Raw genomic sequence first — 111,295 nt, 5'->3', positions numbered from 1 at the left:
AGCGCCAGGGCATCGACCTTGTCGCCGTTGATCAACACGTCCAGCTTGACCAGGTTGGCCGACTGGTAGCGATCGAAATGATAGTCCAGCGACGCGTAGCCACGGCTGGTCGACTTCAGCTTGTCGAAGAAGTCCAGCACCACTTCGTTCATCGGCAGGTCGTAGCGCACCTGCACCTGGCTGCCGAGGAACTGCATGTCGCGCTGCACGCCACGCTTCTCGATGCACAGGGTGATGACGTTGCCCAGGTGCTCCTGGGGCACGAGGATGGTGGCGGTGACGATCGGCTCGCGGAAGTCCTGCACGGCAGAGACGTCCGGCAGCTTGGACGGGTTGTCGACGTAGATGGTCTCGCCGGTCTTGAGCACCAGCTCGTAGATCACGCTCGGCGCGGTGGTGATCAGGTCCAGGTCGTATTCGCGCTCCAGGCGCTCCTGGATGATCTCCATGTGCAGCATGCCGAGGAAGCCGCAACGGAAGCCGAAGCCCAGGGCGTCGGAGCTTTCCGGCAGGTATTGCAGCGAGGAGTCGTTCAGGGTGAGCTTCGACAATGCGTCGCGGAAATCCTCGAAATCGTCGGAGCTGACCGGGAACAGGCCGGCGTATACCTGCGGCTGGATCTTCTTGAAGCCGGGCAGCACTTCGACCTCGGGGGTCGAGGACAGGGTCAGGGTGTCACCGACCGGGGCACCATGGATGTCCTTGATGCTGGCGATGATGAAGCCCACTTCACCGGCCTTGAGGTCAGCGGTCTGGGTGTGCTTGGGGGTGAAGACACCGACGCTGTCGACCAGGTGCACCTTGCCGGTGGACTTGACCAGGATCTTGTCGCCTTTCTTGACCCGGCCGTGGCGTACACGCACCAGGGAGACGACACCCAGGTAGTTGTCGAACCAGGAATCGATGATCAGCGCCTGCAGGGGGGCATCGATCTCGCCCTCGGGGGCCGGGATGGTCTGCACCAGGCGCTCGAGCACCTCGTCCACGCCCATGCCGCTCTTGGCACTGCAGGCCACGGCGTCGGTGGCGTCGATGCCGATGATCTTCTCGATCTCGTCCTTGACGCGGTCCGGGTCGGCCTGGGGCAGGTCCATCTTGTTCAGCACCGGCATGACCTCCAGGCCCTGCTCGATGGCGGTGTAGCAGTTGGCCACGGACTGGGCTTCGACACCCTGGCCGGCGTCCACCACCAGCAGCGCGCCCTCGCAGGCCGCCAGGGAACGGCTGACCTCATAGGTGAAGTCGACATGGCCGGGGGTATCGATGAAGTTCAGCTGGTAGATCTTGCCGTCCTGGGCCTTGTAGTGCAGCGTGACGCTGTGGGCCTTGATGGTGATACCGCGCTCGCGCTCGAGGTCCATGGAGTCGAGGACCTGGGCTTCCATTTCGCGCGCAGTCAGGCCACCGCACATCTGGATGAAACGGTCGGCCAGCGTCGACTTGCCATGGTCGATGTGGGCGATGATGGAGAAATTGCGGATATGACTCAAATCACTCACGGGTCAACACTCGAAAAGGCTGCGAGCCGGACGCCCGCCGAAAAATAGCCGGGAATTGTACCTCAAGCCGCGGGGATATGGGAGATTCCTGATCAAGCGCCATGGCAGTGGGCGCTTACCCTACGGCAGCAGGCGCAGCGTCGACCTAACCTGCCCTGTGGAAGCGGGCTTGCTCCGCGATCAGGGGCGCAGCCCTTGCCATACGGGCGCGATAACAGGGTCGAGCCAATCGCGGGATGTGCTGTGTCCGGCGGCATATTTCATGAAATGCTTCATGAAAAAGGGCAGCCGAAGCTGCCCTTTCCTACGCCACCTTCAGCTCTATTCCGCTAGCTTGAAGGTGATGAAGCTGGCGCGGCCTTGGCGCAGCACGCGCATGGATACCGAGCGGTTCTTCGGCAGGTCCTTGGCGATTTCGGTGAACTGCTTGGCCGAGGTGATCGCCTGGTTGTTCAGGTGGCTGATGACGTCACCTGGGCGCAGGCCGATCAGCGCTGCCGGGCCATCCTGGATCTCCTTGATCACCACGCCGCCCTTGAGCTCGAGCGATTTCTTCTGCTCGGCGGTCAGGTCGGTCACGGAGACACCCAGGCGGTTGCTGCTGCGCTCGGCGCCGCTCTGGCCACCAGTACCGATGTCGGCGTCATCCTCCGGCAGTGCGCCGATGGTGATGTCCAGGTTCTGGCGCTTGCCGTTGCGGATGATCTCCAGGCGCGCCTTGTCGCCATCCTTGAGGCTGCCTACCAGGTGCGGCAGGTCGGCCGACATGATGATCGGTTGACCATTCATGCTCAGGATGACGTCACCCACCTGCAGGCCGCCCTTGGCCGCCGGGCCGTCTTCGAGCACCTGGGCCACCAGGGCGCCAGCAGGTTTGTCCAGACCAAAGGATTCGGCGAGGTCCTTGTTGACCTCCTGAATCACCACACCCAGCCAGCCACGGCTGACCTTGCCGTCTTTCTTCAACTGGTTGGAGACGTCCAGCGCCACGTCGATCGGGATGGCGAACGACAGGCCCATGAAGCCGCCGGAGCGGGTGAAGATCTGCGAGTTGATCCCCACCACTTCGCCCTTCATGTTGAACAACGGGCCACCGGAGTTGCCCGGGTTGATCGCCACGTCGGTCTGGATGAACGGCACGTAGGTGTCGTTGGGCAGGGTCCGGCCCTTGGCGCTGACGATACCCTTGGTCACCGAGTGGTCGAAGCCGAACGGCGAGCCGATGGCCAGCACCCACTCACCGACCTTGAGCTTCTCGGAGTCCCCCAGCTTGACGGTCGGCAGGTTCTTGCCCTCGACCTTGAGCAGGGCCACGTCGGTGCGCGGGTCGGTGCCGACCAGCTTGGCCTGCAGTTCGCTGCGGTCGGACAGGCGCACGATGATCTCGTCGGCGTCGGCCACCACATGGTTGTTGGTCAGCACATAGCCGTCGCTGGAGATGATGAAGCCCGAGCCGAGCGACTGCGCTTCACGCTGGCGATCGCCACGGGGTGAACGCGGCATCTGCGGCATGTTGCGCTCGAAGAATTCGCGGAACATCGGCGGCAGGCCTTCGAGGTCCGGCATCTGCCCGGCAGCGACACGGCGGTCCGGCAGCTTCTGCTTGGTACTGATGTTCACCACCGCCGGCGAGGCTTGTTCGACCAGGGTGGTGAAGTCCGGCAAGGCCTCCTCGGCCTGGGCGGTGAGCACCTGGCCGAGCATCAGCACGGCGGCGAACATCGAGAGATAGGATTTCAAGCGTGGTATCGACATACGGCTCCCGTCACAACGAGCGTAGTTAACAAAGTGAGGCCCTTGCACAAGCAAGAAAGGCCAGACCCCGAGAAGCCTGACCTATAAAAAATTTACGGAAGGATTGCAAATGACAATGCTTTAATTTCATGTCAGCCGCATGACCTACGTGCTGTAGGAAAGCGCGCCATCATTGGCGCGCCTGGGCATCCTGGGGGCGCATGGACAAGGCGACACGCTCGGCGGTCCCCAGGGGAATCTCCCCGACCACCGTGACCATGACCTTGCCCTTGGGCGTATTGAGATGGCGCGAAACCGCCACCGTTGGCCCCAGCTGCGCGCGCGTGTCAGGGCCGACATCATCGTTGACAGGCTCCAGGAACACCGAGAAGCGTGCCAGGCCATCATCGTACATCAGGCTGCTGACCAGGCTGTCGCGCTTGGGATCGCGGCGCACCGAACTGTTGATCAGCTCGAAGCCCGGCGGCAGCCAGTCCGAACGCCAGCCGGCGACGGTTTCAGTGCTGGCCGAGGCGACACGCTCGACCGGCTTGCACGCGGCGCTGGCCTTGAGGTCATCGTCGGTGGGCAGGTCATCGGTGTCCAGGCGGGTCATCTGGAAACGTTCGAGCAACTGGCTCTTGTCGTTGAGCATCAACGAGCGCAGCGGCAGGCCGGTACGGCGGTCCAGGTGCAATTCGAAGGCATAGCGGTGCTGGTCCCGTGGGCTGAGCGTGACGATCACGGCGTCGCGACCGGCGACCCGCGACTTGCCTGCCACGCTCAAGTCGTACCAGCTCATCAATTTCAGGGGATCGAGTACACGCGGTGCGGAGTCCGGTGGTGTGCCGACACCACTGGCCAGGGCCCCACTGACGCATTGCACCTTGCCGTCGACGCGCACGATCTCCTGGGCCGCGCCATCGAGCTGCAACAGACGCTCGCTGACCTTGCCGTCCTGGACGCGGTGCCAGATATCGTGGGAGGAGAAGCTGCCATTACGCTCGTAGACGAAGGAACCCTGGTAACTCTGCTCTTGCTCGGCCCGTGCCAGCTTGTTCAACCATTCGCTCGCCTCGGGCGAGGAGTTGGCCGCCAATGCCGGCACCGTCATGCAGCTGCCGAGCAGCAGCGACAGGAGAGGTAGCGCGCGCATGATCCTCCTTACTTAACGGTTTTCCAGGCTGGCGGCGCGTGCGTAGGGCAGAGCGGTTTCGGTGCCCTTGAGCGCGGATTCCTGGGCATGCTGGCGCAGGTAGCCTGGCAGACGCTGATCCCAGCCGGCCTGGTTCTGCAGCACGCCGTTGGCCATCGGCCCGGTCGGTTGCTCACTGCTTTCACTATAGCCTGCCAAAACAGCTGGGCCTTTGCTTTGTGGCACGCTCAGGCCTTGTTGGGCTGGCTGCTGGGAAGCGAGCTCGGCACCGGTGATCTCGTCCTGGTTGTACAGGCGCACGCCAGCCAGCACGGCAACGGTCACCGAGGCTGCGACAGCCAGGCGGCCGATGCTGCGCCATGGGCCTTGCTTGACCTTGGCAGGCACGGCTTCGTCGGCCAGCGCGGCGGACACCGCCGAGGCGATATCGAGCTTCGGCAGCACCAGCTCGTTGTGCATGGCTGCACGGGCAACCTGGTAGCGCGACCAGGTGGCACGGGTTTCAGGATCGTCGACGGCGTTCAACACCCGACGCAGTTCCAGTTCGTCCGCTTCGTTATCCATCACCGCGGACAGCGATTCCTGCAAAGCTTCACGACTCATGGCGGTTCCTCTCTTGGCTGTCGCCGCTGTCTCAGGTTTCCTGCAACAACGGTTGCAGGGCTTTGTCTATGGCCTCCCGAGCGCGGAAGATTCGAGAGCGCACGGTACCCACCGGACATTGCATGACACTGGCAATGTCTTCGTAACTCAGTCCGTCGAACTCACGTAGGGTCAATGCCGTGCGCAGGTCCTCGGGCAGCTGCTGGATGGTGCGATGGACAGTGCCTTCGATTTCATCCCGCAACAACGCGCGCTCTGGGGACTCGAGATCCTTGAGACCATGATCGCCGTCGTAAAACTCCGCATCCTCGGAGCTCACATCGCTGTCTGGCGGCCGTCTTCCACGGGATACCAGATAGTTCTTCGCCGTATTGATGGCGATGCGGTACAGCCAGGTATAGAACGCACTGTCACCGCGAAAATTTCCCAGCGCCCGGTAGGCCTTGATAAAAGCCTCCTGCGCGACATCCTGGGCCTCGTGGGTGTCGTGTACGAACCGCACGATCAACCCGAGAATCTTGTGCTGATACTTCAGCACCAACAGATCGAACGCTCGCCTGTCGCCGCGCTGCACGCGCTCGACCAGCTGCTGATCCTCTTCCTGGGTTAGCATGAACACTCCTCAGTGGTCTCGAAGGAGCGTTGCAACAGCCATCGTTCAGGCTTGCAACCATAGACTCGGCGTTTGCGCAAAAGTTCTCCCCTCCAAGCAAGTTTCCTGCGGCCCTTGGTCGGCTCGCACGAAAGACGCAGCGCGGACATGGCCGGCTGCGTCGATAATCAGGTCTCGAATACGCATGTGTCAGCCCGGATAGAGCTGCCGCCATGCGTCGCCGCGGCATTCAGTGGCGTACGGGCAGCCTTCTTAGGATTTCCGCCGGTATCGGAAAGTTCCCACAAAGATCGCCTCGACGGCGCAGATGCCATTGGAAATCAGGCACCTGTGGCTGCTATAAAGGCAGCCGGACAGGATCAACGATAGTTTCACAATGCCATCTGTGCCTGACTATTGTGCCGCTCCCCCTCTCAAGATTACTAGTGTCAAGACATGAGCCAACAATTCCAACATGATGTCCTGGTGATCGGCAGCGGTGCCGCTGGCCTGAGCCTGGCACTGAACCTCCCCAGCCACCTGCGCATCGCCGTGCTGAGCAAGGGCGACCTGGCCAACGGTTCGACTTTTTGGGCCCAGGGCGGCGTCGCCGCCGTGCTGGATGACACCGATACCGTACAGTCCCATGTCGAGGACACGCTCAATGCCGGCGGCGGCCTGTGTCATGAGGATGCCGTGCGTTTCACCGTCGAGCATAGCCGCGAAGCCATCGAATGGCTGATCGAGCAAGGCGTGCCGTTTACCCGTGACGAGCACTACAGCGTCGATGACGGCGGCTTCGAATTCCACCTCACCCGCGAGGGCGGGCACAGCCACCGGCGCATCATCCATGCTGCCGATGCCACCGGCGCGGCCATCTTCACCGCGTTGCTGGCCCAGGCCCGGCAACGGCCGAACATCGAGCTGCTGGAGCAGCGGGTGGCGGTCGACCTGATCACCGAGCGTCGCCTGGGCCTGCCGGGCGACCGCTGCCTGGGCGCCTATGTGCTGGACCGCAACACCGGCGAAGTCGATACCTTCGGTGCACGTTTCACCGTGCTGGCCACCGGCGGCGCGGCCAAGGTCTACCTCTATACCAGCAACCCCGACGGTGCCTGCGGCGATGGCATCGCCATGGCTTGGCGCGCCGGGTGCCGGGTGGCCAACCTGGAGTTCAACCAGTTCCACCCCACCTGCCTGTACCACCCCCAGGCCAAGAGCTTCCTGATCACCGAGGCCTTGCGCGGCGAAGGCGCCTTGCTGCGCCTGCCCAACGGCGAGCGCTTCATGCCACGCTTCGACCCGCGCGAAGAGCTGGCACCGCGCGATATCGTGGCCCGGGCCATCGACCATGAGATGAAGCGCCTGGGCGTGGACTGCGTGTACCTGGACATCAGCCACAAGCCGGCCGACTTCATCAAGAGCCATTTCCCCACCGTCTACGAGCGCTGCCTGGCGTTCGGCATCGACATCACCCGCCAGCCGATCCCGGTGGTGCCGGCGGCTCACTACACCTGTGGCGGGGTCATGGTCGACGACCGCGGGCACACCGACGTGCCAGGCCTGTACGCCATCGGCGAAACCAGCTTCACCGGCCTGCACGGTGCCAACCGCATGGCCAGCAATTCGCTGCTGGAGTGCTTCGTCTACGGCCGTGCAGCCGCTGCCGACATCGAGGCGCACCTTGCCCAAGTGAGCATGCCCACCGCCCTGCCCTGCTGGGATGCCAGCCAGGTCACCGACTCGGACGAGGACGTGATCATCGCGCACAACTGGGACGAACTGCGGCGCTTCATGTGGGACTACGTAGGTATCGTGCGCACCAGCAAACGCCTGCAACGCGCCGAACACCGCGTACGTCTGCTGCTGGACGAGATCGACGAGTTCTACAGCAACTACAAGGTCAGCCGCGACCTGATCGAGCTGCGTAACCTGGCCCAGGTGGCGGAGCTGATGATCCGCTCGGCAATGCAGCGCAAGGAAAGCCGAGGGCTGCATTACACCTTGGATTACCCGGGGATGCTGCCCGAGGCCAGAGACACCATCCTCGAACCCCTCTGAGATCCAGGCGTGCCCCAGCGCTGGCAGGCCGCTTTCCACATAGGTGCACGTCAGCTGGGGCTGTCTTGAGGTAGGTGAGCTCTCCGGAGCCTGGGGCCGCTACGCGCTCCTTTCGCGGCACAAGGCCGCTCCTACAGGTACGGCGTCAGTGCTAGCCCTGTGGGAGCTGGCGGAGCCTGCGATGGGCCGCAAAGCGGCCCCTTGAGCTTGAAGGGGCTCCACCGTCTGAGGGCTTGGGGCTGCTTTGCAGCCCATCGCAGGCTGTCGCCAGCTCCCACCGAGATTGCGCCGCTCTCAAGACTAGCGAAAGCCCTGTGGGAGCTGGCTTGCCGGCGATGAGGCCAGGACGGTAGTGGCCCAGCGCCTGCGACTGAACTTCAGCCGCACCCGCAAGCGCCGATGCTGGTCGGCATCCAGGGCATCGCGGGGCACACACTGGCTCTGGCCAAGCCAGCGCCCCGGCCTTGCGAACCGCAACACCACCAAACCGGGCAACGCCACGCTATCACGATACAGCCGCACCGGCTGCCACCCCTGGGCACGGCTGAACAAGCGCCAGCCCGCCGGGTCACGACGCAAACCGGTAATGGCCTCGGGGTGGGTCAACAGGATATGGCGGGGAATCACCCAACAGGCATGGGCAAGGCAGGCAACGGCAACGGAAAGGCCGAGCCACCAGGGCAGCGCGCTCGAGGTCAGGGCCGAGCACGCCAGCACCTGGCAGGCCAGGTAGGCCGTCAGCAGCAGGCGTGAGCCTCGCCAACGGCATTCGAAATGCTCACTTGGGCTGGACACGGTCCAGGATGATGCGAACCATGCGTTGCAGCTCGGGATCGTCGGACTCGGTGCGCTCCATGAACCAGCCGAACATGTCCTGGTCTTCGCAGGTCAGCAGGCGACGGTACAGCTCGCGGTCCGCTTCGCTCAGGGTGGGGTAGACCTCCTGGGTGAATGGCACCAGCAGCACGTCCAGTTCCAGCATGCCGCGGCGGCTGTGCCAGAAAAGCCGGTTGAGTTCAGTTTGTTCGACCATGGGGCCCTCCTCGAATGGGCGGCCAGTATACAGCGGGGCGCTCGCGGCGGCACAAGGCGTTGGTCTAGTCACCTACCTATTTTGTTACCAGCGTTCTATGATGGCCGCCAGTCTCAAGCAACCGCGATGACCCATGGCCGATTCCGCTTTCTTCTGTCCCCTGTCCCACGAGGGCATCCTCGCCGTCCGCGGCTCCGACGCCGGCAAGTTCCTGCAAGGCCAGCTGACCTGCAATATCAACTACCTCAGCCAGGAACATGCCAGCCTCGGTGCACGCTGCATGGTCAAGGGCCGCATGCAGTCGAGCTTCCGCATCCTTCCGGAAGGCAACGGCTACCTGCTGGCCATGGCCAGCGAACTGCTCGACGCGCAGCTGGCCGACCTCAAGAAGTATGCCGTGTTCTCCAAGGCCACCCTGACCGACGAAAGCGCTGCCTGGGCGCGTTTCGGCCTGGAACGGGGCGATGCCGCGCTCCAGGCACTGGGCCTGGCCATACCTGCCGAGGCCGGGGCCACGGTACGCCATGACGGCCTGATCGCCATCGCCGTCAGCAGCGGCCGCGTGGAACTCTGGGCCCCCGCCGCACAAGCCTCCACCGTGCGCCAGGTGCTCGCCACGCACCTGGCCGAAGCGCCCCTCAATGACTGGCTGCTCGGCCAGGTCCGCGCAGGCATCGGCCAGGTCATGGGCCCGACCCGCGAGCTGTTCATCCCGCAGATGATCAACCTGCAGGCCGTCGACGGCGTGAGCTTCAAGAAAGGCTGCTACACCGGCCAGGAGATCGTCGCGCGCATGCAGTACCTGGGCAAGCTCAAGCGTCGCCAGTACCGCCTGGCGCTGGCCCAGGACAGCGTGCCCGCACCGGGTGCCGAGATCTTCTCGCCCACCCATGGCTCTTCGGTGGGGGAAGTGGTGATCGCGGCCAGCACCGGCCAGGGCTGCGAGCTGCTGGCGGTGCTCAGCGCCGAGGCGGTGGAAGACGACAACCTGCACCTGGGCAGCCTCGAAGGCCCACGGCTGGAACTGCTCAGCCTGCCCTACGAACTGGACCGCGACCGGGAAATCCTGCGCTGACCAGCCTGCCCCGTCACTTGGGCGGGGCTGCACCACTGCGTTAGAGAAGCTACATGAACAAGCTGGCCGAGATGGTTCAAGCACAATTGCTCGCAGCCATCGAAAAGGACGACCTGGTCCTGCCGACCCTCCCGGAAGTGGCCTTGAGCATCCGCGAGGCCGCCGAGGACAGCGAGATCAGCGTCGCCGCCCTGAGCCGGGTGATCGGCCGCGACGCCGCCCTTTCGGCGCGCCTGATCAAAGTGGTCAACAGCCCGTTGCTGCGAGCCTCGGTGGAAGTCACCGACTTGCACACCGCCATCACCCGCCTGGGCATCAACTACAGCTGCAACCTGGCGATCGGCCTGGTGATCGAACAGATCTTCCACGCCCGCTCACCGTCGGTAGAGCACAAATTGCGCGATATATGGGCCAACAGCCTGGATGTTGCCGGCATCAGCTATGAACTGTGCCGTCGCTACACCCAGCTCAAGCCGGACCAGGCGACCTTGGGCGGGTTGGTCCACCAGATCGGTGCGCTGCCTGTGCTGATCTACGCCGAGGAACATAACGAGCTGCTTTCGGACCCGGTGTGCCTGCACTATGTGATCGAGCAGATTCATCCGGTGCTGGGCGACAAGATCCTCGGCGCCTGGGAATTCCCCGAGCAACTGGTCAAGCTGCCCAGCCAGGTGCAGGACCTGGACCGGCGCACCGACAAGATCGACTACATCGATATCGTGCAGATCGCGCGCCTGCTCAGCCATCGTAATCGCAGCCGGCCACTGGCTGCCTTGCCTGCCTACCAGCACCTGGGCCTGCCCCACGGCATGGAACTGGATGTCGCCGACCTGCTCGATGCGCGGAACATGTTGCGCTAGCAGGCTCTGGCACTCTCCTCTGTAGAAACGGGCTTGCCCCGCGATTAGGCCGGACCTGCCAACGCTGCCGCCTGGCAAGGGCTTCGCCCTTGATCGCGGGGCAAGCCCGCTCCTACAGAAAAAAACCGCGCAGGACAGGTTGAGGTGGAAGCACCGGCAGGCCGCGTCAATCGGCGATAAAACTCACCCGCACCCGCAACCCACCGTTCTCGCCGTCATGCAGGCTGATCTGTGCCAAGTGTGCACGGCAGATCTCGCCGACGATCGCCAGCCCCAGACCAGTGCCCTGGGCACTGCGTCGGTAGAAGCGCTCGAATACCCGTTCGCGCTCCTCCAGGGGAATGCCCGGCCCGTCGTCTTCCACTTCGAGCACGGCCGGCGCCAGCACCCGCAAGATCACGTTGCCGCCCTTCGGCGTATGGGCCAGGGCATTGTCCACGAGGTTACTGAGCAACTCGTTGAGCAAGGTCGGTTCGCCCTTGAGCCACACCGGCGCTTCAGCCTCCAGGGCCAGGGCCACACCCCGCGCATGGGCCAGCGGTGCCATGGCCATGCCCAGCTCACGAGCCAGCTGACTCAGGTCCAGGCGCTGGGCGCCGCCTTCGGCAATGGCCCGGGCGCCGTTTTCCACCCGTGCCAGGGAGAGCAACTGGTTGGCCAGGTGGGTCAGACGGTCGGTCCCCTGGGCAGCGGTCTCCAGGGTCTGACGCCACTGCTCCGGCTCCTGGGAGCGCAGCCCCAGCTCGACCCGTGCCTTGAGCGCCGCCAATGGCGTGCGCAGCTCATGGGCCGCCTCGGCGATGAACTGCGCCTGGCGTTCGAACTGGCCCCTGAGGCGTTCGGTGAAATGGTTCAGGGCGCGCACCAACGGGCCCAGTTCCCGCTGCACCTGCACCACCGGCAGAGCCCGCAGGTCGTCGGGTTGACGCTCCTCCACCGCTGTGCGCAGGCGTTCCAGCGGGCGCAACGCGGCGCTGACCGCGAACCACACCATCATCAGCGCGCCGAGGGCCAGCATGCCCAGGCGTAGCAGGGTATCAGCCATCAACCCCCGGGCCATGCGCACCCGCGCCTCTTCGGTCTCGGCCACACGGATCTCGGCCATGCCGTTCATGTTCGGCTCGCTGACCGCCTTGAGCAGGCTGACCACCCGCACGTCCTGGCCCAGGTAGGTGGCGTTGTAGAACCGCGCCAGGGCCGGGTAGTCGTCGGTGCGCGGGGTACCGGGCGGTGGCGGCGGCAGGTTTTCATAACCGGAGATGAGCTCGCCGTGGATATCCAGTACCTGGTAGTAGATGCGCCCGGCACTGTCGTAGGCGAAGGTATCCAGGGCCACGTAAGGCACATCGGCGCTGAGCGTGCCATCGCGCTGGGACAGGCCGGCGGCGATGGTCCGCGCCGAGGCCAGCAAGGTACGGTCGTAGGCGGTATCGGCGGCTTCGCGGCCATTCCAGTAGGCGCTCAGGCCACTGGCCAGCATCAACACCACCAGCAGCAGCGCCAGGTTGCCGAGCAGGCGCCCGCGCAGGCTGCCGTTGTCACGCATCGCGGTGCTCGAGCAGGTAGCCAAGCCCGCGGAAGGTGACGATGGCGACCGGGTGACCATCGAGCTTCTTGCGCAGGCGATGGATGTAGATCTCGATGGCATCCGGGCTGGCCTCCTCGTCCAGGCCGAACACTTGGGCGGCCAGTTGCTCCTTGCTCATCACCCGGCCTGGGCGGGCGATCAGCGCCTCGAGCACGCTCTGCTCGCGCTGGGTCAGGGTCAAGGCGTCATCCCCCAGGGTGAAACGGCGGGTGTCCAGGTCGTAGACCAGCGGGCCGCAGCGCTGCTGGCGTTCGCCGCCCAGCACGCTGCGGCGCAACAGGGCTTTTACCCGCGCCTCGAGCTCGGTCAGTTCGAAGGGCTTGGCCAGGTAGTCGTCGGCCCCCAGGTTCAGGCCGTGCACCCGGTCCTTGACGTCGCTGCGCGCGGTGAGCATCAGCACCGGCAGGGTCTTGCCGCGGCCGCGCAGGCGTGCCAGCACCTCGAAGCCGTCCATGCGCGGCAGGCCGACATCGAGCACGGCCACGGCATAGTCCTCGCTGGCCAGGGCCAGGTCGGCGGCCACGCCATCGTGCAGCACGTCCACGGTCAGGCCATGGCTCTTGAGGGCCTGGGCCACGCTTTCGGCCAGTTGCAGGTGGTCTTCGACCAGCAACACACGCATCGGATTCTCCCTGCTCGGGTGGGGCTTTGCCGCGGAGTGTACCGCCGTCGAGGGGCCTGTGAAGCCCTCGCGGCAAACCTTTCACGCTGAAAGGTTAGCGAAAGGTTCATTACCTAGCATCGCACCACGGTCGCCCCGCGCGCCGAACAAAGCACCAGCAAGGTGCAACCGATAAGAACAATAAACGGAGTCATCGACGATGCTGTCCACGCAGCCTCAGGCCCTCGCGCCTACCCGTTCCCCGTACGTACGCCCTTCCATCATCGCCAGCGCCGTCGCCCTCGCCGGTGTCGCCCCGATGAGCCAGGCCGCCTTCTTCGAAGACAGCACGGCCACCTTCGAAACCCGCAACATGTACTTCAATCGCGACTTCCGCGACGGCACCAGCAGCCAGCAGTCCAAGCGCGACGAATGGGCCCAGGGCTTCATGCTCAACTTCGAGTCCGGCTATACCGAAGGGACCGTCGGGTTCGGCCTGGATGCCCTGGGGATGCTGGGCATCAAGCTCGACTCCAGCCCCGACCGCACCGGCAGCGGTCTGCTGCCCACCCATGACGACGGCAAGGCCGCCGACGAATACGCCAAGCTCGGCCTGACCGGCAAGGTCAAGGTCTCGAAGACCGAACTGAAGATCGGCACCCTGATCCCCGAACTGCCGACCCTGCAGCCCAACGATGGGCGCATCCTGCCGCAGACCTTCGAAGGCGGCCTGGTCACGTCCAAGGAGATCAAAGGCCTGACCTTCACCGGCGCACGCCTGGAAAAGGCCAAGGACCGCAACGACACCAACTGGGAAGACCTGGCCCTCAACAACAAGAACGGCCGCTTCGGCGGTACCTTCAGCGCCGACCATTTCGACACCGGGGGCCTGGACTACCAGTTCACCGACCGCATCACCGGCAGCTACCACTTCGCCCAGCTCGACGACATCTATCGCCAGCACTTCCTCGGCATGGTCGCCACCCAGCCGTGGGGCCCGGGCACCTTCGGCGCCGACCTGCGCCTGGCGGTCAGCGACGATGCAGGCCAGGCCAAGGCCGGCGACATCGACAACACCACGGTCAACGGCATGCTCAGCTATGCCCTGGGCGGGCACAAATTCAGCGCTGCCTACCAGCACCTGTCCGGCGACAGCGCCTTCCCCTATGTCGACGGCGCCGACCCGTACCTGGTCAACTTCGTCCAGATCAACGACTTCGCCGGTGCCGACGAGCGCTCCTGGCAGGCGCGCTACGACTACAACTTCGCCGCCCTGGGCATCCCCGGCCTGACCTTCATGACCCGCTACATCAGCGGCGACAATGTCAGCCGCGCCGACGGCAGCGAAGGCAAGGAATGGGAACGCAACACCGAGTTCAAGTACGTGGTACAAAGCGGCCCGTTGAAGGACGTCGCCGTACGCCTGCGCAATGCCACCTTCCGCTCCAACTTCGCCCGCGATGCCGACGAAGTGCGACTGCTGGTGAGCTACAGCGTGGCTCTGTGGTAACCCAATAACAACAATGCTCACGGAGAAAGACGATGACCTTTTCACTGCGCCGCCTCGTCCTCGCAACCGGCTGCCTGCTGCTGGCCGGCAACGCTTTGGCCGCCGAACCGAAACGCCCTGAATGCATCGCCCCGGCCTCGCCCGGCGGCGGTTTCGACCTGACCTGCAAGCTGGTGCAAAGCGCCCTGGTCAACGAGAAGATCCTGTCCAAGCCCATGCGCGTGACCTACATGCCCGGCGGTGTCGGCGCGGTGGCCTACAACGCCGTGGTCGCCCAGCGCCCGGCCGACGCCGGCACGCTGGTGGCCTGGTCCAGCGGTTCGCTGCTGAACCTGGCCCAGGGCAAGTTCGGCCGCTTCGACGAGAACGCCGTCAAGTGGCTCGCCGCCGTCGGCACCAGCTACGGCGCCATCGCGGTCAAGAGCGATTCACCCTTCAAGACCCTCGACGACCTGGTCGCCGCCCTGAAGAAAGACCCGGGCAAGGTGGTGATCGGCTCCGGCGGCACCGTCGGCAGCCAGGACTGGATGCAGACCGCACTGATCGCCAAGGCCGCCGGCATCAACCCACGTGACCTGCGCTACGTGGCCCTGGAAGGCGGCGGCGAAATCGCCACTGCGCTGCTGGGCGGGCATATCCAGGTCGGCTCCACCGATATCTCCGACTCCATGCCCCATATCCAGAGCGGTGACATGCGCATTCTCGCGGTGTTCGCCGAAAACCGCCTGGACGAGCCGGAAATGAAGGACATCCCCACCGCCAAGGAGCAGGGCTACGACATCGTCTGGCCGGTGGTACGCGGCTTCTACCTGGGGCCGAAGGTCAGCGAAGAGGACTATGCCTGGTGGAAGGCCTCGTTCGACAAGCTGCTGGCCTCCGAGGACTTCGCCAAGCTGCGCGACCAGCGCGAGCTCTTCCCGTTCGCCATGACCGGCCAGGAGCTGGACACCTACGTGAAGAAACAGGTCGCCGACTACAAGGCGCTGGCCCGGGAATTCGGCCTGATCCAATGACCTGCCTTGCGCCGCTCCCCCTGTGGAGCGGCCTTGTGCCGCGAAAGGGCTGCATGGCAGCCCCGGCGATTGACGCGGCATCGCTCGGGACCTGGGGCCGCTGTGCGGCCCTTTCGCGGCACAAGGCCGCTCCTACACAAGGGGCCGCGTCTTGCCGACAGACAACGAGGATTCCTTCATGATCCTGCAACGCGTTTTCGCCCTGGCCCTGCTGGCGGTGTGCGCCGCCCTGGCCGTGATGGCCTGGCCCTACCAGGCCGCGTTTTCCTATGAGCCGGTAGGCCCCCGTGCCTACCCCCTGCTGATGCTCGGGCTGATGGGCCTGGCCTTGCTCTACCTGGCCATTCGCCCTACGCCGATCGTGCGCAAGGATGACGAGCCGGAGCTCGACCGCGAGAGCCTGGTCAAGATCGTCGCCTGCATCGGCCTGCTGCTCGTCTTCGCCAGCACCTTCGAGCCCCTGGGCTTCATCCTCAGCGCCATCCTGGTCGGCGTGCCCATGGCCAGGCTGTACGGCGGTCGCTGGCTGCACAGCGCAATCGTGGTCGCTGCCATGAGCCTGCTGCTGTACTGGCTGTTCGACCGCGTGATGGATGTGCCCCTGCCCCTCGGCCTGCTGGACGTACTGGAGAACTGACACATGGATACCTTGAGCTACCTGGGCCAGGGCTTCGGCGTCGCCCTGAGCCCGTACAACTTGGTCACGGCCCTGACCGGCACCCTGATCGGCACCGTGGTCGGCCTGCTGCCGGGCCTGGGCCCGATCAATGGCGTGGCCCTGCTGATCCCCATCGCCTTCGCCCTGGGCCTGCCCCCGGAATCGGCGCTGATCCTGCTGGCCGCGGTCTACCTGGGCTGCGAGTACGGCGGGCGCATCAGCTCGATCCTGCTCAACATCCCTGGCGAAGCATCCACCGTGATGACCACCCTCGACGGCTATCCCATGGCCCGCCAGGGCCTGGCCGGCGTTGCCCTGTCGCTGTCGGCGTGGAGTTCGTTCATCGGCGCCCTGATCGCCACCTGCGGCATGGTGTTGTTCGCGCCGCTGCTGGCGAAATGGGCGATCGCCTTCGGCCCCGCGGAATACTTCGTGTTGATGGTGTTCGCCATCGTCGCCCTGGGTGGCATGGCCGGCGATAAACCGCTGAAGACATTCATCGCCGCGTTGATCGGCTTGTTCCTCTCCAGCGTCGGCATCGACGCCAACAGCGGCGTGTACCGCTTCACCGGCGACAGCGTGCACCTGGCCGACGGCATCCAGTTCGTAGTGCTGGTGCTGGGCCTGTTCTCCATCAGCGAGATCCTCCTGCTGCTGGAAAAGACCCACCACGGTCACCAGGCGGTCAAGGCCACCGGGCGTATGCTGTTCAACGTCAAGGAAGCGGCCTCGGTGTTCCTTGTGAACCTGCGCTGCGGCCTGCTCGGTTTCGTCATGGGCGTGCTGCCCGGCGCCGGTGCCACCCTGGCCAGTGCCGTGGCGTACATGACCGAGAAGCGCATCGCCGGTGACAAGGGCAAGTTCGGCAAAGGCGATGCCCGCGGCCTGGCGGCTCCGGAAACGGCCATCGGCGCTTCCTGCTGTGGCGCCCTGGTGCCGATGCTGACCCTGGGCGTCCCGGGTTCGGGCACCACCGCCGTGATGATCGGCGCGCTGACCCTGTACAACATCACCCCCGGCCCACTGCTGTTCCAACAGCAACCGGATATCGTCTGGGGCCTGATCGCCTCGCTGTTCGTCGCCAACATCATGCTGGTGATCCTGAACATCCCGATGATCCGCATCTTCACCCGTATCCTCGCGGTGCCGAACTGGGCCCTGGTGCCGGTGATCGCCATCATCACCGGGATCGGCGTGTATGCCGTGCATGCCACCACCTTCGACCTGTTCCTGATGGTCGGCATCGGCATCATGGGCTACATCCTGCGCAAGCTGGACTTCCCACTGTCGCCGATCCTGCTGGGCTTCATCCTCGGAGGGCTGATGGAGCAGAACCTGCGCCGCGCCCTGTCGATCTCCAATGGCGAACTGGGCATCCTCTGGTCGAGCCCAATCAGCATGAGCGTCTGGGTGCTGACCCTGTGCATGTTGACCCTGCCGCTGCTGCGCATCTGGCGCAAACGCAGCCTGCAACGCCGGGCGATGGCCGATGCCTGACCGGTCGTTGCCGCTGTTCTGGGCGACCGGGCTGGTCGGCCTTGCGGGCGGGTTTCTCGCAAGCTTGGTCGGCTGGCCCCTGCCATGGATGGTCGGTTCACTGTTGGCGATCATCCTGGTGCGCTGCCTGACGCCCTGGCAGCTCACGGAAATCCCCAACGGCCGCAAATGCGGCCAATGGATCATCGGTATCGGCATCGGCCTGCATTTCACCCCGGCGGTGATCGAGCAGGTCGCCGGCCATTTCGCCCTGATCCTGTTCGGCGCCTTGTTCACCACCTGCTCCAGCGTGATCAGCGTTTGGCTGCTGCGGCGCACCGGGGAAGACCGTGCCACGGCGTTCTTCGCCAGCATGCCGGGTGGTGCGGGGGAGATGGTCAACCTCGGTGCGCGCAATGGCGCGGTGATCAGCCAGGTAGCTGCAGCCCAGAGCCTGCGGGTACTGGCGGTGGTGCTGTGCATACCGGCGCTGTTCAAGTTCCTGCTCGGCGATGGCGTACCGCTGAGCCATTCGGGCAGTGTCAGCTGGGGCTGGCTGGCGTTGATCGCACCGCTTGGCGTACTGGTCGCCCTGGCCTGGCAGCGCCTGCGCCAGCCTAACCCCTGGCTGTTCGGGCCATTGCTGGTCGCGGCCAGTGTGAGCCTGGCCGGCAACCTGCAGATCGGCCTGCCCAATGGTGCCAGCCAGGTCGGCCAGTGGCTGATAGGCAGCGGCCTGGCCTGCCATTTCAACCGGGCATTCTTCCGCCGGGCGCCGTCGTTTCTGGGGCGCACCTTGCTGGCGACCTTCCTGTGCATGCTGGTTGCCGCCAGCGCGGCCTGGGCCTTGAGCGTGATGACGCAACTGGACCTGCGTTCGCTGACATTGGGGATGATGCCTGGGGGCATCGCCGAGATGAGCCTGACGGCGGAGACTCTGCAACTGTCGGTGCCATTGGTGACGGCGTTACAGATGATGCGGCTGTTGTTCGTGCTGTTTCTTGCCGAGCCGTTGTTCAGGTATTGGGTGACATATCAGCGCTGACAGGGCCGCTTCGCGCCCCAATCGCCGGCAAGCCGGCTCCCAGGTATGGCGTTGCCTCTGAAAACAGCGCAGGACACGTGGGAGCCGGCTTGCCGGCGATTGGGGCAGGAAGCGACCCTGTCTTGATTACAACGGCGGCAACGCCCAGTCGATCGGTGCCAGCCCACGCTGCTCGAGGAAGCTGTTGGTCCGGCTGAAATGCCCGCAACCGAAGAACCCGCGATACGCCGACAACGGCGAAGGGTGCACTGACTTGAGCACCAGGTGTTTGGTGCCATCGATCAGCTTCTGCTTGCTCTGGGCATGAGCCCCCCACAACAGGAACACCACGTTCTCGCACTGCTCGCTGACCACCTGGATGATCCTGTCGGTGAACGGCTGCCAACCCGCATTGGCATGGGAGGCAGCGTTGCCACGCTGCACGGTCATGGTGGTGTTGAGCAGCAACACGCCCTGCTCGGCCCAGCTTTGCAGGTAGCCATGGCTGGGGATCGGCAGGTTGAGGTCGCGGTGCAGTTCCTTGTAGATATTGACCAGCGATGGCGGCGTGGGCACGCCCGGCTGCACCGAGAAGCACAAACCATGGGCCTGGCCTGGGCCGTGATACGGGTCCTGGCCGAGGATGACCACCTTCACCTTGTCCAGCGGCGTGGAGTTCAGGGCATTGAAGATCATCGGCCCGGGCGGGTAGATCTCCTTGCCGGCCGCGTATTCCTGGCGCAGGAATTCGCGCAGCTGCTGCATGTAGGGTTGGTCGAACTCGGCGCGCAACGCGGCTTTCCAACCGGGCTCGAGCTTGATGCGATCGTCGTCAGTCATGAGGCCATCCGTAAACAATGGCGCGACACTAGGTAAGCTGCCCGGCCTTGTCAATCGATCCGACCGACGACCGGCATGATCACCCGTGGGGTCCATACTTGTGCGATGACGTACGCGAGGTTGCCCATGTCCATTCAATGCGAGGTACTCACCGGAGTCGATGGCGCGCGCATCGGCATCGCCACCCTGGATGTGCCCAAGGCGCTCAATGCCTTGAGCCTGCCGATGATCGAAGTGCTCGACCAACACCTGCACGCCTGGGCCGAAGACCCGGGCATCGTCTGCGTATTGCTGCGCGGCAACGGGCCCAAGGCTTTTTGCGCCGGCGGCGACGTACGTGCCCTGGTGCATGCTTGCCGCGAGCACCCCGGCAGCGTGCCCCCTCTGGCCGCCACCTTCTTCGCTGCCGAGTACCGGCTCGACCACCGCCTCCATACCTACCCCAAGCCTTTGCTGTGCTGGGGGCACGGCCACGTGCTGGGCGGAGGCATGGGCCTGCTGCAAGGCGCCGGGGTACGCATCGTCACGCCCAGCAGCCGGCTGGCCATGCCGGAAATCAGCATCGGCCTGTATCCCGATGTCGGCGCCAGCTGGTTCCTCGCCCGCCTGCCGGGCAAGCTCGGCCTGTTCCTGGGTTTGACCGGCGCGCCGATCAATGCCCGCGACGCTCTGGACCTGGGCCTGGCCGATCGTCTGCTCGGTGAGCACCAGCAAGAGGCATTGATCGAGGAATTGCTGCAGTTGAACTGGCAGGAGCAGACCGCACTGCAACTGAACAGCCTGCTCAAGGCCGAACAACACCGAGCATGCGCCGAACTGCCCGCAGCCCAGTGGCTGCCACGCCGGGAAGTGATCGATGGGTTGCTCGACGTGGCCGACCCGGTGGCAGCCTGGCGAGCCCTGTCAGGGTTGAGCACGCATGCCGACCCGCTGCTGGCCGAAGCTGGGCAACGTTTGCACGAAGGCTGCCCGCTGACTGCACACCTGGTCTGGGAACAGATCCGCCGCGCTCGCCACCTGTCGCTGGCCCAGGTATTCCAGATGGAATACACCATGAGCCTGAACTGCTGTCGGCACCCGGAATTCAGCGAAGGCGTGCGCGCCCGCCTGTTGGATAAAGACAACCAGCCGCGCTGGCACTGGCCGGATATCGATCAGGTACCTGCAGCGGTGGTGGAGGCGCATTTCGCCAAGGTGTGGGAAGGGCGGCATCCGTTGGCGGACCTTGGCTGAAATCGCGCCGGGAGGCCGCTTTGCGGCCTGATCGCGGGACAAGCCCGCTCCTACAGGCGATCAACGCCGCCAGTGACGGTGCCCCCCACGATCCCCATCGGACCGGCGATTTTCGCCCCTGCCATTGGAATGCCAACGCTCGTTCTGGTGGCGGCGGTTGTCGTTGCGATAGTCGTGCCGGTCCCTGTCACGCCCATAGTCGTAGCGCTGGCGGTTGCCGTAGTCGTTCCGCGGGTTGCCATGCCACTGGTTCACACGGTGGGCGGGGTATGGCTTGTAGTACGGCGAAGGTGCCGAGCGATAGTAGCGAGGGGCAGATTGGTAGTACCGGGGCTGGTAATAGCGCAGCTGCGGCGCGACATAGTAACGGTCGTGACGGTAGTAGCTGGGGTAGTAGTAGCGATCGCTCGTGTAGTAGTCCGAGCGGTAGTACCTGCCATCCTCGTAATAGGGAACGCAGGCGGAGGTAAGCAGGCCCAACAAGGCGATCAGCAGAATTCGACGGTACATGGCGGCCTCCTGGACCGCAGGCTGCCCGACACAGCGGCGCTGGCGAGCGTCGATGCAAATGCGTTCATCGACACCCGATCAGACCATCAAGCGAAGGTGCAGTGCCCTTTGCGCAATGAATTGAAACAGGTTGTCGACGACCGGAAGCCGCCGAGGTTTTTCCCCGGTAGAATCGGCTTCATTCCTGTACACCACGGCTCGAACCATGAACGATCCCCAGCGCTGCCCCGCGTGCGGCGCCCTCAACCAGTGCACCCTGGCAGACCCTCGCAGCGCCACGCAGCCGTGCTGGTGCTTCGGCGTGACCATCGACCCGGCGATACTCCAGGCCCTGCCCGAGGCATTGCGCGACAAGGCCTGCCTGTGCCCCCGTTGCGCGGCGGTGAATGACCGGCTCAAGGCAGCGCAGCCGACGGCAACCCGCTAGAATCCATCACTTTTCTCAAGACCCACCCCATGCGCCTCGACCGCTTCCTCGCCAACCTGCCCTGCTATAACCGCCAGCAGGTGCGCCTGCTGCTGGCCCAGCGGCGCGTGTGTGTCGACGGCGTGGTGGCCACCGACTCCGACCATGAGGTTCGCGAATTCAGCCGCATCGAAGTGGACGGCCAGGTGCTTCAGGCCGGGCGCCCGGCGCGCTACCTGATGCTGCACAAGCCCACCGGCTGTGTCAGCGCCACCCAGGACCCACAGCACCCTACCGTGCTCGACCTGCTGCCGGTCGAGCTGCGCGACGACCTGCACATCGCCGGCCGCCTGGACTACAACACTACTGGCCTGATGATTCTGACCAACGATGGCCAATGGTCCAGGCGCCTGACCCAGCCGAAGACGAAACTGCCGAAGGTCTACCAGGTTCACACCGAGGACGAGATCGGCGAACACTATGCAACCACGTTCCGCGAAGGGTTGTACTTCGCCTACGAAGACCTCACCACCCAGCCCGCGCACCTGGAAATCCTGGGGCCACGCCAGGCTCGGCTGGCGATCGTCGAAGGGCGTTATCACCAGGTCAAGCGCATGTTTGGGCATTTCGACAACAAGGTGGTGGGCTTGCACCGTGAGCGGATGGGCGGCATCGACCTGGATCCGGCCCTGGCGCCGGGGGAGTACCGCGACCTTACGGCCGAAGAGATCGCGATGGTGTGACTGCGCGATTGGCCTGCCCTGTTGCCCCTGACCGCCCAGCGGTTTTCCCTCGTGCATCGTCCAAACGGCACTTGCACGATCCCTACCCTGCTGCTTGAATCAAACTGGTCGGTCTGCATGTGACCAAACAGTCACAAATGCAGTCCAAGACGCCTTTTTGCCGGCCACCCAGGGCCTTGATGCCTTGGGGCACGGCAGATTGCCCACCTAGAACAAATACCGTCGACACGCGTGCCAAGGATCGACACAAGGGCTTGCGGTTTCTCTTCCAGGCGAATGCCTACCTGTCATAAACAACGTGCACCCTAGGTCACGCGAATACCTTTTTGCGCCAGGAGTCGATGACATGAGGCCAGAAATCGCTGTGCTTGATATTCAAGGTCAGTACCGGGTTTACACGGAGTTCTATCGCGCGGAAGCAGCCGAGAAGACGATCATCCTGATCAACGGCTCCCTGGCCACCACGGCCTCTTTCGCCCAGACGGTGCGCAACCTGCACCCACAGTTCAACGTCGTGCTGTACGACCAGCCCTATGCGGGCAAATCCAAGCCTTACAACCACCAGGAACGTTTGATCAGCAAGGAGACCGAGGCGCACATCCTCCTCGAGCTGATCGAACACTTCGAGGCCGACCACGTGATGTCGTTCTCCTGGGGCGGGGCCTGCACCCTGCTGGCGCTGGCGCACCAGCCGCGGCGGGTGAAGAAGGCGGTGGTGAGTTCATTCTCGCCGATCATCAACGCGCCGATGCGCGACTACCTGGAGCGCGGTTGCCAGTACCTGGCCGCCTGCGACCGCTACCAGGTCGGCAACCTGATCAACGACACCATCGGCAAGCACCTGCCGTCGCTGTTCAAACGCTTCAACTACCGCCACGTGAGCAGCCTGGACAGCCACGAGTACGCGCAGATGCACTTCCACATCAACCAGGTGCTGGAGCACGACCTGGAGCGGGCACTGAAGGCCGCGCGCAACATCGACATCCCGGTGCTGTTCATCAACGGCGACCGTGACGAGTACACCACCGTCGAAGATGCCCGGCACTTCAGCCGGCACGTCGGCCAAAGCCACTTCAGCGTGATCCGCGACGCCGGCCACTTCCTCGACATGGAGCACAAGGCCGCCTGCGAGGACACCCGCACCGCAATGCTCGGTTTCCTCAAGCCGACCGTGCGCCAGCCCCGTCAACGCAGTCATTACGTACAGGGGCAGCATGCACTGGCTATCTGAGTGGCTCGGCGACCTGTAGCCCTGTAGAACCTTGGGCTACAAGTCGCCGACAGGTCTTTTTACACACTCGGGCTTTCCAGGCCTTGGGGGATCTGGTAAAAATGTCGGCCTCTGAAGCGGGTATAGTTTATTGGTAAAACTATAGCTTCCCAAGCTATTGAGGAGGGTTCGATTCCCTCTACCCGCTCCACTCCTCCTTTCTTTTTCAGGGGAGGGCCTTTGCCCTTTACCCCGTTCCCTTGTCGTTTCCCTTCGCTTTGTGGCCTGTCGAGTGCGTTTTGTAAGCCCGCTCCCCGGACTCTGTGTCAGCGTCTATGCGACAGCCGCGCAAGCCAATTAGAGAGGGCGCGAACATGTCACCCAGCAAGCCGGAAAGCGTCTGCCATTCGGTCCTGCTCCCGTGCGGAGAGACCTAGGCCCTGAGCCAGGATTCGCCATTGACCCACGATGTCTCGGAAGTCCTCGATGATGTCGTCTGCCTGTTGGCGGTCCAGGCGGAAGTAAGCGGCCACCTCCCGAGCCAACTCAAGGTCGAGCGCGTTGTCCGCATCAGTAATGTTGAGTTTGAGGCCGTCGGCATAGGGGACAGGGTTCATGTCATAGGCCTGGGAGAGCTTCCAGCCACGGCCTGGCACAAGAATGAAGCCGTGGTTGCGAAGGTGGTCGTCAGTATTGGAGACCAGGATGTTGAATACGATTCGCGACCACAGTTCGCGCAGATCCTCATTGGGTTGCGCGCCCTGATTCATGAGTACCTCTGCGAGCTCCAGATAGCTCACCCCTGTCGAAGCATCATCGCCATCGCAGTGTCCAGTCATGGTCATCGCTGAAGCAAAATGCAGCCGGCGACCTGCATCGGTCCGATCGAAGCGGCGCACCATGAAGCAGTGATAGTCACTGGCAAACCTGCGAGCCTGCGCCGGAGCGACCTCAAGGCCACAACCGTTGGCCAAGGCATTGACCACCATTTCCCATCCACCGACATCATAGCTATCCCGTGTGCTTGGGAATTTGGCGATGTACAGGCGCCCCGCGTCGTCCACGACGCTCGCTTTGGGCCTGGCACCGCCAAGCGAACCGCCTGGCGCGATGAGCATACGCAGCCAGTCCTGCCCTTGAGCAGCGACGTTGTCGGGATCCTGTTCAAGCGCACGACTGGCCTGTTCCAGAGCACGGATTTCAGTAAAAGGCGGAGCCGCGACGTTGATTCGGTTGTCGAGAAAATCCCCGGCATCCTCCAGTCGGTACCGTAGCGCGCCCACTCGATACATATCGTGTACCCCGAGCAGGTAATCCGACTCGTAGAGTCTTGTATCCACGGGCACCAGGCCCGCCCGCTTGTCACGCTCAAATCGCCTATCCATCAGCAGGCGTCCCCAGCGGTCGGGACTGGAGTCATCGAAGACCCCGAACTTGTCCCTGGGTGGGGTGGGGTACTGCGGACCGCCGAAAGGTTGAATGCTCGGGTCCAACTGAAGCCCGGCCAGATCAGGATCTGCCAGCGCAGCATCGTCGTATTCGAACTCGAATCGCTCTGTCGCTCTGGTCCTGCGGCTGTGCAAGAAACCAAGGCGTCGGGGGCCAGACAGTCCATCCCAGTCCGCATATACGGCAATCATGCTCATGATGGCGCATTCCCTTTGCGTTTCGGCTTGCGAAGCATAGAGGTCAAACTGTCGGTGCTCACCACATCGGTGAGCAATTCCGTTTTTTCGTCACGGGCATGCTTCCATGCATCTTCAGCCGTCGACTTGTCGCCCTTCACGTCCGCTTTTGTTGTCTTAGGTGAAGAGGAACTGCGCGGCGCTCGGGCTATTGCAGCCGGATTGCGAGCGCCCCCCTGGGCAGCCTTTGGGCGGCTATGTACAGCGTCGCTCCTTATCAAACGAGCGTCTTGGAGTTGTCGACCCAAGTCATCCGCCACCGCAAGCTTTGCGAGATCGTCGGCCAATCCAAGCACCTGCATGACGGACAGGTAGGCACCAATCGTGACGCCCGATCCACCAGCTTCCAGCGAGCGCAGAGTCATGGGGGACATGCCCGCCCGTTCAGCGACTTGTTTGGCGGTCAACTTTCGGCGCAGGCGCGCAAGCTTCAGCCGCTCACCGAATTCGATGAGAAGATTGTTCGTCGCCGGCAAGAGTGGGGCTGTCTTCTTCGCCATGGCTAATATTCCATCTCTTTTCGCAGAAAACAGCCAGAATATTAGCACCTCAAGCGTCCAATCACCTAATCCCGTACGCTTCTGGCCGGAGCGAATCAGGGTTAATAGTGCCAATATTTCATGATTTCCATCAAAGAAAAGCTAGAATATTTACATCCACTTGTGAGCTGAGCCAGCGCTCGTTAACGTTTTTGAGCGGATAGCTGCGTGGGCCTTGGCAAGAAACCAAATCGAACACACGCCAAACGGCCCGGCCGACGCATTACGTCGACCGGGCCGTTTCACTTATCGCCGGGTCAGAACGGCTTGGTCGGCAGGTACTTGCCGTCCAGGGTGATCACGGCGCGGGAGCCGCCTTCTGGATCCTCGACCTTCTTGACGTCCAGCTTGAAGTTGATGGCGCTGATGATGCCGTCGCCGAATTTCTCGTGCACCAGCGCCTTGAGGGTGGTGCCGTAGACCTGCAGCATTTCGTAGAAACGGTAGATGGTCGGGTCGGTGGGGACACGGTTTTCGATGCTGCCACGCAGCGGGATGGTCTGCAGCAGGGCCACGCCATCGGCGTCCAGGCCCAGCTTGTCGCCGACCAGGCGGGCAGCCTCGGCCGGCAAGGCATGCTGGCCGAGCAGCGCCGCGGTGACGAAGGCCTCGGAGAGGCCGGTGCCTTCGGTGATCTGGGCGAACGACAAGTCCTTGCGGGCCTTGGCCAGGAGGATGACGTCGGTCAGGGCCAGGCGTGCGTTCTGGCTGACTTGGGACTGGATCATGGTGCTATCTCCGTGGTGGATTGAAGGGTTCACCCTGCTCGCTGGAGCAGGTGCGAAACGGCGCGGACGTCGGGGTTGTCCGCAAGGGAAAGAAAGGTGCCGGTACGACCATCGAAGGCGTCGATGCGCCCGCTTTCGATGTCGTAGACCCAACCGTGCAGGGTCACGCGTCCCTCTTCGAGGGCCAGGCGTACCGACGGATGCGTCTGGATATTGGCCAATTGGGCAATCACGTTCTCGCGCACCATGGCTTCGACCTTGGCATGCGGCCCGGTATGTTGGCGGGCCTCGTTGACCACCCGGGCCGATTCGGCGTAGCGCAACCAGCCGGCCACGGCAGGCATGTGGTCCAGGCACGTACAGGTGGCGATGGCGGTCATGGCGCCGCAATCGGAATGCCCACAGATCACGATGTCGGACACCCGCAGGGCCGCGACCGCATATTCCACCGAAGCCGAGACGCCGCCAGGCTCAGGGCCGTAGGACGGCACGATGTTGCCGGCGTTGCGGATGACGAACAGGTCGCCTGGCTCGCGTTGCGTGACCAGCTCCGGTACCAGCCGGCTGTCGGAGCAGGAGATGAACAGCGCGCGCGGGCTTTGTCGAGTGGCCAGGTTCCTGAACAGGCCGGCGCGCTTGGGAAAGGCGTCCCGTTGGAATTTCAGGAAGCCGTCGATGATGTCCTTCATTGCTCTAACCTCTGTCTCGCGATGCGATGGAGCAAAGGTTACGCAGCGGTTCCAATAAGGTAAAAGTCCCATTTATGATGAACCGCATCAGATAAACTTATGCGACTTCATCATGCTCGCTCGACATATCCACTACTTCCTGGCCGTGGCACAACACCATAGCTTCACCCGCGCGGCGGCGGCGCTGCATGTCTCGCAACCGGCCCTGTCGCAGCAGGTCAGGCAACTGGAAGAGAGTCTCGGCGCACAGCTGTTCGACCGCTCGGGGCGCACCACACGCCTGACCGACGCGGGCGAGGTGTACCTGCGCTACGCCCGCAAGGCCGCGCAGGAACTCGAAGAAGGCAAGCGCGCCATCCATGATGTCGCCGACCTGAGCCGGGGGGCGCTGCGGGTGGCCGTGACACCGACCTTCACCACCTACCTGATAGGCCCGCTGGTGCAGGCCTTCCATCGCCGCTACCCCAACATCACCCTGACCTTGCGTGAAATCGCCCAGGAACGCATGGAAGCACTGTTGCTGGCCGATGAGCTGGATGTGGGGATCGCATTCGATCAGGTACATGCCCAGGACATCGAGGCGCAGCTGCTGCTGGTCGAGAGCCTGGCATTGGTGGTCGGCGACGCACACCCCTTGGCTGGGCAGCGTCGTATCTCGCGAGAGGCGCTGGGCGCAGAATCCCTGGTGCTGCTGAGCGGCGAATTCGCCACCCGCGAGCAGATCGACCGCTACCTGCGCCAGCAGGATGTACGCCCACGGGTGGCGATGGAGGCCAATGCCATTGGGGCGGTGATCGAGGTGGTACGCCGCACGACGCTGTCGACCCTGCTGCCGGCCAACCTCGCCAGCGCCCATACCGACCTCACCGCCCTGGACCTGGAGCCGCTGCGCCTGCAACGCACAGCCGTGCTCCTGCAGCGCAAAGGCGCCTACCAGACAGCCGCCGCGCGTGCCTTCATCGAGGTGGCGATGCAGGTGGCAATGGCGTTGCAGAAGGCTTGAGCCCCGGCGACAGAAAAAAGGGCATGCCCGCACTCGACGAAGCATGCCCAAGCACGGTGCCCGGTATTGTGCTGTGGGGCCGGGGCACCGCTGACTCAAGGAGGGGGTAGATCAGGCGCCCTGGGTTTCCTGCCAGGCTTCATAGAGGTCCTTGCCGGCGTCGCGTGCCGGTTGGTAGATCAGCTTCATCTCGCGCTCTTCCAAGGGCCGCGCGATTTCCACGTAGCCGCGCTCGGCCGACAGGTCGTAGGGCTCGCCGTCTTCGTTGGAATAGGCGTAGTAGACCTTGCTCACGCCCGCCAGGTACATGGCGGTCAGGCACATCGAGCAGGGATAGCCACTGGCGTACACCACCGAACCGCTCAGGTCGGTGCTGCCCAGGGCCTTGGCCGCGGCGCGCACCGCCTGCATCTCGGCATGGGCGCTGGGGTCGCAGGTGGTGTCCACTTCGTTCACAGAACGGGCCAGCACCTTGCCGTCCTTGACCAGCACGGCGCCGAATGGCCAGTTGCGGCGCTCGCGCACGTTCTCCATGGCCAGGCGAATCGAGTCGATCAGGTAGGTCTCAGCGTTGGACATATAGCGTCTCCTTTCATGGGGTTGGGTTAGCTGCCGCGGTAGGTGGAAAAACTCCACGGCGAGCAGATCAGCGGCACGTGGTAGTGCTGCGCAGGATCGAATACGGTGAAGCGCACCGGCACCACGTCGGTGAGCGCAGCCTGGCCCTTGAAATGCTCGCCGATGGCGAAGCGCAGTTCGAAGTCCCCTGCCCGCGCGGCCGCGGCGGCCAGCATCGGTGCGTCCGTACGGCCGTCGGCGTTGCTGACGGTACGGTTGAGCAGTTTCGGCGGGGTGACGCCGAGGTCGTAGAGCTCGATGGGAACCCCGGCAATGGGCTTGCCGGAGGTGAGGTCGAGAATGTGGGTGCTGATGCCTGCCATGTACGTGCTCCGAATCAGGTGGATGAAGCCAGGCCAAGCGCAGGCCTAGCTGCCGCGGTAGTAGCCGTAGTTCCACGGCCCGAACTGCACCGGCAGGTGCAGGCGCTCGGCCGTGTCGTTGATGGCGAAGCGAATCGGCACCTTGGACAGGAACGTCGGCGACGGCAGCCGGGCGCCTTTCATCCGGAAGTAATCGTCGATATGCAGGAGCAACTGGTAGTTGCCGGCCTGGTAACTGTCGTCGATCAGCAGCGGCGCCTCGGTGCGACCGTTCTGGTTGATCACCAGCTTCTGCAGCAGCACCGGGCGGTCCTGCTCCATCCGCGAGAATTCCACCTGCAGGCCGGTCGCGGCCGAACCGTGGTAGGTGTCGAGAATATGAATCGTCAGGCGTGGGCTGACTCCGTGCAGGGAGATCGGCCCGGCCGCCTGGGCGGGTTGCGGGTTGGCCGTGGCCGCCAGCCCCTGGCGGGCGACCAGCAGGCCGCCGGCCAGAGCCAGGGTCCCCATGACGAACTGACGACGGTTGGGGGCGATAGGGTCATTCATGGCTCAACCCTCCTTGCGACGCGCTTGGGCGATGCCCACGATCACCAGCACCGCAGCCAGCAGCTCGATGGCCGCCACCAGGTACAGGCCTGGGGCCAGGCTGCCGGTTGTATTCTTGACCAGGCCCAGCACATAGGGTGCGCCGAAGCCTGCCAGGTTCGATACCGAGTTGATCAGGGCCACGCCGATGGCCGCGGCGCTGCCGGCCAGGTACAGGTTGGGCAACTGCCAGAACACCGGGATCGCGCTCATGGTGCCCGCCAGGGCGATCACCATCGCGGCCATCACCAGCGCCGGCATCACACTGGTGACGCCGAGCATCACCGCCATCAGGGCCATGGCCACGGCACCGACGGCAGCCGGTACGGCGAAGTGCCAGCGCACTTCCTTGTGGCGGTCCGAACGTGCGCCGTTGAGTATCATCCCGGCGGCGCCGAAGACGTAGGCGAAGGCCGCGATCCAGCCGATCACCATGGTCGAGCCGAAGCCTGCGTCGCGAATGATGGTGGGGATCCAGAACGTCAGCGCCGAGTTCGCGCACAACAGGCAGAAGAAGATGCCGATCAGCAGCCAGACCTTCGGGTTGCGGAACAGCTGGCGCCAGTCATGGCCACGTTCGCCGAGCGCACGGCGGTCATTCTCCAGGACATTGCCCAGCAGTTGCTTTTCCGCGCCCGTGAGCCACTTGGCCTGGTCGGGGCGGTCGGTCATGTAGAAGAACGCCACGATACCGGCCAGCACCGAAGGGATGCCTTCGATCACGAACAACCATTGCCAGCCATGGTGCCCGGCTGCGCCATCCATGGAGGTCATGATGCTGCCGGCCAGCGGCCCGCCGAGCACGCCGGCGATGGCCGAGGCCGACATGAAGGTGCCGAAGGCCTTGGCGCGGCGAGAGCTGGGGTACCAATAGGTGAGGTAGAGAATGATCCCAGGGTAGAAGCCGGCTTCGAATGCGCCCAGAAGGAAGCGCAGGATGTAGAACTCGGTGGGCGTGGTGACGAATGCCTGGAGGATGCAGATGATCCCCCAGCCGATGGTGATGCGCATGATGGTCTTCTTCGCGCCGATCTTCTGCAGCAAGGCGTTTGAGGGCACCTCGAAGAAGAAATAGCCGAGGAAGAAGATGCCGGCGCCCAGGCCATAGACCGCCTCGCTGAACTGCAGCGTGTCGAGCATCTGCAACTTGGCGAAACCGATATTGACCCGGTCCAGCCAGGCCAGCACCCAGAGGATGCAGAGGAACGGAAGCAGCCTCCAGGAGACCTTGCGGAACACGGCGTCTTCGGCGCAAGACTGCGTGGCGGGTTGGATTGACGCGTGCTGTTCGGTGACAGACATGGTGGACTCCTGCAAGGGAATCGACCTTCCGGTGTCGTGGGCGCACCGACCATGAATCGGGCCTGCAGCATCAACGACGTCGGGGGCCGTATTTTTGTTGTGGACCTCCACCATAGGTCAGCATCCGGCGCACCAACATCGCCATAGCGTTATAGACCCCATAGCAAACTCGTAGTCATGCAGGTTTGAAGCCGTCTGCAGGGCCGCTTGGGTTTACCTGGACATGGGCCGCGCGCGCCCGACGTTGCCGCTGCCGCAGGCCAGCCAGTAAAGTGCGGGCGATAATCGACAACAACAGCTGCGGACTTCGAGAACGCCATGCGTAGCGATGAGCCCCTGGATACCTACCTTTTGCGTGTCCTGTGCACCCTGGTCGAGGAACGAAGCGTTTCCCGCACCGCCATCCGGATGAACCAGTCGCAACCGGCCCTGAGCACCGCGCTCAAGCGGTTGCGCAAGCTGTTCGGCGACCCCTTGCTGATCCGCGAAAAGAACGAGATGGTCCCGACCGAGCGCGCCTTGCACCTGGTCCAGGATGCCCAGGTCGCCCTGCAGGCGCTGGAAAAGATGCTCAGCGCCGACGAATCGTTCGACCCGGTGCGTTCGGAACGCACCTTCACCATCGCCATGCCTGACTACCTGGCGCCGCCGTTTCTCGCCGACCTGGTCCGGCGCTTTCGCCAGGCTGCGCCGAAATCCAGGCTGGTGACACTGCCGCTGGGCAGTGAATACGACTACGAAAAGGCCCTGGCCGAAGGCCAGGTGGACCTGGTCATCGGCAACTGGCCGACGCCGCCCGAACACTTGCACATGGCCGTGCTGCTCGAGGACGAGGTGATCTGCCTGATGGCCAAGGACAACCCGCTGGCCAAGGCCGGCAAGCTCACCGCCCAGAGCTACATCAACGCCTCGCACCTGGTGCCGCTGCCCTACTCCAGTTCCCAGCGCGGCGTGGTGGAAAGCACCCTGGCCACCCTGCGCCTGAGCCGGGGCAAACAGGTATCTTGCCCCTATTTCAGCCTGGCGCCCTACCTGGTGGGCGAGTCGGACCTGATCCTGACCACCGCCCGGCATTTTGCCGCCTACTATGCGCGGCGCCTGCCGCTGGTCATCAAGCCCTCACCGTTCGATTTCCCGCTGATGCGCTTCTACGCCCTCTGGCACCCCAACAAGCACCGCTCCAATGCGCACATGTGGCTGCGTGGCTTGCTGGCCGAAAGCGCCGGTGTACTCAAGGCCATCGGTGCCAGCCTATAGCGTTGCAGGCCAGGGCAAGCGGGGAAAATGCGTCGATTGTTATACGCCCAATAGGGCCTGGCACCTGTCGGAGTCGAAAACGGCGTTCCTATACTCGGGCCTCGTTTTGGCTTCCCAGGATTCAACGACCATGTCCCAGCCCCAACCGCATGCCACCAGCCTCGCCGCGATCAACGCGATGGACAAGGCACAGTTCATCCAGGCCCTCGGCGATATCTTCGAGCACTCGCCCGATGTGGCCGAGGATGCCTGGAACGCCCGGCCGTTCGCCTCGGTGGCCTCGCTGCACGACGCCATGATGGCGAGCATTCGCGCCCGCGACATCGAGGCGCGAAAGGCCTTCTTCGATCGCCACCCGGAACTCTCCGCCGAGGCCGTGCGCGGTGGCGGGCTGACCAATGCCTCGGTCGACGAGCAGACCAGCGCCGGCCTGGATGCCTTGTCCCAGGACGAGGAAGCGCACCTGCAACGGATGAACCGCCAGTACCGCGAGCGCCACGGCTTCCCCTTCATCATCTGCGTACGCCACTACACCAAGGCCGGGATCTTCTTCGAACTGGAAAACCGCGTGGCCCGCGAGACACCGTTCGAACTGGACTATGCACTGAACCAGATCAAGGCCATCACCCGCGGGCGGCTGAACCAGCGCGTGGCGTGATTGCAGCCGCATCTACAGGGGCGGAGGATCATTTGCAGAGCGATGACCTGCCCCTTGGGATGCGTTGCCATACAGAGCACATGCAACAAGCACAACGCCTATGGGAGCGGGGTTCCCCGCATCCGTGAGGAAATGACCTACGTACTTGCAGGAGCACTTCTTATTCAGGGGGATGACGCAAGACAGATAGTCTTCTGCTCTCCATTCCTGTAGCGCTGACATGCCAGGCACTACGCCAATGACGTATGCCATGCTATGCTTTTCATCGAAACGCCAGTGTTCACCAAACGCGTAAAAAGCCTGCTCGATGACGAGGCCTATCGTGCGTTGCAATTGAAACTAATGGGCACGCCCGAAGCAGGTGACCTCATCGAGGGTACAGGCGAATTACGCAAGATTCGTGTCGCAGCAAAAGGCCATGGAACACGTGGCGGAGCCAGGGTTATCTATTACCACTTCGTATCCGCCTCGCAACTGGCCATGCTCTACATCTACCCCAAGAACGAAGAGCAGGAGTTGTCCAGCGCCAAACGCAGCGCATTGAGAACGATCATCGAAAACTGGAAGCGGTCATGAGTAGATTCTTCGACGAGCTGATGGAAAGCGTCCAACAGATGGACGAGATTGTACAAGGTACCCGCAAACCTTCTCGCATCTTCGAAATCGATGCCCTGCAAGTGAGAAACATACGCAAGGCCACTGGCCTTTCACAGGCACGTTTCGCAGAGATGATCGACGTTCAGGTTGCGACATTGCGTAACTGGGAGCAAGGACGCCGAGAACCTACCGGCGCAGCCAAGGCGCTACTGCGGGCGATACACAACGATCCCGAACATGTGCTCAAAGCCTTGTCCCATTGAGCTACCGGGCCGGACGGATGCACGGAGGCTGGCTGTCCCGCACAACCTGCCCGGCATGCTAAAGTCCCCGCGTTTCCCGCCCAGCCCAATGGACTCATCATGCCCGCTCTCGATGCCCACTTGCCCGCCTGGCAGGTGCTCAACGACCGCCACCCCTGTTCTGCCCTGCTGCTGGGCAACGGCGCCAGCCGCGCCTTGTGGAAGCCGTTCGGCTATTTCTCGTTGTTCGAGGAGGCGCAACGGGTCCGTCACAAGGCGCTCGGCATAAGCGACCAGGCGCTGTTCAAGGCCCTGGGTACCGAGCTGTTCGAACCGGTACTGAGCACCCTCAACACCACCGTGCGTGCCAATGCCGCATTAGCGATCAATTCCACCGCACCGCTGAACCGCTACTACTCGATCAAGGAAGCCCTGATCCACGCCATACGCGCAGTACACGTGCCCTGGGCGCGGGTGCCGGGCGATACGCTGGCGACGATCAACCAGGCTTTGCGCGACTATCGCAACGTCTATACCAGCAACTATGACCTGGTGCTGCCCTGGGCCCTGCAGCAAGCGCCCGAAGGCTTCGCCGCGCTGTTCGACGAACAGGGCTTCTTCGATGTGCGCCGCACCTCAGGCGAAGGTACCCGGGTCGTCCACCTGCACGGTGGCCTGCACCTGCTCAAGCTGCCCGACGGCACCACGCGCCAGCGCAGCGCCGAATGCACGGAGCTGCTCGATGGCTTTGCCGTGAACATTCCCGGCGAGGTGCCGCTGTTCGTCAACGAGGGCCGCAGCGACGAAAAACTGCGAGCCATCCGCGCGTCTGACTATCTGTCCTGGGGGTTGGGCCAATTGGCCATGGAGCGCGAGGGCCTGTGCCTGTTCGGCCAACACCTGGACGCCAGCGACCAGCACCTGCTCGATGCCATCCGCCAGGCGCGGCCACGGCATTTATCGATCGCCATCCGGCCGTTGAGCGAAGCGTCGGTCATCAACCAGAAGCAGCATTTCGTTCAGCGGTTTGCCGACACGCCGGAAACGGCGCTGCATTTCTTCGATGCCAGCAGCCATCCGCTAGGTAGCTCTGAACTGGCGATCGAGGTGCCGGTGGAGCGTGCTCGCCAACGCTGAGTGCGCATGGGGCCGCTACGCGCCCCTATCGCGGGACAAGCCCGCTCCCACAGGGCTGCAAAGCAGCCCCAAACAATCACACCGCGATCAACCCATCCTGGCGCAACAACGTCTCCAGGCAATGCTCCTGCACGCCGTAGAACGCCTTGAGCTGCCCGATCTTCTCCAGCAGCGCGCGGTTGTCCACCGGCTGCCGGCGCTTGACCGCCAGGATCATCTTGTTCTTGTTGGTGTGCTCCAACGAAATGAACTCGAACACCTTGGTTTCGTACCCGCAAGCTTCCAGATAGATCGCGCGCAGGCTGTCGGTGAGCATCTCGGCCTGCTGGCCGAGGTGCAGGCCATACTGCAGCATCGGCTGCAGCAGCCCCGGGCTGTGCAACTGCGGGCGGATCTGCTTGTGGCAGCACGGCGAGCACATGATGATCGCAGCGTTGCAGCGGATACCGGTGTGGATGGCGTAGTCGGTGGCGATGTCGCAAGCGTGCAGGGCAATCATCACTTCGATGGCCTCCGGCACCACACTGCGCACATCGCCGCACTGGAAGTCGAGGCCCGGGTGCTCCAGGCGCGCGGCGGCGGCATTGCACAGATCGACCATGTCCTGGCGCAGTTCGACGCCGGTCACCTGGGCGTCACGGGCCAAGGTGTTGCGCAGGTAGTCGTGCATGGCGAAGGTCAGGTAGCCCTTGCCCGAACCGAAGTCCGCCACCCGCAGCAGCTGGTCCGCAGCCAGCGGCGCGCTGGCCAGGGCATGGTCGAAGACCTCGATGAACTTGTTGATCTGCTTCCATTTGCGCGACATCGACGGAATCAGCGCGCCTTGGGCGTCGGTCACGCCCAGGTCGCGCAGGAAGGGTCGCGACAGCTCCAGGTAGCGCTTCTTCTCCCGGTCGTGGGCCGCGCCTGCCTGTTCACGGGCCGGCTGGGCGACATGGCGCTGGAGCATTGGCTTGCCTTTCTTGCTGAAGCCCAACTGCACCTCGCCCTCGGCGCTGAACAGGTGGGCATTGCGAAAGCTTTCCGGCAGCAGATCGGCTACCAGTGCCTGGGCCTGATCCAACGGCAGGTTGCGAGTGATGTCGCGGGTCTGGTGACGGTAGACCAGCGACAGGCACGGCTGGCCCTTGACCACCACGGGCTTGGCAATGATGCGCTGCAAGGTCTGGTCAGCGCCGACATGGCGCGCCAGCACCAGCTTGGCCAAGCTGCCCCCGTGCAGGGCATCGGCCAGAAGGCCAAGGAACTGGGCACGCGCATCCGGCGCGGTGGTGGCGGAAGGTGTGGCGGACATGGGAATCGGGTGCCTCGAAATGCGGGAAGCGCAACGCGCAATGGCGGGCATTCTACGTCGATGCCTGGCCTGCGCGAAGGGTTTCTCGATGGACGCGGCTAGTCGAGAATCACCAGGCGATTGGGCAGTTCGTTGCGCGCGAAAGTCGGCGGCACATGTTCACTGAACAATTCGCCGCACGCTTCGATGCACTCGACGAAGCCTTGCAGGGTCTGCCCCTGGCGCACCTGCTCGGTGAAGCGCGCGACGAGCGCCTCGCGCGCTTGCTCCGGTAGATGACGGGCGATGCCTTCGTCCACCAGGATCTCCACATGGCGCTCCGCTTCGCTGACGAAGATCAGCACCCCCGTCGCGCCGGCGGTGCGTTGCAGGTTCAGCTCCAGAAACTGCTGCCGGGCCAGGCCCGACGCACGGCGCTGGCGCAACAGGCGCGGCACCAGGCAGCTGGCCAGGCGTGGGTTACGCAGCAAAAGACAAAGGATGAGGAAGGTGACCATCTGGGCCACCAGCAAGGTGCGGATATCCGGCCAGCCCAAGGCCAGGCGTGCGAGGCCAGGTATCGCCAGGGCCAACAATGCGGCCCACAACAAAGGCAGGTAGGCGTAGTCGTCGGCGCGACGCGCCAGCACGGTCACCAGCTCCGCATCGGTGCGCTGCTCGGCACGGGCGATGGCCTCGGCGATCTGGCGCTGTTCATATTCGTTGAAAACAGTCATGCCCAGGGTCTCTCGGTCGTTCTTATAGTTGTTGTCCCGGCAGCCGGTCGGCGGGAGTGTATCTCATGTCACGCCCCAGATGAGGCATAATCCGCCGCTGCATTGGACCCTGCAGGGCGGATCGGCCAAGAAACGCCCGGCGAACCCTACAAGAACAGCCGCCAAAGAACTCGGCCACGCGCGTATCAACGTGGATACGGCACAGGCCTCGACAACGGAATTCATGATGAAACTGTGTTTGCTGGGCCTGGCCATGGGCCTTGCCAGTCAGGCGGCCCTGGCCGCCCCCTCCGCACCGCCCCTGCAGGACAAACAGGCGTTCATCGAGCACCTGATCGACCAGATGACCGAAGCCGAGAAGATCGGCCAGCTTCGCCTGATCAGCATCGGGCCGGAAATGCCCCGCGAGAAGATCCGCGAGGAGATCGCCGCCGGGCGCATCGGCGGCACCTTCAACTCGCGCACGGCACCGGAGAACCGGCCGATGCAGGACGCGGCCATGCGCAGCCGCCTGAAGATCCCGATGTTCTTCGCCTACGACACCATTCACGGCGAGCGCACCATCTTTCCGATCGGCCTGGGCCTGGCGGCGACCTGGGACATGGACGCCATCGCCAAGGTCGGCCGCACCTCGGCCATCGAGGCCGCGGCCGACTCCCTGGACATGACCTTCGGGCCGATGGTCGACATCGCCCGCGACCCGCGCTGGGGCCGTACCAGCGAAGGCTTCGGCGAGGATACCTACCTCACCTCGAAGATCGGCCAGGTGATGGTCAAGGCGTTCCAGGGCTCGAGCCCGGCCAACCCCGACAGCATCATGGCCATCGTCAAGCACTTCGCCCTGTACGGCGCGGTGGAAGGCGGGCGCGACTACAACACGGTCGATATGAGCCTGCCGAAGATGTACAACGACTACCTGCCGCCCTACCGCGCCAGCCTCGAGGCGGGCGCAGGCGGGGTGATGGTGGCGCTGAACTCCATCAATGGCGTGCCGGCCACCTCGAACACCTGGCTGATGAACGACCTGCTGCGCAAGGAGTGGGGCTTCAAGGGCGTGACCATCAGCGACCACGGCGCCATCCAGGAGCTGATCCGCCATGGCGTGGCCCAGGATGGCCGCGAGGCCGCGAAGCTGGCGATCAAGGCCGGCATCGACATGAGCATGAACGACACGCTCTACGGCGAAGAGCTGCCGGGCCTGCTGAAGTCCGGCGAAGTGACCCAGGCCGAGCTGGACCAGGCGGTGCGCGAAGTACTCGGCGCCAAGTACGACATGGGCCTGTTCAAGGACCCGTACGTGCGCATCGGCAAGCCCGAGAGCGACGTTGCCGACTACTACGCCGAAAACCGCCTGCACCGCGAGGCAGCCCGCGACGTGGCGCGCCGCAGCCTGGTGCTGCTGGAGAACCGTGACCAGACCCTGCCGCTGAAGAAGGCCGGCACCATCGCCCTGGTCGGCCCGCTGGCCGATGCTCCGATCGACATGATGGGCAGCTGGGCTGCCGACGGCAAACCAGAGCACTCGGTGACCGTGCGCGAAGGCCTGCGCCGCGCCCTGGCGGGCAAGGCCAAGCTGGTCTACGCCAAGGGTTCGAACGTGACCGGCGACAAGGCCATGTTCGACTACCTGAACTTCCTCAACTTCGCCGCCCCCGAGATCGTCGACGACCCACGCCCCGCCGCCGTACTGATCGACGAAGCGGTGAAGGCCGCCAGACAGTCCGACGTGGTGGTGGCCGTGGTCGGGGAATCGCGTGGTATGTCCCACGAGTCCTCCAGCCGCACCACCCTGGAAATCCCCAAGGTACAGCGCGACCTGATCAAGGCGCTGAAGGCCACCGGCAAACCCCTGGTGCTGGTGCTGATGAATGGTCGCCCGCTGTCCCTGGCCTGGGAACGCGAGCAGGCGGACGCCCTGCTCGAGACCTGGTTCAGCGGCACCGAAGGCGGCAATGCCATCGCCGATGTGCTGTTCGGCGACTACAACCCGTCCGGCAAGCTGGCCATCACCTTCCCGCGCTCGGTCGGGCAGATCCCGATGTACTACAACCACCTGCGCATCGGTCGGCCCTATACGCCGGGCAAGCCGGGCAACTACACCTCGCAGTACTTCGAGGAGCCCAACGGTCCGCTCTATCCGTTCGGCTATGGCCTGAGCTACAGCAGCTTCGAACTTTCGGGTCTGACCCTGGGCAGCCAGCAGCTCAAGCGTGGCGGTACGCTCGAGGCCAAGGTAACGGTGAAGAACACCGGTAAACGAGACGGCGAGACGGTAGTGCAGCTGTACCTGCAAGATGTCAGCGCGTCCATGAGTCGCCCGGTCAAGGAGTTGAAGAACTTCCAGAAACTGATGCTCAAGGCCGGTGAGTCGCGGACCTTGACCTTCCGCATCAGCGAGGATGACCTGAAGTTCTACAATGGCCAGTTGCAACGCGTCGCAGAGCCTGGGCAGTTCAACGTCCAGGTCGGCCTGGACTCCGAGGCGGTGCAGCAGCAGAGCTTCGAGTTGCTGTAGGCGATTACCCAGCCCCCTTGGGCTGGGCGATCACACAGAGCACAAAACCCGTAAGCCCACAGGCCTCGCACAATCAGCCAGGCCTGTGTTGTCCCGCGATGAGGCCAGCACCGACAATCATCGATCGAACACCCGCACAGGCCAAGGACCCGCCTCATGCTTTTTTCCCTCCGAACCCTGCGCCTGGCCATGATCGTCCTGGTGATCCTCGTCGGCACCGCGCTCAGCGCCGGTTGGGCGATGCACCAGGCCAAGCGCCAGGCCATGGCGACCGACGCCCGCCGGGCCAGCCAGCAGCTGACCCTGTACGCCAATGCCCTGCACACCCTGATCGAACGCTACCGCGCCCTGCCGGCCGTCCTGGCGCTTGACCCGGAGCTGATCGCCGCCCTGCGCGGCCCGGTCAGCGCGCACGTGCAGGAGGCCCTCAACCGCAAGCTCGAGCGCATCAACGGCGCCGCCAACTCCTCGACTCTCGAGCTGCTCGACCGTACCGGCCTCGCCATCGCCGCCAGCAACTGGCGCCTGCCGACCACCTACGTGGGCTCCAACTACGGCTTTCGCCCCTACTTCAAGCAGACCCGCACCCACGGCAGCGGCCGCTTCTACGCGGTCGGCGTCACCAGCGGCGTGCCAGGGTACTTCCTGGCCAGCGCGGTCAACGACGAGCATGGGCGTTTCCTTGGGGCGATGGTGGTCAAGCTGGAATTCCCCGAGCTCGAGCGCGAATGGCGCCAGGGCAGTGACATCCTGCTGGTCAGCGACGCCCGCGGCATCACCTTCATCGCCAACCAGGACGGCTGGCGCTACCGCGAACTGCAACCGATCTCCAGTGCCGACCGCGCCGAACTGGCCGAAACCCGGCAGTATGACAAGCAGCCTCTAGTGCCCCTGCAACACCAGGTGCTGAACCACTTCGACGACAACAGCCGGCTGAGCCGTGTACAGGGCCCGGAAGGCACCGCCGACTATTTGTGGGAAAGCCTGCCGCTGGACACCGAAGGCTGGACCCTGCACCTGCTGCGCAAGCCCCAGGTCAGTGCTGACGGGCGCAACGCCGCCCTGGCCGCCGCAGCCATCTGGCTGACCTTGGTGTTCGCCGCACTGTTCGTCAGCCAGCGCTTGCGCCTGGGCCGCTTGCGCAAGCGCAGCCGCGACGACCTCAAGCGCCTGGTGGAGGAACGCACCCGTGAGCTGCGTACCGCCCAGGAGGGCCTGGTGCAATCGACCAAGCTGGCTGCGCTGGGGCAGATGTCGGCGGCCCTGGCCCACGAGATCAACCAACCCCTGACCACCCAGCGCATGCAACTGGAAACCCTGCGCCTGCTGCTCGACCATGGCCGTATCGACGAGGCCCGTCGCGCCCTGGAGCCCCTCGAGCAGATGCTCAAGCGCATGGCAGCGCTGACCGGGCACCTGAAGACTTTCGCCCGCAACAGCCCGGGCGGCCTGCGCGAGCGCCTGGACCTGGCGACCGTGGTCGATCAGGCCCTGCACCTGCTCGAAGCGCGCATCCGCGACGAGGGCGTCGAGGTGGCGCAGTACCTGGCGCGCCCGGCCTGGGTCCGCGGCGACGCGATCCGCCTCGAGCAGGTGCTGATCAACCTGCTGCGCAATGCCCTCGACGCTATGGCCGATAAACGCTACAAACGCCTGGAGATCCGCATAGAAGCCGACAACGGCCATTGGCGGCTGAGCGTGCTCGACTCCGGCGGCGGCATCCCCAAGGCGGACCTGATCAAGGTCTTCGACCCCTTCTTCACCACCAAGCCGGTGGGTGAAGGGCTTGGCCTGGGCCTGGCGATCTCCTATGGCATCGTCCAGGAGGCCGGCGGCCAGTTGCAGGCCGAGAACCTACCGGGCGGTGCCCGCCTGAGCTTCACCCTGCCCCGCGACCAGGAGCCTGTATGTTGAATTCGGTGATCGTCGTCGATGACGAAGCCAGTATCCGTACCGCAGTGGAACAGTGGCTGAGCCTGAGCGGCTTCAGCGTCCAGCTGTTCGCCCGTGCCGAGGAGTGCCTGGCGCACTTACCGGCGCATTTCCCTGGGGTGGTCGTCAGCGATGTACGCATGCCGGGCATCGATGGCCTGCAGCTGCTCGAGCGGCTGCAGGCACAGGACCCGGACCTGCCGGTGATCCTGCTCACCGGCCACGGCGATGTGCCCATGGCGGTCGAAGCCATGCGCAGCGGTGCCTACGACTTCCTGGAAAAACCCTTCACCCCGCAGACCCTGCTGGGCAGCCTGCGCCGCGCGCTGGAAAAGCGCCAACTGGTACTGGAGAACCGGCGCCTGCATCAACAGGCCGACCTCAAGTCGCGCCTGGAAGGCACCTTGCTGGGCATGTCCCAGGGCCTGCAGCACTTGCGCCGCCAAGTCCTGGACCTGGCCAACCTGCCGGTGAACGTGCTGATCCGCGGTGAAACCGGCAGCGGCAAGGAACGCGTCGCCCGTTGCCTGCACGACTTCGGCCCGCGTGCCGACAAACCGTTCGTGGCCCTCAATTGCGCGGCGATCCCCGAGTCGCTGTTCGAGGCCGAACTGTTCGGCCACGAAAGCGGCGCCTTCACCGGCGCCCAGGGCAAGCGTATCGGCAAGCTGGAATACGCCAATGGCGGCACGGTATTTCTGGACGAAATCGAAAGCATGCCCCTGGCCCAGCAGGCCAAGTTGCTGCGCGTGATCCAGGAGCAGAAGCTGGAGCGCCTCGGCGCCAACCAGAGCATCAGCGTTGATCTGCGGATCATTGCCGCGACCAAGCCGGACCTCCTGGAAGAGGCTCGGGCCGGGCGGTTCCGCGAAGACCTGGCCTACCGCCTGAACGTCGCCGAGCTGCGCCTGGCCCCCTTGCGCGAGCGGCGCGAAGACATCCCCTTGCTGTTCGAGCATTTCGCCCGAGCTGCGGCCGAACGCCTGGGCCGCACCGCGCCGCCCCTTGCGGGCGTGCAACTGGCGCGGCTGCTGGCCCATGACTGGCCGGGCAATGTCCGCGAGCTGGCCAATGCCGCCGAACGCCATGCCCTGGGGCTGGACGCGCCCGACGTCGAAGCAGCGTCGGACGGACAATCCCTGGCCGGGCAGATGGAGGCGTTCGAAGCCCAGTGCCTGCGCGCAGCACTGCGCCAGCACAAGGGCGAGATCAAGGCGGTGATGGAAACCCTGCAACTGCCAAGGCGTACCTTGAACGAGAAAATGCAGCGGCACGGGTTGGTGCGGGAAGACTTTCTCGAGCGAGAATAGGCGGATTCTTGCCTATTGCGCGAGATGGATGAGCAAGATCTTGCTTATTTGATTTGACGAATTGGGGCTGCTGCGCAGCCCATCGCGGGGCAAGCCCGCTCCTACACGGGAGCGCGAATGCCTGAGTTTCGGAGCTTTGAGCCGCGGTGGGCTGCATAATGCCCCTTTCTGGATCGCCTCGCCCTCATTTGGCACACCTTCTGCAATCACCTTCTCAAGCCGCGCCCAGGCGCGCTCCACAAAAACAACGAGAAGGTATCCCCTGATGGATAACGCCAGCACCCTGCCCACCGGGGCGGCCACCGTGCCCGCCGCGGAAAAAACCACCGCCAGCCGCCTCAAGTCGATCTTCAGTGGTTCCATCGGCAACATGGTCGAATGGTACGACTGGTACGTCTACGCCGCGTTCTCGCTGTACTTCGCCAAGGCCTTCTTCCCGGCTGGCGACACCACCGCACAATTGCTCAACACCGCTGCCATCTTCGCCGTGGGCTTTCTCATGCGCCCGATCGGTGGCTGGCTGATGGGCCTGTATGCCGACCGCAAGGGCCGCAAGGCCGCGCTGATGGCCTCGGTGCTGCTGATGTGCGCCGGCTCCCTGGTCATCGCCCTGACCCCGGGCTACGAGACTATCGGCGTCGCCGCGCCGATCCTGCTGGTACTGGCGCGCCTGATGCAGGGCCTGTCGGTAGGCGGTGAGTACGGCACCTCCGCCACCTACCTCAGCGAAATGGCCAGCAAGGACCGCCGTGGGTTCTTCTCCAGCTTCCAGTACGTGACGCTGATTTCCGGCCAGCTCATCGCATTGGCGGTGCTGATCATCCTGCAGCAGACCCTCACCACCGAGCAGCTGTATGCCTGGGGCTGGCGCGTGCCCTTCGTGATCGGCGCGCTGTGCGCGGTGGTCGCCCTGTACCTGCGTCGTGGCATGGAGGAGACCAGCTCCTTCACCAAGAAGGAGAAGTCCAAGGAAAGCCTGATGCGCACCCTGCTGCGCCATCCCAAGGAGCTGATGACCGTGGTCGGCCTGACCATGGGCGGCACCCTGGCCTTCTACACCTACACCACCTACATGCAGAAGTACCTGGTCAACACCGTAGGCATGAGCATCAGCGACTCGACCACCATCTCAGCGGCCACGCTATTCCTGTTCATGTGCCTGCAGCCGGTGATCGGCGGGCTGTCCGACAAGATCGGCCGCCGCCCGATCCTGATCGCCTTCGGTGTGCTGGGCACCCTGTTCACCGTGCCGATCCTGAGCACCCTGCACACCGTGCAGACCTGGTGGGGCGCCTTCTTCCTGATCATGGCGGCGCTGATCATCGTCAGCGGCTATACCTCGATCAACGCCGTGGTCAAGGCCGAGCTGTTCCCCACCGAGATTCGCGCCCTGGGCGTCGGCCTGCCCTACGCATTGACCGTGTCGATCTTCGGCGGTACTGCCGAATACGTCGCCTTGTGGTTCAAGAGCCACGGCATGGAAACCGGCTTCTACTGGTACGTCACCGCCTGCATCGCCTGTTCGCTGCTGGTGTACGCCACCATGAAGGACACCGCCAAGCACTCGCGGATCGTGACTGACTGATCCCAGTAAGTACCGCAGCAAAAAAGGGCGCCCCGTCTGACGGGGCGCCCTTTTTTTATCCCTCTGTGGAGCGGGCTTGTCCCGCGATGCAGGGCGAAGCCCTGGGAAGGTTTCATTTAACCCGGCATTAATTCCCGTGCGGCACGCTTGAAGGGTCGAAAACGTTTCACTTGGGTTCAAGGCGGGCCGTGACCGGGCCTGACTGGAAGCAGGCTGTTCATGCGCCTTGATACATCTAAAAAAACGATTATTAAGCTCGGATATTTGCGCTTTTTAATCGATTTAATCGGCGTAGCATTGAATCCATAGAAACAAACAACCCCACGATTCCACTGGAGCAACGACCATGAAAAGCAAACTGATCCTGACCCTGGCTCTGTCGGCACTGGCTACCGGTGCATTCGCCGAAGACGGTTTCGACCGCACCAACGCCCACAGCTTCAGTGCCGTCGAAACCCAGTCGGCCACTTATGCAGAAGATGGTTTCGACCGCACCGGCGCACAGCGCTTCGCTGAAGACGGCTTCGACCGCACCGGCGGCCAACGCTTCGCCGAAGACGGCTTCGACCGCACCGGCGGCCAACGCTTCGCCGAAGACGGTTTCGACCGCACTGGCGCACAGCGTTTCGCGGAAAACGGCTTCGACCGCACCAACGCCCACCGCTTCAGCTGATCACTGAAAATGCGTACCCAGCCCGGCTTCGGCCGGGCTTGATCATTTCCAGCCAGGCCAAGCCTTGGCACACTAGGCGCCTCGTCCACACACAGGAAAGGCCCACAGGCCTTGCGCAGATGTATTACTACGAACCCGCCAAAGGCCACGGCCTGCCCCACGACCCCTTCAATGCCATCGTCGGCCCACGCCCCATCGGCTGGATCTCCTCACAGGATGCCGAAGGTCGCCTGAACCTCGCGCCCTACAGCTTCTTCAATGCCTTCAACTACATTCCGCCGATCATCGGTTTCTGCAGCGTCGGGCGCAAAGACAGCCTGAACAATATCGAACAGACCGGCGAATTCGTCTGGAACCTGGCGACCCGCCCGCTGGCCGAGCAGATGAACCAGAGCTGCGCGGCCGTGGCTGCGGATGTGGATGAGTTCGTGCTCAGCGGCCTGACCCCGAACGCTTCGCGTGTGGTCCAGGTGCCGCGCGTAGCCGAAAGCCCGGTGGCCTTCGAATGCAAGGTGAGCCAAATCGTCCAGCTCAAACGCGCCGACCAGGCGCCGGTGCCCAGCTGGTTGATCCTAGGTGAGGTGGTCGCGGTGCATATCGCCGAGCATCTGCTCAAGGATGGCATCTACGACACTGCGGCAGCCGAGCCGATCCTGCGCGGCGGCGGCCCGGCGGACTATTTCGAGCTGGGTAACCTGTTCAAGATGACCCGGCCCCAGGTCAACGGCTGATCACCAGAGCAGCTCGCCTTCCTCGCTGACGCCCTGCAGGCGTGCAAGCTCGGCACAGGCGGCCTCATCGGCCGCCACCGCGCTCTTGAACACCTGACCCTCGAGCACCTTGTGAAAGCGCGGCGCGCCAGCGGTGCCCAGCCCCTTCACGGCAATTGCCGCGCTATAGCCGCCACCTTCGACGGGAACCATCGCCGAAACCGCTTCGAAACGAGGAAACTCTCTTCGTGCCATCGTGCAAATCCGTGGTGTGAACAAAGGGCGGCATTCTACCCCACCCATCACGGTGACGACGGGACATCAGGCGAAGGTGTGCAGGTCCAGGCTGCTGACCACCTGGGCCTGCACCAGCTCACCGAAGACATCCAGGGTGGGTGACGCGAAATAGCCGCTCATCGCCTGCTGGTCGCGCCAGCTGCCGCTGAGCAGCCAGAGGTCGCCATCGGCCTGGGATTGCTGCACGACGAAGCTCAGGCAACCCGGTGCCCGCAACGAAGGTTCCAGCAGATCACGAAGGCGCGCGCCCAGCTCTGCCGAGCGACCATTGCTGGCGCGGATGAAAGCCAGGTGTGTGACCGGTTGTGGCAGGGTCATGATCGATCTCCATGAACGAGGGGCAATGAAACCAGGCTGCCAAGGTTAGGCCCTCGCCCTCGCGCGGGGTTAGGCGATTACTGCCGCCCGATTGCCTGATCCTGCCGCGCGACAGGATCAGGCAATCGAGGTGCAGCTTTCGACTAGCGCCTATCCTTGCCCAAACCTATGCTGCGTCGGTCAGAAGAGGAACCGCCCATGCCCATCGACCCCGCATTGGAAGCGCAGCGCCAGGAATTGGCCGGCTTGATCCTGCGCCATGCCGGCGAGCCTCATGGCCCGCCCTCGGCCATCGACGACCTGTACCCCACGGCCTATCGCGAGAATATCCGCTCGATGCCGACCCTGGCCCAGCCCGCCCTGTGCATCCTGGCCCAAGGCAGCAAGAGCCTGTTCCTGGGCGATGAGCAATACGCCTACGACCCGCTGCACTACATGGTGGTGTCGGTGACCCTGCCGATCAGTGCCGTACGCCTGGATGCCAGTCCGGAAAACCCCACCCTGGGCCTGCGCCTGGATATCGACCCGACCCAGATCAGCCAACTGATCGCCGAAAGCGGGCCGATGCTGGTACCCAATTTGCCTTCTGGCCGAGGGTTGTATGTGGAAAAGAGCGACCCGCAGCTGCTCGATGCCTTGATTCGCCTGATGCGCCTGCTCGATACGCCCCGGGATATCCCAGTCATGGCGCCGCTGATCCGCCGCGAGATCCTGTACCGGTTGCTGCGCGGCCCCCAGGGCCATCGCCTGTACGAAATCGCCCTGGCCAACAGCCAGACCCACCGCGTGAGCCAGGCCATCACCTGGCTGAAGCATCACTACCACTTGCCCTTGCGCATCGAGGAGCTGGCGCGGGAGGTCAACCTGAGCACCTCGACGCTGCACCACAGGTTCAAGGCCGTGACCTCGATGAGCCCCTTGCAGTACCAGAAGCAACTGCGCCTGCAAGAGGCGCGGCGGCTGATGCTCAATGACGGGCTGGAAGCAGCGGTGGCCGGGTATCGGGTGGGCTATGAAAGCCCCTCGCAATTCAGCCGTGAATACAGCCGGTTGTATGGCGCACCGCCGATCCGTGATGTGGCGCGGTTACGCGGCAACACGGGCTGACCCCCGAATCTTGCAGGCCCCGTGGGATATTACCCAGCCCTTCGGGCTGCGCTGTCTCGCAGAGAACAAGTGGTTAGCGCCGCCTTCTTCTGTGGGAGCGGGCTTGTCCCGCGATTGGGCCGGCCCAGCCGCCGCGGCTGTATGGCAAGGGCTTCGCCCTTGCCAGGCGACGGTGATATCGAGCCCGGCCTAATCGCGGGACAAGCCCGCTCCCACAGGGTGCCGCAAATCAAATGGTCATGCGTTGTTCTATGAGAGCGGGTTCACCCGCTCCCATAGGATGGCACCTCAGCCCGCGACTGCCGCCTGCCACTGGGCCTGGTCGACCTGGATCAACGTCGGCCCCCGGCGCTCCACGGCCTGCTTCAACGCAGCCTGCAACTGCGCCACATCTCCTACCTGCTGCGCCGCAGCGCCCAAGGCCTGGGCCACTGCGATGAAGTCCGGCGTATGGATATCCACACCCACCGGCTCGATGGCCCGGTTGACCATGTACTTCTTGATTTCTTCGTACCCCTGGTTGTTCCACAGCAGCACGATCAGCGGCACCTGTGCTTCCACCGCGCTGGCCAGCTCAGGCAGGGTGAACTGCAAGCCGCCATCGCCGATCAGGCACACCGTCGGAGCACGTTCATCGGCACGCTCCGCGCTGCCAAGCCAGGCGCCCATGGCCGCAGGCAAGGCGTAACCCAGGGTGCCGTAGCCGGTCGAGGCGTTGAACCAGTGCCGCGGCTTGTCCATATCCAGGGTCAGATTGCCGGTGTACACCGGCTGGGTGGAGTCGCCTACCAGGATCGCATCGGGCAGTGCCGCCAGAATGCCGGTGAGCAGCCGCGTCTGGCTCAAGGTCGGCTGGTCCCAGCCCGCCGCCAGGTTCTGGCGCAGGCGAGCCACACGACCGACGCCCCAATCGCTGCTTCGAGCAGGCTCAGGCAACGCTTGCAGGGCGACGAGCAGGGCTTGGGCCGCTTGCTCGGCATCGGCCACCAAGGCCAGCTCCGGCAGGTAGTTGCGCACGGTCTGGTCTGGATCGATATCAATGCGCAACAGGCTGCCCGGAATCTCGAAGCCGCCCTTGAAGGTCACGTCGTAGTCGGTTTCAGCCAGCTCGGTACCGATGGCCAGCACCACGTCAGCCTCGGCGACCAGGGCTCGGGTGGCTGGCAGCGACTGGGTCGAGCCGATCTGCAGCGGGTGGCTGGATGCCAGCAGGCCCTTGGCGTTGATCGTCAGCGCCACCGGAGCCTGCAAGTGCTCGGCGAGCGCCGCCAGGGCCGGGCCTGCCGCCAGGGCGCCGCCGCCTGCCAGGATCAGTGGCCGTCCGGCCTGGGCGAGGCGCTCGGCCATGAGCGCCACCATGCGGGGCGAGGCGCCCGCGCGCGTGGTGCGCACCGGGCAGGCGGGCAGCAGGTGGTCGGCAGGCTCGACCAGCACGTCCAGCGGGATCTCGATATGCACCGGCCGCGGCCGGGCACCGTCGAACACGGCAAAGGCCCGGGCCAGGGCCTGCGGCAGGTCATCGGCACTCATCAGGGTATGGGAGAAGGCTGCCACGCCGCCGACCAGCGCGCCCTGGTTGGGCAGCTCGTGCAGCTTGCCGCGCCCACCACCGAGCTGGTCGCGCGACTGCACGCTAGAGATCACCAGCATGGGAATCGAGTCAGCATAGGCCTGGCCCATGGCAGTGGTGATGTTGGTCATCCCGGGGCCGGTGATGATGAAACACACCCCCGGCTTGCCTCGGGTACGGGCATAACCATCGGCCATGAACCCGGCGCCCTGCTCGTGGCGCGGCGTGATGTGCCGGATCGAGGAGCCCGCCAGGCCGCGGTAGAGCTCCACGGTATGCACACCGGGAATCCCGAAGACGTGGTCCACGCCGTAGCCTTCGAGGAGTTTGACCAATACTTCGCCACAGGTTGCCATTGTGAATCACCCTGATTCTTGTTGAGTTCAGGTGCCCATGGAAGCAAGGCGCAGCTATCGCCACAATGCAAAAAAACACATACTAGCCATGTTCCTGGATCATGGCTCACGACAATGAAACGCCTGCCGCCCCTGCCTGCCCTGCATACCTTCCTGGTCACCGCCCAGCACTGCAATTTCACCCGTGCGGCGCAGCAACTGCACATTACCCAAGGCGCGGTGAGCCGGCAGATCGCCGGCCTCGAGGAGCACCTCGGCTATCCGTTGTTCCTGCGCCAGGCCCGTGGCCTGAGCCTGACCCGCGAGGGCCAGGACTGGCTGCCCCGGGTCCAGCAGGTGTTCGCGTTGATCGAGCAAGGCGTGCGTGAAGTCGGCGGACGCAGCACGACGCTGCAGTTGAAGGCGCCGACATGCGTGATGCGCTGGCTGCTGCCACGGCTGATGGAATGGCAGGCCCTGCGCCCGGATGTGCCGGTGGAACTGACTACCACAGTCCAGCACGGGGTGGATTTCCGGCGAGAAGGCTTCGATGCCGCAGTGGTCTACGGCGCGCCGCCTGACACTGGCCTGCAGGTGCGTAAGCTGTTCGACGAACAGTTGACCCCGGTATGTGCGCCGTCGTTGCTGGAGGGGCCTGTGCCCCTGGCCCACGTGCAGGACCTGGAACGACACATGCTGCTGCACCCTTCCCGGGACGAACATGACTGGAAGCTCTGGCTGCAGGCCACGGGAACCGAGATCGTGCCGCACGGCCCTCGTCAACATTTCGAGACCCTGGACATGGCCATGGCCATGGCAGCCCAGGGCACCGGCGTGGCGATCGGCGACTGGGCCCTGGTCGGCGATGACCTGCGCAGTGGCAGGCTGTGCATGCCGTTCGAGCTGAAGGTGCTGACCGGCAAGGGGTATTACCTGGTCAGCCCTTCGAAGCACATGCCGGCAGGGTTGGGCGAACTGATGGACTGGCTCGAAGCGCGGGCCTGTCAGTGAAATGCAGAGTAGGTGGGGGCTGTGAGATCGAGCGCCGCAATTGCCTAGGCAAACCCGATCACCACGCCATCTCCCCCTTGGCCACCTTGGCACTGAGTTCCAGCGAGCTGCCATCGGCAAGACCGGGGTAGCGTCGCTCCATCGCCTTGACCAGCGCAGCGGCATCGGTGGCCTTGGCCGTTTCGGCATCGAAGGCTCGGATGTAGCCGGCCGTGAAACGTACCGCCTCCAGCGAGCGGCTGCTCTGGCCCAGGTAATGGCCAGGGATCACGGTACGAGGCCCGAGTTGCTCGATACGCTCGAGGGTCTTGAGCCAGTCGGCATGGGACTGGGCGGTCTGGGTGTCGGCCATCCACACATGGATGTGCTCCGCCACGACCACGCCACCGACCACTGCCTTGATCGAAGGAACCCATACGAAGCTGCGCTCTGGCTGCGGGCCATCCAGGCCCACGATTTCCAGCGCCTGGCCTTCCAGCTCCAGCTGGTCGCCGTCCAGGACCTGCGGCACGACCAGGTGCTCGGGCTTGTCGGTACCCATCTTCGGCCCCCAGTAGGCCAGCTTGGCCTCCATGGTCTTGCGAATATGCGCCACGGTAGGCGCCGAGGCGACCACCCGAGCCTGGGGAAACGCACGGACCAGGGTGTCGAGGCCGAAGTAATAGTCCGGATCGCCATGGCTGATGTAGATGGTGGTCAACCGCTTGCCGCTGGCGCGCAGGCGCTGGACCAACTGCTCGGCCTGGGCCTTGCCGAACTGGGCGTCGACCAGCACGGCATCGTGCTCACCGCTGACGATCACCGAGCTGACCGGGAAGATGGCCTCGTGGCCTGGGTTGTAGACCTCAAGGTGCAGCGGCTCGGCGGCAAGGACCTGGCCGACCAGTGCCAGGCTGGCTAGCGCCAGGCCACGTAGGGTGGTGATCAACGACATCGTATTGTTCCTGTGAGCGGGAAAGTGAACAACAGCTTAGTTGCCCGATTCGTCACAAAAAATGCGATGCTTGGACATAGTTTGTTTCTGAAATCGAGCAGATCATGGACCGTCTCAACGCCATGCGCGTCTTCGTCACCGTCATCGATCTGGGCAGCCAGTCGGCCGCAGCCGATCACCTGCAACTCTCGCGGCCGGTGGTATCACGCTATCTGGCCGAGCTGGAAGAGTGGGTCGGCGCTCGCTTGATGCAGCGCACCACGCGCAGGCTCAGCCTGACCGCCGCCGGCCAGGAAACCCTGCCCCGCTGTCGCCAGCTGCTGGAACTGGCCGGCGATCTGCAGGCCGCCGTGCGACAGCCTGACGAAGCACCGCGCGGTGAGCTGCGTATCAGTGTCAGCACCTCGTTCGGCCAGGCCCAGTTGGTGGATGCAGTGGCTGACTATGTGAAGCGTTACCCGGGGGTGAAGGTCGAGCTGCAGATGCTCGATCGCACGGTCAACCTGGTGGACGAGCGCATCGACCTGGCGATTCGCACCAGCAACGACCTGGACCCGAACCTGATCGCCCGCCGCCTGACCGTGTGCCGCTCGGTGGTGTGCGCCGCCCCGGCCTACCTGCGCGAACATGGCGTGCCCGAACAGGTCGAGGCGTTGAGCCGGCACAATTGCCTGACCCATGCCTATTTCGGGCACAGCCTGTGGCAGTTCGAGGTGAATGGGCAAAACGTGGCCGTGCCGGTGCAGGGCAACATCAGCGCCAACGAGGCCATGACCTTGCAGAAGGCTGCCCTGGCGGGTGCCGGGGTCGCCATGCTACCGACCTACCAGGCCGCACCGGCCTTGCGCAGTGGCGAGCTGGTGCGCCTGCTGCCCCAGGCGCGCCCCCGGGAGCTGAGCCTCAATGCGGTGTACACCTCGCGCAAGCACATGCCCGCGACCCTGCGCAGCATGCTGGACTTCCTGGCGCAGCGGTTCCAGGACGAACCGGAGTGGGACAAGGCGTTCTGATCAGCCAGCGCTGTACCGAGCCGGTCAATCGCCGGCAAGCCGGCTCCCACAGACCTGGCGCGAGTCGGTAGGCGCATTTGCCTTGAATTGCTTGTTCCGGCCCTATCGCTGGCAAGCCAGTTCCCACAACTGAAAGCAGCGCAGGGCAGGTGGGAGCCGGCTTGCCGGCGATCGGGCCGCAACGGGCTCGCCCTGGCCTGTCACTCCTCGACGCTCATGTATTCCTTGGCCCAGCGGATGTATTCCTCCGGCTGGGTATAGGTGTGCGAAAGCTCGGTGGCGCTGAGGTTCTCGGACTTGTTCTGTTGCCCACGCTGCAGGCGCAGGCAGTCGTAGGTGGCCTTGATCGCGGCGAAGTAGGCCGCATGGCCATCGACCACGATGCGTACGCCGAGGCTCGCCAGGCGCGCGTCGTCGCGCAGGTTCGGGTTGCCATAGCTCACCAGCATCAGCGGCACGCTCAGGTGTTCGGCGATCTGCTCGAGCTGGTCGAAATCCTTCACCCCCACCATGCAGATACCGTCGGCGCCCGCCTTCTGGTAGCTCTGGGTGCGTACGATGATTTCCTCGGTGGTCAGCACGCCAGCGTTGGTCCGGGCAATGATCGACAGCGCCGAATCGACCCGCGCCTCGATGGCCGCACGAATCTTGCCCACGCCCTCCTCCACCGGGATCAGGTCGGTCGATTTACGCCCGAACTGCGCCGGCAGCAGCGTGTCTTCGATGGTCAGCGCAGCAACGCCGGCGCGTTCCAGCTCGATCACCGTACGCATGACATTGAGCGCGTTGCCGTAGCCATGGTCGGCATCGGCGATCACCGGCAACTGGGCGACACGGCCGATACGGGTGGCCTGCTCGACGAACTCGCTCAAGGTGATCAGGGCGAAGTCTGGCGCGGCCAGGACCTGCAGCGAGGCAACCGAACCACCGAGGATACCGACTTCGAAGCCGAGGTCCGCGGCAATACGTGCCGACATGGGGTCGAAAACCGAAGCGGTGTGATAGCACGAACCGGACGCAAGCAGTTCGCGGAAGGCAAAACGCAGATCGTGGTGGGAAGCCTTGGGCATGATCACTCCGCAATAACAGGAAAATTTGAACGGGCTGACTACCGACCCCTGAATCGGGTCTACCTGACCTGTTCCAACCGTCGCCATCAGGGCGGTCATGCTCGACATGCAGGCAGAGGAATAGAAGGTGTGGGATACAACGACAGGAAACGGAACCGGAAAATCTTGCACCATGCTGGTGCAGGCCCCGTATTTCAGCCGCTGCGGTGAAGTCACGATATCACGCAGCCATGCACTACTGGATGAACGCGCCAATGCCGATCTTGCATAGGGGATGCACATAGTACATAGGAAGCTACCTAACTCAGCTACAATGCGGGCTCGGCCAGCCCCTTGCCGCGCGGCGCTGGCGCCCCTTCGACAATGACTTCGACAAGGTTACTTCGTGACTGCCGCCCTGCCCCCCACTGTCCTGCGCAGTGTCCTCACCGCCTTGATGCTGGCGATCTTCCTCGGAGCCCTGGACCAGACCATCGTCGCAGTGTCGATGCCGGCGATTTCGGCGCAGTTCAACGACGTCGGCCTGCTGGCCTGGGTGATTTCCGGCTACATGGTGGCCATGACCGTGGCCGTGCCGATCTACGGCAAGCTTGGCGATCTGTACGGGCGCCGGCGCATGATCCTGGCCGGCACCGCACTGTTCACCCTGGCCTCGGTGGCCTGCGCCCTGGCCCAGGACATGCAGCAACTGGTGCTGGCGCGCGTGCTCCAGGGAGTCGGCGCGGGCGGTATGGTCTCGGTAAGCCAGGCGATCATCGGCGACTTCGTCCCGCCCCGCGAACGGGGCCGCTACCAGGGGTATTTCAGCAGCATGTACGCCCTGGCCAGTGTCGCTGGCCCCGTGCTCGGTGGCTGGCTGACCGAATACCTGTCGTGGCGCTGGGTGTTCTGGATCAACCTGCCGCTGGGCCTGTTCGCCTTGTGGGCGATCCGTCGCGCCCTCGGCGGGATGCCCGTACGGCGGCGCGAGGCGCAGGTGGACTACTTGGGCGCGTTGTTGCTGATCCTGGGCCTTGGCAGCCTGCTGCTGGGCATCACCCTGGTCGGCCAGGGGCACCCGTGGGCATCGTCGCCAGTGCTGGCCCTGCTGACCTGCGCCCTGCTCGGCCTGTTGTTGTTCATTGCCCATGAACGACGCTGCCAGGAGCCACTGCTGCCGCTCACACTGTTCGGCAATCGCGCTGCCGTGCTGTGCTGGTGTGCGATCTTCTTCGCCAGTTTCCAGTCGATTTCCCTGACCATGCTGATGCCGTTGCGCTACCAGAGCATCACCGGCGCCGGTGCCGACAGCGCAGCGCTGTACCTGCTGCCGTTGGCCATGGGCTTGCCGTTGGGGGCCTTCACCGGCGGTCGACTGACCAGCCGCACCGGTCGCTACCGGCCACAAATTCTGGTCGGTTTCGTGCTGATGCCACTGGCGATTCTCGGCATGGCCCTGACACCTCCCCAGTCGGCCCTGCTCGGCGCCTTGTTCATGTTGCTGACCGGCATTGCCTGCGGCTTGCAATTCCCCACCTCGCTGGTCGGCACCCAGAGCGCGGTCGAACTCAAGGACATCGGCGTGGCCACCAGTACCACCAACCTGTTCCGTGCTTTGGGCGGGGCGATGGGTGTGGCGTGCATGTCCAGCCTGTTGCTGGCCTTGTTGCACCAGGGCGGTTTCGAGGCGCTTGGCAATCCGCTGCTGGGCAGCCTAAAGGCTGGAGAGCCAGACCCGATCACCCAGGCGCGGTTGATGGAAACCTTCCGCCTGTTGTTGATGATCAGTGCCGGGGTCTCGTTGCTGGGGCTGGTTGCGGCAATGGCCATGCCTGATCGGCAGTTGCGGGGGCGGTGAGCGGTTGGGGGCGCTGTGCGCCCAAACGTATTAACGCCCCCTTAATGCAGTAGGGAAACACTTCATCACAATCATTAACAAAGTCTCATTTGCGTAACGAAGGGCTCAAGCGCAGCATATCCAACCCTGTGTCGACCCATTTCTCTACATCGCGCAGCAGGTCGAAGCTGTCCGGCAACAGCAACCAGCGCCCGATCAGGCCGTCGACATAGGCGAACAGGGCAACCGCGGCACGCTCCACGTCCAGGTCACCGGGCAACTGCCCGCGACGCACGGCATTGGCCATTGCCAGCGCAATACCCTGGTGGCAATCCAGCACTGCACTCTGGCGTTGCTGGCGGATCTCGCACATGTCATCGGTAAACTCGCACTTGTGGTGCAGGATTTCATTGATACGCCGGGTTCTGGCATCGAGCACCAGCTCGTTGAGCACCTGCAGCAACAATGTGCGAATGCAGCCCAGCGGGTCGAGTTCGTCCTCGCTTTCGCTGGCACGGGCCAGGTGGTCATGGGTTTCATGCAGGCTGTCCAGCAGTGCCTGCACCAGTTCGGCCTTGTTGTTGAAATGCCAGTAGATCGCCCCCCGGGTCACGCCCGCGAGCTGCGCGATGTCGGCCAGGGTGGTTCGCGCAACCCCGCGCTTGTAGAAGGCCTTTTCCGCTGCCTCGATGATCTGGGCACGGGTTTCCTGGGCTTCTTCTTTGGTTCGACGGACCATGGCAGCTCAACCTCATCATGGCCCGCGTGCGCGTACGGCACGCGGTAATTCAGGCCGGAGCAGCCTCTTGAAGGCTCGCCCCGGGATTAATCGACGGATCCGCTGCGGCGTTGTGCACCCGCCTGCGGTATTTACAAACAAGCATGAATGTAAGTATATTCGTTAGTAAGCTATTTATCCACCGGATAGCACCTTTTCCGAGAACACTTCCATTATTCTTGAGCGTCTCCCTGCTCTAGCGACCCGAGGATCCTCATGCAATTCAAGCCAGCCGTCACCGCCCTGGTTTCCGCCGTCGCCCTGGCAACCCTGCTAAGTGGCTGTAAGAAAGAAGAAGCAGCGCCCGCAGCGCAGGCTCCTCTGGTCGGCGTCGTTACCCTCCAACCGCAGGCCTATACCCTGACCTCGGAACTGCCGGGGCGTACCACCGCCTTCCGCGTGGCCGAGGTCCGCCCGCAGGTCAATGGCATCATCCTCAAGCGCCTGTTCAAGGAAGGCACCGAGGTCAAGGAAGGTCAGCAGCTGTACCAGATCGACCCGTCCGTCTACGAAGCCAACCTGGCCAACGCCAAGGCCAACCTGCAGGCCACCCGCTCGCTGGCCGAGCGCTACAAGCAACTGATCGACGAGCAGGCTGTCTCCAAACAGGAATACGACGACGCCAATGCCAAACGATTGCAGGCCGAGGCTTCGCTCAAGAGCGCGCAGATCGACCTGCGCTACACCAAGGTCCTGGCCCCGATCAGTGGCCGCATCGGCCGCTCTGCGGTGACCGAGGGCGCATTGGTGAGCAATGGCCAGAGCAACGCCATGGCCACCATCCAGCAGCTCGACCCGATCTATGTCGACGTCACCCAGTCCACCGCCGAGCTGCTCAAGCTGCGCCGTGACCTGGAGAGCGGCCAGCTGCAGAAGGCCGGCGACAACGCCGCCACGGTGCAGCTGGTGCTCGAGGATGGCAGCCTGTTCAAGCAGCAGGGCCGCCTGGAGTTCTCCGAAGTCGCGGTCGACGAGACCACCGGCTCGGTCACCCTGCGCGCGATCTTCCCCAACCCCGACCACACCCTGCTGCCGGGCATGTTCGTCCATGCCCGCCTGAAGGCCGGGGTCAACGCCAACGCCATCCTGGCGCCCCAGCAGGGCGTGACCCGTGACCTCAAGGGCACGCCGACCGCACTGGTGGTGAACAAGGAAAACAAGGTCGAACTGCGCCAGCTCAAGGCCAGCCGTACCCTGGGCAGCGACTGGCTGATCGAGGAAGGCCTGAACCCGGGCGACCGCCTGATCACCGAAGGCCTGCAGTTCGTGCGGCCAGGGGTCGAGGTCAAGGTCAGCGAAGCCACCAACGTCAAGAAGCCGGCCGGCCCAGCCCAGGCCAGCGCGGCGAAAGCAGACGCCAAAGCGGAGTAAACCATGTCGAAGTTCTTTATCGATCGCCCGATCTTCGCCTGGGTGATCGCACTGGTGATCATGCTGGTCGGCGCCTTGTCGATCCTGAAGCTGCCGATCAACCAGTACCCGAGCATTGCACCACCGGCCATCGCCATCGCCGTGACCTACCCGGGCGCCTCGGCGCAGACCGTGCAGGACACCGTGGTGCAGGTCATCGAGCAGCAGCTCAACGGTATCGACAACCTGCGGTACGTGTCCTCGGAGAGCAACTCCGACGGCAGCATGACCATCACCGCCACCTTCGAGCAGGGCACCAACCCTGACACCGCGCAGGTCCAGGTGCAGAACAAGCTGAACCTGGCCACCCCGTTGCTGCCGCAGGAAGTGCAGCAGCAAGGTATCCGTGTGACCAAGGCGGTGAAGAACTTCCTGTTGGTGATCGGCCTGGTGTCCGAAGACGGCAGCATGACCAAGGACGACCTGTCCAACTACATCGTCTCGAACATGCAGGACCCGATCTCGCGGACCGCAGGTGTAGGTGACTTCCAGGTCTTCGGTGCCCAGTACGCCATGCGTATCTGGCTCGATCCGGCCAAGCTGAACAAGTTCCAACTGACTCCGGTCGACGTGCGCACCGCCGTCAGCGCGCAGAACGTGCAGGTCTCCTCCGGCCAGCTCGGCGGCCTGCCGGCGATGCCTGGTACCCAGCTCAACGCCACCATCATCGGCAAGACCCGCCTGCAGACCGCCGAGCAATTCGAAAATATCCTGCTCAAGGTCAACAGCGACGGCTCCCAGGTACGCCTGGGCGATGTCGCCAAGGTCGGCCTGGGTGGCGAGAACTATGCCATCAGCGCGCAGTACAACGGCTTCCCGGCCTCGGGCCTGGCGATCAAGCTGGCCACCGGCGCCAACGCCCTGGATACCGCCAAGGCGCTGCGCAAGACCATCAGCGACCTGGAGCCATTCTTCCCGCCAGGCGTCAAGGCGGTGTTCCCGTATGACACCACCCCGGTGGTCACCGAATCCATCAGCGGCGTGATCCACACCCTGATCGAGGCGGTGGTGCTGGTGTTCCTGGTGATGTACCTGTTCCTGCAGAACTTCCGCGCCACCATCATCACCACCATGACCGTGCCGGTGGTGTTGCTGGGTACCTTCGGCATCCTGGCCGCGGCGGGCTTCAGCATCAACACCCTGACCATGTTCGCCATGGTCCTGGCCATCGGCCTGCTGGTGGACGATGCCATCGTCGTGGTGGAGAACGTCGAGCGGGTGATGTCCGAGGAGGGCCTGCCGCCCAAGGAGGCGACCAAGCGCTCGATGGAGCAGATCCAGGGCGCCCTGGTGGGTATCGCCCTGGTGCTGTCGGCGGTCCTGCTGCCAATGGCCTTCTTCGGCGGCTCCACCGGTGTGATCTACCGGCAGTTCTCGATCACCATCGTCTCGGCCATGGGCCTGTCGGTGCTGGTCGCGTTGATCTTCACCCCAGCCCTGTGCGCCACCATGCTCAAGCCGCTGAAAAAGGGCGAGCACCACGTGGCCAAGCGTGGCTTCTTCGGCTGGTTCAACCGCAACTTCGACCGCAGCGTGCAAGGCTATGAGCGCAGCGTTGGCACCATCCTGCGCAACAAGGCACCGTTCCTGCTGGCCTACGCGCTGATCGTGGTCGGCATGATCTGGCTGTTCATGCGCATCCCCACCGCGTTCCTTCCGGAAGAAGACCAAGGCGTACTGTTCGCCCAGGTGCAGACCCCGGCCGGCTCCAGTGCCGAGCGCACCCAGGTGGTGGTCGACCAGATGCGCGAGTACCTGCTCAAGGACGAAGCCGATACCGTGTCGTCGGTGTTCACCGTCAACGGTTTCAACTTCGCCGGCCGTGGCCAGAGCTCGGGTATGGCGTTCATCATGCTCAAGCCGTGGGAAGAACGTTCGGCCGAGAACAGCGTGTTCAACCTCGCCGCCCGCGCCCAGCAGCACTTCTTCAGCTTCCGCGACGCGATGGTGTTCGCCTTCGCACCGCCTGCGGTACTCGAACTGGGTAACGCCACCGGCTTCGACGTGTTCCTCCAGGACCGCGCCGGCGTCGGCCACCAGAAGCTGATGGAAGCGCGCAACCAGTTCCTGGCCAAGGCCGCCCAGAGCAAGGTGCTCAGCGCCGTGCGCCCGAACGGCCTGAACGACGAGCCGCAGTACCAGCTGACCATCGATGACGAACGTGCCAGCGCCCTGGGCGTGACCATCGCCGACATCAACAACACCCTGTCGATCGCCCTCGGCGGCAGTTACGTCAACGACTTCATCGACCGCGGCCGGGTCAAGAAGGTGTACATCCAGGGTGAACCCAGCGCCCGGATGAGCCCGGAAGACCTGCAGAAATGGTACGTGCGCAACGGCGCCGGCGAGATGGTGCCGTTCTCCTCCTTCGCCAAGGGCGAATGGACCTACGGCTCGCCCAAGCTGTCGCGTTACAACGGCGTGGAAGCCGTCGAGATCCTCGGCGCCCCGGCGCCGGGCTACAGTACCGGTGAAGCCATGGCCGAGGTCGAGCGCATCGCCGGCGAACTGCCAGCAGGCATCGGTTATTCCTGGACCGGCATGTCCTACGAGGAGAAGCTCTCCGGCTCGCAGATGCCGGCGCTGTTCGCCCTCTCGGTACTGTTCGTGTTCCTGTGCCTGGCGGCGCTGTACGAAAGCTGGTCGATCCCGATCGCCGTGGTGCTGGTGGTGCCGCTGGGTATCATCGGTGCGCTGATCGCCACCAGCCTGCGCGGGCTGTCCAACGACGTGTACTTCCTGGTCGGCCTGCTGACCACCATTGGCCTGGCGGCGAAGAACGCGATCCTGATCGTCGAGTTCGCCAAGGAACTGCACGAGCAAGGCCGCAGCCTGTTCGACGCGGCCATCGAGGCCTGCCGCATGCGTCTGCGTCCGATCATCATGACCTCGCTGGCGTTCATCCTCGGCGTGGTACCGTTGACCATCGCCAGTGGCGCAGGCTCGGGCAGCCAGCACGCCATCGGCACCGGGGTGATCGGCGGCATGATCAGTGCGACCGTGCTGGCTATCTTCTGGGTACCGCTGTTCTTCGTAGCAGTGTCGTCGTTGTTCGGCAGCAAGAAGCCTGAACCCGACGCCACCCCTGAAACTACTCGTTATGAGGCTGGGCAATGACCAAGTCTTTGTTATCCCTGGCGGTGACCGCTTTCATCCTGGGCGGCTGCTCGCTGATCCCCGACTACCAGACCCCGGAATCGCCGGTGGCTGCGCAGTGGCCGCAAGGCCCTGCGTACTCGCCGACCGAGTCGGCCAACGTGGCCGCCGCCGAGCAGGGCTGGCGCCAGTTCTTCCACGACCCGGCGCTGCAGAAGCTGATCCAGACGTCCCTGGAGAACAACCGCGACCTGCGCGTCGCGGCACTGAACATCGACGCCTACCGGGCCCAGTACCGCATCCAGCGGGCCGACCTGTTCCCGGCGGTCTCGGCCAATGGCAGCGGCAGTCGCCAGCGGGTACCGGCGAACATGTCGCAGACCGGCGAGGCAGGCATCACCAGCCAGTACTCGGCGACCCTGGGCGTCAGCGCCTACGAGCTGGACCTGTTCGGCCGTGTACGCAGCCTGACCGAGCAAGCCCTGGAGACCTACCTCTCCAGCGAGCAGGCCCGCCGCTCCACGCAGATCAGCCTGGTGGCCAGCGTGGCCAATGCCTACTACACCTGGCAGGCCGACCAGGCCCTGCTCAAGCTGACCGAGGAAACCCTCAAGACCTACGAGGAAAGCTACAACCTCACCCGCCGCAGCAACGAAGTGGGCGTGGCCTCGGCGCTCGACCTGAGCCAGGCACGCACCGCCGTGGAAGGCGCCCGGGTCAAGCTGTCGCAATACCAGCGCCTGGTGGCCCAGGACCTGAACAGCCTGACCGTGCTGCTGGGCACCGGCGTGCCTGCCGACCTTCCAGCACCGCTCAAGCTCAGCGAAGACCAGTTGGCCGAAGTGCCGGCAGGCCTGCCGTCCGAGCTGCTGCAACGCCGCCCGGACATCCAGGAAGCCGAGCACCTGCTCAAGGCGGCCAACGCCAATATCGGCGCGGCCCGGGCGGCGTTCTTCCCGAGCATCAGCCTGACCGCCAACGCCGGCACCCTGAGCCCGGACATGGGCGGGCTGTTCAAGGGCGGCTCGGGCACCTGGCTGTTCCAGCCGCAGATCAACCTGCCGATCTTCAACGCCGGCAGCCTGAAGGCGAGCCTGGACTACTCGAAGATTCAGAAGGACATCAACGTCGCCAAGTACGAAAAGACCATCCAGACCGCCTTCCAGGAAGTCTCCGATGGCCTGGCCGCGCGCAAGACGTTCGAAGAACAGCTGCAGGCGCAACGCGACCTGGTGGCCGCCAACCAGGACTACTACCGCCTGGCCGAACGTCGCTATCGCATTGGCATCGACAGCAACCTGACCTTCCTCGATGCCCAGCGCAACCTGTTCAGCTCGCAACAGGCGCTGATCAGCGATCGCCTCTCGCAGCTGGTCAGCGAGGTCAACCTGTACAAGGCTCTGGGTGGCGGCTGGCTGGAGCAGACCGGCCAGGCCAACCAACAGGCCACGGTGCAATCACCGAAAGGCTGATCGCCCTGCAGTGCATCAAGCCCACCCTCGCGGTGGGCTTTTTCGTTTTGCGGCCTGCCCATTCGCCCCAGTGATGGATGCCCATTACCCACGCACGGTTCCAGCGCCGGTGGTCGAGCGCTATGCTCATGCCATGGCGGTTAGCCCCGCTGCAGGGTGAACCTGTAGCCACACAGGGAGGAACAACAATGAAAAGCCTCGTCGACCACCTGAGCCAATACGCGGCCTACCACCGCGACCCGCGCAATATCGCCACCCACTTCATCGGCATCCCGTTGATCGTGCTGGCGGTGACCATCCTGCTCTCACGCCCCGGCTGGGGCCTGGCCGGCATCTGGCTCTCCCCCGCGCTGCTCGTGGCCGCCGCATCGGTGTGGTTCTACCTGCGCCTGGACCTGCGTTTCGGGCTGGTCATGGGTGCGCTGCTGGGGTTGTGCCTGTGGGTCGGCCAACTGCTGGCCATACAGGCCACCGGGCTATGGTTGAGCGCCGGGTTGGGGGCGTTCGTGGTGGGCTGGATCATCCAGTTCGTCGGGCATTATTACGAAGGCCGCAAGCCGGCGTTCGTCGACGATATCAGCGGGCTGATCATCGGCCCGCTGTTCGTGGTGGCGGAGCTGGCGTTCATGCTCGGGCTGTGCCCGGCGCTCAAGCGCGCGGTAGAGGCCAACGCCGGCCCGGTGGCGGTGCGGCAGAAGAAAGCGGCGGTCTGATCCACGTCATTGCGCCACCCTCATCGCGGGACAAGCCCGCACAGGGACAGTGCTACCCTCAAGGCTGATACGTGACTTGTGGGAGCCGGCTTGCCGGCGATGGGATGCAGCGCCCCGAGGCCTTGACCGACAGGTACTCCCCCAGGGCCTCAATGAGCCAGCAGGAAATCGAGCACGCGGCGGCTGAACGGCGCACCGACCTCGACGTTGGACAAGTGCGCGGCCGGGAACTCGACATACTCGGCGCCTGCGATCCGCGCCTGCATGAAGCGGCCATGCTCAGGCGTGGTCACGCCATCCTCGGTACCGGCGACGATCAAGGTCGGCACCTGGATCTGCCCCAGTTGCTCGCGAAAATCGGCGTCGCGCACGGCGGCGCAGTTGGCCGCATAGCCCTCGGCCGAGGTCTGCGCCAGCATCTGGCAGATCCGCTGGGCCTGCTCAGGTCGGGCCTTAACGAAGCCGGGGGTGAACCAACGTGCGAGCGAGGCGTCGCGCAGGTCGAGCATGGCGTGTTGTCCGCCTTGGCCCACGGTCTCGATACGGCTGTTCCACACCTCGTCATCGGCGATCTTCGCGGCGGTGTTGCACAACGTCAGGCTGCGCAGGCGCGCGCTGGCGTTGATGCCCAGCCATTGGCCGATCAGCCCGCCCATGGACAAGCCGACGAAGTGGGCCCGTGGAATGTCCAGGGCATCGAGTAACGCCAGCACGTCACGGCCGAGCTGCTCGATGGTATAAGGCCCCTCGGTCACCAGCGACCCGCCATGGCCACGGGTGTCGTAGCGCAGTACCCGTACCCGCTCACGCCACGCCGGCACCTGCGTGTCCCACATATGCAGGTCGGTCCCCAGCGAGTTGGACAACACCAGCACCGGCGCGTGCTCAGGGCCATCGAGTTGGTAGTTCAGTGCGCCATCGGCCAGTTGCAGGTGCGCCACAGCGGTCTCCTTCAAACAGTTGAACATTGATGGTCGGCCAACCCCGTTACCGGAGCGTGCCTCTTGTGTCCTGCCTCCCCAAACGTGAACAGCTTATTACCGAGACAGGACACTAGTGGTCATGGTGCAGGTAGGCCGCCTCCTTCGGCAGGCGCAGGCTGAACAGGAAGGCCACCGCCATCATGGCGGTCACGTACCAGTAGAACGTGTTCTCCATGCCCAGGGTCTTCAAGCCCAAGGCCACGTACTCGGCCGAACCGCCGAATACCGCGTTGGCCACGGCATAGGCCAGGCCCACACCCAAGGCACGTACCTGCGCCGGGAACATCTCGGCCTTCACCAGGCCGCTGATCGAGGTGTAGAAACTCACGATGCACAGCGCCAGGGTCACCAGCACGAACGCCAGGAAGGGGCTGGTCACGGTTTTCAGCGCCATCAGCAGCGGCACCGTGAACAGCGTGCCCAAACCACCGAACAGCAGCATGGAATTGCGCCGCCCGATGCGGTCGGACAGCATGCCGAACAGCGGCTGCAAAAGCATGAACAGGAACAGGGCACCGGTCATCACGTAGCTGGCACTCTTGGCGTGCATGCCGGCCGTGTTGACCAGGAACTTCTGCATGTAGGTGGTGAAGGTATAGAAGATCAACGAACCGCCCGCGGTGTAGCCCAGCACGGTGATGAAGGCGGCAGCATGGTTGCGCAACAGCCCACCGATGGTACCGGCTTCTTTGTCCTGGCGGGTTTCGGCGCTGCTGGTCTCTTTCAGCGAGCGACGCAGCATGAGCGAGATCAAGGCAGCGACGGCGCCCACCACGAAGGGGATCCGCCAACCATAGGCCCGCAGCTCCTCCTCGGTCAGCAGTTGCTGCAGGATCACCACCACCAGCACCGCCAGCAACTGGCCACCGATCAGCGTGACGTACTGGAACGAGGCGAAGAAGCCGCGCTGGCCACGCAGGGCCACCTCGCTCATGTAGGTGGCGGTGGTGCCGTATTCGCCGCCCACCGACAGGCCCTGGATCAGCCGCGCCAGCAACAACAGGGCCGGGGCCCAGGCGCCGATGCTAGAGTAGGTCGGCAGGCAGGCGATGATCAGCGAGCCACCGCACATCATCAGCACCGAGATCATCAAGGAGTTCTTGCGGCCATGGCGGTCCGCCAGGCGACCGAAGATCCAGCCGCCGATCGGACGCATCAAGAAGCCTGCGGCGAACACGCCGGCAGTATTGAGCAACTGCACGGTGGGGTTGTCGGAGGGAAAGAATGCCGGCGCGAAGTAGATGGCGCAGAAGGCGTAGACATAGAAGTCGAACCATTCCACCAGATTGCCCGACGAAGCCCCGACGATGGCGAAGATGCGTTTGCTGCGTTCTTCGCCTGTGTAATAGGTTGAAGTCATGAGGTACTTACTCCAGGAAGGTCCCTGCCTAGTCTAGACACACTCAGTAACAATCTCGTTCCACCGTCGTGCCTACAGGGCTTAGGCGCCCATGCGCTCGATCGCCAGGGCCAACCCCTGCCCTACCCCTACGCACATGGTCGCCAGGCCCTTGCGCCCACCGCATTTTTCCAGTTGGTGCAACGCCGTCAGCACCAGCCGCGCGCCGCTCATGCCCAAGGGGTGCCCCAAAGCGATGGCCCCACCATTGGGATTGACCTGCGGCGCGTCGTCCGCGATGCCCAGCTCACGCAACACCGCCAAGCCCTGGCTGGCGAACGCTTCGTTGAGCTCGATGACATCGAATTCACCCACCGCGATCCCCAGCCGCTCGCTCAGCTTGCGCACCGCAGGCACCGGGCCGATGCCCATCACCCGCGGCGCTACCCCGCCACTGGCCATGCCCAGCACCCGCGCACGCGGGGTCAGGCCATGCGCGTGCACCGCCTCGGCCGAGGCCAGGATCAGCGCCGCAGCGCCATCGTTGACACCCGAGGCGTTGCCGGCAGTGACGGTCTTTTCCGGGCCGTTGACCGGTTTGAGGCGTGCCAGCGTCTGCAGGGTAGTTTCCGGGCGCAAATGCTCATCCTGCTCGACCAGGCTTTCACCCTTCTTGTAGGCAATACGCACCGGCACGATTTCTTCGGCAAAGTAGCCCGCGGCCTGGGCAGCCGCGGCCTTCTGCTGGCTTCGCAGGGCGAAGGCGTCCTGGTCGGCGCGCGAGATCTGGAAATCGTCGGCCACGTTGTCGGCGGTCTCGGGCATCGAGTCCACACCGTACTCGGTCTTCATCAATGGATTGATGAAGCGCCAGCCGATGGTGGTGTCCTCGAGCTTCATGTTGCGCGAATAGGCGCCCTCGGCCTTGCCCATCACGAAAGGTGCGCGGGACATGGACTCTACCCCACCGGCAATCGCCAGCTCCATCTCGCCGCAGGCAATGGCGCGAAACGCGGTGCCGATGGCATCCATGCCCGAGGCGCACAGGCGGTTCAGGGTCACGCCCGGCACGCTTTGCGGCAGGCCGGCCAACAGCAGCGCCATGCGTGCCACGTTGCGGTTGTCCTCGCCAGCCTGGTTGGCGCAGCCAAGAAACACTTCGTCCAACTGGGCCCAGTCAACCTGGGGGTTGCGCGCCATGAGCGCCTTGAGCGGCACCGCCGCCAAATCATCGGCACGCACGCTGGCCAAGGCTCCGCCGAAACGGCCGATCGGGGTGCGGATGGCATCACAGATGAATACATCACGCATCAGGCTTCTCCTACTGTCTGCCCATGGGCGACGGCGGTGCGGGCCTCCAGCTCGCGTAGGGCGCCCAGCTCGATTTCGCTGGGTGCAGCGGTGGTCTGCACGCTGTCGGCGAAGCGAATCGGCCAGCCGGTGGCGGCGATGATCTGCTCGCGGGTCACGCCCGGGTGGATCGATGTCACCACGAACTCATGGGTACCGGCTTCCGGTTCCATGATGCACAGGTCGGTGATGATGCCCACCGGCCCCTCGCCTGGCAGGCCCAGGCGTTGACGCGAATCGCCGCCCTCACCGTGGCCGACCGAGGTGATGAAATCGAGCTTTTCGACGAAGGCACGCGTCGACTGCTTGAGGATGATCAGCACCTGCTTGGCCGAGCCTGCAATCTCCGGGGCACCACCGGCACCCGGCAGGCGGGTCCTGGGGGCATGGTAGTCACCCACCACGGTGGTGTTGATGTTGCCGAAGCGGTCGACCTGGGCAGCACCGAGGAAGCCCACGTCGATCCGCCCGCCCTGCAGCCAGTAACGGAAGATCTCGGCGGTGGGCACCACAGTGTCGGCGGTTTCCGCCAGTTCACCATCCCCGATGGACAGCGGCAACACGCTGGGCTTGGCGCCGATCGGGCCGGACTCGTAGATCAACACCACATCGGGCGACGAGGTCAGACGCGCCAGGTTGGCGGCCTTGGACGGCAAGCCGATGCCGACGAAGCAGACAGCCCCGTTACGCAGACGACGGGCTGCGGCGACAGTCATCATTTCGGACGTTGAGTAGCTCATTGCGCAGCCTCCGCGGTACCGGCCAGCTTGGCCTTGAATGCGTTGAAGTCGACGGTGCCTCGGATATAGGTGTCGACCCAGGCGGTGAACGACTCACGGTCGCGGGCGATCGGGTCCCAGGCCTGGTAGAAGTGGTTGTCTCGCTCGTAATAGCCATGCGCATAGGATGGATGAGCGCCACCAGGCACCAGGCATACCGCGCTCAAGGCCCAGGTCGGCAGGATGCAGGCGTTCATTGGGGCCTGCAGGTCGTCGACGATTTCCTCGACAGTGACAATGCAACGCTTGGCCGCCAAGGCCGCCTCCTTTTGCACGCCGAGGATGCCCCACAGCAGCACGTTGCCCTTGCGGTCAGCCTTCTGCGCGTGGATCACGGTGACGTCGGGGCGCACCGACGGCACCGCCGCGAGCACCTCGCCGGTGAACGGGCAGGTGATGCTCTTGATCAATGGGTTGACCTTCGGCAGGTCGGAGCCTGCGTAGGCGCGCAGCACCGCGAAGGGCAGGCCTGAGGCACCCGCGACGTAGGCATTGGCCAGGTCGGCGTGGCTGTGTTCCTCGATTTCGATCGCGTGGGGCCAATGCTTTTCCACCGCGTCACGCAAGCGATGAAGGGAACCTACCCCCGGGTTGCCGCCCCAGGAGAAGATCAGCTTACGCGCACAACCGGCCCCGATCAGCTGGTCGTAGATCAGGTCCGGGGTCATGCGCACCAAGGTGAGGTCCTGCTTGCCCTGGCGGATGATCTCGTGGCCTGCGGCGGTCGGGATCAGGTGGGTGAAACCTTCGAGGGCGACCGTGTCGCCATCCTGGATGAAGTGCTTCACTGCGTCGTGAAGGGAAAGGATTGCTGCCATTGGAGACTCCTGGTCAGGACGAGTCGGTCAGTGAGCAGCGGGCAAGAGCATCGCTGCGATGCGCTCAGATTAAGGAGGCTCGCAGGCGGCTTACAATCCGATAATCGAACTTTTGTTCGATTATCGAACTAAAAATTTGAGACGCAAACGTAGCTGCGGTAACCCTAGCCAAACAGTTGATGACATAGGTCCCGGCTGGCTGCCAGCAGGATCGGCAGGAATCGCTGCTCCAGTTCGCTGCGGGTCACCCGCCCCACGTGCGTGCTGACATTCAGCGCCGCCAGCACCTGCCCTGAGGCGTCATAGATCGGCACGGCAATCGAACGCAAACCTTGCTCCAGCTCCTGATCGACCACACACCAGCCTTGGGCACGCACCTGCTGGATGCAGGCGAACAGCGAATCCGGATCATGCAGGGTGCGGCTGGTACGGGCCTTGAGGTCGGCACGCTCCAGGTACTCCCAAAGGCTCGCATCGTCCAGCGCCGCCAACAGGATCCGCCCCATGGACGTGCAATAAGCCGGCAAGCGGCCGCCGACCGACAAGTCGACCGAAATCAGCCGTTCCACGGTGGCCGAGCGGGCGATATAGAGAATGTCGTCGCCTTCGAGGGTCGCCATGTTGGCCGCTTCGTGCAGTTGGTCGCTGATGCGGTCCAGATACGGCTGCGCGGACACCGCCAACGGGGTCGACGACAGGTAGGCATGGCCCAGGGTCAGGACCTTGGGCAGCAAGGAATAGGTACGCCCATCGGTGGTTGCGTACCCCAGCTTCATCAGCGTGTGCAAGCAACGGCGCACCGCCGCCCGGGGGATCTCGGTCCGGTGGCTGATCTGGGCGATGGTCAGGTGGCGCTTACGCTCCTGGAACGCCTGGATGACGGCCAATCCCCGGGCCAGGGAGGTCATGAAGTCCGGATCACCGGTAAAGGCCTGGATGCGCTTGGCCGGCGATGCCACGATCGGCGGTGCCAGCGCGGGCGCCGCAGGGCGCGCCGGTTCCGGGTTGGTGGTGTCCTGGGTGTCTTCGCTCATGGCTACCTCAAAAAAATCGCTCGCTTTGTGCGATTATCGAACAAGCGGCCGATAATCGCAATTGACCGCTGACACGTTTGCTTATACCTTTCTCCTGCCACATGTGGCTTCTTTGGAGAGACTGGTCAGGTACCCACCGTAGAAGTCCCCAGGCAACGGCCTCGCTAACCCCGAGGCCGTTTTTCCTTTTGTTGCTCTTTGTAAGAACTTTCGAAACCCTCGAGCCTCAAACTTTCAAGGCCTACCCAATTGTGAAACACGCCAAGGGTAAACTTTGCAATGGCTTGGTGTTGTCGCCTAAAGTAGGTAGCCATTGACTTGCTGGTTGCTATAATCGAACCCGCTGGCCCGGACATTCGGCATGGCCCTCATCCGGCACCCCCCATCGAGTTCCCCGCCAGCAAAGCCGCGTGCAGGGCCAAGGCCTGAATCACTTTCCAGGTGCCCTGTTCCGCATTGAATATTGTCGCTACGACAACCTGTTCGCACTGGCGGCGTAGCCGTATGCATAACTTTGCATGACGAAGGCCAGCGCAAAATTTCAAATTTTATTCGGGTATGACTGTGACGAAAGAAGAACTGCGCGCGGAACTCGAGCGCCAGGCTGAACGTTACAAGGATGTTTACGGTGGTGAAGTCACCACTTATGCCGCACAACCGGAACCGGAGCGCAAACCTTGGCGCAAGCGTGCCACGGTCCAGGACCAGGCGTTCGCCCAGGAACTGGAAAAAATGGAAAAGGAACTGCGCAGCGAAGACAGCTGACCCAGCGCTTCATGCCACCACGCATGCCTTGCCGTTAGGCAAGACGGGCGTAGGCTTTTTTACCGAAAAGCCAGGAACGAAACGGAATCACACAAATTTAATACAAGCGTTTGAATCATTCAGCGCGTGCAGAATTTGCGATTTTTCCATTTGTTTCGCAGGATTTAGCTGCTTTTAACCACTGGAATCCTGCAGCAGCTCGCCTTGCGTTGCGCTTCGTGGCAGTGGGCAGGGTCGTCATCGGTTCGTCGCGGGGGCATCGATTGCCAAGGTTTTCTGGCATAATCGCGCCCCCCTATGACCGCCAGACAACCTTCATGATCGAATTATTCAGCGGACTGGATGCGTGGGTGCTGGTGAGCTTGCTGCTCGCTTTGACCTTCGTGCTCGCATTCGAGTTCATCAATGGCTTTCATGACACCGCCAATGCGGTAGCCACTGTCATCTATACCAAAGCCATGCCGCCGCACCTGGCCGTGTTCTTCTCCGGCGTGTTCAACTTCCTCGGGGTTCTGCTGGGCGGTGTCGGGGTGGCCTATGCCATCGTCCACCTGCTGCCGGTCGAGCTGCTGATCAATGTGAACACCGGCCACGGCCTGGCCATGGTCTTCTCGTTGCTGGCCGCGGCCATCACCTGGAACCTGGGTACCTGGTACTTCGGTATTCCGGCGTCCAGCTCCCACACCCTGATCGGCTCGATCCTCGGCGTGGGCCTGGCCAACGCGCTGCTCAACGACATCCCGCTGGGCGATGGCGTCAACTGGCAGAAGGCGATCGACATCGCCCTGTCGCTGGTGGTCTCGCCGATGGCCGGCTTCGCCGTCGCAGCCCTGGTGCTGATCGGCCTGAAGTGGTGGCGTCCGCTGTCGAAGATGCACAAGACCCCCGAGCAGCGTCGCAAGCTCGATGACAAGAAGCACCCGCCCTTCTGGAATCGCCTGGTACTGGTGATCTCTGCCATGGGCGTGAGCTTCGTGCACGGTTCCAACGATGGCCAGAAAGGCATTGGCCTGATCATGCTGGTGCTGATCGGCATCGTCCCGGCGAAGTTCGTCCTCGACCTGAACAGCACCACCTACCAGATCGAGCGCACCCGCGACGCCACCTTGCACATGAGCCAGTTCTACGAGCGCAACGCAGCCACCCTGGGCGAGTTCCTGGCGCTGGGCAAAGCCAAGTCGTCCGACCTGCCCGAGCAGTTCAGCTGCAACCCAAAGCAGACCGAGCCGACCATCGCCGCCCTGCAATCGTCGCTCAAGGGCGTGACCGATTACCGCGACCTGAGCGCCGAGAAACGTGTCGAAGTGCGTCGCTACCTGCTCTGCCTGGACGACACCGCGAAGAAGGTCGGCAAGCTGCCAGGCCTGGAAAGCCGTGAAAAGGCCGACTTGGAAAAGCTGCGCAAAGACCTGACCGCCACCACCGAATACGCCCCGTTCTGGGTGATCGTGGCCGTCGCCCTGGCCCTGGGCCTGGGCACCATGGTCGGCTGGAAGCGCGTGGTCCTGACCGTTGGCGAGAAGATCGGCAAGCAAGGCATGACCTACGCCCAGGGCATGTCGGCCCAGATCACCGCAGCCTGCGCCATTGGCATGGCCAATATCTTCAGCCTGCCGGTGTCGACCACCCACGTATTGTCGTCGGGCGTGGCAGGCACCATGGTCGCCAACAAGAGCGGCCTGCAAGGCGGCACGGTGAAAACCATTCTGCTGGCTTGGGTACTGACCCTGCCAGCTTCGATGAGCCTGGCCGCCGGCCTGTTCTGGCTGGCCTCCAAGGCGATCAGCTGAGCGATACCGCTGTAGTGGAAAAGGCGCCCTTCGAGGTAACGCCAGTCAGTTAAGCCTTATCGGCTGCATTTGGGGCTGCTTCGCAGCCCATCGCCGGCAAGCCGGCTCCCACAGGTTCCGCGGTGTCTACAACAGCAGCGCAGGACAGGTGGGAGCCGGCTTGCCGGCGATGGGGCCTTAACTGACAGGCATTCCCCTTCGAGGCGCCTTTTTCGTTCCTGCTCACATCCGTGACGCAGCCATCGCGGGACAAGCCCGCCCCCACAGGGCCCTGCTCGCTACCGCCGCTTGCCCCCCAGCAACGACCCCATCAACCCCCGCACCAATTGCCGGCCAAGCTGATTGGCCGCCTGACGTACCGCCGACTTGATGGCCTGCCCCGCGGCACTCTGCAGGAACTCGCCGGCCTTGTCGGCAAAGCTTTCCTCATCAGCCTGCGGCTGCGGTGCCGGCTCCACCGGCTCGCCCTTGCGTGCCGTGAGCATTTCATAGGCCGACTCCCGGTCGATCGGCTTGTCATAGCGCCCGGCCAAAGGTGACCCCGCAATCAAGGCTCTGCGCTCGGCCTCCGTCAACGGGCCGATTCTCGACTGCGGCGGAGCGACCAGCACCCGTTGGACCATTTCCGGCGTACCCTTGTCCTGCAAGGTGCCCACCAACGCCTCGCCGATCCCAAGCTCGGTGAGCACGCTGAGCGCATCGAAGGCCGGGTTCGGCCGGAAGCCATCGGCCACTGCCCGCAGCGACTTCTGCTCCTTGGCGGTAAAGGCGCGCAGCCCATGCTGGATACGCAAGCCCAACTGTGCCAACACCGCATCCGGCAGGTCACCCGGCGACTGGGTGACGAAATACACGCCCACGCCCTTGGAGCGGATCAGCCGCACGACCTGTTCCAGACGATCCTGCAGCGCTTTCGGCGTGCCATTGAACAGCAGGTGAGCTTCATCGAAGAACAACGCCAGCACCGGCTTGTCGGCATCGCCACGCTCGGGCAGCTGTTCGAACAATTCGGCCAGCAGCCACAGCAGGAAGGTCGCGTATACCTTGGGTGCTTCATGCACCAGGCGGCTGGCATCGAGCAGGTGGATGCGCCCGCGGCCATCACCGTCCGGGCGCAGCAGGTCTTCCAACTGCAAGGCCGGTTCGCCGAACAAGGCCTCGGCCCCCTGCTGCTCCAGGGTCGAGAGGCGGCGCAGCAAGGCCTGGGTGGAGCCGGTGGTCATCAGCGCGGCATCGTCACCCAGCAGTTGCGGGTTGTCCTTCAGGTGCCCGAGCAGGGCCTTGAGGTCCTTGAGGTCAAGCAACAGCAGCCCCTCGCGGTCTGCCACCTTGAACGCGGCGTACAGCGCCGCCTGCTGGCTGTCGGTCAGCTCCAGCAGGTTACCCAGCAGCAAGGGCCCCATTTCGCTGAGGGTGGTGCGCAACGGGTGGCCCGACTGGCCGGCGACATCCCACAGGGTGACGGGGTAGGCCTGGGGCTTATGGCCCAGCCAGGGCATGCCGGCAATACGTTCGGCCACCTTGCCCTGTGGCGCACCGGCCGCGCCCAAACCGCACAGGTCACCCTTCACGTCGGCGGCGAACACCGCCACGCCGGCGTCGCTGAAGGCCTCGGCCAGGTGCTGCAGGGTCACGGTCTTGCCCGTTCCCGTGGCACCGGCCACCAAGCCGTGGCGGTTGGCCAGGCGCATGGCCTGGCCTACGGGCTGGCCATCCATGCCCGCCCCTACAACGATTTGCGAAGAATCCGACATCTTCTTTCATCCTCTATTCAAGCTTTGCGGCGTTACGGCCGATACCCCAGGGTGATGTTTCACCTCGAAAGACAGGAACAACCCGAAAAGGACCTGCGGGCATTGTTGCACTGTTTTCAAGCTGCCTTCGTGCGAACGACCCGATAAAAACCTTAGCGGACCACGCCATGAACAAAAGCCTTCGTTTCAGCCACAAGATACTCTTGGCGGCCTCATTGATCGTGATAGTCGCCTTCAGCCTGTTCACGCTCTATAACGATTACCTCCAGCGTAATGCGATTCGCGACGACCTGGAGAGTTACCTGGCGGAAATGGGCGAGTCGACATCGACCAATATTCGCAACTTGTTCGACGGCCGTATCAAGTTGGTGGAGAACCTGGCACAGAACATCGCACATAATCCCGCCAATGCCGAAACTTTCATGGGGCAACCGGCCCTGCTTTCGAGTTTCCTCACCGTTTACCTGGGCAAGGTGGACGGCGGCTTCAGCGTCCGCCCGGACTCGAAGATGCCTGATGGCTACGACCCGCGGGTACGCCCCTGGTACAAGGACGGTATGAGCGCCAGCGGCGCCATGCTGACCGAGCCCTATATCGACCTGACCACCAACAAGATGGTCATCGGTATCCTCAGCAAGGTGTCGGCCAACGTCGGCGTAGTCGGTGGTGACCTGGCCCTCGATGGCCTGGTGGAAATCATCAATTCGCTGGACTTCGGCGGCATGGGCTACGCCTTCCTGGTCAATGACCAGGGCAAGATTCTGGTGCACCCTGATAAAGAGCTGGTGATGAAGTCGCTGGCCGACCTGTTCCCCGAGGGCACCCCGACGCTTTCCGGCGAACTGACCGAAGTCCAGGCCAATGGCCAGGCCCGCCTGCTGACCTTCACGCCGATCAAGGGCCTGCCTTCGGCCAACTGGTACATCGGCCTGTCGGTGGACAAGGACAAAGCCTTCTCCATGCTCAGCACCTTCCGTACCTCGGCGATCATCGCCACGCTGGTGGCGGTGGTCATCATCATCGCCTTGCTGGGCCTGCTGATCCGTGTGCTGATGCAACCGCTGCATACGATGACCCGCGCCATGGAAGACATCGCCGAGGGCGAAGGCGACCTGACCAAGCGCCTGCAGATCCACCAGCACGATGAATTCGGCATCCTCGGCACTGCCTTCAACCGTTTCGTGGAGCGCATCCATGGCTCGATCCGCGAAGTATCCTCGGCCACCGAGCAGGTCAACGAAGTAGCCCTGCGGGTGATCAGCGCCTCCAACTCGTCGATGGCCAACTCCGACGAGCAGTCCAACCGCACCAGCAGCGTCGCCGCCGCCATCAACGAACTGGGCGCCGCCGCCCAGGAAATCGCCGGCAATGCGGCCCAGGCCTCCCAGCACGCGACCTCCGCGCGGCTGCTGGCAGAGGAAGGCCAACAGGTGGTGGAACGCAACATCGAGGCGATGAACCGTCTCTCGGACCTGATCGTGACCTCCAGCGCGCACATCGAGACGCTCAATCACAAGACCGTTAATATCGGCCAGATCCTCGAAGTGATCACCAGCATCTCCCAGCAGACCAACCTGCTGGCCCTCAATGCCGCCATCGAAGCTGCCCGCGCTGGGGAAGCCGGCCGTGGCTTCGCCGTGGTCGCCGACGAAGTACGCAACCTCGCCCACCGTACCCAGGAATCAGCCCAGCAAGTGCAGGCCATGATCGAGGAGCTGCAGGTGGGCGCCCGCGAATCGGTGGAAACCATGGGCCAGAGCCAGCGCCACAGCCAGGACAGCATGGAGATCGCCAACCAGGCCGGCGAACGCCTGGACAGCGTGACCGTGCGCATCGGTGAAATCGACGGCATGAACCAGTCGGTGGCCACTGCCACCGAGGAACAGACCGCCGTGGTCGACTCGATCAACATGGACATCAACGAAATCAACATGCTCAACCAGGAAGGCGTCGAGAACCTGCAGGCCACCCTGCGCGCCTGCGCCGACCTGGAGCAGCAGGCCAGCCGGCTCAAGCACCTGGTCGGCAGCTTCCGCATCTGATTCACCGCTACCCTCCTGTAGGAGCGGCCTCGTGCCGCGAAAGGGGCGCAAAGCGCCCCCGTCGATCTACAGCCGATCACCGATAGCGGCCGGACCACTCCTGGCCTTGGAATCTTGGGGCTGCCTTGCAGCCCTTTCGCGGCACGAGGCCGCTCCTACAACAGACAAGACGCCGTGGCGCCTCACGCCTGCAGGACAAGGCCCGCCCTCGCCTCGAACCCCGATCGAACAAACTATCCTTAAGGAAGGTCAACCTTTAGGCGTGTCATCACGGCCATTACCGCCAGATGACAGACCCGAAGACGATCCCGGAGGGATGCTGATCGTGCACATCGCTGACATCACCATGTTCTACGCCCCGGCCAGCGGAGGCGTACGTACCTATCTTGATGCCAAACATCGCCGACTCGACGCCAGGCCAGGCGTGCGTCACAGCCTCTTGATCCCCGGCGCCAGCGCCAGCCATGCCAACGGCATCTACCAGGTGCCGGCACCGCCCTTGCCCTTCGGCAACGGCTACCGTTTCCCGGTACGCCTGGCTCCCTGGTGCAATGTGCTGCGGCGCCTGCAGCCGGACCTGATCGAAGTCGGCGACCCCTACCTCACCGCCTGGGCCGCCCTCGAGGCGCGGCGCAAGCTTGACGTCCCGGTGATTGGTTTCTATCACTCCGACCTGCCGTTGCTGGTCAGCAACCGCATGGGCAATTGGTTCACCCCCAATGTCGAGGCCTATGTCAGCAAGCTCTACGGCAACTTCGACCGGGTCCTGGCGCCCAGCCAGGTGATGGCCGACAAACTGTGCCGGCTCGGGGTCAAGGATGTGCATGTGCAACGCTTGGGCGTAGACCTGGCCACCTTCAACCCCGAACACCGCGACCCTCACCTACGCGCCGAGCTCGGCATCCCCGACACCACCCGCCTGCTGGTGTTCGCCGGCCGCGGTTCGCGGGAGAAGAACCTGCCGGTGCTGCTCGACTGCATGACCCGCCTGGGCCGCCACTACCACTTGCTGCTGGTTGGCTCCAACATGCCCGCCAACGTACCGGGCAATGTCAGCGTCATCGACCACTTCTGCCCGCCCCAGGAGGTCGCCCGGTTGTTCGCCAGCGCCGACCTGCTGGTGCATGCCGGAGACCAGGAAACCTTCGGCCTGGTCATCCTCGAAGCCATGGCCAGCGCCACGCCGGTGGTGGCGGTGCATGCCGGTGCCTTCGGCGAGATCATCACCGACCAGTGCGGTCGCCTGTGCACACCCAACGACGGCCAGGCCATGGCCACCGCGGTGCGGGAAATCTTCGAGGCTGGTGTGCGGCGTCTCGGCGCCCAGGCCCGCCGCCACGTGGAGCAGCACTACGCCTGGGACAAGGTGGTCGATGGCTTGCTCGCCCACTACCAGGCCGTGCTGGGCCATCAGCCGCAGGTGCGTGCCCATGGTTGAGGCGGCCGCCGCGCCACGCAGCCTGATGCTGGTGCTGCACGACGTCGCGCCCGAGACCTGGCCCGACTACCAGCCCTTCGTCCAGGCCGTGGACCAGCTCGGTGGGGTGCCAATGACCTGGCTGGTGGTACCGGACTTTCACCACCGCAATGCGTTGGCGCGCTCACCGACCTTCTGCCGGCTGCTCGAGCGACGCCTGGCACAGGGGGACGAACTGGCCCTGCATGGCTACTTCCACACCGACGACGCTCCGGCGCCACGCAGCCCCGGCGAGTTCTTCATGCGCAGGGTCTATACCCACGAAGGCGAGTTCTATGGGCTGGACGAAGCCGATGCCTTGCTGCGCCTGGAGGCCGGGCTGGAAGTATTCCATCGCCATGCCTGGCCTGTGGCCGGCTTCGTCGCCCCGGCCTGGCTGATGAGCGAAGGCACGCGCCAGGCCCTGCGCCGTCTACCGCTGCGCTATACCAGCACACCACGGCACCTCTACCGACTGCCGGAATTCACCGCCATCGACGCCCCCGGCCTGGTGTGGAGCGCCCGCAGTGCCTGGCGCCGCGGGCTGTCACGGATGGTCTGCGATTGGCAGTGCCGGCGATGGCGCGAAGCCGACACCCTGCGCCTGGGGCTGCACCCGGTGGACATGCGCCATCGATCCTCCCGTGACTATTGGCTGCGCACCTTGCACACATTGCTCGAGCAAGGCCGTCAACCGCTGACCAAATCTGCCTGGCTGGCACGCCAGGCTGTCGCATGAACCGCTTCGGCTGGCTGGGGCTGGCGCTGCTGGTGGCAGTGCTGGTCCCGGCCCTGTTGGGCGGTGGTGACCTGCTGCCACGCCTGAAATCCTTCGCCCCCGGGCTGATGGCGATACTGCTGGGCATGATTCTGGTGTGCTGGATGATCAATGCCCTGCGCCTGCGCCTGCTGCTCGGCCAGCAGGGCACCAGGCTCGGCCGGGTCCGCAGCCTGGGCGTGATCATGGCCACCGAATTCGCCATCTGCACCACCCCGGGCGGCAGTGGCGGGCCGCTGACGCTCATGGCGTTGCTGGCCCGCGAGCGTATCGGCCCGGCGCGCAGCGGCGCCGTGTTCGCCATGGACCAGCTCAATGACTTGGTGTTTTTCTTCTGCGCCATGCTGGCCATTGCCGGCTACGCCCTGTTCCACAGCCTGGGGCACACTCAGGAAAGCATGCTGTTGGGCAGCGCCTTGCTGCTGTGCTCGGCTCTGGCAGGGATCGTCGCGCTGCTGCGCTATCGCCGCGCGGTGATGCGTTTCAATGGGCGATTGTTGTATCGGTTGGGCATGTCATGCCGGCGACGGCGACGCTGGGCGCGCAAGCTGCTGCGGTTCGTGCACGCCCTGACGGATACCTGGCGCCTGCCCAAGCGCACCCTGGCCCTGGTCTTCACCCTGACCTGCGCCCACTGGAGCCTGCGCTACAGCGTGCTGTACCTGGTATTGCGAGGTTTGGGCGTGGAGTTGTCGTGGATCCCCAGTTTCCTGGTGCAGATCCTTTCGCTCAGTGCAGGGCAGTTCAGCCTGTTGCCCGGCGGAGCGGGTGCAGCCGAGCTGACCTCGGCCAGCCTGCTCGCGCCCCTGGTGGGCAGTTCGACGGCCGCCGCAGCGATCCTGATCTGGCGCGCGGTGACCTACTACTTCTATTTGATCGCGGGCGGGCCGGTGTTCGTCTGCCTGTTGGCGCGCCCATTGCTGGAGCGCTGGCGTCGTCAGACGCGCTGAGCGCCATGGGCCGCTCTGCGGCCCGCATCGAGAAGATTTCGCGGCCCGAGCCGCAGCGATGGCGATCAGTCGAACACTACGGTCTTGTTGCCATGCACCAGCACGCGGTCTTCCAGGTGATAGCGCAGGCCGCGGGCCAGCACCATCTTTTCCACGTCACGGCCGAACCGCACCATGTCCTCGATGCTGTCGGCATGGCTCACACGTACCACGTCCTGCTCGATGATGGGGCCTGCGTCCAGCTCCTCGGTGACGTAGTGGCAGGTGGCGCCGATCAGTTTTACGCCACGCAGGGCCGCCTGGTGGTAAGGCTTGGCACCGACGAAGGACGGCAGGAAGCTGTGGTGGATGTTGATCACCTTTTCAGCGTATTCCTGGCACAGCTGCGGTGGCAGGATTTGCATGTAGCGGGCCAGTACCACTACGTCGGCACCGTGTTCCTCGACCAGACGCGACACTTCGGCGAATGCAGGTTGCTTGTCCTTCGGGTCCACCGGGACATGGAAGAATGGAATGCCGTGCCACTCGACCATGCTGCGCAGGTCGTTGTGGTTGGAGATCACGCATGGGATGTCGCAATCGAGCTCATCGGTGTGCCAGCGATGCAGCAGGTCGGCCAGGCAGTGGGACTCACGGCTGGCCATCAGGACAACGCGCTTCTTCTGGGCCGAATCGGTGATTCGCCAAGTCATGGAGAACTCTTCGGCGATCGGCGCGAACGCCTCGCGGAAGGCCTCGATGCCAAAGGGCAGGGATTCGGCGCGGATCTCATGGCGCATGAAGAACCAACCACTCTGCTCATCGGAGTGGTGGCTGGCTTCGTTGATCCAGCCGTTGTACAAGGCCAGGAAATTACTGACTTTCGCCACAATGCCGACACGGTCGGGGCAGGCAATCACCAGTCGATAGGTGCGCATGAAGGAGACTCCGGAAACTTCGCAAAGGCGCACATTCTAGCGGCCCTCCGGAAAAAACGCAGTATCGATTGTCCCGACCCCGGGATGCCCTGCCGCTTGTACCGCCGGCAAACGCTATCGTGGGCAATATCTGTAGGAAAGGATGAATTTGCCAGCCGATATGTAAAAATTTCTTAACCCAAGGCCTGCTTTGTCGCACAACAATTAACAGTTCATTGTCTTTTTAATTGTTTACTTGCGAGTTTGGCCTGTCTATTATTGCCCCGAACTGTTATCCCTCGAACATGCTACTCAAGGAACACTCCATGTCCCTGATCAACGAATACCGCGCCACCGAAGAAGCTATCAAGGAACTTCAGGCCCGCCTGGCCAACCTGTCTCAAGATGACAAGCTGAAGAAAGAGCTGGAATTCGAAGGCAAACTGCGCGCGCTGATGGGTGAATACTCCAAGTCCCTGCGCGACGTGATCGCCCTGCTGGATCCAGAATCCAAGCTGAGCAAAGCACCGCGCGGTGCCGTCAAGGCCACCGGCACCAAACGTGCCCGTAAGGTCAAGCAATACAAGAACCCGCACAACGGTGAAGTGATCGAAACCAAAGGCGGCAACCACAAGACCCTGAAAGAGTGGAAAGCCAAGTGGGGCGGTGATGTGGTTGAAAGCTGGGCAACCCTGTTGGATTAAAGGGTTGCTTGTGCAATACCCATGAAAAACGCCGGCCTATTGCCGGCGTTTTTTATGGGCTCGACGCTACAACTGATACTGCGCTTTCAATTGCTGGACATAGGCTCGCCATGCGTCCAGCACTTGTCGCCCTGCCTCGTCAGCCGTACTCCAGGCGCTCTGGCACGCCTGTTCGAAGTCACCCAACGTATTCGGCGCGCCCAAGCGCGGGTCACTCAAACGCTGCTGGCAGAACCGATGCCAACGTTGCTGTTCTTCTGCAGTCAAGGTGTCGGTAAAGTTCCTGGCACGGTAACGGAACAACAATTCCGGCATTCGTGGGTCGTCGAACATCCAATGCCCCTGCCCCAATTGGCGAGGGTCAAGGCTACGGACCTGTTCGCATAATCGACGATCCCGATCGCCCAGGAAACCGTCATACAGTTGCTGCTCCGGATCTTCGCTGGGAGCAAACTCGTCGCCTGTGTAAATAGCGTCCAGCTTGCCCTGCCAAAGGTGTTGCTGATTGGCCAAATGTTCGCCGCGCTGTTGCAGGAGGGCCATATCCAGCCCCAGCCGTTGCTGGTCGGCAGGCCGTAATACCGACAACGGAGCGAGGACCGGACAACGGTTGATCTGCACCAACTTCAGAGGAACAGGTAATTGTCCATCAGACAATTCGTCACGCCGGGTATACAAACATTTTCGTAATGTTTCGGCACTGTCCTGCAACAGCGGCGCGCTGTCCAGATGCAGGTCACATACAATCAACGCATTGCGATTACGTGGATGCCAGGCCAACGGCAATACGACCCCCAGGTAACTACGCTCCGCCGAAAAACGCCTCGACACATGCACCAGGGGCTGTAGGAGGCGAATGTGTTCCATGACCTTGTGTTTGCTGCGCAGGTTGAACAGCCAGTCATATAAGCGGGGTTGTTTTTCACGAATCAGGCGCGCCAGGGCGATGGTTGCCCGCACGTCGGACAGCGCCTCGTGCGCCTGCCCATGGTCGATACCGTTGGCCTTGCTGAGCAGCTCCAGGCGCAGGCTGGTGCGCCCGTCCTGTTGCGGCCAGACGATGCCCTCCGGGCGCAACGCATAGGCGGTGCGCACCACATCGATCAAGTCCCAGCGGCTGTTGCCGCCCTGCCATTCGCGTGCATACGGGTCGAAGAAATTGCGATAGAGGCTGTAGCGGGTGACCTCGTCGTCGAAACGCAAGGTGTTGTAGCCGGCACCGCAGGTACCGGGGCGTGCCAGTTGCTCATGCACGCGGGTCATGAATTCGGCTTCGCCCACGCCGTTGGCGGCCAACTGCGCGGGCGTGATGCCCGTCACCAGGCATGCCGCCGGGTGCGGCAGGATATCGTCACTGGGCCGGCAATACAGGTTGAAGGGCGCTTCGATCTCGTTGAGCTCGAGGTCGGTGCGCACGCCGGCGACCTGCAGCGGACGGTCGCAACGGGGGTTGATGCCGGTGGTTTCGTAGTCGTGCCAGAAGATGCTGGAGCTCACGGGGTCTTCCTGTAACAAGGTCGACAGAGTCTAGCGGCCTGGCCGGTCAATTCGAATACCGATTTCGATGCAGCGCATTGCGTGCGCCTTATGCGGAGGCGTTCAGGGGACGAAAACTGAAGTAGTCACGCAGCGCCCGGACGAAGTCCTCGTACTCGCGCGGCGGCTGCAGCAACATGAACCCTGCATCGTAGTGGCCGGGCGTCTGATCTTCACGGCACCAGAGGCAACTGGCTGTCAGGTCGATGCACTGGCTAGCTGCGCCAGCGAGCGGCAGGCGCAACTGCAGCTCGAAGTCCGGCCCCACCAGCACCGGCAAGTGGCTGATCAGCATCATGCCATCTTCCGAGGCGTTGCCCAGGAAGCCGATCGGCTGGTCGGTATAACGGTTGTAGACCTTGAGCATGCAAGGCAGTTGATGCCGCTCTATATGACGTTGGATAAACATGGGGCGCGGTCCGTACCTGATGCCAGGAAGACAAGGTACTGGCGATGAACGTTACAACCCTTAACAGATTAGCTCAGCGCAGGTGGCTGTTTCGGTGATAGCAAGAACACCTTGGTATTAACGCCAAGGTGTAGCTGCCGCCGGGCTCGCGAGTGCCGCCTCGCCTGGGCGGTAATGGCCCAGCTGCTCGAGGGTCTGCAAACGCGCCTTGGCCCGGTAGGCATACTCGTTGTGTGGGTAGCGCTGGATCAGGTACTGGTAGGTCTGCGCCGCATCCACATAGAGTTTCTGGCGCTCCAGGCATTGGCCGCGCAGCATCGAGACCTCGGGATGGATGAATGGCCGGGCCCGGCTGGTGCGGTCGACCTGGGACAGCTCCAGCATCACGCGCTGGCAATCGCCACGGTCGTAGGCGCGGTAGGCATTGTTCAGGTGATGGTCCATGGACCAGCGGGTACAACCGACGACACTGGCCGCCACGGCCAAAACGATCAGGGCACGCATGGGGGAATCTCCTTTGATGAGCAGGGTATCGGCCGCGCGCGGCAAATCTTCACACGTGCATGCAAGCATACCCCGGTCCGTTCAAATGCCAGCCTGCCGAACCCGGAGGTAGTGCAACGGAACAATGACTACAGCGATATTCAGGAGTAGCCTTTCGCTGCGCTTCACTATAGGAGTCTGTGCATGACCATCCGCCGTACCAAAATCGTCGCCACCCTTGGCCCCGCCAGCAACTCGCCGCAAGTGATCGAACAGCTGATCCTCGCCGGCCTGGACGTGGCACGCCTGAACTTCTCCCACGGCACCCCGGACGAGCACAAGGCCCGCGCCCGCCTGATCCGCGAGATCGCCGCCAAGAACGGCCGCCATGTGGCGCTGCTGGGCGACCTGCAGGGTCCGAAGATCCGCATCGCCAAGTTCACCAACAAGCGCATCGAACTGAAGATCGGTGACAAGTTCACCTTCTCCACCGTCCACCCGCTGACCGAAGGCAACCAGGACATCGTCGGTATCGATTATCCCGACCTGGTCAAGGACTGCGGCGTCGGTGACGAACTGCTGCTCGACGACGGCCGCGTGGTCATGCGCGTCGAGACCGCCACGGCCGATGCCTTGCACTGCGTGGTGATCGTCGGCGGCCCGCTGTCCGACCACAAGGGCATCAACCGCAAAGGTGGCGGCCTGACCGCGCCGGCCCTGACCGAAAAAGACAAGGCCGACATCAAGCTGGCCGCGGAAATGGACCTGGACTACCTGGCCGTCTCCTTCCCGCGCGATGCCAAGGACATGGAATACGCCCGCAAGCTGCGCGACGAAGCCGGCGGCACCGCCTGGCTGGTGTCCAAGATCGAGCGCGCCGAAGCCGTGGCCGACGATGAGACCCTCGATGGCCTGATCGCCGCTTCCGACGCCGTAATGGTCGCCCGTGGTGACCTGGGCGTGGAAATCGGCGACGCCGAGCTGATCGCCATCCAGAAGAAGATCATCCAGCACGCCCGCCGCAACAACAAGGCGGTGATCGTCGCGACCCAGATGATGGAGTCGATGATCCAGAACCCGATGCCGACCCGCGCCGAGGTTTCCGACGTGGCCAACGCCGTGCTGGACAACACCGACGCGGTGATGCTCTCGGCCGAAAGCGCCGCCGGCGCCTACCCGATCGAAGCAGTCCAGGCCATGGCACGCATCTGCCAGGGTGCCGAGAAGCATCCGACCAGCCAGAAGTCCAGCCACCGCCTGCACACCACTTTCGAACGCTGCGACGAAAGCATTGCCCTGGCGGCCATGTACACGGCCAACCACTTCCCGGGGGTCAAGGCGATCATCTCGCTTACCGAGAGTGGCTACACCCCGCTGATCATGTCGCGCCTGCGCTCGCATGTGCCGATCTTCGCCATGTCGCCGCACCGCGCCACCCAGGCGCGCGCCTCGCTGTTCCGTGGCGTGTACCCCATCGCCTTCGACCCGGCTTCACTGCCGGCGGACAAGGTCAGCCAGGCAGCCGTCGACGAGCTGCTCAAGCGCGGCCTGGTGGAGCAAGGCGACTGGGTGATCCTGACCAAGGGCGACAGCTACCACACCATCGGTGGCACCAACGGCATGAAGATCCTGCATGTGGGTGACCCGCTGGTTGGCTGATAGCCCCGAGGGCCGCTTTGCGGCCCTTTCGCGGCGCAAGGCCGCTCCTACAGGTATCGCGCAGGCCGGGGTCTTGCGCTGCCCCTGTAGGAGCGGCCTTGTGCCGCGAAAGGAGGGCGAAGCCCTCCCCGTCCACTCAGGCATGCTCGACAAACACATCAGAGAACATCTGGTTCCTCGGCACCCCGGCAATGAACAGCCGCCGAGCAAAGCGCTCGACACTTCCCGGCGCTCCGCACACCAACGCCACCGTTTGCCGCGAGGACGGCCGCAATCCTGCCAGCGTTTCATCCAACTGCTCCGCCAGCACCAGCTCGACATTCACGCCTTCCAGGTGCATCAGCGGCTCAGCCAGATAGTGACCAAGGCTATCGCACGCCACATGTACTACCCTGATCTCCCCTTGATGCCCCTGCCGTAACGCCTCTCGCAAAATGCCCCATAACGGCGCCAGCCCCGTACCTGCCGCCAGCAGCCAGAGCGGCCGCTCCTGCCAGCCCGGGTCATAGTGCAACGCCCCGCCCCTGAGCTCTCCCAGGCGCAACGCATCGCCGACCCGCAGCAGGCGGGCCTGACCACAAAAAGCCCCCGAGTGCCGGCAATCGATATGAAATTCGAGAAAATCATCTTCTCCCGGCACGCTCGCCAAGGAATATGGCCGGGCCACCGTTCCAAGCCACAGCACCAGGTGCTGCCCTGCCTGGTAGCGCAGCGGCCGCTCGGGGCGCAGGCGCAAGCGCAGCACGTCACCGAACCAGGCCAAGTCATACACCGTTGCGGCCTGACCATCGCTGCGCGGGTCGAACACCGCCACGCGCAAGTCGCCCTGCACCTGGCACTGGCAGGCCAGGCACCAGCCCTGCTCACGCTGCGCCGGGCTCAAGGCCTCGGGCATGGCCTCGAGCGGGTGGCCATCCAGGCAGCGCACCAAGCAGGCATGACAACTGCCGGCGCGGCAGCTGTAGGGCACCGTGACGCCGGCCTCGTTCAAGGCATCGAGCAGGTTGCTGGCGATCGGCACCGTCCAGCAGCGGTCGCCGACACAGAGTTCGGGCATGGTCAGAAAATCTCGTTCAGTTCAAAAATCACTTGAGGCTGCATCGCTGGCAAGCCAGCCCACAAGTATGGCGGTGTCTCTGAACACAGCGCAGGACAGGTGGGAGCCGGCTTGCCGGCGATGGCCGCGCAGCGGCCCTCATGCAACAGGATCGCACGTTCGCAGCAAAAAGAATGCCCGCCCCGTGCCGACCTTGGTCCAGACCACGCGCAGGTGTGCCGGCCACGGATGCGCGCTATACTGCCGCGCCCTTTTGCGTCGGCCACTGCCTGCCGGCGCGCCTTGCAAGGTGTTTCGACGCGCTGGTCGGCTGTGTCGGAAGTGCCTTTACGAAATGTTCCCGTCTTTAAGAGGAGCGCGCTGCATGACCGTGATCAAGCAAGACGACCTGATTCAGAGCGTTGCCGACGCCCTGCAATTCATCTCGTACTACCACCCCGTCGATTTCATCCAGGCGATGCACGAGGCCTACCTGCGTGAAGAGTCGCCCGCCGCACGCGACTCCATCGCCCAGATCCTGATCAACTCGCGCATGTGCGCCACCGGCCACCGCCCGATCTGCCAGGACACCGGTATCGTCACCGTGTTCGTGCGCGTAGGTATGGACGTGCGCTGGGACGGCGCCACCATGAGCGTCGATGACATGATCAACGAAGGTGTGCGCCGCGCCTACAACCTGCCTGAAAACGTCCTGCGCGCCTCGATCCTGGCGGACCCCGCCGGTGCCCGCAAGAACACCAAGGACAACACCCCGGCCGTCATCCACTACTCCATCGTTCCCGGCGACAAGGTCGAAGTCGACGTCGCGGCCAAGGGCGGCGGTTCGGAGAACAAGTCGAAGATGGCCATGCTCAACCCATCCGACTCGATCGTCGACTGGGTCCTGAAGACCGTGCCGACCATGGGCGCTGGCTGGTGCCCACCGGGCATGCTGGGCATCGGTATCGGCGGCACCGCCGAGAAGGCGGCCGTGATGGCCAAGGAAGTGTTGATGGAGTCCATCGACATCCATGAGCTCAAGGCCCGCGGCCCGCAGAACCGTATCGAAGAGCTGCGCCTGGAGCTGTTCGAGAAGGTCAACCAGCTGGGCATCGGCGCCCAGGGCCTGGGCGGCCTGACCACCGTGCTCGACGTCAAGATCATGGACTACCCGACCCACGCCGCGTCGCTGCCGGTCTGCATGATCCCTAACTGCGCCGCCACCCGCCACGCCCACTTCGTGCTGGACGGCTCCGGCCCTGCCGAGCTGGAAGCGCCGTCGCTGGATGCCTACCCGGAAATCGTCTGGGAAGCCGGCCCGAGCGCCCGTCGCGTCAACCTCGACGCAATCACCCCGGAAGAAGTGGCCAGCTGGAAGCCGGGCGAGACCCTGCTGCTCAACGGCAAGATGCTCACCGGCCGCGATGCCGCACACAAGCGCATGGTCGAGATGCTCAACCGTGGCGAAGAACTGCCGGTCGACCTCAAGGGCCGCTTCATCTACTACGTCGGCCCGGTCGACCCGGTCGGTGACGAAGTGGTAGGCCCTGCCGGCCCGACCACCGCCACCCGCATGGACAAATTCACCCGCCAGATCCTCGAGCAGACCGGCCTGCTGGGCATGATCGGCAAGTCCGAGCGTGGCCCGACCGCCATCGAGGCGATCAAGGACAACAAGGCCGTGTACCTGATGGCCGTCGGCGGCGCCGCCTACCTGGTGGCCCAGGCGATCCGCAAGTCCCAGGTCCTGGCGTTCGCCGAGCTGGGCATGGAGGCGATCTACGAGTTCGAGGTCAAGGACATGCCGGTCACCGTCGCGGTGGACAGCAACGGCGAGTCGGTGCACATCACCGGCCCTGCCCTGTGGCAGAGCAAGATCGCCCAGAGCCTGGCGGTCGAAGTGAAGTAACCCTCGGAGCCGCTTTGCGGCCCTTTCGCGGCCTTGTACCGCGAAAGGGCTGCAACGCAGCCCCAATGTCAGCTCACGCATTCGAACTGCTCCGGCCAGTCCCGCCGGATGAACACCTGCCCCTCGCGCCGCACCCGGCGTACCGCCTCCAGATCCAGCTCGCAGATCAGCCAACGGCTGCCCTCAGGGCACAGCTCGGCACTCTCGGCGATCACCCCATTGCTCGGCATACCGTGGTCCGGTGGCACGAACAGCCCTGCCCGCCCGATATTCTCATCCAGCGCCGGCGACCAGGCCGCCATGCCCACCGTTGGGCTTTGCAGCACCGCGATCTGGTTCTCCAACGCCCGTGCCTGGGCGCCGATGCGTACGCGGTGGTAGCCCGCCTCGGTGTCGGTGCAGCTCGGCGCCAGGATCAGGTCGGCCCCACCTTCGGCCAAGTGGCGGGCCAGCAGGGGAAATTCATTGTCATAGCAGATCAGGATGCCCAACCGCCCGAGTGCGGTATCGAACACCTTGAGCCCTTCACCGGCAGCGATGTCCCACTGCTCCCGCTCGAAGCGCGTCATGATCAGCTTGTCCTGGTACCCCAGCACGCCGTCCGGGCCGAACAGCCAGGCACGGTTGCGATAGCGACCATCGGCATCGAGCACCGGCAGGCTGCCCGGCTGGAGATAGATACCCCAGCGCCTGGCAACGCCTTCGCACAAGGCCAGCCATGGCTCCAGCAGCGGCTGGATGCCGGCGATCGACCCCTTCAGGTCGCTGCGCTGGTCCGGGGGTAGTTGGCCGCTGAGCACCAGCCCGGCGTACTCCGGCAACAGCAGCAATTGAGCACCGCCCTCGACGGCTTCGGCGCACAAGGCCTGGAAGTGGTCGGCATAGGCCTCCCAGGTCTCGTGCAGCTCGATGGCGTACTGGCAGGCGGCGAGGCGGATCATATCGGCAGCTCCTTGAGCCAGAACGACATGATCTTCGACGACGCTTGTTCATCGTCCAGGTCACGCCAGGCATAGGTCGTGCGCAGCGAGGGGTCGTGCAGGAAGCCGCGGTTACGCCAGAAGCCGTGCAGCGGCTTGTAGTCCGAAGGCCGACGCGGATGCCCGGCCGGGCGCTCCACGGCGCAGAAGGCGCAGTAGTCGAACTCGGCGAGCTTGTGGGCATAGGACTCGCGCTCGATAAAGAAGCGCACGCCCAGGCCCTGGCCACGGTAGGCCGGCAGCAGCACCGACTCGCCGAAGTAATAGACGCTGGCCGGGTCGCGCCCCTGGGCCAGGAAAGGCTGCTGGAACTCGGGCGTTTCGTCGACCAGGGGCAGGCCGGTGGAGGCACCGACCACCCTGCCCTGGTCGATGGCCAGCACCGCCAGGCTACGCCCGGAGCGGGCATAGGTGGACAGGTATTCGGCCTCATAGTCCGGCGTACCGTCGTAAAGGTAGGGAAACTCGCGGAACACCGTCAGGCGCAGGCGAGCGAGGTCATCGATGTAAGGCGCAATGGCTGCGCCGTGCAACAGGCGGATTTCCATGCGTAGCGGTCGTTTTGTCGATGTGGATGACGCGCTCGGCTAAGCCGGGCTTGAGGGGAAACCCTATCATCCGGCCCGAACCATTCCCTTTCCCGTACACGACAGGAACATTGCCATGACCGCTACCGAGCTTGTGAACGCCTACTACGCAGCCTTTAACGCCGGGGACATGCCGACCTTCCTTGGGTTGCTCAGCGAGGACGTGATCCACGACATCAACCAGGGCGAGCGGCAGATGGGCAAGGCGGCGTTTGCCGGGTTCATGGAAAAGATGAACCGCTGCTACCGGGAGCGGCTGGCCGATATCGTGGTCATGCAGAATGCCGATGGCAGCCGAGCGGCGGCGGAGTTCACGGTGCATGGGGAGTACCTGGCCGATGACGAGGGCCTGCCGCCAGCCAAGGGGCAGACCTACGTGCTGCCGGCCGGGGCGTTCTTCTACATTCATTGCGGGAAGATTGCGCGGGTGACCAACTATTACAATTTGAATGATTGGGTTGAGCAGGTAGGGTGAGCCATACCCGGTTTGAAATGTAAACGATGTCTCCGGTTTGTACCCGGGACAAGCCCAAATTGCCTTCGGTTGGTTTCCCCAGCCGTGCAGATACGGCCCAGGCTCTGCTTGCTTGGTGGGAGCTGGCGGAGCCTACGATGGGCCGCATAGCGGCCCCTTGAGTCTGGAGGGGCTCCACCGTTTGAGGGCTTGGGGCTGCTTTGCAGCCCATCGCAGGCTGTCGCCACACCACCGAGATTGCGCCGCTCTCAAGACTTGCGAAATCACTGTGGGAGCGGGCTTGCCCCGCGATTGGCCCAAGAGCCCACTACCACTGAAAAAACAACGCCAGCCCAGGCGCCACGCGTAACTTGCGCCGCCTCAGGAGGCCGGATGCAGGGGCGCGAAATCAGGAAACCCGCGTCCCAAGCACCTTCAGAAACGCCGCCAGCCAAGCCGGATGCGCAGGCCAGGCCGGCGCAGTCACCAGGTTCCCGTCCACGTGCGCCTGGTCCATGGCGATATCCACGAAGCGCCCACCCGCTAACCGCACCTCCGGGGCACACGCCGGGTAAGCACTGCAGGCTCTCCCTTCCAACACCCCGGCAGCCGCCAGTAGCTGCGCCCCATGACACACTGCTGCAATTGGCTTGCCCGCCTGGTCGAACGCCTTCACCAACGCCAGCACCCGCTCGTCCAGGCGCAGGTATTCAGGCGCCCGCCCACCCGGAATCAGCAAGGCGTCGTACCCTTCGGCCCGTACCTGCACGAAGTCGAAGTTCAAGGCAAAGTTGTGCCCAGGCTTCTCGCTGTAGGTCTGATCCCCCTCGAAATCATGGATCGCCGTGCGCACCGTCTGGCCCGCCAGCTTCTCCGGGCACACCGCATGCACGGTATGCCCGACCATCTTCAGGGCCTGGAACGGCACCATCACCTCGTAGTCCTCGACGAAGTCGCCCACCAGCATGAGAATCTTCTTGGCCGTCATCGCATCCACTCCTTTGCGTTGCATGGGAACAATCCCTGCACGATAGTCTGCTTCTACGCCGCAGGGTATCCGCGGCAGGTCTAGTCGCGACGATTGAGTAGGTTGACCACCAGGCGGTCCAGCCATCCCCACATCCGCTGCTGCATCCGGCGCCAGAATGGGCGGGCGTTCCAGCGCTCCAGGTCGACCTCCTGGCTGAGGCCGAAGTCCCGCTCGAAGCTGGCCACCACGGCGGCGGTCAACGGAGGGTCGAGGGCCTCGACATTGGCCTCGAGGTTGAAGTGCAGGTTCCAATGGTCGAAATTGCACGAACCGACACTGACCCAATCGTCCACCAGCACCATCTTCAAGTGCAGGAAGCACGGCTGGTATTCGAAGATCCGAACGCCGGCCCGCAACAGGCGCGGGTAGTACCGGTGCCCGGCGTAGCGTACCGCCGGGTGGTCGGTGCGCGGGCCGGTGAGCAGCAGGCGCACATCGATGCCTTTCTGCGCGGCACGACGCAAGGAGCGGCGCACACTGAAGGTCGGCAGGAAATACGGCGTCGCCAACCAGATACGGCGTTGGCCACTGTTCAAGGCACGCACCAACGAATGCAGGATGTCCTGGTGCTGTCGGGCGTCGGCATAGGCCACCCGGCCCATGCCCTGCCCTTGGGCCGGCACCCGCGGCAGGCGCGGCAGGCCGAAGCCCTCCGGCGGACGCCAGGCGGTGCGCCGGTTGTTGGCGTGCCATTGGCGATCGAACAGCAACTGCCAGTCGGTGACGATCGGCCCCTCCATGCGCACCATCACCTCATGCCACTCGCTGGTGTCGACACCCGGCGTCCAGAATTCATCCGTGACACCCGTGCCGCCCACGACTGCCCAGCGCTCATCCACCAGCAACAGCTTGCGGTGGTCACGGTACAGGTTGCGAAACCCGCGTCGCCAGCGGATGCGGTTGTAGTAGCGCAGGTAGACCCCGGCGGCCTCCAGACGCTCGCGCAAGGCCGAGGGGAATGCCAAAGAGCCGTAGTCATCGAACAGACAGCGCACCCGTACGCCACGGGCAGCGGCCTGCTCCAGGGCCTCGACCACCGCCTCGGCACAAGCGCCCCCTTCTACCAGGTACAGTTCCAGATCGATCTGGAACTCAGCGCGCATGATTGCCAGGAGCATGCGCGGGAAAAAGTCGGGGCCGTCGATCAGCAGCTCGAATTCGTTGCCATCCCGCCAGGGGAAGACCGGCCCAGGCATGTCAGCGCGCGGAGAAGATCAGCACCGCGCTCACCGGCACCGATGGGCTGATGGAGGAGGCACCGGCGAGCTTGCGCAACGTCGCCAGGCCCGGCAACAGGCCGAAGTCCTCGGCACGCAGCAACAGGGGCTCCAGGGTCACCACCTGGAAACGACGCTCGTCCAGGCGGGTGGCCAACAGCAAGGTGCTGTAGCTGTGCGACTGGCCACGCAGGGTCACGGTCACCGGCAGGCGCAACTCCACCTGGGCACCATTGGCCAGGTCATTGATCGGGCGCAGGTCGATCTTTGCCTGCACCGTGGCCTCGGGGAACTTGGCGACTTCGAACAATTCCTTGCGCATGCGCTCGTCACGCAGCGGGATACCGCCGCTGACCGAGTCCATCTCGATGCGCAGTTGCGCGGCACCATTACGATCCACTTTGCCGTGGAATACCAGAAAGCGGTGAACCTCGGCAGTATCCCCGTTCTTGCTGGTGACGAAAGACAGGCGCGACGACTCGCCATCGAGGTGCCAGTTGGCATGGGCGGGCAGGCACAGGGCCAGCAACAGGGCGGGCAGCAAGCGAGGCAGTTTGAGCATGGGAGATCCTGTGTAACAAGGCCGTCAACCTTACCCGCACGCCCTCACGGCAGCAAGCGGCAGCCCTCGCGCGCGCCCTGCCAGGCTGCCTGGTGGCGACGCCCCAGGCCCTCGGCGATCACATGGCGCTTGGTGCGGTCTTCCTCCAGCCGCCCCAAAGGTAGGTACTGCTTCACGTAGCCTCGGCAATAGGCCTGGTCAAACCCCATGACGAAGCGGCACGAGCAATACTCTTTCGCCGAATATGCCGAGAGGATGCCCGGAAAGTCCGCCAAGGCCTGACGCTCGTGCCAGGCCCAGGCCAGCAAGGCAATGGGCAACAGCCACAGTACGCGTTTCATAGCCCCTCCCCGGCCATGGCCGCCAATACCCGCTCGAGCAGTTCGTCATGCCGGTAGCTGCCATCTCGATCGTCGGCGTAGCGCACGATTACCAGCTTTCGCGACGGCACTACATACAGCGCCTGCCCCCAGTGACCAAGCGCAGCAAAGGTGTCCTCCGGCGCGCTGGGCCAAGGCCGCGGGCTACCCGGCAAGGGTTGGTTGAGCCACCAGTGCCCACCGGGGTTGGCCTCGCCGGAAATCGCCTGGGCATACGCGAACAACAGTCGGTTGAAGGCCACCCAATCGGCCGGCAACACCTGCCGGCCGTGCCAACGCCCGTCACGCAGCATCAGCAGGCCGATGCGGGCAAGGTCGCGGGCACTGAGGTAAAGGTAGGAGGACCCCACGTAGTTACCGGCACCGTCGCGCTCCCAGACCGCACTGCGAATGCCCAGCGGCTCGAACAGCGCCTGCCAGGGGTAGACGTCGTAACGACCGGGTTCCAGCATGCCGCGCAGCGCTGCAGCCAACAGGTTGCTGTCGCCGCTTGAATAGAGAAACCCCTGGCCAGGTGCCTGGGCAGCCGGCTGCGCGGCGGTGAAGGCCGCCATGTCGGTGTGGCCCCGGGTATAGAGCATCGCCACCACCGACGACTTGAGCGGCGCGTATTCATAGTCTTCCTGCCAGGCCAGGCCACTGGCCCAGTGCAACAGGTCGACCAGGCGCACCCCAGGGTGGGCATGCAGCGGCGGATAATAGCGGGCCGCTGGGTCCTCCAGCGCGAAGCGCCCCTCGCCGTAGGCGACACCGAGCACGGTGGCGAGCACGCTCTTGCTCACCGACCAGGTCAGGTGCGCCGTATGCGGCCCGGTGGGTGCGGTGTAGCGCTCATACAGAATGTGGCCATCGCGCACGATCAGCAGCGCATCGGTGCGTACCCCTGTGCGCCTGCCCTCGTCACGGGCCGGGAAGGCGTAGGCTTCCACTGCGCGCCAGTCGACCTTGGCAGGCTCGCGGCTCCAGTTCGCGTCCGGCCATTGCTCTGCCCAGGCCGAAAGGCTCACCAGGCTCAGGATACCCAGTACTTTTCCGAATACACCCATGGCCAGCCCTCACGTCGCGGATCGGGCGAGCCTGCCAGGGTTTCATGACAGCCCGGCGGCAGCCCAGGCTTTCTGCAAACGCTTCTCGCGAGCCGCGGTAGCCAGCGCCAGCACCCCTTGGTCACGCTGCCACAGCTGCGCCCATTGCGCCGGGCCGGCTGCCAGCGCTTTGTCGATGGCGCCATGCAAGCTGTGGAACTGGGCGAACAGGCCCCCCAGCAACAGGTGGCAGGCCGCACTGTCGGCGCATTGCCGGCTGCCTTCGGCGCAACCGCCGAGCACCCCCAGCAAACGCAGCTGCAGGTCCTGCGGCCAGCTGCTCTCCTGGCCGACGCCGTACAACCAGGCAGCCAACGCAGCCAGCACGTAGAGGTCCTCGAGGGATCGGAAGGGCTTGACGTAGGCGTCCCAACCGTCGCCTGCCAGCAGCTCGCAGCTGGCTTGGTGCAATTGCAGGCGGGCATGCCCAACCTCGGGCATCAGCGGCAACGTAGGCAAGGGTTCCAGCGTCACGCCGGGTTCCCCCGGGTAGACCACGGCCAGTTGCAGCCGTGGCGCCTCCCCCTGCCCTTCGCTGCGTGTTGCTACCAACAACCATTCGGCTTCAAGGCCTGCGGTGACGAAATCCTTGCGGCCGGTCAGGCGCAGGTCCTCGAGGCGGGTGTGCATGTCCGCCGGCCGTACGCTGCGCCGCTCGGTAGCGCACAGGGCGCCCAAGCTGGCAGGGGCGCTGGGCCAGAGCACGCGCAACGCTGCCTGGTAGCCAACCAGGAAGGCCAGCCCTGGGGTAGCCATCGCCCGGCCGCCCAGTACCGCGAGTTCGAACGGTGTGGCGTGCCCCAGCCGCTCGAGCAGCGCGCCATGGCCTTCGCCCAAGGTGGCTGCCAGGGGTTGCCGGTAAGGGTCGTTGAGTCGTTGCAACCAGGCCATCGGGCACTCCTCGTCTGGGTTGTCACGCAAGCATCACCAAAGGTTCATGGGGGTGACACCACGCATACCTAGGCTGACTTTGCACAACAAAGCCGACCGGCCGCAACCCTTTGGCTGGCTTAGGGAGACTCGTAATGACTCGGATCGCTCGCTCTGGCGACAACAGCACTGAACGCCGTCTGCAAGCCGAACGCCTGGTCGGCGCCGCGGCGCTGCAGGAAGCACAGGCCCTGCGTTTCAAGGTGTTCAGCGCCGAATTCCAGGCCAAGCTCAAGGGCGCTGAGCAGGGCCTGGACATGGATGACTACGATGTCCATTGCCGCCACATCGGCGTGCGCGACCTGGCCACCGGCCGCCTGGTCGCCACCACCCGCCTGCTCGATCACCAGGCCGCCAGCAGCCTGGGCCGCTTCTACAGCGAAGAGGAATTCAGCCTGCACGGGCTGCTGCAACTGCAGGGGCCGATCCTGGAACTGGGTCGCACCTGCGTCGACCCGGCCTACCGAAACGGCGGCACCATCGCCGTGCTCTGGGGCGAGCTTGCCGAAGTGCTCAACGAAGGCCGCTACAGCTACCTGATGGGTTGCGCCAGCATTCCCATGCAGGATGGTGGCGTGCAAGCCCACGCCATCATGCAACGGCTGCGCGAACGCTACCTGTGCACCGAGCACCTGCGTGCCGAGCCGAAGAACCCCCTGCCGAGCCTGGCCCTGCCGGGCAATGTGATCGCCGAGATGCCGCCCTTGCTCAAGGCCTACATGCGCCTGGGCGCCAAGATCTGCGGCGAGCCGTGCTGGGACGAGGATTTCCAGGTCGCCGACGTGTTCATCCTGCTCAAGCGCGACGACCTCTGCCCACGCTACGCCCGCCACTTCAAGGCGGCAGTCTGATGCCGAGCCTGCGGGTACTGGCCCGCCTGTCCCGCCTGGTGCTGGTCCTGCTGCTGGGCATGGCCATGGCCAGCGTCATCGCCTTGGGCGAGCGCCTGGGCTTGGTGGCTTCCATCGAATGTCGCCAACGCTGGACGCGCCTATTCATGCAGCGCCTGGTCGCGGCCCTGCCCTTGGACGTACGCGTGGTGGGCAGCCTGCCGCAGCAGCCGATGCTGTGGGTCAGCAACCATGTGTCGTGGACCGACATTCCCCTGCTCGGCATGCTCACGCCGTTGTCGTTCCTGTCCAAGGCCGAAGTGCGTCGCTGGCCATTGGCCGGCTGGCTGGCGGAAAAGGCCGGTACGCTGTTCATCCGCCGCGGCGGTGGCGACGGCCAGCGCCTGTCCCAGCAGATTGGCAACCAGTTGGGTGAACACAGGCCCTTGCTGATCTTCCCCGAAGGCACCACCACCGATGGCCGAAGCGTGCGCACCTTCCATGGCCGGCTGCTCGCCGGTGCCATCGACCAAGGCACACCGGTACAGCCGGTGGCGATCCAGTACCTGCGCGGTGGCGAGCCGGACCCGATCGCGCCGTTCATTGGCGACGATGACTTGGTCTCGCATCTGGTCCGCCTGTTCGACCAACCGCGCAGCGAGGTGGTCATCCACGTGCTGCAGCCGATCGCGAGTGCTGGCAAGGAACGGGCGGCCCTGGCGTTCCAGGCACAGCAAGCGGTTCACCTGGCATTGTTCGGCGTCGAAGATATCGGCAGCGTGCCACGGCGTCAGGCGCGGGCAGCCTGAAACCCGATCGCGGGCTTGTCCCGCGATTTACCTGCCCGCAGCCGCAAACGCCTGCAGCTGTGGATAAAACGCCCGAAAGTCCGCCATCAGCGGCTCGTACAGCGCCTCCAGCTCCTGCATCACCCCGCTCATCCCCTCCGGCCGCGACAAGCGCCGGGCAATCCCGTTGAACACCTGCTCCAGCGTGGCGAAGTCGCCATAGGCGCCCAACCAGTCGTCGGCGGCCATGAACGGCGCAATCCGCGCCAGGCGCCCTGGCAATTCGGGCTCGGCCAGCAGCACCCGGTAGAAGCCCTGGGTGAATGCTGCCAGCGGTTGCTCGGCATAGTCGCTCCAATGCCGAGCCAGGCAATGGTCGAAGAACACGTCCAGGATGATGCCGGCGTAGCGCCGCCGCTTCTGGGGGAAGCGCGCCAAGGCCGCCAGCACCAGCGGATGGCTGTCGGTATAGCTGTCGATGTGCCGGTGCAGGCGGATCGCGGCCTCCAGCGCAGGCGGGAAACGCCCTTCGAGCGAGCCTTTGACGAAATCGCCATACAGGCTGCCCAGCAACTGCTGCGGCTCGTTGCCGCCAAGATGAAGGTGTGCAAGGTAGTTCATGGCGCCAGTCTAGCACCCGGGTGGCGAATATCGTTATAACGCGATATAGCGATTGATGCTCAGCTCAGAACCTCTTCATATTTGTATATCGCGAGATACCGATTTATATTTCGCTCCATCGCGATATGACGTTACACACATGAGCACCTCCATGCCTCTCGACCTCGACGAAATCATAAAGGCCCTCGCCCACCCGGTACGGCGAGAAATCCTCACCTGGCTGAAGGACCCGGCGGCGCAGTTTCCCGACCAGTACCACAGCACCGAGCACGGCGTGTGTGCCGGGCAGATCGACCAACGCTGCGGCCTGTCGCAGTCGACCGTCTCCGCCCACCTGGCCACCCTGCAGCGCGCGGGGCTGATCACCAGCCAGAAGATCGGCCAGTGGCACTTCTTCAAACGCAATGAAGAAACCATCCAGGCCTTCCTCGAGCAGATGAGCCAGGAGCTCTGACCCACTCCTGTCTTTCCCTATCAACCAGCACGGCTGCATGCCGAGCTGGCAACCCCTTTCAATTGACCACGCGAGGCTTAGCAGATGACCACGCTCTTCGATCCGATCACCCTGGGCGACCTCGAGCTGCCCAACCGCATCATCATGGCCCCGCTGACCCGCTGCCGCGCCGACGAAGGCCGCGTGCCCAACGCGCTGATGGCCGAGTACTACGTGCAACGGGCCAGCGCCGGCCTGATCCTCAGCGAGGCCACCTCGGTGACGCCCATGGGCGTCGGCTATCCGGACACGCCGGGCATCTGGTCCGACGAACAGGTACGCGGCTGGACCAACGTCACCAAGGCCGTACACGGCGCTGGCGGGCGTATCTTCCTGCAGCTGTGGCATGTGGGCCGTATCTCCCACCCCACCTACCTGAACGGTGAGCTACCGGTGGCCCCGAGCGCGATCCAGCCCAAAGGCCATGTCAGCCTTGTTCGCCCGATCACCGAGTACCCGACGCCACGCGCCCTGGAAACCGAGGAGATCGCCGACATCGTCGAGGCCTACCGCACCGGTGCCGAGAACGCCAAGGCGGCCGGCTTCGACGGCGTGGAGATCCATGGCGCCAACGGCTACCTGCTCGACCAGTTCCTGCAAAGCAGCACCAACCAGCGCACCGACCGATATGGCGGCTCGCTGGAGAACCGTGCGCGCCTGCTGCTGGAGGTGACCGACGCGGCCATCGAGGTGTGGGGTGCCAACCGTGTGGGCGTGCACCTGGCGCCACGGGCCGATGCCCACGACATGGGCGATGCTGACCGCGCCGAGACCTTCACCTACGTCGCCCGGGAACTGGGCAAGCGTGGCGTGGCGTTCATCTGCTCACGGGAAATGGAAGCCGACGACAGCATCGGAGCGCTGATCAAGGACGCCTTCGGCGGCCCGTACATCGTCAACGAGCGCTTCGACAAGGCCAGCGCCAACGCCGCCCTGGCCAACGGCAAGGCTGACGCGGTGGCCTTCGGCATCCCGTTCATCGCCAACCCGGACCTGCCCGCCCGCCTGGCCGCCGATGCGCCCTTGAACCAGGCGCACCCGGAAACCTTCTATGCCAAGGGGCCGGTGGGGTACATCGATTACCCACGGATGTAAGCCAGGGCCGCCCAGGCCCCGATCGCCGGCAAGCCGGCTCCCACAGGTATGGCGGTGTCTTCGAAAACCGCGCAGGACAAGTGGGAGCCGGCTTGCCGACGATTGGGTCTGGCGATCTTCAGGGCCGGGCGTTGATCTGCTGCTGCAGGTTCTGGATCTGGCTCTGCAGGGTATTGAGACTGCGGGTGGTCTGCCCACGGAACGCATCGAACTCCTGCACCGAGGCACCACCGGCAGCCGGTGCCGGGCGGTTGTCGATCTGGCTCTTGAGCACCAGGATGTCCTGTTCCAGGCTCTGGATCGCCGTGTTCGGATTGCCCTGTTTCTTCAGCGCAGCCACCTCGTTGCCCAGGCTCTTGAGCTGGGCATCGATCCTGCCCCCATCCACCTGCCCTGACTTGAGGGTTGCCAGCTCGCCATTGACCGCCTTGAGCTGGGCCTCCAGCTGGCCTTGCAGAGCCGTGATGGTCTTTTGCTGCTGCGCCATGGCGTCTTGTTGCGCGCGGGCATCGGCCAGCACTTTTTCCAAACGCTTGCCCAGATCGCCGGTCTGCCCGGCCACGCCCTGTTGCTGGGCACGTGCCTCGGCCAGGCTGGCCTGCAGCTTGCGAATCTGCAGCTTCAACGCTTCGCTGCCGGTACTGGCGCTGGACTCGGTGGCGTCGACCTTGCCGCTGATCGCCTGCAGGCGCCCGGCGGCCTCCTCACTGATGCGCGCGAAGCTTTCCTGGGTCGCCACCAACTGCTGCTCCATCAGCGAGATCTGCTGGAAACTCCACCAGCCCAGGCCCGCCAAGGCAATGAACGAGGCGCCGAGCAAGGCCCACAGCGGCCCGTTGCTGGCGGGGCGCGCCGCCTTCTCGCGGCTGCGCGCCACCCGTGCGGGCAACAGCTCGTCATCGTCAGGAGTGCCGGCGCGCAGGACAGGCACGTCGTCGAAATCGTCGTGGACATTGTTACGCATGGGTACGTTCAACCGCGGTAGTAGTAGCAAAGGGGCAGTAGTATAAACCGCTCGCGCGGCGCTCTGATGACCATCATCCCGCCCACTGGTTCACCCGATACCCGGCTGAGCCTTCCACCAGGCGCAGAATTCATCCAGCGCGGTCCACAGGCTGACCTTCGGGCGGTAGTCCAGGTACTGCCGGGCGCGGCTGATGTCCAGGGTGAAATCCTTGCTCATCACCTGCGCGCCCAGGCGCGACAGCGTCGGTTCGGGGCGCCCAGGCCAGAGCAGGCAGGCCGCCTCGTTCAGCGCGCCCAGGCTGTAGGCCAACCCTGGGGCACGGTAGCGGGTGACCGGCGGCAACTGCATCTGACGCATCACATAGTTGACCACGTCCCACACCGGCAAGGGGTGGCCGTTGCTGATGTTGTAGGCCTGGCCGAGGGCCTGCTCATCGGCGAACAGGGCGCTGAGCAGGGCCTCGTTGAGGTTGTGCACACTGGTGAAGTCGGCCTTGTTCAGGCCATTGCCGATGATTGCCAGGCGCCCCTTGCGCTGCATCTGCATCAAGCGCGGGAAGATGCCGGCATCGCCTGCCCCGGTGACGAAGCGTGGCCGCAGAGCCAGCACCTCCAGGCCGAACTCCTGGGCACCGAAGGCCTTCTGCTCGGCCAGGTACTTGGTCGTCGCGTAATGGTCATGCAAGCGACGCGGCACCTGGTCCTCACGAATATCCAGGCGCGAACGGCCATTGAAATAGATCGATGGCGACGACAGATGTACCAGGCGGCGTACACGCGCCTTCAGGCAACCCTCCACCACGTTCTCGGTGACCACCACGTTGCCCTGATGGAAGTCCTGGTAGCGCCCCCAGTGCCCGACCGCGCCCGCGCAATGCACCACGGCATCGATGCCCTGGCACAGGCGCCGGGCCAGCTCGGCATCGGTCAGGTCGCCTGGCATGAACTCGGCGCCACGCTTGACCAGGTGCTCCACGCCCTCGGCACGCCGGCCATTGACCCGTACGTCCAGGCCCTGCTCCAGGGCGAAACGCGCAAAGCGTCCGCCAATGAAACCGCTCGCGCCGGTGACCAGAATTCGCATGTAAAACTCCGCCTTGCCAGATTACAGATGCAGCTGACGTCGCCCGCGCCTACAAGGGCACCAGCCAGCCTGGCGCCGTCTGGCGCAAGTGCTCCGTCAACTGGGCGAGCAATTGCCCGCCGTTGCGCCAATGATGCCAGTACAGCGGCACATCGATGGGGGTATCAGCGCAGATTTCCACCAATTGGCCCGTCGCCAGTTGCTCCTGGGCCTGCAATTCCGGCACCAGCCCCCAGCCCAGGCCGGCCTCGGTCATACGCAGGAAGCCTTCCGAGGAAGGGCACAGGTGGTGCAGGAAACCATCCTGGATCCCCAGGGACGCCAGATAGCGGTGCTGGAGGAAATCGTCCGGCCCGTACACCACCGCCGGAATGCGAGCCAGGCGCCGGGCTTCGAAGCCTTGGGCGAAGTGCCGCGCCATGAATGCCGGGCTGGCCAGCGCTCGGTAGCGCATCGCCCCTAGCGGCAGGCTGCGCGCCCCGGCCACCGGCCGCTCGCTGCCGCACAGGCAGGCAGCTACCTCGCCTGCGCGCATGCGCTTGAGGCCAACCTCCTGGTCTTCTACCACCAAGTCCAGCAGCACCTGCTGGCCGGCGCAGAAATCGCCCACCGCGCCGGCCCACCAAGTGGCCAGGCTGTCGGCGTTCAAGGCGACGCGCAGGCGTTCCGGCATGCCCTCTTCGTCCAGCGCCGGCACCTGGCGCTGCAAGTCGCGCTCGAGCAGGCGCACCTGCTGCACATGGTTGAGCAGTTGGCGCCCCACCTCGGTGGGGCTGGGTGGCGTGGCACGTACCAGCACCGGTTGCCCAACCCGCGCCTCGAGCAACTTGATGCGCTGGGAAATGGCCGACTGCGACAGGCCCAGGACCTGTGCCGCGCGCTCGAAACCGCCTTGTTCGATGACTGCGGCGAGGGCGGCGAGCAGCTTGTAGTCGAACATCTATTTCCCTAATGCCTGATCAGCTTTATTTGTTTTTCTTATACAGCGTCGTTGCCCACAATGGCCAGCATCTTCTTTGGCAATAAACGCCGCACATCGCCGGCGTCCGTGGAGTGTCCCCGCTATGTGGCAAAGCTATCTGAACGGCATGCTGGTGGCCTTCGGCCTGATCATGGCCATCGGCGCGCAGAACGCCTTCGTCCTGGCCCAGAGCCTGCGCCGTGAGCACCACCTGCCGGTGGCCGCCTTGTGCATTCTCTGCGATGCCATCCTGGTCGCTGCCGGGGTGTTCGGCCTGGCCACGGTGCTGGCCCACAACCCGACTTTACTGGCAGTGGCCCGTTGGGGTGGCGCGGTGTTCCTGATCTGGTACGGCGCCAAGGCCCTGCGCAGCGCCTGCTCCAAGCAGAGCCTGCAGCACCAGGAGGGCCAGGGCATGCGCTCGCGCCGTGCAGTGCTGCTCAGCGCCCTGGCCGTGACGCTGCTCAACCCGCACGTCTACTTGGACACCGTGCTGCTGATCGGCTCGCTGGGTGCCCAGCAGACCGTGCCGGGCGCCTACGTGGCCGGCGCCGCCAGTGCCTCGCTGGTCTGGTTCTCGACCCTGGCCCTCGGCGCGGCCTGGCTGGCGCCCTGGCTGGCCCGCCCGACCACCTGGCGCCTGCTCGACCTGATGGTGGCGGTGATGATGTTCGCGGTGGCGGCGCAGTTGATCTTCAACTGAGGCCTGGGTCGGCGCGACATGTTTATCGCCAAGGCGAACACCACCGGTCGGTATCGCCCTTCCGTTCGGGAACCTCTATTCCCTATCTTTGTTGCGTGGTTATGCGCGGGGGCCGGTGCTATGATCCAGCCCTTGCGTCGCAAAGAGTACAAACTCCCCGACGCACACCGGGCCGCCCGTGATCGGCCTTGCGCAAACCGCACACAGACCTGAATCAGGAGATCCACCATGGCTTTTGAATTGCCGCCGCTGCCATACGCCCACGATGCCCTGCAGCCGCACATCTCCAAGGAAACCCTGGAGTATCACCACGACAAGCACCACAACACCTATGTCGTGAACCTGAACAACCTGGTCCCAGGCACCGAATTCGAAGGCAAGACCCTGGAAGAGATCGTCAAGACCTCTTCGGGTGGCATCTTCAACAACGCCGCTCAAGTCTGGAACCACACCTTCTACTGGAACTGCCTGTCGCCGAACGGCGGCGGCCAGCCGACCGGTGCCCTGGCCGACGCCATCACCAAGGCTTTCGGTTCCTTCGACAAGTTCAAGGAAGAGTTCACCAAGACTTCCGTCGGCACCTTCGGTTCCGGCTGGGGCTGGCTGGTGAAGAAGGCTGACGGTTCCCTGGCCCTGGCCAGCACCATCGGCGCCGGCAACCCGCTGACCAGCGGCGACACCCCGCTGCTGACCTGCGACGTCTGGGAACACGCCTACTACATCGACTACCGCAACCTGCGTCCGAAGTACGTCGAGGCGTTCTGGCAGCTGGTCAACTGGGACTTCGTTGCCCAGCAATTCGAAGGCAACACCTTCAAGGCCTGATCGCCTGGGTAGTCTTCGCAGAAAAGATCCGACGCCCCGGCGTCGGATTTTTTTTGCCCGTTCGCCCGCCATGAAACTCCATCCGTTACCTCTTGCCCCTCCCCGATAGCGCGCTAACATCAATCATCTGGAAAGTTGGCATCGCGCTCTCAAGTCACCAGCCACCTCAACCGATACATTGCCACAGTGACCATGAAGGTCCTCTCGCCTGCCGCGGCAACAAGGTCGATAGTGTATCGCCAAGGCTAATGGCAAAATAATGGCACGCGCATGGATTAAGGAAACCCCATTGAAGCTGGAATTTCGGAACAGCTTATCGGTCAAGTTGCTCAGGGTCGTGCTGCTCTCGGCGCTGGCCGTCGGTGTCGTTCTCAGCTGCGCGCAGATCGTCTACGACGCCTACAAGACCCGCCAATCGGTCAACAACGACGCCCAGCGCATCCTTGACATGTTCCGCGACCCGTCCACCCAGGCCGTCTACAGCCTGGACCGGGAAATGGGCATGCAGGTCATGGAAGGCCTGTTCCAGGACGAGTCCGTGCGCATCGCCTCCATCGGCCACCCCAACGAAACCATGCTGGCGGAAAAGTCCCGCCCGCTGCAGGACACGCCCGTGCGCTGGCTGACCGACCTGATCCTCGGCCAGGAGCGCACCTTCACCACCCAGTTGGTCGGCCGCGGCCCCTACAGCGAATACTACGGCGACCTGAGCATCACCCTGGACACCGCCGACTATGGCGAGGGTTTCCTGGTCAATGCCGTGATCATCTTCATTTCCGGCGTACTGCGCGCGCTGGCCATGGGCCTGGTGCTGTACCTGGTGTATCACTGGCTGCTGACCCGACCGCTGTCGAAGATCATCGAACACCTCACCCAGATCAATCCCGACCGCCCCAGCCAGCACCAGATCCCATTGCTCAAGGGCCACGAAAAGAACGAACTGGGCCAGTGGGTCAACACTGCCAACCAGTTGCTGGCCTCCATCGAACGCAATACCCACCTGCGCCACGAGGCCGAGAACAGCCTGCAACGCATGGCTCAGTACGACTTCCTCACCGGCCTGCCCAACCGCCAGCAGTTGCAACAGCAGTTGGACAAGATCCTCGTCGACGGCGGGCGTCTGCAACGCCGGGTCGCTGTGCTGTGCGTAGGCCTGGACGACTTCAAGGGCATCAACGAACAGTTCACCTATCAGGTCGGTGACCAGCTGCTGCTGGCACTGGCCGACCGCCTGCGCGCCCACAGCGGCCGCCTGGGTGCTCTGGCGCGGCTCGGGGGCGACCAGTTCGCCCTGGTCCAGGCCGACATCGACCAACCCTACGAAGCCGCCGAACTGGCCCAGAGCATCCTCGACGACCTGGAGGTCCCCTTCGCCGTCGACCACCAGCACATCCGCCTGCGCGCCACCATCGGCATCACGCTGTTCCCCGAGGATGGCGACAGCACCGAGAAGCTGCTGCAAAAGGCCGAGCAGACCATGACCCTGGCCAAGGCCCGTTCGCGCAACCGCTACCAGTTCTACATCGCCAGCGTGGACAGCGAGATGCGCCGCCGCCGCGAGCTGGAAAAGGACTTGCGCGAAGCCCTGCCGCGCAACCAACTGTACCTGGTGTACCAGCCGCAGATCAGCTATCGCGACCATCGTGTGGTGGGCGTCGAGGCGCTGTTGCGCTGGCAGCATGCGGAGCTGGGCATGGTCCCACCCGACCAGTTCATCCCCCTGGCCGAGCAGAACGGCAGCATCGTCGCCATTGGTGAATGGGTACTCGACCAGGCCTGCCGCCAGTTGCGCGAATGGCATGACCAGGGTTTCACCGAGTTGCGCATGGCGGTCAACCTCTCGACCGTGCAACTGCACCACAGCGAACTGCCGCGGGTGGTCAACAACCTGCTGCAGATCTACCGCCTGCCACCCCGCAGCCTGGAGCTGGAGGTGACCGAGACCGGCCTGATGGAAGACATCAGCACCGCCGCCCAGCACCTGCTGAGCCTGCGCCGCTCCGGGGCACTGATCGCCATCGACGACTTCGGTACCGGCTATTCCTCGCTCAGCTACCTGAAGTCGCTGCCGCTGGACAAGATCAAGATCGACAAGAGTTTCGTCCAGGACCTGCTCGACGACGATGACGACGCCACCATCGTGCGGGCCATCATCCAGCTGGGTAAGAGCCTGGGCATGCAGGTGATCGCCGAGGGCGTGGAGTCGGCCGAGCAGGAGGCGTACATCATCGCCCAGGGTTGCCACGAAGGTCAGGGCTACCACTACAGCAAGCCCTTGAACGCCCGCGAGCTGACCGCCTTCCTCAAACATGCGCAACGCAACCAGGCCACGGTGACGTAGGACCTGGGCCAGCACCCGCTTGAAAACGACCCTTCTGCACGAATTACGCGCCAGCCTCTTTACACCAAATGCAAATCTTTCGCATTATGTTGCGGTTTCGTATCCCACAGCACACTGTCCAACCCCACGACGCAGGAAACCTACAATGATTCGAATGCCTCTGGCCTCCGCCAGTCTGCTGGCCATCGCCATCGCCCTCGCCGGTTGCGGCGAGAGCAAGGATGAAAAGGCTCCCGCAGCGCAAGCACCTGCACCTGCTGCCGCCACCACCGCCGCGCCGGGGGCTGTCGACGAAGCGGCCGGCAAGGCCGTGGTCAAGCATTACGCCGAGATGGTCCATGCTGTCTACAGCGACTCGCTGAGCACCGCCAAGGCCCTGCAGAGCGCGATCGATGCGTTCCTCGCCAAGCCCAACGACGAGACCCTGAAAGCCGCCAAGGAAGCCTGGGCCGCTGCACGCGTACCGTACCTGCAGAGCGAAGTCTTCCGCTTTGGCAACACCATCATCGACGACTGGGAAGGCCAGGTGAACGCCTGGCCCCTGGACGAAGGCCTGATCGACTACGTCGACAAGAGCTACGAACACGCACTGGGCAACCCGGCGGCCAGCGCCAACATCATCGCCAACACCGAGGTCCAGGTGGGCGAAGAGAAGGTCGACGTCAAGGACATCACGCCTGAGAAGCTGGCCAGCCTGAACGAGCTGGGTGGTTCCGAGGCCAACGTCGCCACCGGCTACCACGCCATCGAATTCCTGCTGTGGGGCCAGGACCTCAACGGTACCGGCCCAGGCGCCGGCAACCGCCCGGCTTCCGACTACCTGGAAGGCGAAGGGGCCACCGGTGGCCACAACGAGCGCCGCCGCGCCTACCTGAAGGCCGTGACCCAGCTGCTGGTCCAGGACCTGGAAGAAATGGTCGGCAACTGGGCACCGAACGTCACCGACAACTACCGCGCCAAGCTCGAGGCCGAGCCTGTGGCCGATGGCCTGCGCAAGATGCTGTTCGGCATGGGCAGTCTGTCTCTGGGCGAGCTGGCCGGCGAGCGCATGAAGGTCTCCCTGGAGGCCAATTCACCGGAAGACGAACAGGACTGCTTCAGCGACAACACCCACTATTCGCACTTCTACGACGCCAAGGGTATCCGTAACGTCTACCTGGGCGAGTACACCCGCACCGACGGCACCAAGTTGACCGGCCCGAGCTTGTCTTCGCTGGTGGCCAAGGTCGACCCGGCCACCGACGCCACCCTCAAGGCAGACCTGGAAGCCACCGAGGCCAAGATCCAGGTCATGGTCGACCGCGCGCTCAAGGGTGAGCACTACGACCAGCTGATCGCCGCCGACAACGCGGCTGGCAACCAGGTCGTACGCGACGCCATCGCTTCGCTGGTCAAGCAGACCAGCGCGATCGAGCAGGCCGCCGGCAAGCTGGGTATCGCCAACCTGAACCCAGACACCGCTGATCACGAGTTCTGATCCGACGCGTAGCGGGTTCGACAGAGGCGGCCCTCGGGCTAATGCCAGTCAGTAAAGCCTTATCGGCTGCGCTTGGGGCTGCTATGCAGCCCATCGCCGGCAAGCCGGCTCCCACAGGGACAGTGCTGTCCTCAAGGCTGACGCCTTACTTGTGGGAGCCGGCTTGCCGGCGATGGGCGTGCAGCGCCCCGTGCCCCTAACTGACAGGCATTGGCCTTCGGGCCGCCTTTTTTATGGCCGACTGTCCTTCGTCCCCCGCAGGAGCAGCACTCGCCACTTGTTCTCTGCCCGAAGGCTGGGTTACCTCCCACAGAGCGCCAGCGCCAGGATCAAATAACATCGTGCTGTTCGATCAGGCTGGCAGTGACAAGGATTTCATCCAGCAATTGCAAATTGCTCTTATTCAAACTTCTTCACCCTGCTAAGCTTGCACGCCGGTTTTTTAGCCCATAGCCAGGATCCTCGATGTCCGCGTCGCTGTTCCGACTCCCCCCTTTGCTGCTGGCCCTTGCCCTGGCCGCCTGTGACGACGCCCCGCGCTTCACCCAGGCCGAGCCCGGCGAAGCCCTTTCCGGCGGCACGGCAACGGTACAACGCAGCGACCGCAACGCATATTCTCTGCCCTCGGCCAACCTTTCGCCAGAGCGGCGCCTGGACTTCAGTGTCGGCAACAGCTTCTTCCGCAACCCTTGGGTCATCGCGCCGTCCACCACCACCGCCCGTGACGGCCTGGGCCCGCTGTTCAACACCAACGCCTGCCAGAACTGCCACGTGCGCGACGGCCGTGGCCACCCGCCCGAGCCCGATGCCAGCAATGCGGTGTCGATGCTGGTGCGCCTGTCGATCCCGGACCAGCCGCAGTATGTGAAGGAAATCGAACGCCTGGGCGTGGTCCCGGAGCCGGTCTACGGCACCCAGCTACAGGACATGGCCATCCCGGGCGTGGCGCCGGAAGGCAAGGTGCGCGTGACATACACCACCGAGACGGTCACTTTCGAGGATGGCCACCAGGTCGAGCTGCGCCGCCCGCACCTGCAGATCACCCAGCTCGGGTACGGGCCCATGCACCCTGACACCCGGTTCTCCGCGCGGGTGGCTCCGCCAATGATCGGCCTGGGCCTGCTCGAAGCCATCCCGGAGGCCGCGATCCTGGCCAACGCCGACCCGCACGACCGTAACGGCGATGGTATCCGTGGCCGTGCCAACCAGGTCTGGGACGATGCTGCCGACAAGGCCGTGCTCGGCCGTTTCGGCTGGAAGGCCGGCCAGCCCAACGTCAACCAACAGAACGTCCATGCCTTCTCCGGTGACATGGGCCTGACCAGCACCCTGCTGCCCTTCGACGACTGCACCCCGGCCCAGGCGGCTTGCCTGGCCGCGCCCAATGGCGACGGGGCCGATGGCGAGAAGGAAGTCAGCGACAACATCCTGCGCCTGGTCACCTTCTACACCCGCAACCTGGGCGTGCCGGCACGCCGCGACGTCGCCGCACCGCAGGTACTGGCCGGCAAGACTCTGTTCTTCCAGGCTGGCTGCCAGGGCTGCCATACCCCGCAGTTCACCACCGCCGCCGACACCCCGGAGCCGGAGCTGGCCAACCAGGTGATCCGCCCCTACAGCGACTTGCTGCTACACGACATGGGCCCGGGCCTGGCTGACGAGCGCAGCGAATTCAAGGCTTCCGGGCAGGACTGGCGCACCGCGCCGCTCTGGGGCATCGGCCTGAGCGAAACGGTCAGCGGCCACTCCCAGTTCCTCCATGACGGCCGTGCCCGCAACCTGCTCGAGGCCGTGCTCTGGCACGGCGGCGAAGCCCAGGCGGCGCGCAACCATGTACTGACCTTCAATGCCGAGCAACGCGCCGCGTTGCTGGCCTTCCTGAACTCACTTTAAGCGCAAGGAGCCGGGCATGTTCCGACCCAAACTGTTGTTCACCAGCCTCGCCGCACTCGCCCTCGGTGCCTGTTCGCCGCAAGACCCACAGGCCGTGACGTCCGCGGCCATTGCCAAGCAGGTGATCCTGCCGACCTACAGCCGCTGGGTCGAGGCCGACCGCCAGCTGGCCAGCAGCGCCCTGGCCTACTGTGAAGGCAAGGCCTCGCTGGAAAGCGCCCGCGCCGACTTCCTCAACGCCCAGAAAGCCTGGGCCGAGCTCCAGCCGCTGCTGGTAGGCCCACTGGCCGAGGGCAACCGCGCCTGGCAGGTACAGTTCTGGCCGGACAAGAAGAACCTGGTGGGCCGCCAGGTCGAGCAACTGGTCGCCGGCGACAAGCCGATCGACGCCGCGGCACTGGGCAAGGCCAGCGTGGTGGTGCGTGGCCTGTCGGCCTACGAATACATCCTGTTCGACAGCAAGCCGGATGTTGCCACCCCGGAACAGAAAGCCCGCTACTGCCCGCTGCTGGTGGCCATCGGCGAACACCAGAAAGCCCTGGCCGAGGAAATCCTCAAGGGCTGGAACAGCACCGACGGCATGCTCTCGCAGATGACCAAGTTCCCCAACCAGCGCTACGCCGACTCCCACGAGGCGATCGCCGACCTGCTGCGTGCCCAGGTCACGGCCCTGGACACCCTGAAGAAGAAGCTCGGTGCCCCCATGGGTCGCCAGAGCAAAGGCATCGCGCAGCCGCTGCAGGCCGAAGCCTGGCGCAGCAGCTCCTCGCTCAAGAGTCTGGAAGCCAGCCTCAAGGCCGCCCAGGCGGTATGGGTAGGCGTCGACAACCAGGGCCTGCGCGGCCTGTTGGGCAAAGACCAGAACGCTCTGGCCGAGAAGATCGACACCGCCTACGCCACGTCGTTGAAACTGCTGGCCGACAACCAGAAGACCCTGGGCGAGCTGCTCGCCGACGACGCTGGCAAGCAGGCCTTGGACAAAATCTACGACAGCCTCAACGTCGTCCACCGCCTGCACGAAGGCGAGCTGGCCAAGGCGTTGAACATCCAGCTGGGCTTCAATGCCAACGACGGTGACTGATCATGTTGCGACGCCAGGCCCTCAAACTCGGTAGCGTGTTGCTCAGCGCCCTGACCCTGGGGGGCTGGAGCCTGCTGCGCAGCAAGGGCAGCGAACCTCTGCTGCTCTCGGCGCGCGATGACGGCGACGGCAAGCATTATGCCGTCGGTTATCGCCTGGACGGCACCCAGGTGTTCGCCACCCAGGTCGCCCAGCGTTGCCACGCCATCATCCATCACCCTGAACGGCCCATCGCCCTGTTCGTCGCCCGCCGCCCCGGCACCGAAAGCTACCTGGTCGACCTGCGTGACGGGCGCCTGTTGCAGACCGTGGTCTCCCAGCCAAACCGGCATTTCTATGGCCATGCGGTGGTCCACAAGGGCGGTGAGTGGCTGTACGCCACCGAGAACGACACCACCGACCCCGGCCGTGGCGTGCTCGGCGTCTACCGCTTCGAGGGTGACCGCTTGGTGCACAGCGGCGAGATTTCCACCCACGGCATCGGCCCCCACGAAGTGGCCTGGCTGCCGGACGGCGAGACCCTGGTGGTGGCCAACGGTGGCATCCGCACCGAGGCCGAAAGCCGTGTGGAGATGAACCTCGACGCCATGGAACCGAGCCTGGTGCTGATGCGCCGCGACGGTACCTTGCTGAGCAAGGAAACCCTGGCCCAGCAGATGAACAGCGTGCGCCACCTGGCCATCGGCAGCGATGGCACCATCGCCGCCTGCCAGCAGTTCATGGGCGATGCCGAGGAAACCGCCGAGCTGCTGGCGATCAAGCGCCCTGGCGAGCCGTTCAAGGCCTTCCCGGTGCCGGAGCGGCAACTGCAGTCGATGGCCCAGTACACCGCCAGCGTGGCCATCCACAGCGACCTGCGCTTGGTCGCGCTGACCGCCCCGCGGGCCAACCGCCTGTTCATCTGGGACCTGGACAGCGGCGCCGTGAAGCTGGACGCACCGATGCCCGATTGCGCGGGCGTGGGCGCGGTCAAGGATGGCTTCGTGGTGACTTCCGGCCAGGGGCGTTGCCGCTACTATGATTGCCGCAAGACCGAGCTGGTCGGCCAACCGTTGAACCTGCCGTCCGGGTTCTGGGACAACCACCTGCACCTGGTCTGAGCCATTGGGCTGCTTTGCAGCCCAATGGAATAGCCGACCGTCAGGCCGATCCACCCTTCCCCCTCCTCTAGAAAACAGGCAATACTTCCCCCATCCGCACGTGGGCAGGATCGCCCGTTGTCGTGCCATACGAACAACAACCCTTTTCCAAGGAACCGGAACTATGCTGCGCCGCCGCATGCTGATCATGTTGGCCGTGGTCCTGCTGATCGTGCTGGCCCTGGGTGGCATCAAGGCGTTCTCGATCTACCAGCAGGTCCAGATGTTCTCCGCCCCGAAACCGCCGGTGAGCGTGGCTGCGGCCTGGGCCGAACAGCGCCAGTGGCAAGAGCGCCTGCCCGCAGTCGGCAGCCTCACGGCCTTGCAGGGTGTGGACTTGAGCCTGGAGGTGGCGGGCACGGTCAAGTCGCTGCACTTCGAGTCCGGGCAGAAGGTCAAGGCCGGCCAACTGTTGCTGCAACTGGATCACGACCAGGAGACCGCCCTGCTGGGCACCGCGCAGGCCGACCTGGGCCTGGCCAAGGTCGACTTCGGCCGGGGCAGCCAACTGGTCGGCGACTCGGCCATCTCCCGTGGCGAGTTCGACCGCCTCACGGCCCAGTACCGGCGCAACCAGGCGGTGGTCGAGCAACTGAAGGCTTCGCTTGCCAAGAAAAGCATCAGCGCTCCCTTCAGCGGTACCATCGGCATCCGTCAGGTGGATGTGGGCGACTACCTGCCCAGCGGCACTGTCATCGCCACCCTGCAGGACCTCTCCAGCCTCTACGTCGACTTCAACGTGCCCGAACAGGCCCTGCCGCAACTGACGCTCGGCCAGCAGGTACTGGTACAGGTGGCAGCCTACCCGGGCCAGACCTTCCCAGGCAGCATCAGCGCCAT

General features: G+C 64.2%; 105 protein-coding genes, 1 tRNA gene and 1 pseudogene (2 of these 107 running past the window's edge). 56 read left to right on the top strand and 51 right to left on the bottom strand.

The window, feature by feature from the left end; translation table 11 throughout:
- From lepA to rpoE, 5 genes are all read right to left on the bottom strand, one after another.
- On the bottom strand, window positions 1–1,499 hold the 5' portion of the coding sequence (lepA, locus tag ACXHGZ_RS03815; protein ID WP_196144276.1) for a translation elongation factor 4. 301 nt of this gene lie to the left of the window's left edge; 1,499 of the gene's 1,800 nt are visible here — the first part of the coding sequence; it begins with the start codon at window positions 1,497–1,499; its stop codon lies beyond the left edge, outside the window.
- Window positions 1,500–1,820: 321 nt separating this feature from the next.
- Window positions 1,821–3,221, bottom strand: a complete 1,401-nt coding sequence (locus ACXHGZ_RS03810; RefSeq protein ID WP_411969629.1) for a DegQ family serine endoprotease — start codon at window positions 3,219–3,221, stop codon at window positions 1,821–1,823.
- 202 nt (window positions 3,222–3,423) lie between these two features.
- Window positions 3,424–4,389, bottom strand: coding sequence for a MucB/RseB C-terminal domain-containing protein (locus ACXHGZ_RS03805; RefSeq protein WP_480462475.1), 966 nt, complete (start codon window positions 4,387–4,389; stop codon window positions 3,424–3,426).
- A gap of 12 nt (window positions 4,390–4,401) precedes the next feature.
- Entirely contained in the window at window positions 4,402–4,992 is a 591-nt protein-coding gene (locus ACXHGZ_RS03800; protein ID WP_084855936.1) for a sigma-E factor negative regulatory protein, read from the bottom strand.
- 31 nt (window positions 4,993–5,023) lie between these two features.
- Window positions 5,024–5,605, bottom strand: a complete 582-nt coding sequence (gene rpoE / locus ACXHGZ_RS03795; protein ID WP_010220971.1) for an RNA polymerase sigma factor RpoE/AlgU — start codon at window positions 5,603–5,605, stop codon at window positions 5,024–5,026.
- A 435-nt stretch (window positions 5,606–6,040) separates the two neighbouring features.
- Between rpoE and nadB the strand changes: the two genes are divergently transcribed.
- Complete coding sequence (gene nadB / locus ACXHGZ_RS03790) at window positions 6,041–7,645, top strand: L-aspartate oxidase (RefSeq protein ID WP_480462472.1); 1,605 nt, start codon at window positions 6,041–6,043, stop codon at window positions 7,643–7,645.
- A 300-nt stretch (window positions 7,646–7,945) separates the two neighbouring features.
- Here nadB and ACXHGZ_RS03785 read toward each other — a convergent pair whose 3' ends face one another.
- Both ACXHGZ_RS03785 and ACXHGZ_RS03780 read right to left on the bottom strand, forming a co-directional pair.
- Window positions 7,946–8,440, bottom strand: a complete 495-nt coding sequence (locus ACXHGZ_RS03785) for a protein YgfX (protein WP_480462470.1) — start codon at window positions 8,438–8,440, stop codon at window positions 7,946–7,948.
- The gene (locus ACXHGZ_RS03780; RefSeq protein ID WP_043206462.1) at window positions 8,424–8,678 is read right to left on the bottom strand and encodes an FAD assembly factor SdhE; all 255 of its coding nucleotides are present in this window, start codon (window positions 8,676–8,678) and stop codon (window positions 8,424–8,426) included. Before ACXHGZ_RS03780 ends, ACXHGZ_RS03785 begins: the two co-directional genes overlap by 17 nt.
- A gap of 133 nt (window positions 8,679–8,811) precedes the next feature.
- On the opposite strand from ACXHGZ_RS03780, the gene ygfZ reads away from it, so the two are divergent.
- Entirely contained in the window at window positions 8,812–9,753 is a 942-nt protein-coding gene (gene ygfZ, locus ACXHGZ_RS03775) for a CAF17-like 4Fe-4S cluster assembly/insertion protein YgfZ (RefSeq protein ID WP_480462467.1), read from the top strand.
- A 53-nt stretch (window positions 9,754–9,806) separates the two neighbouring features.
- Entirely contained in the window at window positions 9,807–10,613 is an 807-nt protein-coding gene (locus ACXHGZ_RS03770) for an HDOD domain-containing protein (RefSeq protein ID WP_084855928.1), read from the top strand.
- Between the two features lie 166 nt (window positions 10,614–10,779).
- Here the strand turns inward: ACXHGZ_RS03770 and ACXHGZ_RS03765 are convergent, their stop codons facing one another.
- A complete protein-coding gene (locus ACXHGZ_RS03765) occupies window positions 10,780–12,159 on the bottom strand; it encodes a sensor histidine kinase (RefSeq protein ID WP_480462465.1) in 1,380 nt (459 codons plus the stop codon).
- On the bottom strand, window positions 12,152–12,823 hold the full coding sequence (locus tag ACXHGZ_RS03760) for a response regulator (protein ID WP_465001772.1): 672 nt from the start codon (window positions 12,821–12,823) through the stop codon (window positions 12,152–12,154). Before ACXHGZ_RS03760 ends, ACXHGZ_RS03765 begins: the two co-directional genes overlap by 8 nt.
- 199 nt (window positions 12,824–13,022) lie before the next feature.
- On the opposite strand from ACXHGZ_RS03760, the gene ACXHGZ_RS03755 reads away from it, so the two are divergent.
- From ACXHGZ_RS03755 to ACXHGZ_RS03735, 5 genes are all read left to right on the top strand, one after another.
- Window positions 13,023–14,312, top strand: a complete 1,290-nt coding sequence (locus tag ACXHGZ_RS03755; RefSeq protein ID WP_480462462.1) for an OprD family porin — start codon at window positions 13,023–13,025, stop codon at window positions 14,310–14,312.
- Window positions 14,313–14,344: 32 nt separating this feature from the next.
- Window positions 14,345–15,325, top strand: a complete 981-nt coding sequence (locus tag ACXHGZ_RS03750) for a Bug family tripartite tricarboxylate transporter substrate binding protein (protein WP_480462460.1) — start codon at window positions 14,345–14,347, stop codon at window positions 15,323–15,325.
- Between the two features lie 178 nt (window positions 15,326–15,503).
- Window positions 15,504–15,962 carry a tripartite tricarboxylate transporter TctB family protein gene (locus ACXHGZ_RS03745; RefSeq protein ID WP_084855918.1) on the top strand — a complete coding sequence of 153 codons (459 nt, stop codon included), beginning with the start codon at window positions 15,504–15,506 and terminating at the stop codon, window positions 15,960–15,962.
- A 3-nt stretch (window positions 15,963–15,965) separates the two neighbouring features.
- Complete coding sequence (locus ACXHGZ_RS03740; RefSeq protein ID WP_480462458.1) at window positions 15,966–17,480, top strand: tripartite tricarboxylate transporter permease; 1,515 nt, start codon at window positions 15,966–15,968, stop codon at window positions 17,478–17,480.
- On the top strand, window positions 17,473–18,504 hold the full coding sequence (locus ACXHGZ_RS03735) for an AbrB family transcriptional regulator (RefSeq protein ID WP_480462456.1): 1,032 nt from the start codon (window positions 17,473–17,475) through the stop codon (window positions 18,502–18,504). Before ACXHGZ_RS03740 ends, ACXHGZ_RS03735 begins: the two co-directional genes overlap by 8 nt.
- Before the next feature lie 126 nt (window positions 18,505–18,630).
- Here ACXHGZ_RS03735 and ung read toward each other — a convergent pair whose 3' ends face one another.
- Window positions 18,631–19,323, bottom strand: coding sequence for a uracil-DNA glycosylase (gene ung, locus ACXHGZ_RS03730; protein WP_480462454.1), 693 nt, complete (start codon window positions 19,321–19,323; stop codon window positions 18,631–18,633).
- Between the two features lie 126 nt (window positions 19,324–19,449).
- Between ung and dspII the strand changes: the two genes are divergently transcribed.
- A complete protein-coding gene (gene dspII, locus ACXHGZ_RS03725) occupies window positions 19,450–20,556 on the top strand; it encodes an enoyl-CoA hydratase/isomerase DspII (RefSeq protein ID WP_480462452.1) in 1,107 nt (368 codons plus the stop codon).
- Window positions 20,557–20,616: 60 nt separating this feature from the next.
- Here the strand turns inward: dspII and ACXHGZ_RS03720 are convergent, their stop codons facing one another.
- Window positions 20,617–21,066, bottom strand: a complete 450-nt coding sequence (locus tag ACXHGZ_RS03720; RefSeq protein ID WP_480462450.1) for a hypothetical protein — start codon at window positions 21,064–21,066, stop codon at window positions 20,617–20,619.
- Window positions 21,067–21,271: 205 nt separating this feature from the next.
- Between ACXHGZ_RS03720 and ACXHGZ_RS03715 the strand changes: the two genes are divergently transcribed.
- From ACXHGZ_RS03715 to ACXHGZ_RS03700, 4 genes are all read left to right on the top strand, one after another.
- Entirely contained in the window at window positions 21,272–21,493 is a 222-nt protein-coding gene (locus ACXHGZ_RS03715; protein ID WP_480462448.1) for a cysteine-rich CWC family protein, read from the top strand.
- Window positions 21,494–21,522: 29 nt separating this feature from the next.
- Window positions 21,523–22,215: a pseudouridine synthase gene (locus ACXHGZ_RS03710; RefSeq protein WP_480462446.1), complete on the top strand. Its 693-nt coding sequence runs from the start codon at window positions 21,523–21,525 to the stop codon at window positions 22,213–22,215.
- Window positions 22,216–22,561: 346 nt separating this feature from the next.
- Window positions 22,562–23,446, top strand: a complete 885-nt coding sequence (locus ACXHGZ_RS03705) for an alpha/beta fold hydrolase (protein WP_480462444.1) — start codon at window positions 22,562–22,564, stop codon at window positions 23,444–23,446.
- A gap of 116 nt (window positions 23,447–23,562) precedes the next feature.
- Window positions 23,563–23,636 (top strand) — tRNA-Gly (locus ACXHGZ_RS03700).
- Between the two features lie 166 nt (window positions 23,637–23,802).
- On the opposite strand, the gene ACXHGZ_RS03695 is transcribed toward ACXHGZ_RS03700, so the two are convergent.
- The 4 genes from ACXHGZ_RS03695 to ACXHGZ_RS03680 form a co-directional block, all read right to left on the bottom strand.
- Window positions 23,803–25,071: a type II toxin-antitoxin system HipA family toxin gene (locus ACXHGZ_RS03695; protein WP_480462442.1), complete on the bottom strand. Its 1,269-nt coding sequence runs from the start codon at window positions 25,069–25,071 to the stop codon at window positions 23,803–23,805.
- Window positions 25,068–25,610, bottom strand: coding sequence for a helix-turn-helix domain-containing protein (locus tag ACXHGZ_RS03690; RefSeq protein ID WP_480462441.1), 543 nt, complete (start codon window positions 25,608–25,610; stop codon window positions 25,068–25,070). The genes ACXHGZ_RS03695 and ACXHGZ_RS03690 overlap by 4 nt, the downstream gene beginning before the upstream one ends.
- A 296-nt stretch (window positions 25,611–25,906) precedes the next feature.
- A complete protein-coding gene (gene cynS / locus ACXHGZ_RS03685; RefSeq protein WP_480462440.1) occupies window positions 25,907–26,377 on the bottom strand; it encodes a cyanase in 471 nt (156 codons plus the stop codon).
- Window positions 26,378–26,406: 29 nt separating this feature from the next.
- A complete protein-coding gene (locus ACXHGZ_RS03680) occupies window positions 26,407–27,066 on the bottom strand; it encodes a carbonic anhydrase (protein WP_480462438.1) in 660 nt (219 codons plus the stop codon).
- A 112-nt stretch (window positions 27,067–27,178) separates the two neighbouring features.
- Here ACXHGZ_RS03680 and cynR point away from each other — a divergent pair, with 112 nt between their 5' ends.
- A complete protein-coding gene (gene cynR, locus ACXHGZ_RS03675) occupies window positions 27,179–28,069 on the top strand; it encodes a transcriptional regulator CynR (RefSeq protein ID WP_480462437.1) in 891 nt (296 codons plus the stop codon).
- Window positions 28,070–28,180: 111 nt separating this feature from the next.
- Here the strand turns inward: cynR and ACXHGZ_RS03670 are convergent, their stop codons facing one another.
- Genes ACXHGZ_RS03670 through ACXHGZ_RS03655 form a run of 4 tightly spaced genes read right to left on the bottom strand, consistent with a single transcriptional unit; the run spans window position 28,181 to window position 30,900 of the window.
- A complete protein-coding gene (locus tag ACXHGZ_RS03670) occupies window positions 28,181–28,648 on the bottom strand; it encodes a nucleoside deaminase (RefSeq protein ID WP_084855896.1) in 468 nt (155 codons plus the stop codon).
- Between the two features lie 26 nt (window positions 28,649–28,674).
- Window positions 28,675–29,010: a hydroxyisourate hydrolase gene (uraH, locus tag ACXHGZ_RS03665; protein WP_480462436.1), complete on the bottom strand. Its 336-nt coding sequence runs from the start codon at window positions 29,008–29,010 to the stop codon at window positions 28,675–28,677.
- Between the two features lie 45 nt (window positions 29,011–29,055).
- Window positions 29,056–29,559 carry a hydroxyisourate hydrolase gene (gene uraH / locus ACXHGZ_RS03660; protein WP_480462435.1) on the bottom strand — a complete coding sequence of 168 codons (504 nt, stop codon included), beginning with the start codon at window positions 29,557–29,559 and terminating at the stop codon, window positions 29,056–29,058.
- A 3-nt stretch (window positions 29,560–29,562) separates the two neighbouring features.
- Window positions 29,563–30,900 carry an MFS transporter gene (locus ACXHGZ_RS03655; RefSeq protein ID WP_480462433.1) on the bottom strand — a complete coding sequence of 446 codons (1,338 nt, stop codon included), beginning with the start codon at window positions 30,898–30,900 and terminating at the stop codon, window positions 29,563–29,565.
- 318 nt (window positions 30,901–31,218) lie between these two features.
- Here ACXHGZ_RS03655 and ACXHGZ_RS03650 point away from each other — a divergent pair, with 318 nt between their 5' ends.
- The 5 genes from ACXHGZ_RS03650 to ACXHGZ_RS03630 all read left to right on the top strand — a co-directional run bounded on the left by ACXHGZ_RS03650 (window position 31,219) and on the right by ACXHGZ_RS03630 (window position 34,791).
- On the top strand, window positions 31,219–32,157 hold the full coding sequence (locus ACXHGZ_RS03650) for a LysR substrate-binding domain-containing protein (protein ID WP_480462431.1): 939 nt from the start codon (window positions 31,219–31,221) through the stop codon (window positions 32,155–32,157).
- A 130-nt stretch (window positions 32,158–32,287) separates the two neighbouring features.
- Window positions 32,288–32,815 carry a 2-oxo-4-hydroxy-4-carboxy-5-ureidoimidazoline decarboxylase gene (gene uraD, locus ACXHGZ_RS03645; protein WP_084855887.1) on the top strand — a complete coding sequence of 176 codons (528 nt, stop codon included), beginning with the start codon at window positions 32,288–32,290 and terminating at the stop codon, window positions 32,813–32,815.
- A gap of 255 nt (window positions 32,816–33,070) precedes the next feature.
- Window positions 33,071–33,391: a type II toxin-antitoxin system RelE/ParE family toxin gene (locus ACXHGZ_RS03640; protein ID WP_480462429.1), complete on the top strand. Its 321-nt coding sequence runs from the start codon at window positions 33,071–33,073 to the stop codon at window positions 33,389–33,391.
- On the top strand, window positions 33,388–33,675 hold the full coding sequence (gene nadS / locus ACXHGZ_RS03635; protein WP_084855885.1) for a NadS family protein: 288 nt from the start codon (window positions 33,388–33,390) through the stop codon (window positions 33,673–33,675). Before ACXHGZ_RS03640 ends, nadS begins: the two co-directional genes overlap by 4 nt.
- Before the next feature lie 99 nt (window positions 33,676–33,774).
- Entirely contained in the window at window positions 33,775–34,791 is a 1,017-nt protein-coding gene (locus ACXHGZ_RS03630) for a DUF4917 family protein (protein WP_480462427.1), read from the top strand.
- A 76-nt stretch (window positions 34,792–34,867) separates the two neighbouring features.
- On the opposite strand, the gene ACXHGZ_RS03625 is transcribed toward ACXHGZ_RS03630, so the two are convergent.
- A complete protein-coding gene (locus ACXHGZ_RS03625; RefSeq protein ID WP_480462426.1) occupies window positions 34,868–36,085 on the bottom strand; it encodes a class I SAM-dependent methyltransferase in 1,218 nt (405 codons plus the stop codon).
- Window positions 36,086–36,183: 98 nt separating this feature from the next.
- Window positions 36,184–36,801, bottom strand: a complete 618-nt coding sequence (locus tag ACXHGZ_RS03620) for a TPM domain-containing protein (protein ID WP_480462425.1) — start codon at window positions 36,799–36,801, stop codon at window positions 36,184–36,186.
- Between the two features lie 223 nt (window positions 36,802–37,024).
- Here ACXHGZ_RS03620 and bglX point away from each other — a divergent pair, with 223 nt between their 5' ends.
- The 6 genes from bglX (at window position 37,025) to ACXHGZ_RS03590 (ending at window position 45,547) form a co-directional block, all read left to right on the top strand.
- Window positions 37,025–39,316: a beta-glucosidase BglX gene (gene bglX / locus ACXHGZ_RS03615; protein WP_480462424.1), complete on the top strand. Its 2,292-nt coding sequence runs from the start codon at window positions 37,025–37,027 to the stop codon at window positions 39,314–39,316.
- A 156-nt stretch (window positions 39,317–39,472) separates the two neighbouring features.
- Window positions 39,473–41,230 carry a sensor histidine kinase gene (locus ACXHGZ_RS03610; protein ID WP_480462423.1) on the top strand — a complete coding sequence of 586 codons (1,758 nt, stop codon included), beginning with the start codon at window positions 39,473–39,475 and terminating at the stop codon, window positions 41,228–41,230.
- Window positions 41,224–42,558: a sigma-54-dependent transcriptional regulator gene (locus tag ACXHGZ_RS03605; RefSeq protein ID WP_480462422.1), complete on the top strand. Its 1,335-nt coding sequence runs from the start codon at window positions 41,224–41,226 to the stop codon at window positions 42,556–42,558. Before ACXHGZ_RS03610 ends, ACXHGZ_RS03605 begins: the two co-directional genes overlap by 7 nt.
- Before the next feature lie 265 nt (window positions 42,559–42,823).
- The gene (locus ACXHGZ_RS03600; protein ID WP_084855875.1) at window positions 42,824–44,143 is read left to right on the top strand and encodes an MFS transporter; all 1,320 of its coding nucleotides are present in this window, start codon (window positions 42,824–42,826) and stop codon (window positions 44,141–44,143) included.
- 346 nt (window positions 44,144–44,489) lie between these two features.
- Entirely contained in the window at window positions 44,490–44,816 is a 327-nt protein-coding gene (locus ACXHGZ_RS03595; protein WP_480462421.1) for a hypothetical protein, read from the top strand.
- A 119-nt stretch (window positions 44,817–44,935) separates the two neighbouring features.
- Window positions 44,936–45,547: a flavin reductase family protein gene (locus ACXHGZ_RS03590; RefSeq protein ID WP_480462419.1), complete on the top strand. Its 612-nt coding sequence runs from the start codon at window positions 44,936–44,938 to the stop codon at window positions 45,545–45,547.
- Here ACXHGZ_RS03590 and ACXHGZ_RS03585 read toward each other — a convergent pair whose 3' ends face one another.
- Together ACXHGZ_RS03585 and ACXHGZ_RS03580 are read right to left on the bottom strand one after the other, a co-directional pair.
- Complete coding sequence (locus ACXHGZ_RS03585; RefSeq protein ID WP_480462418.1) at window positions 45,548–45,781, bottom strand: hypothetical protein; 234 nt, start codon at window positions 45,779–45,781, stop codon at window positions 45,548–45,550. It abuts the gene before it with no gap.
- Between the two features lie 66 nt (window positions 45,782–45,847).
- A complete protein-coding gene (locus ACXHGZ_RS03580; RefSeq protein WP_084855871.1) occupies window positions 45,848–46,141 on the bottom strand; it encodes a putative quinol monooxygenase in 294 nt (97 codons plus the stop codon).
- 198 nt (window positions 46,142–46,339) lie between these two features.
- Here ACXHGZ_RS03580 and ACXHGZ_RS03575 point away from each other — a divergent pair, with 198 nt between their 5' ends.
- Window positions 46,340–47,248 (top strand): AraC family transcriptional regulator, encoded by a 909-nt coding sequence (locus ACXHGZ_RS03575; RefSeq protein WP_480462416.1) that lies wholly within the window; start codon window positions 46,340–46,342, stop codon window positions 47,246–47,248.
- A 288-nt stretch (window positions 47,249–47,536) separates the two neighbouring features.
- On the opposite strand, the gene ACXHGZ_RS03570 is transcribed toward ACXHGZ_RS03575, so the two are convergent.
- A complete protein-coding gene (locus ACXHGZ_RS03570; protein ID WP_480462415.1) occupies window positions 47,537–49,174 on the bottom strand; it encodes a 5-guanidino-2-oxopentanoate decarboxylase in 1,638 nt (545 codons plus the stop codon).
- 114 nt (window positions 49,175–49,288) lie between these two features.
- Here ACXHGZ_RS03570 and ACXHGZ_RS03565 point away from each other — a divergent pair, with 114 nt between their 5' ends.
- Window positions 49,289–50,164, top strand: a complete 876-nt coding sequence (locus ACXHGZ_RS03565) for a LysR substrate-binding domain-containing protein (RefSeq protein WP_480462414.1) — start codon at window positions 49,289–49,291, stop codon at window positions 50,162–50,164.
- Between the two features lie 58 nt (window positions 50,165–50,222).
- Here ACXHGZ_RS03565 and ACXHGZ_RS03560 read toward each other — a convergent pair whose 3' ends face one another.
- Window positions 50,223–51,098, bottom strand: coding sequence for an MBL fold metallo-hydrolase (locus ACXHGZ_RS03560; RefSeq protein ID WP_480462412.1), 876 nt, complete (start codon window positions 51,096–51,098; stop codon window positions 50,223–50,225).
- A gap of 104 nt (window positions 51,099–51,202) precedes the next feature.
- Between ACXHGZ_RS03560 and ACXHGZ_RS03555 the strand changes: the two genes are divergently transcribed.
- Window positions 51,203–52,108 carry a LysR family transcriptional regulator gene (locus tag ACXHGZ_RS03555; protein WP_368829542.1) on the top strand — a complete coding sequence of 302 codons (906 nt, stop codon included), beginning with the start codon at window positions 51,203–51,205 and terminating at the stop codon, window positions 52,106–52,108.
- A gap of 200 nt (window positions 52,109–52,308) precedes the next feature.
- Here the strand turns inward: ACXHGZ_RS03555 and ACXHGZ_RS03550 are convergent, their stop codons facing one another.
- Window positions 52,309–53,178 carry an isocitrate lyase/PEP mutase family protein gene (locus ACXHGZ_RS03550; RefSeq protein ID WP_084855865.1) on the bottom strand — a complete coding sequence of 290 codons (870 nt, stop codon included), beginning with the start codon at window positions 53,176–53,178 and terminating at the stop codon, window positions 52,309–52,311.
- A gap of 385 nt (window positions 53,179–53,563) precedes the next feature.
- Between ACXHGZ_RS03550 and ACXHGZ_RS03545 the strand changes: the two genes are divergently transcribed.
- Window positions 53,564–55,015 carry an MDR family MFS transporter gene (locus tag ACXHGZ_RS03545; RefSeq protein WP_480462410.1) on the top strand — a complete coding sequence of 484 codons (1,452 nt, stop codon included), beginning with the start codon at window positions 53,564–53,566 and terminating at the stop codon, window positions 55,013–55,015.
- An 85-nt stretch (window positions 55,016–55,100) separates the two neighbouring features.
- Here ACXHGZ_RS03545 and ttgR read toward each other — a convergent pair whose 3' ends face one another.
- Complete coding sequence (gene ttgR, locus ACXHGZ_RS03540) at window positions 55,101–55,733, bottom strand: efflux transport transcriptional regulator TtgR (protein WP_480462408.1); 633 nt, start codon at window positions 55,731–55,733, stop codon at window positions 55,101–55,103.
- A gap of 255 nt (window positions 55,734–55,988) precedes the next feature.
- Here ttgR and ttgA point away from each other — a divergent pair, with 255 nt between their 5' ends.
- From ttgA to ACXHGZ_RS03520, 4 genes are all read left to right on the top strand, one after another.
- Complete coding sequence (gene ttgA, locus ACXHGZ_RS03535) at window positions 55,989–57,143, top strand: toluene efflux RND transporter periplasmic adaptor subunit TtgA (RefSeq protein ID WP_084855862.1); 1,155 nt, start codon at window positions 55,989–55,991, stop codon at window positions 57,141–57,143.
- Between the two features lie 3 nt (window positions 57,144–57,146).
- On the top strand, window positions 57,147–60,299 hold the full coding sequence (ttgB, locus tag ACXHGZ_RS03530; RefSeq protein ID WP_224458088.1) for a multidrug efflux RND transporter permease subunit TtgB: 3,153 nt from the start codon (window positions 57,147–57,149) through the stop codon (window positions 60,297–60,299).
- On the top strand, window positions 60,296–61,750 hold the full coding sequence (locus tag ACXHGZ_RS03525) for an AdeC/AdeK/OprM family multidrug efflux complex outer membrane factor (RefSeq protein ID WP_480462406.1): 1,455 nt from the start codon (window positions 60,296–60,298) through the stop codon (window positions 61,748–61,750). The genes ttgB and ACXHGZ_RS03525 overlap by 4 nt, the downstream gene beginning before the upstream one ends.
- A 188-nt stretch (window positions 61,751–61,938) precedes the next feature.
- Complete coding sequence (locus tag ACXHGZ_RS03520) at window positions 61,939–62,463, top strand: Mpo1 family 2-hydroxy fatty acid dioxygenase (RefSeq protein WP_480462405.1); 525 nt, start codon at window positions 61,939–61,941, stop codon at window positions 62,461–62,463.
- A gap of 149 nt (window positions 62,464–62,612) precedes the next feature.
- On the opposite strand, the gene pcaD is transcribed toward ACXHGZ_RS03520, so the two are convergent.
- The 6 genes from pcaD to pcaR form a co-directional block, all read right to left on the bottom strand.
- Window positions 62,613–63,404 carry a 3-oxoadipate enol-lactonase gene (pcaD, locus tag ACXHGZ_RS03515; protein WP_480462404.1) on the bottom strand — a complete coding sequence of 264 codons (792 nt, stop codon included), beginning with the start codon at window positions 63,402–63,404 and terminating at the stop codon, window positions 62,613–62,615.
- A 112-nt stretch (window positions 63,405–63,516) separates the two neighbouring features.
- Entirely contained in the window at window positions 63,517–64,806 is a 1,290-nt protein-coding gene (locus ACXHGZ_RS03510) for an MFS family transporter (RefSeq protein ID WP_324812862.1), read from the bottom strand.
- Window positions 64,807–64,887: 81 nt separating this feature from the next.
- Window positions 64,888–66,099: a 3-oxoadipyl-CoA thiolase gene (pcaF, locus tag ACXHGZ_RS03505; protein WP_480463985.1), complete on the bottom strand. Its 1,212-nt coding sequence runs from the start codon at window positions 66,097–66,099 to the stop codon at window positions 64,888–64,890.
- Window positions 66,096–66,875 carry a CoA-transferase subunit beta gene (locus ACXHGZ_RS03500; RefSeq protein ID WP_480462403.1) on the bottom strand — a complete coding sequence of 260 codons (780 nt, stop codon included), beginning with the start codon at window positions 66,873–66,875 and terminating at the stop codon, window positions 66,096–66,098. The genes pcaF and ACXHGZ_RS03500 overlap by 4 nt, the downstream gene beginning before the upstream one ends.
- Complete coding sequence (locus ACXHGZ_RS03495) at window positions 66,872–67,732, bottom strand: CoA transferase subunit A (RefSeq protein ID WP_480462401.1); 861 nt, start codon at window positions 67,730–67,732, stop codon at window positions 66,872–66,874. Before ACXHGZ_RS03495 ends, ACXHGZ_RS03500 begins: the two co-directional genes overlap by 4 nt.
- A 164-nt stretch (window positions 67,733–67,896) precedes the next feature.
- Window positions 67,897–68,766: a pca regulon transcriptional regulator PcaR gene (gene pcaR / locus ACXHGZ_RS03490; RefSeq protein WP_084855853.1), complete on the bottom strand. Its 870-nt coding sequence runs from the start codon at window positions 68,764–68,766 to the stop codon at window positions 67,897–67,899.
- Between the two features lie 564 nt (window positions 68,767–69,330).
- Here pcaR and ACXHGZ_RS03485 point away from each other — a divergent pair.
- Together ACXHGZ_RS03485 and ACXHGZ_RS03480 are read left to right on the top strand one after the other, a co-directional pair.
- Window positions 69,331–69,531 (top strand): hypothetical protein, encoded by a 201-nt coding sequence (locus ACXHGZ_RS03485; RefSeq protein ID WP_480462399.1) that lies wholly within the window; start codon window positions 69,331–69,333, stop codon window positions 69,529–69,531.
- 317 nt (window positions 69,532–69,848) lie between these two features.
- Window positions 69,849–71,321, top strand: a complete 1,473-nt coding sequence (locus ACXHGZ_RS03480; RefSeq protein WP_480462397.1) for an inorganic phosphate transporter — start codon at window positions 69,849–69,851, stop codon at window positions 71,319–71,321.
- 278 nt (window positions 71,322–71,599) lie between these two features.
- Here the strand turns inward: ACXHGZ_RS03480 and ACXHGZ_RS03475 are convergent, their stop codons facing one another.
- The gene (locus ACXHGZ_RS03475) at window positions 71,600–73,075 is read right to left on the bottom strand and encodes a helicase HerA-like domain-containing protein (protein WP_480462396.1); all 1,476 of its coding nucleotides are present in this window, start codon (window positions 73,073–73,075) and stop codon (window positions 71,600–71,602) included.
- A 167-nt stretch (window positions 73,076–73,242) separates the two neighbouring features.
- Here ACXHGZ_RS03475 and ACXHGZ_RS03470 point away from each other — a divergent pair.
- The 5 genes and pseudogenes from ACXHGZ_RS03470 to gpgF form a co-directional block, all read left to right on the top strand.
- Window positions 73,243–74,211 (top strand): annotated as a pseudogene (locus ACXHGZ_RS03470) (cache domain-containing protein); the annotation flags it as partial.
- A 141-nt stretch (window positions 74,212–74,352) separates the two neighbouring features.
- Complete coding sequence (locus ACXHGZ_RS03465; RefSeq protein ID WP_416768010.1) at window positions 74,353–75,117, top strand: methyl-accepting chemotaxis protein; 765 nt, start codon at window positions 74,353–74,355, stop codon at window positions 75,115–75,117.
- Between the two features lie 316 nt (window positions 75,118–75,433).
- On the top strand, window positions 75,434–76,555 hold the full coding sequence (gpgS, locus tag ACXHGZ_RS03460) for an N-acetylglucosaminyl phosphatidylglycerol synthase (RefSeq protein WP_480462394.1): 1,122 nt from the start codon (window positions 75,434–75,436) through the stop codon (window positions 76,553–76,555).
- A complete protein-coding gene (gpgD, locus tag ACXHGZ_RS03455; RefSeq protein ID WP_480462392.1) occupies window positions 76,548–77,312 on the top strand; it encodes an N-acetylglucosaminyl phosphatidylglycerol deacetylase in 765 nt (254 codons plus the stop codon). Before gpgS ends, gpgD begins: the two co-directional genes overlap by 8 nt.
- Window positions 77,309–78,301, top strand: coding sequence for a glucosaminyl phosphatidylglycerol flippase (gene gpgF / locus ACXHGZ_RS03450; RefSeq protein ID WP_480462390.1), 993 nt, complete (start codon window positions 77,309–77,311; stop codon window positions 78,299–78,301). Before gpgD ends, gpgF begins: the two co-directional genes overlap by 4 nt.
- A gap of 65 nt (window positions 78,302–78,366) precedes the next feature.
- Here the strand turns inward: gpgF and purU are convergent, their stop codons facing one another.
- Entirely contained in the window at window positions 78,367–79,218 is an 852-nt protein-coding gene (gene purU / locus ACXHGZ_RS03445) for a formyltetrahydrofolate deformylase (protein WP_084855846.1), read from the bottom strand.
- A gap of 305 nt (window positions 79,219–79,523) precedes the next feature.
- Between purU and mvaT the strand changes: the two genes are divergently transcribed.
- A complete protein-coding gene (gene mvaT, locus ACXHGZ_RS03440) occupies window positions 79,524–79,901 on the top strand; it encodes a histone-like nucleoid-structuring protein MvaT (protein ID WP_084855845.1) in 378 nt (125 codons plus the stop codon).
- 66 nt (window positions 79,902–79,967) lie between these two features.
- On the opposite strand, the gene sbcB is transcribed toward mvaT, so the two are convergent.
- The 3 genes from sbcB to ACXHGZ_RS03425 form a co-directional block, all read right to left on the bottom strand.
- The gene (gene sbcB / locus ACXHGZ_RS03435; protein WP_480462389.1) at window positions 79,968–81,398 is read right to left on the bottom strand and encodes an exodeoxyribonuclease I; all 1,431 of its coding nucleotides are present in this window, start codon (window positions 81,396–81,398) and stop codon (window positions 79,968–79,970) included.
- 88 nt (window positions 81,399–81,486) lie between these two features.
- The gene (locus tag ACXHGZ_RS03430) at window positions 81,487–81,846 is read right to left on the bottom strand and encodes a PilZ domain-containing protein (RefSeq protein WP_480462387.1); all 360 of its coding nucleotides are present in this window, start codon (window positions 81,844–81,846) and stop codon (window positions 81,487–81,489) included.
- Window positions 81,847–81,963: 117 nt separating this feature from the next.
- Entirely contained in the window at window positions 81,964–82,350 is a 387-nt protein-coding gene (locus tag ACXHGZ_RS03425; RefSeq protein ID WP_084855842.1) for a tol-pal system YbgF family protein, read from the bottom strand.
- A 183-nt stretch (window positions 82,351–82,533) separates the two neighbouring features.
- On the opposite strand from ACXHGZ_RS03425, the gene pyk reads away from it, so the two are divergent.
- Complete coding sequence (gene pyk, locus ACXHGZ_RS03420) at window positions 82,534–83,988, top strand: pyruvate kinase (protein ID WP_084855841.1); 1,455 nt, start codon at window positions 82,534–82,536, stop codon at window positions 83,986–83,988.
- A 136-nt stretch (window positions 83,989–84,124) separates the two neighbouring features.
- Here pyk and ACXHGZ_RS03415 read toward each other — a convergent pair whose 3' ends face one another.
- Window positions 84,125–85,045, bottom strand: coding sequence for an iron-sulfur-binding ferredoxin reductase (locus ACXHGZ_RS03415; RefSeq protein ID WP_480462385.1), 921 nt, complete (start codon window positions 85,043–85,045; stop codon window positions 84,125–84,127).
- Window positions 85,046–85,409: 364 nt separating this feature from the next.
- On the opposite strand from ACXHGZ_RS03415, the gene ACXHGZ_RS03410 reads away from it, so the two are divergent.
- A complete protein-coding gene (locus ACXHGZ_RS03410; protein WP_043214937.1) occupies window positions 85,410–86,933 on the top strand; it encodes a fumarate hydratase in 1,524 nt (507 codons plus the stop codon).
- A gap of 68 nt (window positions 86,934–87,001) precedes the next feature.
- Here the strand turns inward: ACXHGZ_RS03410 and ACXHGZ_RS03405 are convergent, their stop codons facing one another.
- Together ACXHGZ_RS03405 and ACXHGZ_RS03400 are read right to left on the bottom strand one after the other, a co-directional pair.
- Window positions 87,002–87,874 (bottom strand): carbon-nitrogen hydrolase family protein, encoded by an 873-nt coding sequence (locus ACXHGZ_RS03405; protein WP_480462383.1) that lies wholly within the window; start codon window positions 87,872–87,874, stop codon window positions 87,002–87,004.
- The gene (locus tag ACXHGZ_RS03400) at window positions 87,871–88,461 is read right to left on the bottom strand and encodes a GNAT family N-acetyltransferase (RefSeq protein ID WP_480462382.1); all 591 of its coding nucleotides are present in this window, start codon (window positions 88,459–88,461) and stop codon (window positions 87,871–87,873) included. Before ACXHGZ_RS03400 ends, ACXHGZ_RS03405 begins: the two co-directional genes overlap by 4 nt.
- 115 nt (window positions 88,462–88,576) lie before the next feature.
- Here ACXHGZ_RS03400 and ACXHGZ_RS03395 point away from each other — a divergent pair, with 115 nt between their 5' ends.
- The gene (locus ACXHGZ_RS03395) at window positions 88,577–88,975 is read left to right on the top strand and encodes a nuclear transport factor 2 family protein (protein ID WP_084855835.1); all 399 of its coding nucleotides are present in this window, start codon (window positions 88,577–88,579) and stop codon (window positions 88,973–88,975) included.
- A gap of 388 nt (window positions 88,976–89,363) precedes the next feature.
- Here the strand turns inward: ACXHGZ_RS03395 and ACXHGZ_RS03390 are convergent, their stop codons facing one another.
- The 6 genes from ACXHGZ_RS03390 to ACXHGZ_RS03365 form a co-directional block, all read right to left on the bottom strand.
- Window positions 89,364–89,942 carry a DJ-1/PfpI family protein gene (locus ACXHGZ_RS03390; RefSeq protein WP_084855834.1) on the bottom strand — a complete coding sequence of 193 codons (579 nt, stop codon included), beginning with the start codon at window positions 89,940–89,942 and terminating at the stop codon, window positions 89,364–89,366.
- Between the two features lie 80 nt (window positions 89,943–90,022).
- On the bottom strand, window positions 90,023–91,180 hold the full coding sequence (locus tag ACXHGZ_RS03385; protein ID WP_084855833.1) for a phospholipase D-like domain-containing protein: 1,158 nt from the start codon (window positions 91,178–91,180) through the stop codon (window positions 90,023–90,025).
- A gap of 1 nt (window position 91,181) precedes the next feature.
- Window positions 91,182–91,763: a YceI family protein gene (locus tag ACXHGZ_RS03380; RefSeq protein WP_480462380.1), complete on the bottom strand. Its 582-nt coding sequence runs from the start codon at window positions 91,761–91,763 to the stop codon at window positions 91,182–91,184.
- Between the two features lie 44 nt (window positions 91,764–91,807).
- Window positions 91,808–92,104, bottom strand: a complete 297-nt coding sequence (locus tag ACXHGZ_RS03375; protein ID WP_480462378.1) for an amidase — start codon at window positions 92,102–92,104, stop codon at window positions 91,808–91,810.
- Entirely contained in the window at window positions 92,101–93,189 is a 1,089-nt protein-coding gene (locus ACXHGZ_RS03370; protein WP_480462376.1) for a serine hydrolase domain-containing protein, read from the bottom strand. The genes ACXHGZ_RS03375 and ACXHGZ_RS03370 overlap by 4 nt, the downstream gene beginning before the upstream one ends.
- Window positions 93,190–93,231: 42 nt before the next feature.
- The gene (locus ACXHGZ_RS03365; RefSeq protein ID WP_480462374.1) at window positions 93,232–94,119 is read right to left on the bottom strand and encodes an acyl-CoA dehydrogenase middle domain-containing protein; all 888 of its coding nucleotides are present in this window, start codon (window positions 94,117–94,119) and stop codon (window positions 93,232–93,234) included.
- A gap of 134 nt (window positions 94,120–94,253) precedes the next feature.
- Between ACXHGZ_RS03365 and olsB the strand changes: the two genes are divergently transcribed.
- Window positions 94,254–95,009 carry an L-ornithine N(alpha)-acyltransferase gene (olsB, locus tag ACXHGZ_RS03360; protein ID WP_084855828.1) on the top strand — a complete coding sequence of 252 codons (756 nt, stop codon included), beginning with the start codon at window positions 94,254–94,256 and terminating at the stop codon, window positions 95,007–95,009.
- A complete protein-coding gene (locus tag ACXHGZ_RS03355) occupies window positions 95,009–95,797 on the top strand; it encodes a lysophospholipid acyltransferase family protein (RefSeq protein WP_480462371.1) in 789 nt (262 codons plus the stop codon). The genes olsB and ACXHGZ_RS03355 overlap by 1 nt, the downstream gene beginning before the upstream one ends.
- Window positions 95,798–95,824: 27 nt before the next feature.
- Here the strand turns inward: ACXHGZ_RS03355 and ACXHGZ_RS03350 are convergent, their stop codons facing one another.
- Window positions 95,825–96,397 (bottom strand): acyl carrier protein phosphodiesterase, encoded by a 573-nt coding sequence (locus ACXHGZ_RS03350; RefSeq protein ID WP_480462369.1) that lies wholly within the window; start codon window positions 96,395–96,397, stop codon window positions 95,825–95,827.
- Window positions 96,398–96,548: 151 nt separating this feature from the next.
- On the opposite strand from ACXHGZ_RS03350, the gene ACXHGZ_RS03345 reads away from it, so the two are divergent.
- Together ACXHGZ_RS03345 and ACXHGZ_RS03340 are read left to right on the top strand one after the other, a co-directional pair.
- Window positions 96,549–96,851, top strand: coding sequence for an ArsR/SmtB family transcription factor (locus tag ACXHGZ_RS03345; RefSeq protein ID WP_084855825.1), 303 nt, complete (start codon window positions 96,549–96,551; stop codon window positions 96,849–96,851).
- 84 nt (window positions 96,852–96,935) lie between these two features.
- On the top strand, window positions 96,936–97,985 hold the full coding sequence (locus ACXHGZ_RS03340) for an alkene reductase (RefSeq protein WP_480462367.1): 1,050 nt from the start codon (window positions 96,936–96,938) through the stop codon (window positions 97,983–97,985).
- Between the two features lie 118 nt (window positions 97,986–98,103).
- Here ACXHGZ_RS03340 and ACXHGZ_RS03335 read toward each other — a convergent pair whose 3' ends face one another.
- From ACXHGZ_RS03335 to ACXHGZ_RS03325, 3 genes are all read right to left on the bottom strand, one after another.
- The gene (locus tag ACXHGZ_RS03335; protein WP_480462365.1) at window positions 98,104–98,949 is read right to left on the bottom strand and encodes an ATPase; all 846 of its coding nucleotides are present in this window, start codon (window positions 98,947–98,949) and stop codon (window positions 98,104–98,106) included.
- Between the two features lie 90 nt (window positions 98,950–99,039).
- On the bottom strand, window positions 99,040–100,035 hold the full coding sequence (locus ACXHGZ_RS03330; RefSeq protein ID WP_480462363.1) for an NAD-dependent epimerase/dehydratase family protein: 996 nt from the start codon (window positions 100,033–100,035) through the stop codon (window positions 99,040–99,042).
- Window positions 100,036–100,084: 49 nt separating this feature from the next.
- Window positions 100,085–100,975, bottom strand: coding sequence for a LysR family transcriptional regulator ArgP (locus ACXHGZ_RS03325; protein WP_324813613.1), 891 nt, complete (start codon window positions 100,973–100,975; stop codon window positions 100,085–100,087).
- A gap of 124 nt (window positions 100,976–101,099) precedes the next feature.
- Here ACXHGZ_RS03325 and ACXHGZ_RS03320 point away from each other — a divergent pair, with 124 nt between their 5' ends.
- From ACXHGZ_RS03320 to ACXHGZ_RS03285, 8 genes are all read left to right on the top strand, one after another.
- Window positions 101,100–101,699: a LysE/ArgO family amino acid transporter gene (locus ACXHGZ_RS03320; RefSeq protein WP_084855820.1), complete on the top strand. Its 600-nt coding sequence runs from the start codon at window positions 101,100–101,102 to the stop codon at window positions 101,697–101,699.
- A 228-nt stretch (window positions 101,700–101,927) separates the two neighbouring features.
- Window positions 101,928–102,524 carry a superoxide dismutase gene (locus tag ACXHGZ_RS03315; RefSeq protein WP_084855819.1) on the top strand — a complete coding sequence of 199 codons (597 nt, stop codon included), beginning with the start codon at window positions 101,928–101,930 and terminating at the stop codon, window positions 102,522–102,524.
- A 289-nt stretch (window positions 102,525–102,813) separates the two neighbouring features.
- The gene (locus ACXHGZ_RS03310; RefSeq protein ID WP_224458060.1) at window positions 102,814–104,865 is read left to right on the top strand and encodes a putative bifunctional diguanylate cyclase/phosphodiesterase; all 2,052 of its coding nucleotides are present in this window, start codon (window positions 102,814–102,816) and stop codon (window positions 104,863–104,865) included.
- 145 nt (window positions 104,866–105,010) lie between these two features.
- A complete protein-coding gene (locus ACXHGZ_RS03305; RefSeq protein ID WP_480462359.1) occupies window positions 105,011–106,342 on the top strand; it encodes an imelysin family protein in 1,332 nt (443 codons plus the stop codon).
- Window positions 106,343–106,807: 465 nt separating this feature from the next.
- The gene (locus ACXHGZ_RS03300) at window positions 106,808–108,235 is read left to right on the top strand and encodes a di-heme oxidoreductase family protein (RefSeq protein WP_480462357.1); all 1,428 of its coding nucleotides are present in this window, start codon (window positions 106,808–106,810) and stop codon (window positions 108,233–108,235) included.
- Window positions 108,236–108,251: 16 nt separating this feature from the next.
- A complete protein-coding gene (locus ACXHGZ_RS03295) occupies window positions 108,252–109,316 on the top strand; it encodes an imelysin family protein (protein ID WP_480462356.1) in 1,065 nt (354 codons plus the stop codon).
- Window positions 109,317–109,318: 2 nt separating this feature from the next.
- Window positions 109,319–110,416: a DUF1513 domain-containing protein gene (locus tag ACXHGZ_RS03290; RefSeq protein ID WP_480462354.1), complete on the top strand. Its 1,098-nt coding sequence runs from the start codon at window positions 109,319–109,321 to the stop codon at window positions 110,414–110,416.
- Between the two features lie 163 nt (window positions 110,417–110,579).
- Window positions 110,580–111,295, top strand: partial view of an efflux RND transporter periplasmic adaptor subunit gene (locus ACXHGZ_RS03285; protein WP_480462353.1) — the 5' portion only. The gene runs 436 nt beyond the window's last position; the window shows 716 of its 1,152 coding nt (coding positions 1–716); the start codon lies at window positions 110,580–110,582; the stop codon falls past the right edge of the window.

It is taken from the genome of Pseudomonas shiyinii, from assembly GCF_056725765.1.
Note: the sequence above shows the minus strand (reverse complement) of the source record. Positions and strands in the feature narration are given on the sequence as shown.

What these genes read in the sequence shown, in the direction of transcription:
- ACXHGZ_RS03810 (WP_411969629.1), bottom strand. Translation starts at nt 3,221, where the DNA reads ATGTTCGCCGCCGTGCTGATGCTCGGCCAGGTGCTCACCGCCCAGGCC.
- ACXHGZ_RS03805 (WP_480462475.1), bottom strand. Translation starts at nt 4,389, where the DNA reads ATGCGCGCGCTACCTCTCCTGTCGCTGCTGCTCGGCAGCTGCATGACG.
- ACXHGZ_RS03800 (WP_084855936.1), bottom strand. Translation starts at nt 4,992, where the DNA reads ATGAGTCGTGAAGCTTTGCAGGAATCGCTGTCCGCGGTGATGGATAAC.
- rpoE (WP_010220971.1), bottom strand. Translation starts at nt 5,605, where the DNA reads ATGCTAACCCAGGAAGAGGATCAGCAGCTGGTCGAGCGCGTGCAGCGC.
- nadB (WP_480462472.1), top strand. Translation starts at nt 6,041, where the DNA reads ATGAGCCAACAATTCCAACATGATGTCCTGGTGATCGGCAGCGGTGCC.
- ACXHGZ_RS03780 (WP_043206462.1), bottom strand. Translation starts at nt 8,678, where the DNA reads ATGGTCGAACAAACTGAACTCAACCGGCTTTTCTGGCACAGCCGCCGC.
- ygfZ (WP_480462467.1), top strand. Translation starts at nt 8,812, where the DNA reads ATGGCCGATTCCGCTTTCTTCTGTCCCCTGTCCCACGAGGGCATCCTC.
- ACXHGZ_RS03770 (WP_084855928.1), top strand. Translation starts at nt 9,807, where the DNA reads ATGAACAAGCTGGCCGAGATGGTTCAAGCACAATTGCTCGCAGCCATC.
- ACXHGZ_RS03765 (WP_480462465.1), bottom strand. Translation starts at nt 12,159, where the DNA reads ATGCGTGACAACGGCAGCCTGCGCGGGCGCCTGCTCGGCAACCTGGCG.
- ACXHGZ_RS03760 (WP_465001772.1), bottom strand. Translation starts at nt 12,823, where the DNA reads ATGCGTGTGTTGCTGGTCGAAGACCACCTGCAACTGGCCGAAAGCGTG.
- ACXHGZ_RS03755 (WP_480462462.1), top strand. Translation starts at nt 13,023, where the DNA reads ATGCTGTCCACGCAGCCTCAGGCCCTCGCGCCTACCCGTTCCCCGTAC.
- ACXHGZ_RS03750 (WP_480462460.1), top strand. Translation starts at nt 14,345, where the DNA reads ATGACCTTTTCACTGCGCCGCCTCGTCCTCGCAACCGGCTGCCTGCTG.
- ACXHGZ_RS03745 (WP_084855918.1), top strand. Translation starts at nt 15,504, where the DNA reads ATGATCCTGCAACGCGTTTTCGCCCTGGCCCTGCTGGCGGTGTGCGCC.
- ACXHGZ_RS03740 (WP_480462458.1), top strand. Translation starts at nt 15,966, where the DNA reads ATGGATACCTTGAGCTACCTGGGCCAGGGCTTCGGCGTCGCCCTGAGC.
- ACXHGZ_RS03735 (WP_480462456.1), top strand. Translation starts at nt 17,473, where the DNA reads ATGCCTGACCGGTCGTTGCCGCTGTTCTGGGCGACCGGGCTGGTCGGC.
- ung (WP_480462454.1), bottom strand. Translation starts at nt 19,323, where the DNA reads ATGACTGACGACGATCGCATCAAGCTCGAGCCCGGTTGGAAAGCCGCG.
- dspII (WP_480462452.1), top strand. Translation starts at nt 19,450, where the DNA reads ATGTCCATTCAATGCGAGGTACTCACCGGAGTCGATGGCGCGCGCATC.
- ACXHGZ_RS03720 (WP_480462450.1), bottom strand. Translation starts at nt 21,066, where the DNA reads ATGTACCGTCGAATTCTGCTGATCGCCTTGTTGGGCCTGCTTACCTCC.
- ACXHGZ_RS03715 (WP_480462448.1), top strand. Translation starts at nt 21,272, where the DNA reads ATGAACGATCCCCAGCGCTGCCCCGCGTGCGGCGCCCTCAACCAGTGC.
- ACXHGZ_RS03710 (WP_480462446.1), top strand. Translation starts at nt 21,523, where the DNA reads ATGCGCCTCGACCGCTTCCTCGCCAACCTGCCCTGCTATAACCGCCAG.
- ACXHGZ_RS03705 (WP_480462444.1), top strand. Translation starts at nt 22,562, where the DNA reads ATGAGGCCAGAAATCGCTGTGCTTGATATTCAAGGTCAGTACCGGGTT.
- ACXHGZ_RS03695 (WP_480462442.1), bottom strand. Translation starts at nt 25,071, where the DNA reads ATGAGCATGATTGCCGTATATGCGGACTGGGATGGACTGTCTGGCCCC.
- ACXHGZ_RS03690 (WP_480462441.1), bottom strand. Translation starts at nt 25,610, where the DNA reads ATGGCGAAGAAGACAGCCCCACTCTTGCCGGCGACGAACAATCTTCTC.
- cynS (WP_480462440.1), bottom strand. Translation starts at nt 26,377, where the DNA reads ATGATCCAGTCCCAAGTCAGCCAGAACGCACGCCTGGCCCTGACCGAC.
- ACXHGZ_RS03680 (WP_480462438.1), bottom strand. Translation starts at nt 27,066, where the DNA reads ATGAAGGACATCATCGACGGCTTCCTGAAATTCCAACGGGACGCCTTT.
- cynR (WP_480462437.1), top strand. Translation starts at nt 27,179, where the DNA reads ATGCTCGCTCGACATATCCACTACTTCCTGGCCGTGGCACAACACCAT.
- ACXHGZ_RS03670 (WP_084855896.1), bottom strand. Translation starts at nt 28,648, where the DNA reads ATGTCCAACGCTGAGACCTACCTGATCGACTCGATTCGCCTGGCCATG.
- uraH (WP_480462436.1), bottom strand. Translation starts at nt 29,010, where the DNA reads ATGGCAGGCATCAGCACCCACATTCTCGACCTCACCTCCGGCAAGCCC.
- uraH (WP_480462435.1), bottom strand. Translation starts at nt 29,559, where the DNA reads ATGAATGACCCTATCGCCCCCAACCGTCGTCAGTTCGTCATGGGGACC.
- ACXHGZ_RS03655 (WP_480462433.1), bottom strand. Translation starts at nt 30,900, where the DNA reads ATGTCTGTCACCGAACAGCACGCGTCAATCCAACCCGCCACGCAGTCT.
- ACXHGZ_RS03650 (WP_480462431.1), top strand. Translation starts at nt 31,219, where the DNA reads ATGCGTAGCGATGAGCCCCTGGATACCTACCTTTTGCGTGTCCTGTGC.
- uraD (WP_084855887.1), top strand. Translation starts at nt 32,288, where the DNA reads ATGTCCCAGCCCCAACCGCATGCCACCAGCCTCGCCGCGATCAACGCG.
- ACXHGZ_RS03640 (WP_480462429.1), top strand. Translation starts at nt 33,071, where the DNA reads ATGCTTTTCATCGAAACGCCAGTGTTCACCAAACGCGTAAAAAGCCTG.
- nadS (WP_084855885.1), top strand. Translation starts at nt 33,388, where the DNA reads ATGAGTAGATTCTTCGACGAGCTGATGGAAAGCGTCCAACAGATGGAC.
- ACXHGZ_RS03630 (WP_480462427.1), top strand. Translation starts at nt 33,775, where the DNA reads ATGCCCGCTCTCGATGCCCACTTGCCCGCCTGGCAGGTGCTCAACGAC.
- ACXHGZ_RS03625 (WP_480462426.1), bottom strand. Translation starts at nt 36,085, where the DNA reads ATGTCCGCCACACCTTCCGCCACCACCGCGCCGGATGCGCGTGCCCAG.
- ACXHGZ_RS03620 (WP_480462425.1), bottom strand. Translation starts at nt 36,801, where the DNA reads ATGACTGTTTTCAACGAATATGAACAGCGCCAGATCGCCGAGGCCATC.
- bglX (WP_480462424.1), top strand. Translation starts at nt 37,025, where the DNA reads ATGATGAAACTGTGTTTGCTGGGCCTGGCCATGGGCCTTGCCAGTCAG.
- ACXHGZ_RS03610 (WP_480462423.1), top strand. Translation starts at nt 39,473, where the DNA reads ATGCTTTTTTCCCTCCGAACCCTGCGCCTGGCCATGATCGTCCTGGTG.
- ACXHGZ_RS03605 (WP_480462422.1), top strand. Translation starts at nt 41,224, where the DNA reads ATGTTGAATTCGGTGATCGTCGTCGATGACGAAGCCAGTATCCGTACC.
- ACXHGZ_RS03600 (WP_084855875.1), top strand. Translation starts at nt 42,824, where the DNA reads ATGGATAACGCCAGCACCCTGCCCACCGGGGCGGCCACCGTGCCCGCC.
- ACXHGZ_RS03595 (WP_480462421.1), top strand. Translation starts at nt 44,490, where the DNA reads ATGAAAAGCAAACTGATCCTGACCCTGGCTCTGTCGGCACTGGCTACC.
- ACXHGZ_RS03590 (WP_480462419.1), top strand. Translation starts at nt 44,936, where the DNA reads ATGTATTACTACGAACCCGCCAAAGGCCACGGCCTGCCCCACGACCCC.
- ACXHGZ_RS03585 (WP_480462418.1), bottom strand. Translation starts at nt 45,781, where the DNA reads ATGGCACGAAGAGAGTTTCCTCGTTTCGAAGCGGTTTCGGCGATGGTT.
- ACXHGZ_RS03580 (WP_084855871.1), bottom strand. Translation starts at nt 46,141, where the DNA reads ATGACCCTGCCACAACCGGTCACACACCTGGCTTTCATCCGCGCCAGC.
- ACXHGZ_RS03575 (WP_480462416.1), top strand. Translation starts at nt 46,340, where the DNA reads ATGCCCATCGACCCCGCATTGGAAGCGCAGCGCCAGGAATTGGCCGGC.
- ACXHGZ_RS03570 (WP_480462415.1), bottom strand. Translation starts at nt 49,174, where the DNA reads ATGGCAACCTGTGGCGAAGTATTGGTCAAACTCCTCGAAGGCTACGGC.
- ACXHGZ_RS03565 (WP_480462414.1), top strand. Translation starts at nt 49,289, where the DNA reads ATGAAACGCCTGCCGCCCCTGCCTGCCCTGCATACCTTCCTGGTCACC.
- ACXHGZ_RS03560 (WP_480462412.1), bottom strand. Translation starts at nt 51,098, where the DNA reads ATGTCGTTGATCACCACCCTACGTGGCCTGGCGCTAGCCAGCCTGGCA.
- ACXHGZ_RS03555 (WP_368829542.1), top strand. Translation starts at nt 51,203, where the DNA reads ATGGACCGTCTCAACGCCATGCGCGTCTTCGTCACCGTCATCGATCTG.
- ACXHGZ_RS03550 (WP_084855865.1), bottom strand. Translation starts at nt 53,178, where the DNA reads ATGCCCAAGGCTTCCCACCACGATCTGCGTTTTGCCTTCCGCGAACTG.
- ttgR (WP_480462408.1), bottom strand. Translation starts at nt 55,733, where the DNA reads ATGGTCCGTCGAACCAAAGAAGAAGCCCAGGAAACCCGTGCCCAGATC.
- ttgA (WP_084855862.1), top strand. Translation starts at nt 55,989, where the DNA reads ATGCAATTCAAGCCAGCCGTCACCGCCCTGGTTTCCGCCGTCGCCCTG.
- ttgB (WP_224458088.1), top strand. Translation starts at nt 57,147, where the DNA reads ATGTCGAAGTTCTTTATCGATCGCCCGATCTTCGCCTGGGTGATCGCA.
- ACXHGZ_RS03525 (WP_480462406.1), top strand. Translation starts at nt 60,296, where the DNA reads ATGACCAAGTCTTTGTTATCCCTGGCGGTGACCGCTTTCATCCTGGGC.
- ACXHGZ_RS03520 (WP_480462405.1), top strand. Translation starts at nt 61,939, where the DNA reads ATGAAAAGCCTCGTCGACCACCTGAGCCAATACGCGGCCTACCACCGC.
- ACXHGZ_RS03510 (WP_324812862.1), bottom strand. Translation starts at nt 64,806, where the DNA reads ATGACTTCAACCTATTACACAGGCGAAGAACGCAGCAAACGCATCTTC.
- ACXHGZ_RS03500 (WP_480462403.1), bottom strand. Translation starts at nt 66,875, where the DNA reads ATGAGCTACTCAACGTCCGAAATGATGACTGTCGCCGCAGCCCGTCGT.
- ACXHGZ_RS03495 (WP_480462401.1), bottom strand. Translation starts at nt 67,732, where the DNA reads ATGGCAGCAATCCTTTCCCTTCACGACGCAGTGAAGCACTTCATCCAG.
- pcaR (WP_084855853.1), bottom strand. Translation starts at nt 68,766, where the DNA reads ATGAGCGAAGACACCCAGGACACCACCAACCCGGAACCGGCGCGCCCT.
- ACXHGZ_RS03480 (WP_480462397.1), top strand. Translation starts at nt 69,849, where the DNA reads ATGATCGAATTATTCAGCGGACTGGATGCGTGGGTGCTGGTGAGCTTG.
- ACXHGZ_RS03475 (WP_480462396.1), bottom strand. Translation starts at nt 73,075, where the DNA reads ATGTCGGATTCTTCGCAAATCGTTGTAGGGGCGGGCATGGATGGCCAG.
- ACXHGZ_RS03465 (WP_416768010.1), top strand. Translation starts at nt 74,353, where the DNA reads ATGGCCAACTCCGACGAGCAGTCCAACCGCACCAGCAGCGTCGCCGCC.
- gpgS (WP_480462394.1), top strand. Translation starts at nt 75,434, where the DNA reads ATGCTGATCGTGCACATCGCTGACATCACCATGTTCTACGCCCCGGCC.
- gpgD (WP_480462392.1), top strand. Translation starts at nt 76,548, where the DNA reads ATGGTTGAGGCGGCCGCCGCGCCACGCAGCCTGATGCTGGTGCTGCAC.
- gpgF (WP_480462390.1), top strand. Translation starts at nt 77,309, where the DNA reads ATGAACCGCTTCGGCTGGCTGGGGCTGGCGCTGCTGGTGGCAGTGCTG.
- purU (WP_084855846.1), bottom strand. Translation starts at nt 79,218, where the DNA reads ATGCGCACCTATCGACTGGTGATTGCCTGCCCCGACCGTGTCGGCATT.
- mvaT (WP_084855845.1), top strand. Translation starts at nt 79,524, where the DNA reads ATGTCCCTGATCAACGAATACCGCGCCACCGAAGAAGCTATCAAGGAA.
- ACXHGZ_RS03430 (WP_480462387.1), bottom strand. Translation starts at nt 81,846, where the DNA reads ATGTTTATCCAACGTCATATAGAGCGGCATCAACTGCCTTGCATGCTC.
- ACXHGZ_RS03425 (WP_084855842.1), bottom strand. Translation starts at nt 82,350, where the DNA reads ATGCGTGCCCTGATCGTTTTGGCCGTGGCGGCCAGTGTCGTCGGTTGT.
- pyk (WP_084855841.1), top strand. Translation starts at nt 82,534, where the DNA reads ATGACCATCCGCCGTACCAAAATCGTCGCCACCCTTGGCCCCGCCAGC.
- ACXHGZ_RS03415 (WP_480462385.1), bottom strand. Translation starts at nt 85,045, where the DNA reads ATGCCCGAACTCTGTGTCGGCGACCGCTGCTGGACGGTGCCGATCGCC.
- ACXHGZ_RS03410 (WP_043214937.1), top strand. Translation starts at nt 85,410, where the DNA reads ATGACCGTGATCAAGCAAGACGACCTGATTCAGAGCGTTGCCGACGCC.
- ACXHGZ_RS03405 (WP_480462383.1), bottom strand. Translation starts at nt 87,874, where the DNA reads ATGATCCGCCTCGCCGCCTGCCAGTACGCCATCGAGCTGCACGAGACC.
- ACXHGZ_RS03400 (WP_480462382.1), bottom strand. Translation starts at nt 88,461, where the DNA reads ATGGAAATCCGCCTGTTGCACGGCGCAGCCATTGCGCCTTACATCGAT.
- ACXHGZ_RS03395 (WP_084855835.1), top strand. Translation starts at nt 88,577, where the DNA reads ATGACCGCTACCGAGCTTGTGAACGCCTACTACGCAGCCTTTAACGCC.
- ACXHGZ_RS03390 (WP_084855834.1), bottom strand. Translation starts at nt 89,942, where the DNA reads ATGACGGCCAAGAAGATTCTCATGCTGGTGGGCGACTTCGTCGAGGAC.
- ACXHGZ_RS03385 (WP_084855833.1), bottom strand. Translation starts at nt 91,180, where the DNA reads ATGCCTGGGCCGGTCTTCCCCTGGCGGGATGGCAACGAATTCGAGCTG.
- ACXHGZ_RS03380 (WP_480462380.1), bottom strand. Translation starts at nt 91,763, where the DNA reads ATGCTCAAACTGCCTCGCTTGCTGCCCGCCCTGTTGCTGGCCCTGTGC.
- ACXHGZ_RS03375 (WP_480462378.1), bottom strand. Translation starts at nt 92,104, where the DNA reads ATGAAACGCGTACTGTGGCTGTTGCCCATTGCCTTGCTGGCCTGGGCC.
- ACXHGZ_RS03370 (WP_480462376.1), bottom strand. Translation starts at nt 93,189, where the DNA reads ATGGGTGTATTCGGAAAAGTACTGGGTATCCTGAGCCTGGTGAGCCTT.
- ACXHGZ_RS03365 (WP_480462374.1), bottom strand. Translation starts at nt 94,119, where the DNA reads ATGGCCTGGTTGCAACGACTCAACGACCCTTACCGGCAACCCCTGGCA.
- olsB (WP_084855828.1), top strand. Translation starts at nt 94,254, where the DNA reads ATGACTCGGATCGCTCGCTCTGGCGACAACAGCACTGAACGCCGTCTG.
- ACXHGZ_RS03355 (WP_480462371.1), top strand. Translation starts at nt 95,009, where the DNA reads ATGCCGAGCCTGCGGGTACTGGCCCGCCTGTCCCGCCTGGTGCTGGTC.
- ACXHGZ_RS03350 (WP_480462369.1), bottom strand. Translation starts at nt 96,397, where the DNA reads ATGAACTACCTTGCACACCTTCATCTTGGCGGCAACGAGCCGCAGCAG.
- ACXHGZ_RS03345 (WP_084855825.1), top strand. Translation starts at nt 96,549, where the DNA reads ATGCCTCTCGACCTCGACGAAATCATAAAGGCCCTCGCCCACCCGGTA.
- ACXHGZ_RS03340 (WP_480462367.1), top strand. Translation starts at nt 96,936, where the DNA reads ATGACCACGCTCTTCGATCCGATCACCCTGGGCGACCTCGAGCTGCCC.
- ACXHGZ_RS03335 (WP_480462365.1), bottom strand. Translation starts at nt 98,949, where the DNA reads ATGCGTAACAATGTCCACGACGATTTCGACGACGTGCCTGTCCTGCGC.
- ACXHGZ_RS03330 (WP_480462363.1), bottom strand. Translation starts at nt 100,035, where the DNA reads ATGCGAATTCTGGTCACCGGCGCGAGCGGTTTCATTGGCGGACGCTTT.
- ACXHGZ_RS03325 (WP_324813613.1), bottom strand. Translation starts at nt 100,975, where the DNA reads ATGTTCGACTACAAGCTGCTCGCCGCCCTCGCCGCAGTCATCGAACAA.
- ACXHGZ_RS03320 (WP_084855820.1), top strand. Translation starts at nt 101,100, where the DNA reads ATGTGGCAAAGCTATCTGAACGGCATGCTGGTGGCCTTCGGCCTGATC.
- ACXHGZ_RS03315 (WP_084855819.1), top strand. Translation starts at nt 101,928, where the DNA reads ATGGCTTTTGAATTGCCGCCGCTGCCATACGCCCACGATGCCCTGCAG.
- ACXHGZ_RS03305 (WP_480462359.1), top strand. Translation starts at nt 105,011, where the DNA reads ATGATTCGAATGCCTCTGGCCTCCGCCAGTCTGCTGGCCATCGCCATC.
- ACXHGZ_RS03300 (WP_480462357.1), top strand. Translation starts at nt 106,808, where the DNA reads ATGTCCGCGTCGCTGTTCCGACTCCCCCCTTTGCTGCTGGCCCTTGCC.
- ACXHGZ_RS03295 (WP_480462356.1), top strand. Translation starts at nt 108,252, where the DNA reads ATGTTCCGACCCAAACTGTTGTTCACCAGCCTCGCCGCACTCGCCCTC.
- ACXHGZ_RS03290 (WP_480462354.1), top strand. Translation starts at nt 109,319, where the DNA reads ATGTTGCGACGCCAGGCCCTCAAACTCGGTAGCGTGTTGCTCAGCGCC.